We start from the raw sequence: 85,693 nt of genomic DNA, 5'->3' as shown, positions 1-85,693 counted from the left end.
CGCACTGGAGGTCCGAACCCACACCTGTTGAAAAAGGTCGGGATGAGGTGTGCCTAGGGGTGAAAGGCCAATCAAACTCGGAGATAGCTGGTTCTCCGCGAAATCTATTTAGGTAGAGCGTCAGATGAATACCTTCGGGGGTAGAGCACTGGATGGGTAATGGGGACCCACAGTCTTACTGATCCTAACCAAACTCCGAATACCGAAGAGTACTATCTGGCAGACACACGGCGGGTGCTAACGTCCGTCGTGGAGAGGGAAACAACCCTGACCTGCAGCTAAGGCCCCTAATTCGTGGCTAAGTGGGAAAGCATGTGGGACTTCCAAAACAACCAGGAGGTTGGCTTAGAAGCAGCCATCCTTTAAAGATAGCGTAACAGCTCACTGGTCTAAACAAGAGGTCCTGCGGCGAAGATGTACCGGGGCTCAAGCCACGAGCCGAAGCTCAGGGTGTGCACTTTGTGCACGCGGTAGCGGAGCGTTCTGTCTATTAACTCCATGTCTCTTATGTTTTGTGCGAGGCCCGTTTGCGCTCAAGTAGCGAAGCGGTAGCGCAAACAAAACAACGGAGACACGGAGTTTGCGATGAAGCCGGCGCGTAAGCGATCCGGTGGAGCATTCAGAAGCGAGAATGTTGACATGAGTAGCGACAAGGAGTGTGAGAGACACTCCCGCCGAAAGTCCAAGGGTTCCTGCTTAAAGCTAATCTGAGCAGGGTGAGCCGACCCCTAAGGCGAGGCCGAAAGGCGTAGTCGATGGGAATCCGGTTAATATTCCGGAGCCAGGAGGATGTGACGGATCGCGGCTGTTGTCTGATCTTATCGGATTGATCAGGCTTCGAAGCGGTTCCAGGAAATAGCCCTCCATTAGATCGTACCCGAAACCGACACAGGTGGACTGGTAGAGCATACCAAGGCGCTTGAGAGAACTGCATTGAAGGAACTCGGCAAAATGCCTCCGTAACTTCGGGAGAAGGAGGCCCCGTTGGCGCGCAAGCGTTGGCGGGGGGCACAGACCAGGGGGTGGCGACTGTTTACTAAAAACACAGGGCTCTGCGAAGCCGCAAGGCGACGTATAGGGTCTGACGCCTGCCCGGTGCTGGAAGGTTAAAAGGAGAGGTGCAAGCCTTGAATTGAAGCCCCAGTAAACGGCGGCCGTAACTATAACGGTCCTAAGGTAGCGAAATTCCTTGTCGGGTAAGTTCCGACCTGCACGAATGGCGTAACGACTTCCCCGCTGTCTCCAATGCAGACTCAGCGAAATTGAATTCCCCGTGAAGATGCGGGGTTCCCGCGGTCAGACGGAAAGACCCCGTGCACCTTTACTACAGCTTCACACTGGCATCAGGTCAGAGATGTGCAGGATAGGTGGCAGGCTTTGAAGCGGGGACGCCAGTTCCCGTGGAGCTTCCCTTGAGATACCACCCTTCGCTCATCTGATGTCTAACCGCGGTCCGTCATCCGGATCCGGGACCCTGTGTGGCGGGTAGTTTGACTGGGGCGGTCGCCTCCCAAACAGTAACGGAGGCGCGCGATGGTGGGCTCAGACCGGTCGGAAATCGGTCGTCGAGTGCAATGGCATAAGCCCGCCTGACTGCGAGACTGACAAGTCGAGCAGAGACGAAAGTCGGCCATAGTGATCCGGTGGTCCCGCGTGGAAGGGCCATCGCTCAACGGATAAAAGGTACGCCGGGGATAACAGGCTGATACTGCCCAAGAGTCCATATCGACGGCAGTGTTTGGCACCTCGATGTCGGCTCATCACATCCTGGGGCTGGAGAAGGTCCCAAGGGTACGGCTGTTCGCCGTTTAAAGTGGTACGTGAGCTGGGTTTAGAACGTCGTGAGACAGTTCGGTCCCTATCTGCCGTGGGTGTAGGAGACTTGAGAGGAGTTGCCCCTAGTACGAGAGGACCGGGGTGAACGCACCACTGGTGGACCTGTTGTCGTGCCAACGGCAGTGCAGGGTAGCTATGTGCGGACAGGATAACCGCTGAAGGCATCTAAGCGGGAAGCCCCCCTCGAAACCAGGTCTCCCTTGAGGGCCGTGGTAGACCACCACGTCGATAGGTCGGAGATGTAAGCGCGGTAACGTGCTCAGTTGACCGATACTAATCGCCCGATTGGCTTGATCCGATCCAGTGGAAGCCAGGACCAGTCCTGGCCGACCGGAAACGGGAAGCCTTTGACCCAGAACAGTCAGAGAATGAGAAAGACAAGTCTCGTGTGTCCTGCCGACCCAGTCAAAGCGGGTGGGCAGGAGGATGCGTTTTCCAGGTTTGGTGGCAACAGCTGCGAGCGAAACACCCGATCCCATCCCGAACTCGGCCGTTAAGCGCCTCGGCGCCGATGGTACTGCGTCTCAAGACGTGGGAGAGTAGGTTACCGCCAAACCTGATAAACGCATCCCAAAGCTTCTCTTCACAAACGTCCCTCCCAAAAGGGACAACCCGATAACCGGCACGGCACGACCAAAAACAACCGTGCCAAAGCGCAGAAAGTCAACCAGACTTTCAAATGGCGCGGGGTGGAGCAGCCCGGTAGCTCGTCAGGCTCATAACCTGAAGGTCACAGGTTCAAATCCTGTCCCCGCAACCAAAGCCAGAATCCATATCACTCGCTCGAAAATGCCGAACAGCGGTTGGGCAAGAAATCGATCGTGTACCAAACATGACTCCCAAAAGGCGCGTCGGCCGGCGATCGCGAAAACTGGTGTCGCAGCCCCGCCGTGACCCTCCGGTTTGACGTGAAATGCCCCTCGTGTAGCCTGCCTCACGTCACTTGACGCGGGTTTGCAGGCGGGTCGCCAATATGAACGACTTCACGACAGAGAATTTCACCGCCAATCTCAAGATCGCCGCCAGCTATTACCCGTCGATCTCCGAAATGTGCCGCAAGCTGGGCATCAACCGGCAGCAATTCATGAAATACCTGTCCGGCGCGTCGTTCCCGTCGCGATACAACATGCGCCGGATCTGCGATTTCTTCGGCTTCGACGAATACGAGATGCTGCTGCCCCACGAGCAGTTCCAGAACATCGTCCGGCTTCGGCCCGTGCGCGGCGCCGAGGATGTCACGATGCCACCCGGACTGGCGGGCATGCTGACGCAGGCGCAACGTTCCCGCGGCGTCCTGAGCAAGACATACGGGTATTATCACAAATACTACCTGTCGTTCTCTACGCCGAAACACGTGCTCAAGTCCCTCGTGTTCATCTATGGCTGGAACGAGTACACCCTCTACAAGCGCCTTGAACGTCTGAAGCGTCCCGGCGTTCCCGGACCGCCGGACGTCTACAAGTATGCGGGAATGGTCACCGTGGCAGGGGATCGGATGCACCTGCTGGATCAGGAAGTCATCACCGGGGCCGAACTGACCCAGACCGCGCTCTTCATGAACTACCGCAACCGCGTGTCCGTGCTGACCGGCCTGACCATGGGCGTTTCGGGCGGAGATGCCCATGAGCCTTCGAGTGCGCGCGTGGTCATGGAATATATCGGCCGATCGGTGAACCTGCGTCAGGCTATTTCGGATTGCCGGCTCTATCCTCTGGACTCCACCAGCATCCCCCGGCGCATTCTCTACCATCTGACAGCCAGTGGCCGGATCAATGAGCCGCTCAGGGGAAAGGTCTTCTGAGACCCGCCCGGCAGGCAACAAGCGGTGTCCGGCAGGGGAGGGGGCGATTCAAGGCCGCCCCCCTCCGCATGAGTGTCATTTGCCCAGAAGCAGCTCGGGCAGGAACAGCGACAGTTGAGGCACGAAGGTCGTTAGGATCAGGGTCGGCATCCAGGCGAAGATGATGAAGATCATCGTCGGCCCAAGCATCTTCACCACCGGAGCGCCGGTGACCCTCGCGCCGAGATAGAGGTTCGGCGCTGTCGGTGGCGTGACATTGGCCATGCCCAGATTGACCCCCAGCACGGCGGCGAAGTGGATCGGGTCCATGCCGACACTCTGAACGATGGGAAGCAGGATCGGCGTCGAGAGCAGCAGGCCGCTGATATCGTCCATCAGCATCCCGATGAGGATCATCGTCAGGTTGACCATCAGCAGAATGACGATCGGATTCTCCGAAACGGAATAGACGAGATCTTCGGCGATGCCCGGAATGTCCTCGAAGATCAGGAAACGGCTGACGATCAGGACCATGAAGATCATCGACATGACCACACCCACCGTGATCCCGGCCTGAAGCATGGTCTCACGGAAGGATTTCCAGGTCATGCCCTTGTAGATGTAGATCGCCACCGGAATGGCGTAGATCACCGCAAATCCCGCAGCCTCGGTGGGGGTCATGATCCCGCCGTAGATCCCGCCGAGGATGATCAACGGCATAAGAAGCGCGGGAAATGCTGAGCGCGACCGGGTCTTGAACTGGAAGGCGAAATCGGTGGGCCTCTCGTTCAGCTCGAGGTCCTTGCATTTGCGAAGCTGAACCTGGTTTACGATGCAAAGCATGGTAATCAGGATGAGCCCCGGGATCACCGTCGACAGAAAGCACTTCAGAACGGATGTCTGGGAGACCCACGCGTAGAGAATGTGCGACGAACTGGGTGGGATCAGCATCCCCAGCGGGCTCGCATTCACGATAAGGGCCGCGCTGAGGCCTTCCGGGTATTTCGCGCGCCGCAGATGCGGCATCATGATCCCGCCGATACACGTCAGAGTCGCGCTGCCGCTGCCGGAGATCGAGCCGAAAATCCCGCTCGCGAGCACCGCGGCAATGGAAAGCCCGCCCCGGACATGGCCGATCATCAGTTCGGCCAGGTGGACGAGCGGCGCCGCAATGCGTCCCTTTTCCATGATCGCTCCCGCGATGATGAAGAGCGGAATGGCAAGCAACACGACGGAGTTCATCTTCCAGTGACCCGAGGGCAGATATCCCGCCACATCGAAATCCCCCACCAGGGACAGAAAAAGCAGCACGCCGCCGAAGGCCAGCGGGACGGTGACCCCGATCAGCAGCAGGCAGCAGAGAACGAGAAGGCTTCCAGCTATGACCATGGTGCTATTCTTCCTCCGGGACGCGCTCGTCCTGATTTGCGCTCTGCGGGCCCTGCTGGATCAGGAGGGAGAGCTGGAGCGCGGTGAAAACCGTCATCATGAAAAATCCGACGAAGATCCCGAGGCGCGGCACAACGAACGGGATCTTCAATGCAATGGACGTCTGCCACATGGGGTATGAGGCAAGCTCATCCCGGATCATGACAAAACCTAGATATGTCAGGTAGATGAGCACGACGAGCTCGATGGCCTTCACGACAATTGCGCGCCGGTGAATGGTCTTGGGATCCTTCAGCATGATCCCAAGGATATCGGCATTGATATGGACATCCCTGTAGCTGGCGACAGCGCTGGCGAGAAAGATCATCCAGAACGCGATCACCATGAGCCACTCTTCGTAGGCGAACAGATCGGCATTGAATCCGTATCGGAGGATCACCACGCAGAAGAACGTGAGCGCCATGATGCAGCCGCCCAGGATGATGAAGAAATGCATGGCCTTCAGCATGGCGCGAAGCACGCTCGGGCCGGGCCCGGAAAGAGGTTCCGTTTGACTGCTCATGATCGACCCTTTCAAAATGGACCTTCGAGGCATCGGGCGGGCCAGTGGGCCCACCCCTCCGAAAGGGCTCAGCTGCCGTCGCCGAGGTCAGACTGAAGCCGGTCGATCACGTCCTGCCCGACGATTTCCGAGATGGATGGCCATACGGTCGCCCGCACATGATCGCGCAGAACGGCGATCTCTTCGGGCGTCGGCGTCAGGATTTCGTATCCCGCGTTGACCAGTTCTTCCGCAAACTTCGCGTCGTTTGCCTTGTTCCAGGCGAAAAAGTCGTCCGATGCCTTCTCGAAGGCGGCCTGAACCACCTCGCGCTGATCTTCGTTCATCTCGTCCCAGGACTCTTGCGAAGCGTAGAAGGTCGAAAGCTCCATGAAGGCGTTGTAGTCCACGAAATACTTGCCAACGCCAGACTTCGCGAAGATCGAATAGGCCGACTGCTTGGTGCAGCAGATGGCGCCGTCAACGACACCGGACTGCACCGCCGCGAAGATCTCTGCGTAGGCCATAGTCGTCGTGTTGTAGCCGATGGCTTCCATCGTGTCCTTGACCGCATTCGACGACCAGACCCGCGTGTTCATGCCCTTCGAGCCGAGACCGGCGTAGTCCTCGGGCATCTTCTCGGCGACGAGGTTCGAGAAGCCTTCCGGATTGTTGGAGATCATCCGGAGCCCGAGATTGGCGAGCCGTTCGCTCATGATCTGGTTGAAGGCGGAATCCGGGTTGCGAACTGTGCTCTCCATCTCGTCCCATGAACTGACGAGATAGGGCATCGAATTGATCTCGAAGGCAGGATCCTTGTGGGCATAGATGAACCCCATCACCAGGTCGATATTGCCGCGGATCGCGTCCTCCAGAAGCTCTTCCCCGGAGCCGAGCTGGTTGGCCGGGAAAACGGAAACCCTGAGGCCGACATCCGCGGCCTCGATATCTTCCGCGATCTGTTCCATGATCTTGGTGCCCTGGTGTTCCACGGGAAGCGTGCCCGCGAACTTGAGGCGCAGATCCCTGGCATCGGCGGATGTCGCGAGCCCGAGGGCGAGAGCGCCCGCGAGGCCGATGCAGCTCGGGCGCAGCGCGCGCCAGGATCGGGTGAAGTCCAGCATGGTTGTCTCCTTCGAATGACAAAGGCGTGTGGGACCTGCGTGACCCATACGAGCGTTTGCAGGCAGTTCTCGAGGCGGGCGCATGACGAATGCCACGCGCCAGAACGTGTTTGGCCGGATGCGGCAGCTGCGCCTGACCTATCGGCGCGCCCCTGGCCGTCGGGCTTTGGATCGTCCGGCAATTTCAGTCGCTTGCTGCAGCTTGGCGACCGGGAAGTGCCGGTGTTCGTTTCTCTTTTCCGCGAGGTGTTCTTCAGGTTCCGCGACAGGTTCAGTATGCACTGCCGGGTGCCCGTGAAAAAAGACGATACGGGCGTCATGGCCTGTCGCGACCTGGGCCGTCGGGAGCGTCTATTCGCGTCAGGAGGGGTCGCTTTGCACCGGGGACAAGCCCGATCGGATTGCCGTAGCGTTCTGTCCAAAGGCGACTGGAACAGAGGCAACGATATGAGCGACCCGCATCTCGAGAATCATTCCGGCGACATCGACCTCATGCCGGGGAAGGCCGCCCGATGGGCAGAGACATGCCTCGCCCGGATTGCGCAGAACGACCACAGGTACCATGCCGTCTCCCGGCTCTTCGAGGCGGAGGCGCGACGGCATGCGGCCCGTCTGGATACCCTCGAGGCGAAAGGCGCAGCGCGCGGGAAGCTTCATGGCATCCCTTTCCTGGTAAAGGAGTTGATCGACGTCGCCGGTGCGCCCACGCTCTTTGGATCTTCTGCCTTCGCGTCGGGCGTCGCGGGGCGAAACGCTCCGGTCATCGACCGCCTGAGAGAGGCGGGGGCCAATCTGCTCGGCACGACCCACATGGTGGAATTCGCTTTCGGTAGCTGGGGCACGAACTATGGCCGGGGAACGCCCTGGAACCCATCCGATCCGGAGGTGCACCGCGCACCGGGCGGGTCGAGCAGTGGCTCGGCGGTCGCGGTCGCCGCAGGATATGTTCCGGTGGCCATCGGCAGCGATACGGGCGGGTCAATCCGCATCCCGGCCAGCCTGTGCGGCGTCATCGGGTTCAAACCTAGCTTCGGGCTGATCCCGACCGAAGGCGTCGCGCCCCTCGGCCCCACTTTCGATACCCTCGGTCCAATCACCCGAACGGTCGAGGATGCGCGCAGCTTCACCGAAGCGATGTCCGGCTCGGATCTCTGCCACCCTCCCGTGGACATGATCAGCCTGCGGATCGCGGTCCCGAGCGCCGAGGCGCTCTCGCCGATCGATCCCGGTGTCGCGCGGGCGTTCTGGCAGCGGATCGAACTCCTTGAGGCAGGTGGAGCAACGGTCTCGCAGGTCCAGCTTCCCCTGACGCTGCCCCAGTTCCAGAAGCTCAACGGCGATATCGTCGGCTATGAAGCCTATGCCTCCCTGCGCGACCTCGTCGAGGACTGGCGGCAGCCCATGGACCCGTTCGTGCGCCGCCGTGTCCTGGCCAGCCGCGAGACAAGCCGCGAGACCTATGGGGGCTGGCTTTCGCGCATGGCTGCCGCAGAGGCCGAGTTCGCGCGAACCATGGCCGGGCACGATGTCCTCGCACTTCCGGGAACGCCCTTCTGCGCACCTCCGGTCTCGCAGATCGACGAGGCCGAAATCCCCATGTCCCGCTACACGCGGATCGCGAATTGCCTGAACCTCTGCGCCATAACCCTCCCGATGCCACGGGCCGATGGTGAACTGCCGGTCGGGCTCCAACTCTGTGCGCAGGCCAATGCCGACGCCTATCTGCTCGCGCTCTCGGAAACGATCGTCGGAAGTTGGCGGGGGCACCAGCAAGCGCCCCGGCCTGATGTGTAAGGGCGACGGCATTCCGCGCACCCGGCGTGGCGGAGCCCAGACGTCCGAACGCTAACCGGATAAGGAAATCGGTCCTTCTTGATCCCATTCGCTCTGGTGTAGGATGGTCCTCACAAAACGCGCGAGGGAGGCGCATGGTCGGACTGATCGATATCACCGAATACAAGCGTGCCGTCGAGGAGTCGCGTCTGCGTTGCCAGGAGCACATGCTGCACCCGGACACGAGAAACCCGATCATGCGCCTGCAACAGTCGGAGGTGGCGCCGCGCCGCGAAGCCTTCCTCGACGCCATCGGAGATATCCGCAACGAGACCGATGCCCTGGCGGAGATTGCACTGAAGGCCGGACATTGCCTCATCATCACCGACCCCGAATGCATCGCCATCGACATCCGGACCACCCGTGCCGACCAGGACCTGCTTGAGGCGGCGGGTATCGTGCCGGGGAGCTGCTGGAGCGAGCAACTCGCCGGAACGAATGGCGTGTCGCTGGCAGTCGAGAACGACACCGTCTTCACCGTCCGTGGACAGGACCACTTCTTCCGCAACCTCCGCGACGTGGTCTGCTCCGGCGCTCCGCTGCGAGGGGCCGATGGCGAGATCCTGGGCGCCCTGTCGCTGAGCTGCCTCGATCGCGAGAGCCCGGTGGACTACGTGTTGGCGCAGCACCTCCTCAACCAGACCGCCGACAGGATCGAGGCAAGGCTTTTTGCCCGAACCTATGCCACCCGGCATGTCATGGCCCCCGCACCCGGCGCGCCGCGAGGCGCTTTGCTGGCACTTGACGAAAGTTCTACCGTCGTTGCCGCGACCCGTGCCGCGAATGCCATGGTCGAGGGCGGCAATCTGATCGGTCGGACATTGGGGGAACTGTTCGAGACCGAACTGCCCGTGGTCGATCTGCCTGGCAGGGTCGTGCGGGGCCGGCCCGTTTCCGGCCGGCTCGCATCCGACCTGCGGGAAATCGCCGGTCGGGATCCGTCCATGAACCGTGCCGTCGCGGAGGCCGAACGGTTGCTGGCCCTGAACCTGCCCGTGCTGATCGAGGGCGGGCCCGGTACCGGCAAGAAGCAGCTTGCGGAGGCGCTTCTTCGGCAATCTCGCAATTCGATGCGATATCTAGACGGCGTGGTGATGGCCGCGGCCGAGGAACCTCTGCGCGCCGTGCTCGAATGGGTCCGCGAAACCGACCGGTTTCTGGGGCGGGGCACGGAGATCACCCTGCTTCTCAATCAGCTCGACGCGCTCTCGGCGCAGGCGCAAGGCCTTCTGGCCACATGGCTCGCTCGCCACGACGAATGCGGGAGCCTGCAGGGGCCGTCCGCGCGTTTCCGGGTCGTGGGAACGTCTTCGACCGGCGCGGATCTGGGGGCGCTCGCGAGCGTCTTCGCCGCGCATCGTGTCCAGCTCCCGGCTCTGCGCAAGAGACAGGACCTGACCGACCAGATCAGGGCTGCGCATCAGCGGTTCGCCGGGGCGGAGGCCACGATCTCGGACGAGGCGCTGGATTGCCTTCTGGCCTATGACTGGCCCGGCAACCTGCGCGAACTGGAGAATGTCTTCGCCGGAATCGCCACCCTGCACGGGCGCAGGGATCTCTGCATCTCGCAGCTCCCGCAGCATATCGCGGCGGCGCTCGCGCCGGAGAAGACCGCGATCCCGGATCTCGAGAGCGCGCTGCGCCAGACCCGGTGGAACGTGAGCCGCGCGGCACGGCTTATGGGGATCAGCCGCGCTACGATCAACCGGCGCATCCGGGAATCGGGGCTCCTGCGCCCTGCCGTCGGATCGGAGTAGGCGCAAAGCGATAGATCTCGCGGGCGTCACCGTTCAGATCGACGAGCGCAACTCTTCCATCAAGTGCCATCTTGGTGTTTCCATTCTTCGAATGTCGGACCGCGAATGAAATCCGTTTGGGGCGACCGGCCCGATCCGCGGGGAGGTAGTGCCGGACCGGTCGCGGCCCGGGCAGGTTCATCTGCTGACCGGGATTCCGTTGGCGGAGACGCGACGTGCATCGCGAGCCCGCGTTCTAGATCTCGATGATGATCTTCAGCTGGTCTCCCGCAGGGTCCAGCAATGCGTCGAACCCGTCCCTGACTGCATCCTCCAGCGCAATCCGGCGGGTCACCAGCTTCTCGTCCGGGATCATGCCGGTCGAGATGAGCTTGGCGACACGGGGCCAGAAATGCGTACCATAGGTCCAGGACCCTCGAATCTGCACATCCTTGAACGTGACCTGGAACCAGTCGAGGGCCCCCTCGCCGGGGTGAAGGCCGCATTGCACGATGATGCCCTGCTTGCGGACCGCCGAGAGACAATCCTTCAACGCGTGCTCGTTACCGACGCATTCGATTGCGGTGTCGCAGCCCACACTGGCCTCGGTTGCAGCATGGACCGCGTCCGCTACGCTTTCCCGCGTCGGGTTGATGGTCACGACCTCCGGCAGGACGCTCTTGGCGAGTTCGAGGCGCGTGTCGTTCGGGTCCGAGAGGAACAGGCGTGTCGCTCCCGCAGCGCGCGCGGCCATCAGCGTTACGACTCCGATCGGCCCGGCCCCCGTGACAAGAACGCTGGAACCCGCCGTGACCTCGCCGCGGTCGCAGGCATAAACCCCGACGGCGGTGGGCTCGATCAGGGCGACGGCTTCATCGGCCAGCTCGTCGGGAACCTTCGCGACGTTGTAATCGTCGAGAAGGGCGTATTCCGCCATGCCGCCCCAGTCATGCGACAATCCGACGATGGCGATCCTGTCCGAAAGCTGGAAGAGTCCCCGGTCGGCATGGTATTCCCCGGCGCGGGGCGTCACGATGGGCTGGCAGGATACCCGGTCGCCGACCGCGACATGGCCGACACCGGGGCCAATGGCCTCGACGACCCCGCCGAACTCATGGCCCATGATCTGCGGCAGTTTCGCGCCGGTGAAGACATGCGGTTCCTGCGGAATGAAGATCGGGCCGTAGGAATACTCGTGCAGGTCCGAGCCGCAGATACCGCAATGGGTATTGCGCACCAGGACCTGCCCCGGACCGGGGGAGGCGGGTTTGTCGACGTCTTCGATGCGCAGGTCTTTCGCACCATGAAACCGCAAGGCTTTCATGAGTTTCTCCTGGGGTTGGAACCAGTGAGCGCACGCACGCGGCCCTTCATGCGGGCCGGGTGTCGCCGGTCATCGGAACAGGCACTCTTTCGGGGTGGATGGCCGTCTCAGGCCAGGTCGTCCTTGCCGTCAATCACGAAGTGATAGCTCGTCGATCCGTTCAGCCGGGATGCCAGGTAGGGCTTGTAGTCCGGGTCGTTTTCGAAGTTCAGCGCCGCCTCCTTCGTTGGCCATTCGAGTACCACCCGCAGTGCGGCCGGGAGGTCTGGGCCTTCGACCTGCCGGTGATCGGCGGTCCGCGCGAGTTACCTGCCGCCGTGTTTGGCAATCAGCTTGCCCACGGGCGCGATGTATCCCGGTATCCAGGCGTCATCCGTCGGGCTCACGAACAGAACGGAATAGGCAGTCATCGGAATGTCCTTCCTCTTGGAGTGTGGATCCCGCAGGCGGTGGAGCGCCCCCACCTGCGCGCAATCGTGGCTGTGGGGGTCAGGTCCAGGGGCGCACGGGATCGGAACCGTCCCAGCTCCGGGCTGCTTCCTCGGTGCGGCGGAAGATCTCGCGATAGACCGCGCTGTCCTCCCAGAACTCGACATAGTGGCCAAGGGTGTCGAGCATGTCGAAATAGACGAGAGGCGAGTCGCCGATGGTGCATTCGAAGGCGGGGGCGTGGCCGAGCCCGATGAAATGCTCCCGGTTGGCGGCATAATCCTGGGGCATGTAGCCGAAATGGTGCAGACCCCGGCGACCGCCGTCCATCCACTCCTTGTAGACCGAGGGCGCGTCATTGTGCTGCACGACCAACTCGACCTGCACCGCACCGCTGTTGCCCAGCGCGAGCGTCACGTCCGCCTCCGTGGGTTCGCCACGGAAGATCTGGTTCTCGAGCGGTGCGTGCTCGAACAGGAAGAAGGGACCGACCTTCAACTCCTCCGTCCAGTATTTGAGGGCCGCATCGAGATCGTCCACCACGTAGCAAACCTGCTGCAGCGTGAAGATCGGCTGCGAGGGGCCATGCATGGGGCCGTGCATCTGGGCGCGGGCCGGACCGGCAGCACCAAGGGCACCGAGCGTGGCCGCGCCGCCGACCATGAGTTCACGGCGCGTTGGCAACGGATCGCGTTGCATGAGGCGGGATTGTGTCATTCTATCCTCCTTGTCCGGGCCGTTCTTGTGTCGGGCGCATCCCCCAGGCCCGGTTTCCCCGGATGCGCCTTTCTCGGATCTGCCGGGCGGCTTCAGATGCTGCCCGCACCCATTTCGCCGGCGATATAGGCGGCCTGCCGAATGGCTAAAGCCACGATCGTCAGGGTCGGGTTGCAGGCCCCCGAAGAGGTGAACTGGCTGCCGTCGGAGACGAACAGGTTGTCGATGTCGTGCGCCTGCCCGAACCGGTTCACCACGCCCTTCGAGGGGTCGTCGTGCATCCGGTTCGTGCCCATGTTGTGGCTCGCCGGATAGGCTGGCAGCTCGTAGACATCCGTGGCCCCGACCGAGCCGTAGATCTCGGATGTGGCCTCGAAGGCATGGGCAGTCAGCGCGTGATCGTTGTTGTGCGGCGTCTTTGCCACCACCGGCACCGGCAGGCCGTACTGATCGACCTCGCTCTCGTGGAGCGTGACCCCGTTCTGCTCCTGCGCCATATCCTCGCCGCAGATCCAGACCCCCGACATGTGGTCGTACTGCTCCAGCGCACGGGCCACGTCGCGCCCCCACCCGGTGTTGCCAGGCTCCAGGAACGCCGCCATGAAGGGCAGGCCGAGCGAAAGGAACTCGAGATAGTAGCCGCCGTTGAACCCGCGCGAGGGATCGTGGCGCACCTCGTCCCCGACAACCCCCGCAACCGAGGTGCCGCGATACATCCGTACCTTCTCGGGAAGCGCCGCGTAGCACCCCGCGGTCGTGTGCGTCATGTAGTTCCGACCGACCTGGCCCGAGGAATTGGCGAGCCCGTCCGGGAACATCGACGAGGCCGAATTCAGCAACAGCCGCGGGCTTTCGATCGTGTTCCCGGCGACGCAGACCACCCGCGCCTTCTGGAGGTAGCGGTTGCCGTCCTCGTCACCGTAGACCACGCCCGTGACCTTGCCGGTCGCGTCATGCTCGATCTGAAGCGCCATGGCCCCGGTGCGCACCTCGCAATTGCCGGTATCCTCGGCGCGCGGCAGCTCGGTATACATGGTCGACCACTTCGCCCCGATGGCGCAGCCCTGCATGCAGAACCCGATCTGTTGGCAGGAAGGCCGGTCGTCGCGCTCGACCGAGTTGATCGCCATGGGCCCCGAATTGTAGTCGGTGCGCCCGGTCCGGCGGCAACCCTCGGCAAGCACCCGGAACCCGTTGTTCCAAGGCAGATGCGGCATCCCGGTCGTCTTCCCGGTGACGCCCATCTTCAGCTCGGCCTTCTCATACCAGGGCGTCATTTCCTCGAGCGTGACCGGCCAGTCCTCGTTGTTCGCGCCGGCCACCGCACCGTAGGTCGTCCGGGTCTTGAACTCCCATTCCTTCAGGCGCAGCGCCACCGCGGACCAGTGAACCGTCGAACCGCCGTAGCCCTTCACGATCCAGGCCGGCAGGTTGGGATGGCTCACCGCCCCGTGCCAGCCACCTGCGGAATAGCGCTTGTCCAACCAGGAGATCTTGTTGAACATCGCCCATTCGTCGTTTTCGATATCGCCGAAGTCGAGGCGCTTGCCCGCCTCCAGCACCACGGAGCGGACACCCTTCTGCGCGATTTCATTGGCCAGCGTGCCGCCGCCTGCGCCGGAGCCGATGATGACGACAACGCTGTCGTCGTTGAGATCGAACTGTGTCATGTCATCCCCCCTCAGGACCGGACTTCCGCCAGACGCTCTTCGAGCGACGGGCCTTGCGGGACGAAGGTGATGTCGGAGAATCCACGGTCGATGTATCCGCCATGCTCGACCGAGGAGCCCTCGTAACCGAAGAGCGGCCAGAGCTCCTTGTTGTCGTAGATCGCGAAATAGGCGGTCCAGCGCACCTGCTGGAAGAAGCCCTCGTCCTGGAAGTTGCGCAGGAGCCCCTCGCGCGCATCCGCCTCCTCGATATCCGTGTAGGATACGCCGTGCAGTTCGAGTGCCAGCGCGTCGATCCGCGTGATCCCGTCCGAGAGGCTGGCAGCCTTCTCGGGGTCCTGGGCCACGGCGGAGCCGACCATGTCGACGATGGCCTCGTAATGGCTGAGCTGAAGCAGGTCCGGATGCGGATAGATGTCCTGGACCATGCGCAGCAGGGTCTCGGGTTGGCCCTCCGCCAGTACCGAGGCGATGAGGGGCCGGCTGCTGCCCAGCAGCGCGCCCGTGGTCACACCGGCCATCGCCGTCGTCATCAGGAACATGCGCCGGCTGAAACCGGAACTGTCGCGTCGTGCGGGTTGATGCTTGTGGAAACGAATCTTCATTCTTGTTGTCCTCCCTTGAGTTGCCTGCGCGGTGTCAGGCTACCTTGGATTGCCGGTTCACCAGGTCCGTCAGGCGGTCTTGTGCCGCCCTTGCGAGGGCCCCGTGGAATGAGCTGGCACGCATGCGGGGCGCGAGCAGATCGTCGAGAGCCACATGCACGTCCGGTCGCGGGGAAACCGCGAGGTCTGCTGCCGCGTGAACCAGTTCGAGCGCGTCCCAGAACGCAGGGTCGGGGCGTTCGAGCAGCAGGGCCGCATGGATGAGCGCGATGCGCTGTCCATTCCGCGCGCTACAGCGCTGGGCGGTGCCCGCGAATTTTAGTCCAGCGACGGTGACATTCCATTTGCCGTCGCAGAACGAGCCCTCGACCGCGCCCACGGTCCAGTTGACCTCGAAACGGGTCAGGGCCTCGCCGATGGCGCCGCAAATCAGGTCGTAGCCATCTTCCATCGCGCCGCCCGATTGCATCGGGGCGACGATCGCGAGATTGAGCGTGCCCAACCCCTGGGGAACCCCGCCGCCGCCGCTCGAGCGAGCGATGATCGGCCAGCCCGCCGCAGCACAGGCCTCCGCGATGGGGGCGACGGTCGGGCGAGCCGCCATGGCCGCCGGGATCACCAGCGCGTTCTGCTCCGCCTGCCACAGAAGCACCGTGGGCTGGCCCGCTGCGAGCAGCGCCTTTTCCCGGTCGATCCCGTCGCGGACATCACGGAACATGGCGGTGATCACGGCCTCATCCCCTCTATTTCCTCGCAGATCGCGGTCAGTGCATCCGCCGCCGGGGCCCCGTCGATGGCCCGGTGGTCGAAGGTGAGCGAAAGCCCGATATGGGGGCTTAAGGCGACGCTGCCGTCCTCGGCCCGCACCGCGCGCTCCACGGTGCGCCCGATGCCGAGAATGGCGATCTGCGGCGCGTTGATGATCGGCGTGAACTGCTCCACACGGGTGAGCCCGAGATTGGAGACGGTGAAGGTCCCCCCGGTCATTTCCCTGACCGAAAGCTTGTTGGCCCTGGCCCGTGTCGCGAGGTCGCGACGGGCGGCCCGGAGCTCCTCGACGCCCATCGCGTCGGCGCCGAAGATGGCGGGCGCCGCCAGCAGGTTGCCGGGCAGGGCGATGGCAATGCCAAGGTCGATCGCGGCCGAGAGCTTGACCTCCTTGCCTTCGACACGGCCATTGGCGTCCGGGCTGCGCTTGAGCGCGCGAACCACGGCGAGCATCAGCAGGTCCTCGACCGAAACCTTCACGCCGGCATCCGCCAGCCGTGCCTTTTCCGCCATGAGGGCGGTGGCATCCGCGGCCCCGTGATGGGTGAGCTGGGCTGCGGTCTGCAAGCTCTCCATCATCTTGTCCGCGATCATGCCGCGCACGCCGCTGAGGCGGACGGTCCTGTCGACGAGTGTCATTCGACCGAACCGATCTTGGTGCCCTTCGACACCACCGCATCGGCCGTTTCCGCGATCTTCAGCGTGCCGGCTGCCGGTGCATGGATCTCGTACTGCACTTTCGCGCACATGATCTCGGCGATGAGTGCGCCCTCCTCGACGCTCGCACCGTCCTCGGCGAGCCAGTCGGTGATGACGGCGTCCTCGTCCTCTTCCCAGAGATCGGACGGCACGACGATATCTGTAGCCATTGGATGATCCTCTCCTGTTCGGAGAAGCGCGTCGGCTTCCCCGTGCGTGTTGGTCCTTGGTTGGGGGGCTATGGTGTCAGGCGGCTTTCATGTCGCCCCAGGCCGCGATGATCTTGTCCGGGTTGGGCAGGCAGTACTGCTCCATCACGCGGGCGAAGGGGATCGGCACATCAGGGTATGCAACCCGCTTGGGTGCGGCCTTGAGAACAGAGATGTCATGCTCCGTCACGCTCGCGATGATCTCGCCCGAAACGCCGTAGGACATGTAATCCTCGTCCACCACGATCAGCCGCCCGGTCCTGGCGACGCTTTCGCGGATCGTCTCGCGGTCGAGCGGCACGAGGCTCACGAGATCGACCACCTCCGCCTCGACACCCTGCTCGGCGAGCGCGTCGGCGGCCTTGAGCGCGTTGTGCACACCCATTCCGAGGCTCACGATGGTCACATCGTGTCCCGGCCGGACCACCTTGGCCTTGCCGATCTCGACCGTGTAGCTCTCCTCGGGCACATGCACCGTCGCACCCTTCTCGGTGCCGAGCCATCCCATGCCCTGAAGGCTCTTGTGATACATGTAGACCACCGGGCTGTCGTCGCGCATGGCCGCGGTCATCAGACCCTTGGCGTCATAGGCGTTGGAGGGCGCGACCACCTTCATTCCCGGCAGATGCGCGAAGGTCCCGTAGACACATTGCGAATGCTGCCCCGCATCGGAGTAACCGCCGCCGGTGGAGGTCATCAGCACCATCGGCACCTTGAAATTACCCCCCGAGAAATAGGTGTTCTTGGCCATCAGGTTGTAGATCGCGTCGAAGCAAACGCCGAAGAAATCCACGAACATCAGTTCCACCACGGGCCGCATCCCGTCCTGCGCAGCACCCACCGCCGCGCCGATGAAGGCGGTCTCCGAGATCGGCGTGTCGCGGATCCGCTCTGCGCCGAACTCCTCCAGCAGCCCGCGGGTGTTGCCGTAGACGCCGCCCAAAGCCCCGATATCCTCGCCCATGACGAAGACCATGGGGTCGACCCGCATCTCCTGGGCAACGGCCTCCGCCATGGCCCGCGCAATGGTAAGCTTTCTTTCGTTCGTCTTGTTCATCTTGTCCTCCCACTTCTGTGTGAGACGCTTTCGAAGGGCATCGGCCACCGCCGGGGCCCCGAAAGCGCCCGCCGATCAGGCAAAAACGGCCGTGAGCGCGTCCTCGGGCGCAGGGTCTTCGCTCCCGCGGGCAAAGGCGATTGCGGCTTCGACACGGGCACTCGCATCGGCCTCCATCTTGTCAAGCTCCGCCTCGGTCGCGACCCCGTCGGCCAGCAGCCGGGCGCGCATGGTGGGGATCGGGTCCTTCGCGACCAGGGCATCCTTCTCGCCCTCGGGCCGGTAGCCCTCCGCATCGCCCATGAAATGCCCCGCAAGCCGGTAGGTCTCGACCTCGATCAGCGTCGGCCCCTCGCCGGCACGGGCCCGCGCGATCGCCTCGCCCGCGGCCTCGTGGATCGCATAGGGGTCGTTGCCCTCGATCCGCACGCCCGGAATGCCGTAGGCTGCGGCGCGGTTGGCATTGTTCGCGATGGAGGTCGCAGCACTCTTCGGCACCGAAATGCCCCAGGCGTTGTCCTCGATCACGCAGATGAACGGCAGATTCCAGACCGCGGCGAGGTTCATCGCCTCGTGCCAGGCCCCCTGGTTCACCGCGCCTTCGCCGAGAAAGGCCACCGCCACGCCGGGTTTGCCCTGCATCTTGCGGCTCAGCGCCGCACCCACCGCCGGGCCCATGCCTTGGGCAATGATCCCGGAACAGGCGAAGTTCACATCCGCATCGAAAATGTGCATGTGCCCGCCGCGACCGCCCGACAGACCGGTCCTCTTGCCGAAGATCTCCGCCGCCATCCGCTCGAGATCGACCCCCTTCGCGATGGCCTGGTGGTGCGGGCGGTGGGTCGCCGTCACGACATCCTCGGGAGTAAGGTGCGCGCAAACTCCCACCGCCACCGGCTCCTGCCCGTCGGACAGGTGCATCTCGCCCGGAATCGGCCCGTTCGCCATGTTGAAGACGGGCGTCTTCCCCTCGAAATAGATCTTCGCGATCGTCTCTTCGAACCTGCGGCTGGTGACCATTGTCTGGTACATCCAGTGCAGTGTCTCGCGTGTCGGTGCCATGCGATCCTCCCCTGGTTGGTTGCCCTTGCAGCCTTTGGCGCTGCCCTTTCCCCTTGTCTGACGGGTGTAATCCCGATGTTGCAAAGCAGCATTGATGAGGTTCAACGAACTGTCTCACCAAGGGCGTTTGAGACAGTTTTGCGGCTCGGGTGTTTCAATGGGCGCAAGGGCCGTTCGCAGTCGCACATCCGATGCACCCGAATCAGCCCTGCTCCACATGCTGGCGATCAGGACGCACAAGGGCGATTGACCATCACGCCACAACGTCGTTCTCCTGCAGATCCAGAAGACCCGCGATCCCGTGAACCACCCAGGGCACCCGACACCCGATGGCCGATACCCCCGAAAGCCAATGGCTCGAACACCGCCGCGGCGCAGCGGCACGCGCGCTCCGGCGTGCGGTTTCCGCGACCGATCTCGAATTCGAGCGGCCAGGCTTCGGCTGGAAGGTCCGCCCGGCGCCGGGTTCGATCCTGGCCTCGCCGCGCGGCGCGCATTGGGACCCCGATCCCGACTATTTCCATCATTGGGTCCGCGACGGGGCGATCGTGCTTGCGGCCATACCGGAGGCCATGGCGGCTGATCCGGAGGCAGGAGGCTTCTGGCGTCAGGCAATCGCGGATCACATCCGGTTCTCGCTGGCGATCTCGGACCCGGCTCGAAAGGGCCCTGCCGTCAATCCGCTGAAGGAGACGACGCAACCGAGCCACCTTCGGTTCCTGCGACGGGACGAGGAGTTGCGTGCTCTCGAAGGCAGCCTCTGGCTGGCCGAGACACGCTTCGGCCCGGACGGACGGCCCGATCTCGAACAATGGGCGCGCCCTCAGGATGACGGCCCGGCGCTGCGCGCCGCCGCGCTCATTCGGATCACGGAAGCCCTGCCGGAAATGGCTGGCCCGGAGGCGGATGCGCTGATCGAGCGTGACCTCGCGCACACGGTCTCCGTTGCCGGACGCCTCTGTTTCGGCCCGTGGGAAGAGGCACCCATGCGCCGGACAACCTTCACCCTGATCAGCCAGTGGGACGCGCTCACGCGCGGCATGGAATGGGGCAGGGCGCGCACGCTCGACCGCGCCGCGCTTCGGCAGGCGGCGGATCGGGTCGCGGATCTCGTCTCCCGGGCAGCGGACCCCGAAACGGGTGGTTGGCGCGAAAGCCTCGAGGCCCCGGCGGGAGAGCTGGATGCCGCGACAGTGCTGGCCATCCTCCATGCAGGGCGAACGAGCGGCCCCTTTGCCCTCAATGCGCCGCGAACTCTGGCAACCGCCGCGGCCCTCGAGGCGCTCTTCGCGCGGCTCTATCCGCTCAACCATACACGTGCCGTCCCCGCCGTGGGCCGCTTCGAGAGGGATGTCTTTTTCGGTGGCAATCCGTGGTACCCGGTGACCTTGGGTTTCGCCGAGCTGCACTACCGGATCGCCATGGAAACGGCAGACCGAAAGGCGTTCGAGAAGGCGGACCGCTGGATGGCGCTGATCGAATCCGTCTCACCCGAAGGCGACGATCTGCCCGAGCAGATCCACCGCGAAACGGGCGCGCCCGCGTCCTGTCGCGCGCTCAGCTGGTCCTCGGCCGCCTTTCTCGGGGCGGAGGCCGCGCGTCGGGCCGCGCTTCAGGCGATGGGCTGAAGATAGGGTGCGGTGAAGCCGAGGGTCTGCAGCCCCCGCTGAACTTCCGTGCGTCCCGAAACAAGCCGCCAGAGCAGCCCGGAGCGGTGATTTTCCAACCCGACGACGATGGGGGCCTGATCGATGGCCAGCCGGCTTTCCGCCACCCAGTCCTCGGTCAGGTTGAAGGCGTCAAAAAAGCCCGCATCCCCCCAGATCCGCTCGCCCAGATCATCATGCAAGTGGCGCAGCACCGGCATGGCCTCTTCCGGCGCATAGGGAAACGAGCCGAGTATGGCCGTGGGCGTGATCGTGCCCGTGTCGTTGGTGGGCGAATGCGCGGCATAGCCTCCCGGCGTGTCGCTTGCGGTCAGGCCCCAGCACTGCGGCCCGTAGCCCTTCCAGCCATGGGGGTTCTTCAGGCAGTGATGGCGGTTCACCAGCGCATGGGCGCGGGTATGTGCGCCATAGTCGGCATAGGCATCGCACAAGCCTCGCGGGTCGATGCCGAGGAAGGGATACTGCGACAGGAAGAGCGGCCCGCCCCAGTCGGGCCCCAACGGCAAGGTGATCCCGCCATAGTCGCGCCCGTTGAGGAATGTCTGCGTCTTCGCCCAGCTCTCGTGGTAGACGCTTGCCGGGATCGGATGGGTTCGCGATCCCGCGCCGAGGACAAAGACCGGCAGGCACTCGTTCCAGCCCCGGATCGGCAGCGCCTTCTCGGGCCACGGTCGGTCCGGGTGCCGATGCCACATCACCGCGCCGTCCTCGCGCACATGGGACGCCCAGTTCACCGCGTCGAAAATGGTCTCGATCCGCGAGACGAGTTCGGGCGTTTCCGTGAAATAGGCGGCAGCCCCCAGAAGCCCCGTCATCAGGAACGCGGTTTCCACAAGGTCGCCCCCGTCATCGCCCCGCATGAACGGCAGAACGTGCCCGGTCGTGCCGTGAAGGAAATGCGGGAACACCCCGTCGAACCTGTCGGCGGTTTCGAGGAAACCCACCAGCCGCTCCATCCGGTCGAGGATCTCCCGCCGGGGTCGCCAGCCACGCTCCGCCGCCACGATCTGCGCAAGGATGCCGAAGCCGGTTCCGCCCGTGGTGACGGTCTCCTCGACATCGTATCCGAAGGCCCCGGCGCTCCGTTCGCGCGCCATGCCCGAAACCGGATGGCTCCAGTCGAGGAAATACCTCGCCGTCGCCTCCGCCACCCGATCGCGCAGGGCGGCATCGTCGAGCCCGCGCGTCACGCGTGCCATGTGATCTCCACGCTCTGGGTGTCACGGCTGTTCGGCCCGACATGAAGGATGAAGAGGCCGGGATCGAAGCCCCACTCGGCGGTCTCCAGCGACGGGGCGAGCGGGTAGCAAAGCATCTCCGAGGTGATATCGAAGCGCACCTCCCGCCGTTCGCCCGGTGCAAGGGTCTCCCGCCGGAACGCCACCAGCCGCCGCGCGGGCCGGGTGATCCGCGCCACCGGATCGGAGAGGTAGAGCTGCACCGTCTCCACCGCCGGTCGCGTGCCCGTATTGGCGATCTCCACCGTCAGGCTCAGAGAACCATCGACGCCGCCCGCATGGTCGGTCGAAAGCCGCGGCGCGCCGTAGCTCACCTGGCTGTAGCCCAGGCCGAAGCCGAAGGGAAAATCGCGCGCCCCCTCGGGCATGTCCAGCCAGCCGGTGCGGAACTTCTGGAACCGCCCCGGATCGGGCCTGCCCGTGGGCTCGTCCGCATGGGAAAGCGGCACCGCGCCGGGATGCGCCGGCAGGGTGACCGCGAGACGCCCCGAAGGCTCCGCCGCCCCGAAAAGGAGATCGGCAACCCCCTCGGGCCCCGCGATCCCGCCATGCCAGGCATAGACCAGCGCATCCGCCGCCTCGGCCACCGCCCCGAGCGCCAGGGGCCGCCCGGCAAAGACCACCACCACCAGCGGCGTGCCGACCTCCGCCAGGGCCGCGACGAGCTTGCGCTGCGGCTCCGGCAGATCGGGAGAAAGCCGCGACGAGCTCTCGCCCGCATGTTCCTTCGCCTCGCCCACGGCAACGATCACCACGTCCGCCGCGCGCGCAGCCGCCACAGCCTCCGCGATCATCTCGCCCGGCGCGCGCGCATCCAGCTCTACCGTGGGCCCATGGACGTTGAGCCGTTTCGCAAGCCACGCCTCGTCCACGATGTTGGCACCCTTCGCCACCGCGGGCGCGCGCCCCGTGAGCGCCGCGATCGCCGCATCGAGCGGGACCACGTCGCGCGCATCCCCCGAGACGGCCCAGGTGCCGATCATGTTGGCGCGATCCGCGCCCAGCGGACCGATCAGCGCGACCGCCCTGTCCGCCCCGAGCGGCAGCACGTCCCCCTCGTTCTTGAGCAGAACCGCCGAGGCCGCCGCGGACTTGCGCGCAAGCGCACGCCCCGCCGCACGATCGGGCGCGGGCGGCACACCGGTCATGCCCCGGAACGGATCGTCGAAGAGACCGAGCATGGCCTTGAACGACAGCACCCGATGACACGCCCGGTCGATCAGCCCCCGGATGTCCGTGGCCGTGAGGTTCAGCCCGCAATCGGGCGCCTCCAGCCCCTCGCGCGCGATCTCGGGCAGATGGGAAAGGTAATCCTCCCCCACCATGTCCATGTCGATCCCGGCCTGAAGCGCGCGGGCGACCACGACAGGGCCGGGGCCGAGCCCATGGGCGATAAGCTCCTTCACCCCGGTATAGTCCGAAACCACCAGCCCCTCGAAACCCGCCTTGCCGCGCAGCCAGCCCTCGATCAGCGGCCCGTGGGCATGCATCGGCATCTTGTTGACCGCATTGAAACTCGCCATGACGCTGGCCGCGCCCGCCGCAACGCCTTCGGAGAAGGGCGGCAGGTAGACCTCCAGCAGATCCTCCCAGGCAAGGCTCGCATTGTCGTAATCGCGCCCGCTCGCCGTCGCGCCATAGGCAACGAAATGCTTGAGACAGGCCGCCACGCGACCGGGTCCCGCCGGGTCCGTGCCCTGGAAGCCCCGCGTCATCGCCACTGCGACGGCGGCCGCCAGCACCGGATCCTCGCCGGGGCTCTCGGCCACCCGCCCCCAGCGCGGATCGCGGGAGACATCGACCATCGGGGCATAGACCTGGTGGAGACCCTCCGCTGCCGCCTCGCCGGCCGCAAAGGCCGCCGTCGCCTCGACGAGCGCCATGTCCCAGGAACAGGCAAGGGCGACGGGAAGGGGAAAGACCGTGCGATGGCCGTGGATCACGTCCTCGGCAAAGAAGAGCGGAATCCCGAGCCGGGAACCCGCAAGCGCGGCCTCCTGCATCGCGCGCGCCGAAGCGAGCGATTTCGTCCCGAAGATCGCCCCCACCTCGCCCGCGGCGAGCCGCCGCGCCAGAGGGGCGTCCTGCCCGGAGCCGGTGGTAAGTCCTTCGCCGGCAGCGAGAAGGTTCAGCTGACCGATCTACTCGGACAGCGTCATCTCCTGCATCAGGCGGTCGACGGTATTCCGTGCCTGCACGTCAATCCTCCCAGTCTGCGGCCGTTACTCCGCAGCATGGCGCACGCCGCTGTAGAGCGGCTTGACCACCGGCCGCACGTTACCGCAGCCGTTCTGGATGTCGAGGATTGCCGTGTAGAATGGTTCGCCTTCTGGATCGCTTGGCACATTTTCGCCATGCAGGACCGCAAGGATGGCCGTCCGCGGCAAGGCGTCGCAAAGCGTCAGGTGGAAATCCGTCACCGCGTCCACGTCGAGCGCCGAGGTCGCCTCGTCGAGAAGCAGGATATCGGGCCGGTAGAGCAGGATGCGGGCGAGAACCAGCCGCTGCTTCTGGCCGCCGGAGAAGACATTGCGCCAGTTCTTGCCCTGATGAAGCTCCTCGCCGAGCGCATGGATGAAATCGCCCAGCCCCACGTGGGAAAGCACCTGGGCGACCTCGATGTCGCTATGTGTCTCCGGGTGATCCGGGTAGCAGACAAGCGCCTTCAGGGTCAGCCGGTCCGGAAGATCCGGCTCCTGCCCGGCAAAGAATAACCTTGTGTCGTCCCGCGCCGTGACCTTGCCCTTGCCATAGGGCCAGAGCCCGGCCACCGCCTTCAGCAGGCTGCTCTTGCCGCAACCGTTGCTGCCCCGCAGGTAGACCCGGTCGCCGGGCCAGAGCGTCAGTTTCGGCACCGTAAGGAAGGCCGCGGTGTCGTGGCCGCGATGATGCAGCGCCAGCCGCTCGATCGCCAGCGACGGGCCTTTCTCGCGCCGCGCATACTCGAAATCATGAACCCCGGTTTCCGCGTAGAACGCATCCCTCTCGCGCACGCGCTCCACCGCCTGGGCAAGCTCGGTCAGCCGCCCGGCGTTGGCCCGCAGCGTCGCGATGGCGGGCATGACGTTGATGAACCAGGACACGTCCTTGATGAGTTCGGCCGTCAGTTCGCTTGTGGCGGCGAAGGTGCGGAAGCTGAAGTTTCCGGCCATGTACGCAGGCAGCGCCGGCAGATAGGCCAGAAGCCGCGTGGACAGGAAATTGTAGGCATCCGTGAAGAGCATCATGATGCTCCCCCAGATGTTCTGCTTGCCCCAGGTATGATCGAGCCCGTCATAGAGCCGGCGGTTGATCCGGCGCTGGGCGCGCTCGCCGTGGGAGGTCGAGAGCTGGCTCACGCGGTTCAGAAGCGTGCTCCACTCGCCGCGCCATGCACCGTCGCGGCGCTGGCGTTCCAGCTGAAGTCGCTCGATGATGCGCCCCAGGAGCCAGGCGACGAAGGTGCAGGCCGGAACATACAGTATCACGAGTGTCGCGACGATCAGCACCGTCCCGAGATCGCCGGGCACGAAGTTCACATGGGCGGCGATGAAAGGCGCGGTTTCCGCCATGAACCCGTTGAGCTGTTCCCCCCAGGCATCGAGCGCCGGCACCGGGGCAGAGCGTTCGAGCAGCGCCTGTGAAATGAACCAGATCGAGGTGACCGACCCGAACAGTCCCATGGCAAGCCCGAGTATGCCGCCGTAGAGCCCCTGGGAGCATTCGTCGATGCGCTGGTCGATGGCATCCGGCATGGGGCGCGCGCGGGAATTCTCCGAACGGTCGCTCATCAGGTCGAGCGCGATACGCTCGTTGTTGAGGATTTCCCGATCAAAGACCCCGGCCAGCCAGGCGCGGGCGCGGCGATGCAGCGTTCCGGCGACGAAATGGCGAAGCGCCACCCCGCAGGACCGAGCGAGATATATGGCTGCAAATACACCCGCAGCGGTCAGTACCGTCCGGACGGGATGGCTTTCGGGCTCTGCGGCATGGAAGCCGGCAAGAGCGGCGAGAAAATCTGCACTCGCCAGCGCGGTCCATACGCTGGCCTTGCTGAGAAGCGCGGTTGCCCCGAAGACGAATACGGTAAGCAACCAGGCCTCGCGCCAGCGTTCCGATCGCCAGTAGGCAAAAAGTAGCCCCCAAAATCCGGTTAGCCGTTCCAATGTCGCGTCCACCTGCCTGTACGGCGCACACTTCCTCTGTCTCGTGCCGAACGAATTCGTCGGCGCGAGAAGGGCGACGCCAGTCTCTGTTATTCTTGCGCGCAGGGGGTTGAGATTCTGTGAGGTACCCCTCATGCGCATTAATTGTTATCGGCGAAAAATCGCCTAAAGTCCACCCAAACACACACGCATAAGGCGAATCGGCGGGTTTTTGCCGGTTCCATTTCCGCTAACAAAAATACACTTGCAAATGCTGCAGATGCACAATGCTTGCGCTAAGATCCCTGTATGGCACCAAAAATCATTAACCTTCCCATGTGTGGGGCTGCACATGCCAGTTTGTGGGGTGATGCATTATTGCCGCACGCAAGAGGAAAGTTAAGGTTGAGTAAGCGCGGGAGCCCAAGGGGCTTTTTACCCCATGTCGGGCGCAATTCACGCAGTTTGATCGGTATGCGAATTATTCTGTTTCGGGACCGGAAGAAATTCAGTTCCGCATCAGCGGCACGCGGCATCCGGGCAAGTGCTTCGCGCGGTGTTGTCTCGGTTCCTGCCCCCGCCATGCGTTGAGGGGGCGCGCTTATCAGGTCATGACGATGGAGCCATATCGAACCCATAGCCGGATCTCGTTGACTTGGTCTCACTGCGGTCGGGGCTTGCGTGCGGCCAAAACCGCGCCCGGCTCACCCCAGGGAGTTAGGGCGCGTTAACAACTCATGAAAAAGGAGCCATATCGAAACCATACGGATTCCATATCGTTTCCATACACGATGTTCCGCGCTTCGGCCTCTCTGCGGTCAGGGTTTGAGCCCTGCCAGAACCTGCGCGCTGTCATGCTCGGGAATATCCCCGATCTCCGCCATCTTTGCGTCCAACTTTTTGAGAAGATTTGAAAAAATCTCCGCGTGGTCCGGATCGCCCGCGAGGTTTTTCAACTCGTGCGGATCCGTCTCGCAATCGAAAAGCTCCCATTCCGGCTCCGCCTCATGGGGATGAGCCCCCGGCTGCCCCAAAGGATCGTTGTACCAATAGATCAGCTTGTACCGACCGTCCCGCACCCCGTAATGGGCCCAGGCACCATGGAAACTGTCATTGTGCATCCAGTAGCGATGATAGGCGAGTTGCTCCCAGTCCTCCGGAGTTTCTCCTGCCAGCACACCGCGCATCGACCGCCCTTGCATGTACGTCGGAACGGGCAATTCCGCATAGTCCAGAAAAGTCGGGGCGAAATCCACGTTGCACGCGATATCGGACGAGGTCGAACCTGCTGCAATTGCCTTCGGATACCGACAGAGGAACGGCATCTGCAAGGACTCCTCGTACATGAACCGCTTGTCGAACCAGCCATGCTCACCGAGGAAGAAACCCTGATCAGACGTATAGATAACGAGCGTGTTATCCGCGATCTCGCGCTCGTCCAGATGATCGAGAAGCCTTCCCACGTTCTCGTCGATGGATTGCACCGTGCGCAAATAGCGCTTCATGAACCGTTGATACTTGAACTCGGCGAAGGCCTGATCGTGGTCGAAAGTGTAGTTCTGGCCTGTTTCGGAGCAGATCACCGTAATGCTCTCGCCGGGCTTGAGGTCCGGCACCTTGCGCCCGCCCCAGAACGGCACGACAAGATCTCCGGCCGCGTCCCTCGAGCCTTCGGGCTGCACGAGGGCCAGATCATCCCAGACCATGTCCTGCCGAATGCGCATCCGTGCGGCAGCTGCCGCTGCGGCGCGGTTTGCGTAGTCGTCGTTGAAGGTCTCGGGCAGTGGCACGTCTTCATCGGCCCAGAGATGCGCCCATTTCGGATGCGGCTGGAAATTCCGGTGCGGTGCCTTGTGATGGCACATCAGAAAGAACGGCGTGTCTCCGCAACGGTCGATGAAGTCTATCGACATGTCGGTGATGATGTCGGTCGCATAGCCCTCGAGCCGCCGGTGACCGTCTGGAAAGATGAAGGCCGGATCCCAGTAGTCGCCCTGACCGGGCACGACGGCCCATTCGTCGAAACCGGAGGGCTCATGCGCGCGCCCCTCGCCCAGGTGCCATTTCCCGAACATGCCGGTGCGATAGCCGCCATGGCGCAGGTGCTTGGCGACATTTGGCAGCCGGTTGTCGAGGCGTGTATCAAGTGTCGTGACGCAATTCACGTGGTTGTGGGTGCCGGTCAGAATTGCGGCGCGTGATGGCGTGCAGATCGAGTTCGTGACATAGGTGGCATCATGGCGCATGCCCTCCTGCGCCAGCCGGTCGAGATTCGGTGTCTTGTTGATCCCCGCGCCGTAGGCGGAAATCGCCCGCGCGGCGTGGTCATCCGACATGATGAATATGATGTTCGGACGCATGAAAATCCCTCCCTACGGGCCGGGCTCACTCGATTGCCTGCGTCGGAGAAACCCTGCTCGTGCTTCCGTGAAGACACCCGTACTGTCGGGCATTCCAACGAACTGGTAGCGGGAACGGCGAGAGCGGGCCAGATGAAAGCTCGGTCATCGGCAAGGTTCCACCTAGCGTCGGTCCGCGTGCTCCCAAGGGGCCGCGGAGACTAGAGTTTCTCGAAGAACCTCCGCACCCTTGCCTTCAGCGCGGCATGCTGCTCTTTCATGCTGGAATACTCGAAATGCCCGGCATCCAGAATGAAGGTTTCGTGGTCGGGCGAGGGCGGCAGCGCATTCGCGACCGAGAACTGACACGGTGGCGCGACGGCCGGGTCGAAACAGGCGACAGCCATCAGCATCGGCACATCAATGCGGGTCGCTGCAATGGCGGCATCGTAGAACCCGAGATGTGAGCGTATTTCCTCGTGGGTCTCGAGGAACTTCTGCACGGAGTTCCCACTGCCCACGGTCGGCAAGCTGAGCCACAGCGGCATGTTTCCGAATGTCGGCACGGTAAGGTGCCCACGAAGAATACGTGGATCCCACGGGATCGCGAGTGCCCCGATCCCGCCACCGAAACTGATCCCCGAATAACCGATATGACCCTCGATCTGCGGATGAAGCTCAGTCAACGCAGAAACGGCAAGCCAGAGATCATCGACGCACCCGCCCAGCACGTAGGACTTCGGGTCGGTAATGTTGCAGAGAACATGTCTGGCCGGATCTGGCGGAATTGATGGATGCGCGCTGCGTGAAATGCCTCGGGCACAAGGAAACAATATGGCCGTATTCTCGACCGGGATGTCGAATTCCGGGCCACCCCGGCCGCCATATCCATGGCCGACCACCAACCCCCGTGTGATCTTGCCGTGGCGGGGCCGTATCAGCCAACCGCTTGTCCGGAATCCTCCCGTGGAGCGGTAGGTGATCTCATGCGTCTCCCAATCTGCATGGCTGATTTCGCAAGCGCTCAGGCACGGTTCCGGGTCGATCGAGATCGCCTCACGATAGCGGTCGCGCCAGAACGCACCAAACTCTGGCGGAGCGGGTGGTGGTCGTAGTGCACGAAATTCACGGAGACCGTACCCGTAGGTCGGATCGAAGGCGAAAGGGTGTTTGGCCGGAATGCTCATGGCTTTCCTTCTATAGCGATGGCGCCTGCTGAAAAGGGGTAGATCGAGTCCGGGAGCTCTCATTCGGGCAGGTTCGAGGCGCGGAGCGTGGACGGCTTGATGCCGAGCTCCTGCCTGAAGGCGCAGGGTATTGGCGGAGGTGTTCTGATGGCCGAAGCGTGCAGCGACTTCCACTGACGCAACCTGCGTGTGTTCTGCGAGGCGGGGCGCAGCTCTAGCCACCCGGTGCAGTCTGCAGCCAACCGCGGGCACTTCGGTCAGTCCATCGCGAGATTCCAGGACGTGGACTTTCAGGTCGCGGACATGATGACCCGCATTTTTGCTGCCAACTGGCTGACGCTTCCGAGCGCTTGGCGTCTCGACGAGGCGCCCGGGCTTTTTTAGAGAAGCACGACCCTGTCTGGAAAGGGCGTTGATCTGAATGGATAACGCTCGTCCCTATCTTGCGCGCGACGTTCCATTGAGTAATCCGGGCACAATCGGATGAAGTGCCAAGCGCTTCTGAATCTTGATCTGGGCACCCAAAATTTCCATCACGAGCCGATTTCCCAACTCGAAATTTACCGGTAAGTCTGGCCCATGGATATTGTAGTGGTCTTGACTGTAATCGCTTCGCTTTTTGTCGTCATCGGGGTGGCGGAGCCACTCGCGGCGCGCCTCCGGCTGCCTTACAGCGTCATTCTTGCCGTCATCGGTTCCCTGATCGGTGCGGGGGCGGTGTTCTTCCTGAGAACCGATTTGACCGATGCACTCAACCCGGTAGCCGAGGCGGTTCTCAATTTCCCTATCCGCTCCAATGTCTTCCTATATGTATTTCTGCCCACGTTGCTGTTTCAGGCAACACTGGGGATGAACTTGCGTCGAATGCTCGACGACTGGGTGCCCATCCTCATGCTGGCTGTCGTGGCTGTCGTTCTGGCCACGCTGAGTGTCGGATATGCTCTGTCCTGGGCGAGCGGATTGCCGTTGGCTGCCTGCCTTCTGATCGGTGCGATCGTATCGACAACCGACCCCTCGGCCGTGGTCTCGATCTTCAGGTCGATATCGGCTCCACGCCGGCTCGCGCGGATCATCGAGGGCGAAAGCCTTCTGAACGACGCCGCTGCCATCGCTCTCTTCGGCCTGTTCATGGGCTTTGTGATGTTTGGCGTTCCCGACCCGAGCCTTGGAGACGCGCTGGCGCAGTTCCCGAGGCTGATTCTCGGCGGCGCGCTCGCGGGATGGTTTGCCGCACGCATCGCGGTGCGTCTCATGGCGATGATCAATGGGCACGAACTGGCGCAGATTTCCATTTCTGTGGCCCTTCCGTATCTCGCATATATCGGTGCCGAGCAAAGCGTCGGGGCATCCGGCGTCATTGCGGTCGTCGCCGCGGGCCTGACCATGAATCTGGCCGGTCCAGGCCGTCTGGCACCAACGACCTGGGCAAACCTGCGCGAAGTCTGGGATGTGTTGGCCCATTGGTCCGGAGCGCTCATCTTCATTCTCGCCGCAATTCTCATTCCGCGATTGCTCGAAGATGTTCGCGGCGAGGATTTCATGCTGATCGGCGTGGTGATCCTGTCGGCAGTCGTGGCGCGCGCGGTCATCCTTTTCGGCCTTCTGCCACTTCTCACGCTCATCAATCTCTCTCCGGCGATCGAGCGGCCCTACCGTGCGGCAATCCTGTGGGGCGGGCTGCGCGGCGCGGTGACACTGGCCCTTGCGCTAGCCGTGACCGAGAGCGTGCGCGTTCCCGCCGACATCCAGCGCGTGGTCGGCATTCTCGCCACCGGTTTCACGCTTTTCACGCTTCTGGTTCAGGGCTCGACACTGCGGTCGGTGATCGGTTGGCTTGGTCTCGATCGCCTCTCCCCCATCGATGAAGCCTTGTCGCGCCAGGTCGTGGCAGTGGCATTGCAGACGGTTCGCGAGGATATCGCCCGCACCACCGAGAATTACGAGTTGAGCCATGAGAACGTCCGTTCGGAGGCAAAGCGTTTCGGCAAGCGGCTGGACAAGGCCGTCAAGAGGGCCGAGGCACGATCTGGTATCCTCGATCGGGACCGCGTGGCGCTCGGCCTGATCGCACTGGCCGGCCATGAGCGAGGGACGATCCTCGCGCGGGTCCGGGAGCGCACGATATCGGCCCGAATGGCCGAGCAGGTTCTTCCCGACGCGGACCGCCTGATCGAATGGACACGCAGTGGCGGTCGGGCCGGATATCAGCGCGCTGCTCGCCAGAGCGTGGCCTATGGAAAGGCCTTCAGGGCTGCGGTCCTGCTGCACAGTCGGCTTGGCATTTCGCAGCCCCTTTCCCAGATGACCGCGGACCGGTTCGAACGGCTCCTGTCGCAAAGGCTGATCCTGCGCGACCTCGGCGCCTTCATCGAAGGACGCATTCGGCGCATCCATGGTCGTCGGGTTGCGGTCCTGCTGCAGGAACTGCTCTCGCGCCGCATGGACATGGTCGAAACGGCGCTCGAAGGTCTTCGTCTTCAGTATCCGGGTTACGCCGAGCAGCTCGAACGACGTTTCATCCAACGCACCACGCTCCGCTTGGAGGAGCGCGAGTACACGGCGATGCGAGAGGATGGCCTGATCGGCACCGAGGTCTATACCGCTCTCATGCAGGATCTAGTGGCTCGCCGCGCAGCTTCAGAGAAGCGGCCGCCCCTCGACATTGCGCTTGAGCGAACCGAACTTGTTCGACAATTGCCGCTCTTCGCGGATCTCGACGACGCCGCACTGCGCCGGTTGGTACGTGTGCTCAAAACGCGTTACGTCAATGCAGGCGAAATGGTCATCTACAAAGACAGCCCGGCCAGCAGCGTCTTCTTCATTGCCTCCGGCGCTGTGGAGCTTGAAACAGCAGGACAAACCTGGCGGCTGGGGCGGGGCGAGATGTTCGGACAGATGGGCGTCCTGCTGCAAAGAGGAATCCGTTCCGAGGTTCGCGCGATCGCGCCTTCAACACTTCTGGTGCTGGACGATGCAAGATTCCGCCGGCTTCTCGACCGAAGTGAAGTCTTGCGAGAAGCTGTCCGGCAGAGCGCGCAAAAACGCGGAATTGAGCCTGATACGCTCGTCTCGGGCAAAGACTGAACCGGAAAATCCGGCCTCCGGCTTCATGTCTGCCGGGTTACTCGACCGAGTAGCGCGCAATGAACTCCGGATCGGGATCGACGCCCAGACCGGGCCCATCGGAATCGCGATAGCTCCCGTTCGAGCGACCTGGTCCTGAATGTCGAGGGGGCCAAGAAGTAGGGCGTCACGGAACCGGTTCTAGAAATGCATCACGCCGCATCCCATGGGTCAGGCGGCACGGGCGTCGATCCATACCGGTAGATTACCCTGCAGCCACGGCTTGCGCGACAATGGGCGTGACCTCGACTACGCCTTCGGCGCGGAGGGGCTTGCGGGGATTTTCGGACGGGCCGGTTATCGCACGAGTTTCTTCGGGAAGGCGCATTCTTCGAGCCAACTGACCTTCGAATCCACCGGCAAGCCAGAGTGCTATTTCAGCGTTGCGGATTGTGCGGCCAACCGGATGGGCAGCTATAGCGGCATCGAGACCGCGGAGTTCACGTTACGGCCGCATCACCGTGCGAAATGGGTCGAGCCGCCCGAAGCTTTGGACTATGAATTCTGGCTGGACGCAGACGCGAAGGGCGGAGAGCGCTGGAAGACGAGTGGCATTCCTCGCCTTGGATCGGCGACCGCGACGTGGTTCTGCTCGACGAGCCTCACGACCGACCGCTTCTCGCTTGGGTATCCTTCCCAGATTCGCATTCGCCGTTTCTCGCGCCGCGACCCTGGGCGAGCATGTATGCGGTCACGATATGGGGAATCTCTGCGACGATCCCCTCCGTGCGGCGGTTCGGCGCGAGCATATGGATATGATCCACAACAGGCAAAGGGACGAGATCCCGGTGGCACCGCGCCTTGGCGGGCACTTATGGGGCGGGTCCGCGGCAATCAGCTCGCGGGCACGTCGTAGACCACGCGAAAGCCGGTATGCGCGCTTGAGGAATCGGGTGTGTTGCCGGTGCGCGCCGCGATCCGATAGCGGAAGCAGTAGCTGGCGTGGCAGAGGAAGGAGCCGCCCTTGAGGAGTTTGCTCTGGCCCGGTCGGGCAGCGGAATTGCGGGCGGTGCGTTTCATGGATTTTAACCGGAACGGATCAGCAGTCCATTCCCAGACGTTCCCGACCATGTTGTAGAGCCCGTAGCCGTTCGGCTCGAGGCTGATGGCGGGGGCCGTCCCGTGATAGCCGTCGGCGGCGGTATTGGTGTAGGGGAAGTCTCCCTGCCAGATGTTGCAGGGAAAATGCTCCTCGTCATCGGGGTCGGCATCGCCCCAGGGATAGCGCACGTCGCCCAGCCCGCCGCGCGCGGCATGTTCCCATTCGGCCTCCCGCGGGAGGCGCCCGCCGGCCCATTCGGCGTAGGCGCGGGCGTCGTTCCAGGACACATGCACCACCGGGTGGGCGGGCGCAGACGGCGCTCCGTCCGGTCCCGCAGGCCAGGCCCAGCTTGCGCCGTGGACCTGCCGCCACCATTCCAGCCCGTCGATGCCGAGTGTCTTGCCGGATGTCTCGGGGACATGCGCATGGAAGACGTAGGACCAGCCGAAGCGCTCGGCCTCGGTCCGGTACCCCGTGGCCTCCACGAAGCGTGCGAAGGCCGCAGCCGTGACGGCACCCGTTTCCCAGTCGAGGGCCTTCACCTTCCTGCGACGCAGGGGGCCTTCCTCATCCTCGGGCAGCACCGGCGACTGCGTGCCGCAATGAGCAGCACCTCCAGGCACGCGCACGCGGGCTGCCTGCACGTTGGCAGGACTTGGGCGCAGTGCATCGCCAGTCTCGTTCGGGGCTTCGACCGCGCAGATCTCCGGGCGGGCGGGTGTGCAGCATGTGGATCGAGGTGTCATGTCGGTTGGCATCTATCGCGGGATCGGGCCGGTGCGCGTTTTACGCCGGTGCGCCGATGCGCCCCGGACATGCCAGCCAATTTCCTTCCACGCCACACTATCGACGGGCTTCGCAAGAAGAAAGAAGGTGAAACATAGTATGTGAAACGGTCTGCGGGGCAGGCGATCAAAATACTGGTCTTGAAGGGGATGCTGGAGGTACGACCGCGTACCGGAGCTCGCGTGCTCGATACATGCCACTTGCAGCTTCTCGACCGGGAGGTCCTGCTGTGGCACCAGTCAATCGATGTTGAGCCCGAGAGGTTCGCACAACTCATGGAGTTCCGCCAATCGATCGAACCGGATGCGATCGGGGCGGGTGCCTATGAGGCAATGAAGCTTCACCTGGCGGATGCGTCGCGCCGGCTTTTGCAGGCGCTGGCATCCTGGAGCGGACCCGGTTCGGGCTGATACCGCCACGCGACGCGCGGCTTTGGCCCTCCGCTCCAATCGTACGGCCGGGGCGGCACAAAGCCCGGCAAAACCGGAACCTAGATTTCCGAGAGCAGAACGACCTGGCCCGTTTCCGCGGATTTGGCAACGGCTTCGAGAATCTGGATGTTCTGGATCATTTCGTCGGTCGAGATCGGGTAGGGCGCCTCACCACGCGCGGCGCGTGCGAAGGCCTCGAGATTAGCAGAGACCGAATCCTCCCAATCATAGATGTCCTCGCGCATGTCCTTGCCAGTTTCGGCGGTCATCATCCGTACCTTCCCGTCCGGTGTGTCCGGGTGGGAGTCGTTAATGACCTCGATCCAGCGATCGCTGCCATAGACATGCATTCGGATGAAATGCGGTGTCTTGAGGATGGCGCTGAAGGTGGCGGTCATCCCGGCTTCGAACTGCATCTGGACGGTGACGACATCCCCGGTTTCCCAGCCGAGAATCCGATCGGCTGTGAAGGCCTGAAGGGCGCGCACCGGTCCGAAGAATGACAGCAGCAGATCGCTGAGATGAATGCCCATGGCGGTCATTCCCGCGGCCGGGCAGACCTCCTTGCTGGTGCGCCAGTCACCCGCAGGCACATTGCTGAGCTTGTCATGGCTGAAGGTCGCCTCTGCATGCATGATCGTGCCGAGCTCTTCCTTCTCCAGAGCTTCGCGCAGGGCCAGCATCGCGGGCTCGTACCGGCGTTCGTGGCCGATCCCGAGCTGCACGCCCGCATCGGCGCAGGCCTGCACCGAGCGCCGTGCGCTGTCCGCGGTCAGCCCGAGCGGCTTCTCGCAGAAGACATGCTTTCCGGCGGCGGCCACCTCGATGATCTGCGCCTCGTGAAGCTTGTTCGGCGTGGTCAGGACTACCGCGTCGATCTCCGGAAGGGCGAGCGGCACGGAGAAATCTGTCCAGACGGTCAGCCCCATGGCGGCGATGTCCGCGTGGTTTGCCGCGTTTGGCTCGATGATGCCCGCCACGCGAAGCCAGGGATGATCGGAAAGACGCTTTGCGATATGACGTCCCCACCATCCGAAGCCAGCGATCGCGACTGTGAAGGCGGGTTCGGGGATTGTCATGGTATGCTCCGTAATTCATAGCGGCGATGGATCGCTGTGCCTGCGCACGCTACTCACCGCACCCTACCAGAACAAGAGATGTCTACTGATGAACTTCATCAGAAAAATAGATACCGGCACCCGGTTCGGTCCATCAGGTTTTTTGATGATATCTAGGAGAAAACACATTTTCCATTGAAGGCTGTTTCGCTCCATGCTCGTCAGGAACAGCAAATGCGCTCGCTTGATCCCGATCGATCCCGTAGATAGCGCCCGCTGAAAAAACAACAAGGGTTCGCGCGTCGACATGCCGGGCCGAACAGGAGGACAAAGATGAACGTCAGGGAAAAACCGATCTGGAAATTCAAGGTCGATGCCCAGCAGACGTCTTCGACGCGATCCGTCGCGGAGGCCCGTGGGAAGCAGATCATCATCGACGAGCCGATCCAGCGCGGAGGTACGGATCACGGTCCGATGCCCGTGGAATATGTCTTCGTCGGTCTGGCGGGCTGCACCCATGTCGTCTCGAACAAACTTGCGGAAGCAAACGGGATCAAGTTCAAGGACATGGACATCAACATCGCGGTGACGATGGACAGTCACGGCACGCGTCTGATCAAACCGATCGACGTGCCCTTCCCGTCTGTTCTCATCACGATCCGTGCGGACTACGAAGGCCCGCGTGAGGGCGCGCTCAAGGTCAAGGAAATGCTGCGCGACTATTGCGCTGTTTCCAAGATGCTTCAGGAATCCGGGACTGAGGTGGTGGAATCCTGGGTTCTGAACGGCGAAGCTCTCTGAGAGTGGAGCGCGGACGGGTGGGCGAGCGTCATGCCATATTTCGCAGGGGACCCGAAGCGTCATGCTGATCGAGGTGGGGCAGATCCTCGCGCCAATCACGATTGTCGTGCTGATCGGGTTCTTTTTGAACCGGAGGGGTGTCATCACAGATGGGCGCACCATCAGTTCGCTGGTGGTCACGGTCGCCTCGCCCTCGCTGATCTTCAGTTCTCTGACCTCGGGTCATGTCCCGCCCGGAAGCATCCAGACAATGGCGATGGCCGCGTTGCTCTGCCTCGCGTGCGCAGCCGCCATCGGGCTGGTGGTCCTCAAGGCCACGGGCGGGCCTGTACGCAGTTTCCTGCCGCCGCTCATGCTTCCGAATGCCGGCAACATGGGCTTGCCGCTCGCAGTTCTGGCTTTCGGGCCGGAAGGCATGTCATTCGCGGCCGCGTTTTTCATGACCGTCACGCTGGTTCAGTTTTCGGTCGGACTCTCGATCTATGCGGGTTCGGTGCGGCTCGGCACTGTGTTTCGCCAGCCCTTGATCTTTGCGGTCGCGGCGGTTCTGGCTGTGAATGCTTTCGGTATTCCGGTTCCGCGGGTCGTCACGGATACGACGACGATGCTGGGCGGGATGATGATGCCGGCAATGCTGCTGCTACTGGGCAGTTCGCTCGCGTCCCTTGGCGTGACGGATCTCAAGCCGGCGATCCTGGTTGCGGTGGGGCGGCTTGGGATCGGGGTGGTTTCCGCTGTTCTGGCGATCTTCATCCTCGAGTTGGATGGGATCGCCGCGGGAACGGTTTTCCTGCTTGCGACCATGCCCACGGCGGTCGTCAACTACGTGCTTGCAGAGCGGTTCCAGCACAATGCGAGCCAGGTGGCCGGATCGGTTGTCGCCTCGACGTTGCTGACGTTCTGTTGCTTGCCGACGCTGGTCTGGATGGCGCTGAGCTACTCGCACGGCCAAGTGCCGTTCGGATGGCTCATCGGTTGAGCACGGGGCGGGGCCGTTCCCGTCCATCACGGCCGGGGGTGGTTCTGGAAAAGCCGAAAAGGCAGGTGCGAGGCACCGGAATGATTAATAAAGGGCAAAGAAAAGCGGTGACTTACCCGCGATGTCCGATGGATAGCAGGGAGAGTGAAGTGGCCGGAGGAAAACATGCATGCGGTTTCTGAGAGAGCCGACCATCGACGCGAAGCCGGATCGGGGATGATCACGATGAGCGATCCTTCGCCCCGCAATGACAATCGGCGCGGCCCAGTTCCGCGCAAGGCCGGTCTTTTCCGTCGGAGCAGGGCCATGCGGCCGCTCCAGTCGCTGACGCCGGAGACGATCACGATCGGCGTCCTTCTGGTGGCGTCCTGCGCCGCGCTCGTCTTCATGTCCTCCATGGTGGCGGAGCCCAAGGCGCTGTTCGGACGGTCGCTTTCGGCGATCTCGCCGAGCCTCTTTCCGAGCATCGTGCTGGCGCTTCTGGCGTTGCTGTGTGTCGGTGGGCTGATCTTCGCCGGGCTCGAATCCCTCGTGGGGCTCAAGGAGGAGAACACGGCGCTTTCGCGCGAGGAGTGGCTTCGGGCGCTGGTGCTCTTCGGGATCATGATTTTCTATGCGCTGACGATGGTGCCGCTGGGCTTCCTGATCTCGACCACCATCGTCATCACGCTGCTTTCGCTTCAGATGGGTGCGCGTTCGCCGCTCCAGATCGGGTTGCTCGCGACGCTGGGGCCTATCCTACTCTATCTCGGCGCGACGCGGCTTCTTGCTGTTTCCCTGCCGGAACTGGGCGTCATCGAGATGGCCTACGCGCGGCTGCTGTCCTTCTAAGCAAACAAGAACACTCCAAGGGAGGAGGTCGGCATGATCGACCAGTTACTACAAGGCATGGCAATGGCCATGCGGCTCGACACCATGGCCATGATGAGCATCGGGCTTTTCGCCGGAATGCTTGTCGGCGCCCTGCCGGGGTTCACCACGCTGATGGCCATGGCCATCCTGCTGCCGATTTCTTTCTTTCTCGATCCGATCGTCGGCATTCCTTTCCTGCTCGGCATCTACAAGGGCGGCATCTTCGGGGGCAGCGTTCCGGCGATCCTGATCTCGATGCCGGGCACAGGGGCCTCCGCGGTCACGACCGTCGACGGCTACAAGCTCACCCAGCAAGGCAAGTCGCGCAAGGCGCTGGACATGGCGCTCGTTTCCTCGGTCTTCGGGGATACCGCGAGCGACATCTTCACCATCCTGATGATCTTTCCGATCGCCTACCTGGTGATGCAGTTCGGCCCGCCGGAGCTCTTCGCAGTGCTTCTCATGAGCCTCATCATCATCGCGGCCACATCCGGGGCCAACCCCATGAAGAGCATGGTGATGATGATGTTCGGCCTGTTCCTCTCCTTCGTGGGCACGGACCCGCTGGGTGGCGTGGAGCGCTTCACCTTCGGCATGTTCGAGCTCAAGTCCGGCATTCCGCTGCTGCCCATGCTCATCGGCCTCTTTGCGTTGCCGGAAGTCGCCTCCGTCGTGATGCGCAGCGAGAAGGGACGCAAACTCTCGGCACTCGTAGGAGAAAGGCTGACCTTCGCCGAATTCCGGAAATGTTTCCGTACCATTTGCCGCTCCACCACGATCGGCACCTGCGTCGGCATCGTTCCCGGACTGGGGCAGATCGTCGCGGCGGTCATGGGATATTCAGCGGCCAAGAATGCCTCCAAGCACCCCGAAACCTTCGGTGAGGGCGAGATCGAGGGCGTCGCTGCAGCCGAGGCCGCCAACAATGCGGTCAACGGACCGACGATGGTGCCGCTGCTCACGCTCGGCATTCCCGGCGACAACGTGACGGCCATCCTCCTAGGTGCCTTCGTGGCCCAGGGGCTGCGCCCCGGTCCGCAGCTCTTCGAGGAGCAGGGCGCGACAGTCTTCGCCATCCTCACGGCAATGGTCATCGCGAACTTCCTGTTCCTCATCATCGGTTACCTTTCGGTGCCGTTCTTCTCCAAACTGGTGACGATCAAGACTTCGATCCTGATCCCGCTGGTGATCATGTTCTCCTTCGCCGGCACCTACGTCTATCGCTCGGACCCGGTGGACATGCTGATCCTCGTCGCCTTCGGGATCTTCGGCATCATCGCCAAGGCGGGCCGGTTCGACGTGATGCCGCTGGTCATGGGCTTCATCCTCGGGCCAACGATGGAATACGCCTTCGGCCAGACCGCCGCGATGGCGAACGGCAATCCGCTGGCCTTCTTTGCGACCGAACGGATCGGCGCTCTGGCCGTACTGATCGTCACGCCGGTCTTCGGTTACCTCCTGTGGCGCCGGCTCTACCGCAAGGACCCAGTCGCGGCCTGACACTCGGCGGAGCGGCCAGCCCCGCTCCGCTCAATGAATAACGAACAATGATACCAACCAAGGGAGAATGAAAATGCACAAGTCCTTCGCGAGAACTGCGCTGCTCGCCGTCACTGCTGCAGGCGCAATGCTGGCCAGTGCCCCTTCGCCAGCCAAGGCGGAATATCCCGAGAAACCGGTGACGATGGTCATTCCCTATGGCCCAGGGGGATCGCATGATCTCAACGCGCGGATTGTGACCTCGATCCTTCCCGAATATCTCGGCCAGCCCGTGGTCGTGAGGCTGACCCCGGGGGCAGGCGGACAGAAAGGCACCCAGGAAGTGGGCCGGTCGCGCCCTGATGGCTATACGCTCCTGTTCACCAGCAACCAGATCGACATGCTCCAGCCCCATGTCGAGAACGTGCCCTACGAGCCGCTTGAGGATTTCGTTCCGGTAGTGCGCGTGAACTACGCTCCCGCATCAATAGTCGTGCGCGCCGACAGCCCGTTCGAGACCTTCGATGAACTCGTCAGCTATGCCCAGGAGCATCCCGGCGAACTGCAGCTCGGTCATTCCGGGAACTGGGGTGCTTTCTTCGTGGCGGCTGCCCAGATCATGAAGGAGAAGGACTTCATGATGAACATGGTTCCCTATCAGGGTGGTGGTCCGGCCATGCAGGCCTTGCTCTCGGGCGATTCCGACATGACGATGGCTTTCCCGTCTTCGCTGGGCGAACTGGTGGAATCGGGTGATATCCGGGTGCTGGCAACTGCGGGCGAGGAGCCGATCTTCGACGGTGTGCCGACATTTAGCGATGTCGGCATCGATGGGGATATCGGCTACATGCACCGCTTCATACTGGTTCCGTCGGAGACCCCGCAGGAAGTGATCGACACACTCACCACTGCGTTCGAGGGCCTTTTTGCCGATGAGGACTTCAACCGGTTGATGTCCGAGCTTGGCGAGAATGTCGAATGGCTGCCCGGTGCCGAGTATCAGGCGCTGCGCGAGAAGCAGGCCCAGGAATACGAAGTGCTCGTCAACGAACTCACCTCGCAGTAAGGCGGGCGTGATGCGGATGCGCCGGGAAAGCCTTCCGGCGCATTCTCCTTGCCGATCGCGCGATTCCGGGGCGACGGTTTCTCCGAACGGCGGGGGCCTTTCCAACACAGCTCGTTTCGCAAGACGCCATGAGAAACGCAGCGTATCAAGTCAGACAACTGGAATGTCCTGGAGGATAATGTGAGACAGGTCGAAGCAGCGGTGATCGGAACCGGCTGGTGCGGTGGCATGCGGGCGGAAACGCTGACCAAATCCGCGCTGGTCGACAAACTGCATATCTGCGAGATCCGGCCGGACCGGCTCGAGGAAATGCGCGCGCTGACCAACCCCGCGTCCGCGACGCTTGATTACCACGATATCGTCAGCAATCCCGCCATCGAGGTGGTCTACATCTCGACGACGCCGGAACCGACGCACTATCCAATCGCGCGCGATTGCCTGAAGGCGGGCAAGCATGTGCTGCTGGAAAAGCCTATCGCCATGGATCTTTCCGAGGCCGATGACCTGATCAACATCTCCCGCGAGATGGGTGTGAAGTTCACCATCGGCTATTCCCAGCGCTTCAACCCGAAGATAGCCTATGCCCGCAAGTCGGTCGCCGAGGGCAAGCTGGGCAAGGTGGTGAATGTCATGGTCAGCCGCCACCTCTCGCGCTCGCTTGGTGCGCGGATCGCCAACCGGGTGAAGCTTTCGCCCGCGGCGATGGAATCGACACACGATCTGGATTTCGTGTTCTGGCTGCTGGCGCCGGCGAAGCCCGTGAAGGTCTATTCGCAGGGCGCCTACGGCTACATGAAGGAGCTCAACGGCTCCTATGACTGCATGTGGAACACCGTCACCATGGATGACGGGACGCTCGTGGTCATCGGCGGCGGCTGGAACCTGCCTCCAAGCTACCCGAACTACTGTGCGACCTGGATCGAGATCACCGGCACCGAAGGCTCGCTGATTCTGGACGATACCCAGCGCGACAACTGGCTCAACACGATGGAGGGTGGCACGCGCTTCCCGATGTCGACCATGCCGGGCGAGCACGTGGATCACATGTATGCCGGTCAGATGGGGCCGGAGACGCTGCATTTCCTCGAATCCGTGCTGCTCGACCGACCGCCGCTCGTGGCGCCAGAACATGCCCGTATGGTGATGGAAAGTTACCTGGCGGCGGATATCTCCGCCGAGATAGGCGAGCCTGTCAGCCTGCCGCTCTCGAACCACGCGCTGGCGACGCTCGCGGATATCAAGGCCGCCGAATAGGGGCGGTGCCCCTGCGGGCCGGGGGGTGACCCGGCCCTCAATGTGCGCTGAGCGGGGGGATTTCCAGGGCGGAGTTGAGCTCTTCCTGGAGGATGTCCGCAAAGGCTTGCGCCGCCTGATCCAGCGGCCGCTTGCGCGACTGGATGCGCATGTAATCAACATTGAGTGGCGGCTCGGCCAGAGGCACAACCTGTCGCCGCTCGCCATCGAGATCCGGCAGGCAGAGGATGCCCGGCAGGATCGCGACCCAGTCCGAGCGCCCGACCAGATCCAGTGTGCCGTGCATGGTATCGAGTTCGAGAACCTCGGAGACCTCGATTCCGTTCTGGGCGAGATACGCCTCGATCCTGTGTCGGCGCGCGTTGGCCGGGCCAGGCAGGATCAGTCGCAGAGGGTCCATTCGCGAGAGCATCACGCCGCCCCGCCGCCTGGGGATGTGACGTCCGGCCGCACAGACCAGGCATTCCACGTCCGTTCCCATCGGTTTGGAGATCAGCGTTTCGGCCAGGTCGAAGGAGGTGGGTACCACCGCGAAGTCGAGCTCTCCTTCCGCCACTTCCTGGGCCAGCGCACCCGAGTAGGCCTCCGCAATCGAGAGCCGCACTTCGGGGTATTCCTGCGAAAACCGCAGCAACACCGATGCCAGCACCGCGCGGGTGAAGGTGGGCATCAGCCCGACATGGACATGCCCCACCACGGAGTTCGAGAGCGTCTGAAGCCTGTTTTCGGCCTGACGCGCGGCGGCCAAGACCTTGATCGCCTCCTTGTAGAAGGCACGGCCCGCCTCGGTGGGCATGACACCCGAAGAGCTGCGCTCGAAGAGGTTCACGTTGTAGCGCTTCTCGATCTGGCTCACGTGCATCGACAGGCCGGATTGCGTCGCGTTCACCCGCTCCGCCGCGGAGGAAAAGGACCCCTGCTCATAAACGGCTGCGAAGTAGCGCAATTGTTGCAGTTTCATGAAGCCTGCCTATCTGTTTTCCTGTTGGAAGGCATATTCTATTATTAATTGTATTGAAGGGTCAACGGGCCCTATCTTCGGATGAGTTTTCCAGAAACGGAGCCCGCGATGACCGCTCACTGCAACAAGGATTTCACCCAGATCGACCCCCGGACCCTGCGCGACGTCTTCGGTTGTTTCGCGACTGGCGTCACGGTCGTCACGTCCTGCGGGACGAATGGCGCACCCGTGGGCCTGGTGGTGAACTCGTTCTCCTCGGTCTCGCTTGACCCGCCGCTGATCCTTTGGAGCATCGACCTGAAGTCCCCGTCGCACGATGCCTTCTGCGCCCATCCCGGGTTCGCAGTGAACATCATGGGCGCGGATGCCAAGGAGGAGACCCTCCGCTTCTGCAAGCCGTCGGAGGACAAGTTTGCCGGAGTGGACTGGTACCCAGGCCATCACGATGTTCCGGTGCTCTCCAATGCGGTCGCCACGCTCGAATGCCGGACCGAACAGCGCATCCATAGCGGCGACCACGAGATCTTCATCGGGCGCGTGCTCCGGGTCGATCAGCGCGATGGCGCCCCTCTCATCTTTCACCGCGGCCGGTTTGCCGAAATCGGGCAGGCGCTGTGACCAGACTGCCTCGACTAATGGTCGCGCCCAATGGGGCGCGCCGGGGCAAGGCGGATCATCCTGCCTTGCCGATCACCGACGAAGAACTGATTTCGACCGCGCGCGACTGCCAGGCCGCGGGTGCCGATGGCATACACCTGCATGTGCGCGATGAGGCTGGTGATCATCTCATCGACCCGGAACGCTACCGCAACCTGCTGAACCGTCTCTCCAAAGTGGTTCCGGGCATGTATCTGCAGGTCACCTCAGAATCCGCCGGGTGCTACGATGCGGAGGCGCAGCGGGCCATGATCCGGGCGCTCCGGCCGCGGCATGTCTCGGTGGCGATGCGCGAGATGGTGCGTGCCCCAGAGGACTGGGTAGCGGCGTCAGACTTCTACCACTGGGCGCAAAGCGAAGGCGTGTCCGTGCAGCACATCCTCTATTCCCCTGAGGAAGTGACCGATTTCATTGCGGCGGTCGACACGGCCCGGATCCCCGGCCGCCATCACCTGCTTCAACTGGTCCGCGGCACATATGCCGAAGGATCTGCCGCGGCCCGGCCGCTCGAGGAGTATCTCGCCCCGCTTGAGAGGGCGAAGGCCTACAGCTTCGACTGGATGCTTTGCGCGTTCGGCGATGCAGAAACAGAAAGCCTAGTCGAGGCCGTCAAGCGCGGTGGCAAGGCTCGCGTCGGCTTCGAGAACTCGTTGCAGAACGCCGATGGTACACTGGCGCCGGACAATGCGGCCCGTGTTCGGGAGGTTCACTCGGCCCTGTGTGCACTGGGCCTCTGAACTCTCGACCTCCCCAGGGGCTCTACCTCCCCAAGAGCCCCATCTCACCCGCCCCGGCCCCGCGCCGCGGGCGGGTTTTTTCTGCCGGGTATGGGAACGGCAGACATCAGCGCGTGTGGGGCACGATCCGGGCAGGACACTCCTTTCGCAGTGCCGCAACGAAAAAGGCCCGCAACATCCGGGATGTCGCGGGCCTCGAGGCTGGGGGGGACCTTCAGGCTGCGGCCGCCTCGCGGCTGGTGGCGTTCTCAAGAAGCGGGAGAACTTTTTCGGCCATGAGGATCATGGAGCGGCGGCCAAGATCGTAATCGGTCCAGTCGTGCCCGGCATAGACGAGATGCTTGAAGGGGCCGGTGACTTCACGCAGTGCCAGAAGCTGATCTGCGACGGACCCCGGATCGCCATGGATCACCAGGCGATCAAGGACGTATTCCAGCGTCACATCCTCATCGGGCATGGACTGGTCTTCCTTGAATAGGTTTAGCCGCCCGCCGGCCCGCATCTTGGTCAGGAGCTGGGAGTAGTAGAGCACATAGGGACTTCCCGGGTCGCGGGCGTAGGCGCGGGCGGTTTCCATGTCGTCGGCGACGCAGATGTTCTTGGCCACGCGCCAGTCCTCGTAGTCCGGGGTGATCCCGGCGTTCCGGCAACCCTCGACATATTTCGGCCAGTGGGACGCGGCCCATTTGGGCAGGAGGAAGTTGCCTGAGATCGGCTGCCAGCCGCGTTCGGCCATTGCCGTGACACCCTTCGAGAACGGCGCGACGGCCGTGCCGACGATGGGCGGGTGCGGTTTCTGGTAGGGTTTCATGATCTCGCCCTGACCGATTTCAGGCATCATCGTCCGGGCAGTGGAAACCTGCCAGAAGTCGCCGGAGAGATCGTAGGGTGCATTTCCGGCCCAGATGTCGAGCACCATGTTGATACTCTCAAGGAACATCGCGTTGCGGTCCTTGTCCATTGAGCCGAAGATCTCGGCGTCGGACATCAGCCCGCCGGGCGAAATGCCGAAGTTGAGCCGGCCTTCGAGCATGTGGTCCAGCATCGCCACTTCCGCCGCAATGCGAGCCGGATGCGAGTTCGGCATGTTAACCGTCCCGGTGCCGAGACGGATGGACTTGGTCTCGTAGGCAAGGCTGGCGAGAAAGGCCACGCAGGAGGTAATGATCTCGGCCCGGTCGGTCGTATGCTCGCCGCAATAGGCCTCCGCATACCCAAGCTTGTCGGCCAGTATGAATGCCTCCCGGTCTTCCGCGAGACTTTGCGCATAGGGCTTGTCCAACGGGTGGATGGGCATGGTGAAAAACGAAAGTTTCATCAAGGTCTCCTCGGCTTCTGGACGCAGTCTGACGGACAAAGACCAGCCAAAAAATTGAAAGTTTCGAATGCTATCCATCGAAAATATTGATGGTCTCGGAGTTGTCTGCACCAAGGTGACCCGTCGCCCGCACAGTGTAGGCCGCTATCGATTTTCCTGAAGGGGCATAGCGGTCATTATAATTTCCGGGTATGGCACGTTTGTGCCTAGTCTGGAACCGAACCGGGGGGCTGAGCTCTCCTTGTCCAGAATGGATTTCCGATGGACCGCAAGGCCCGATCTCCGGGCCGGGCCGGACCGGATCCGGGAACGATAAACGGGGCGCCCTGGCGCCCCATGCAAGGAAAGTTGATAAGGCATGACAAAGCTGTACACCGTCGCTTCTGGCCCGAAACACGCACCGGCTCTTCTGCTGATGAACAGCCTCGGCGCGACCCAGGAGATGTGGGATGCCCAAGTGCCGCTGCTGGAGCGATATTTCAGGGTCATCCGTTTCGATACGCGCGGACACGGCAGAAGCCCGACGTTTCCCTCGCCTTACTCCTTTGACGATCTGGTGGCGGATGCCTTCGAGGTTCTCGACGCGCATGGCGTGCAGAAGGCGACCGTCATGGGGTTGTCCCTCGGCGGAATGACCGCGCTGGGCATGGGGCTGACCGCGCCGGAACGGGTCGAGCGCGTAGTTTGTTGCGCGGCGCGCGCCGACGCGCCTCCACCCTTCGTCCAGAACTGGCACGACCGCCTTGCCAAGCTTGAGGCGGGCGGGATCGAGGCGGTCTGGAACAGCACCGTCGGCATGTGGCTCAGTGACGACATCCGGGCGGCTCACCCCGCCCGCGAGGGCAAGCTGCGCGAGGGGTTCCTGAGCACGACCGAGGAAGGCTACCGCGGCTGCGCCAATGCGCTGATGGGGCTCGACTACCTGCGGCACCTCGGCAACATGACTGTGCCGACCTTCTTCATAGCCGGCGAACACGATTTGGCGGCATCACCGGACACCATGCGCGCCATGGCCTCGGCAACGCCAAATGGGAGGTTCGCGACTGTTCCGGGGGCAAAACACATCATCAACGCCGACAATCCAGAGTGTTTTGTCGTTTCGCTCATGGGCTTTCTTGAATTGGAGGAGGGCCCGGCGGTAGTCTGATCGTCGGAGGGTAGACCTCTTCTCATGACAATTTCTGAGAGGCCGCGCTAAGCGAGGGTGCTGGGTGCGGCCCCGTCCTGTTCGATTGCTTGGAAGCCGGCCGCGGATACGAGCGTTTTCGAAATTTGAGATGAAAATCAATATTATCTATCTTAATTTCTGATGGATATCATAAGATAATCTAGCTATTACAATCGGATAGCGTTTGCTATTTCTCCACAACAGAGGCGCAACGGGCTTGGAACCAGTGCGCATGAAAACAGCTGGAATGGGGGTGGAAACGACGTGGGCGAAGTGATTCTGGCAGAATGGTTCGATCTCGACGAGGGCTGCCGCGCGGAAACCTGGCGGTGGTTGCATGATGTCTACCTGCCTGCGGTTCAATCGGCCCCCGGCGTCTGCTGGACAGGCCACTACGACATCGTCGCGATCCCGGACAAACCTTACATTGCCGGTGCGCCCCAGCGTCGGGAAATCACGGACCCGTCTGTTCCCTCCGGTTGGCAGAATGTCATTCTGACAACAGCGGCTTCTCCGGAGGTCTTCTTTGCCCCGGACAACCCGCTCGACGCCCTTGCCGGAGAATATTCCGACCGACTGGCGGCCTTCCGAAACGTCCGCAGGGCGGTCTTCATCGAGGAGCAGGTGGTCAATTCGCCAGAGCAGAGGGCCTCGCCTTACGGAGTGGGGCCGCCGCCAGCGATGCAGCTCGGCAACTACAATGCCGACAGGCCGGAAGACGAGTTCGAGCTTGCCCGCTGGTACAGGGCGGAACGTTTTTCGCGGGTCTCAGTGACGCCGGGCATGATCCGCGGGCGCAAGTTGTTGTCGATCGCGGGCTGGCCCAAGCACGGCGTTCTCTGGGAGTTCACCGATTTGCCCGAGGGCGACAGCAGCTTCGAACACCGCTTCGTCGCGGCCGATAGGAATGAGGACTGGCGGGGTCGGCACGTGCTCGAATACGTCACTCACGCTCCGGGAAGCCCCCATGCCGGTCGGCGCGTCTGGCCACCGGTGCGCGAGAGGAGCGTGACGCCGGCGATCCGCGAGGCGGTCTGACACCTGCGCGGACATCGAAACCAATCACATCACAAGAGAAACCGGGAGGATACCAATGTCACAGAGACTGTCTGGCCTGAGCCATGAAGAGGCCACGGGAACCGTGAAGATGATTTACGAGGGCTCCGACAAGTTCCTCGGGCGCACGGCCAATCTCCAGCGGATCCTGGCGACCCACAGCCCCTATATCGCACGCTGGTTCGGCGGTCTCGTCGCGGCTGTTCGCCAGCCGGGGCTCGGCGCAACCAGCGAGTCCCGCCTGCGCGCGCTGGCCTGCATCAAGACCTCGATGGCCAATGCCTGCGCCTATTGCACCGCGCATACCTCGGTCTTCGGCCAGGGGCTTGGCATTTCCGACGAGGAGCTGGAAGCGATGGCCGACGACACCTACAAGACAAGTCAGCTTTTCAACGAACGCGACAGGGCGGCGATCGCTTGGGCCGAAGCCATGACCAACAACACCGCGGCGCGGGACAAGGAGGTCTGGGACAACATGAAGGCGAACTTCACCGAATCGGAGATCGTCGAGATCTCGATGGCCTCGGCGATGTTCAACATGATCAATCGCCTCAACGACAGCTTCTGGACCGATCTGGAATCGAACGAGTACAACCAGAAGCAGTGGAACGCCGTCGAGGGGCTCACGGTGGAGGATATCGAGGCCTTTGCAAGCCGCTTCGCCGAGGTGGGTGAGGCTGAACGTGCGGCGAGGGTCGAGCCGGAAAAGGCTACCGCCCCCGCAGCCTGACACTCCCGCACTGGCCGGGCGGACGAAGCTTCGCCCGGTCGATGAAGCTCCCCTTCACTCAATCAATGATCTCGCGATGGAGCCCGCGGCCAACCCGGCCTCGCGCGCGGAGAACCGGATACCCCCATGGCACACAAGCACACCAAGATCCTCATCATCGGGTCCGGCCCCGCCGGTTATACCGCCGCCGTCTATGCCAGTCGCGCGATGCTCCAGCCCGTCCTCGTGCAAGGCATCCAGCCGGGCGGCCAGCTCACGATCACGACCGAGGTGGAGAATTGGCCCGGAGACTCGATGGTCCAGGGCCCCGAACTGATGGCCCGGATGGAAACCCACGCCCGCGAAGTCGGAACCGAGATCGTCTCCGACTACATCCAGTCGATTGATCTCTCGCACCGCCCCTTCACGGCAACGGGGGACAGCGGCTTGACCTACTCCGCCGATGCCGTGATCCTCGCCACAGGCGCCCAGGCCAGATGGCTCGGTCTGCCCAGCGAAGAGGCTTTCAAGGGCTTCGGCGTGTCGGCCTGCGCGACCTGCGACGGGTTCTTCTACCGGGGCAAGCAGGTCGTGGTGATCGGCGGCGGCAATACGGCCGTCGAGGAAGCGCTGTTTCTCACAAACTTCGCCGCGAAGGTCACGCTGATACACCGGCGGGACACGCTCCGGGCCGAGAAAATCCTGCAACACCGCCTCTTCAACCACCCCAAAGTGGAGGTGCTGTGGAACCACGAATTGAGCGAGGTCTTCGGTTCCCGGAACCCGCCCGGCGTGCAAGGCGTAAGGGCGAAGGACGTCTCCTCGGGTGCGATCACCGAGTTGCCCTGCGATGGCGTCTTTATCGCTATCGGCCATGCCCCGGCGTCAGAACTGGTGCGGGATCAGCTCGAAACCCATCATGGCGGATATGTGGTTACTCGGCCCGGCTCTACCGAGACCTCCGTCCCGGGCGTCTTTGCCGCGGGCGATTTGACGGACCACGTCTACCGACAGGCCGTCACATCCGCCGGTATGGGCTGCATGGCCGCGCTGGAGGCCGAGCGGTTCCTGGCGAGCGTCTCGGAGGATGAGGAAGATGCACCCCGATCCCGCGTGGCCTGACTGCGGTCAGGCCTGTTGCCTGAGGGGATGGTGCAAGGGCTCTGTCTGCGCGGCTGGCCCGGTGATCTCTCGAAGCCGACGGCAATCCTCGGCCAGCACGTGAAACGGGTCGCGACCGAACCACTCCAGAGATACCGGGCATTCCTGATCCCGTGCTAGCGTCCCGAGCAGTGGTCGGTAGTCGTAAGCTCCCTCCAGAAGCGGAACGATCCCTCGCCGGCAGCCCGCGGCGTTGTAGATGTTGTCGGGTGCGAAGACCGGGAGATCGCTTCGCCGCGCGACGTTCTTCAGGTGGTGATGGCGAATGCGCGGCGCGAGGAGTCTGTGGGCCTCCAGCGGATCGTCACCGGCTTCCCAGAGGTGGATCGCATCGAAATTGACGCCGAGGGCAGGATGGTCGACCTCTGCAACAAGGGCACTCGTTGCAGCGAGGCTGTCGGCCAGCGTGCCGGGATGCGTTTCGACCAGCAGCGACAGTCCCTCATTGTCGAAGATCCGTGCCGCGCGGGAAAGGCCCGCCACGATCGCCTTCCGGGCTTCGCTCGAGGTTTCCTTGTTTGAAGTCCGCCCTGCAAAGGTTCGAACCTTGCCGGCGCCCCAGCGGGTTGCGGCGTGGACGAGATGCAGCGCATGGGCTTCCAGTTGCAGGGGATCGTCGAGGGGGAGGTAGTCGCTTATCATCGGCACTTCGAGGGCGTGTCCCGCCAGCCAGCGTGCATCTCGATGATCCTGCACGAGATTGCGCGCATGTGCACCCCAAAGCTCGATGCCGTCGAAGCCAGTAGCAGCCGCCCAGGAAACCAGCTCCTCGAGTGAAAGAAGGTGATGCCGGAAGGATATCGTGCAAATGTAGATCTTCATGCGCGTTCCTTCACGCATTCGGCGGTCGCCCCATTGGGTTCTGCAGGCGCCACATCTTCGGCCCAGCGGTCGAATTCCTCCCGAAGCGCCGACTTGATCCGGTGTTCGAGCCGCCAGAGTGTTTCGATGAGTCTCTGTGCTTCCGTGGCAGTCTCCGGTGTGCCGGTCTCGGCCAGCTTCAGAGCCAGGTAGTGCAGGCGGCGCAGGCCCTGTTGAAGCTCTTCGATTTCGTCGCAGCGGGCCTCGAACTCAGCTTCCGATGTGCCAAGCGCGCGGCCAAAATAGGCAAACCCGTGCTCGTAGGCGTATTTGCGGATACCGATGACCGGAAGCTCGCGCAGGGCATGTGCGAGGTCCGCTGTCGGGTGGAGGGCAGCATCTCCCGAATGCGCATGGAAGATGCTCACGACCGCTTCGAGTAGCGGCATGCAGTCGGCTTGGAACGTGTCGAGGAAATAGTCCCGCACCGCGTCCCTGTCGGGTCCATGGGCCAAGCTTCGGTCGTAGATGAAGCCTCCCGAAACGGAGGGCTGGGCAATCGCGTTGCGGATCGTCGCACGCGGCAGCCGACCTTCCCAGCGGAAGTCCGGATCATGCATGAACCACATGCCCGGATCCTCGGTCTTCTCGAGCATGACGTAGTGCGGAAACGGGTTCTGGTTGAACTTGTTCTCGCGTTCCGGCAGGTGGAACATGTCGAGCATGACCATGACATGCTCGGTCTCCGTCCGGGTCGCGAGCAGGTGTTCGAGCTTGGCAAGGTTCTCGTCCTTCGTGGCGGCATGGTCGTACCAGCCATGCACCGGGACGCCGTAGATGCGTTCGAACCAATGGAGGAAATGGTCGTGGGTCACGCCCTTGGCGTGATAGGTCATGCGGTGGTTTGGCCCGGTGGTGAAACCGGTATCCCAGACCCCCATGTAGAACGGCCGGTGATCGAAGCCTCTCGCCTTGATGCCAGCCGCGAGACAGCTGACCACGCAATGCACCTTGATGTCGATTTCCTCTTCCGGGATGGGGCGGAAGGCTGGGTCGTCGGGACTGGCTTCCGATGCGCCTGCGATGAGATCCGCCAGATCCGCGACCGTGGAGAAATGGTCCTTGGACATGGCGCGCTCGGGGATTTCGAAGCCGTGTTCCGTTTCGAGATGCAGGATGAGGTTGAGTACCAGCACCGAATCGAGGTGGAGGTCTTCGTTGAGCCGGGCGTCTTGCGAGAATGCGGCCATATGCCGCGAAGCGAGCGGGTCTTCGAGCACGCTGCGGATCGCATCGACAATGGCGGCCCTTGGGTAAGTGTTCATGGTCAGATCCCTGCCTCCGCGAGACCTGAGGCGACGTTGCGGCGGTTTACCTTGCCGTTCGCCTCTCGCGGAATGCGGTCGACGGGGCGCAGCACGCTCGGCTGTTGGTAGCCCGCGAGGTGCTCTCGGCACCATGCGCGCAACTCGTCCTCCCGAGCGTTTCCGGTATAGACCAGCGCGACGCGTTCGCCCGCGAGTACATCCTCCATGCGAAAGGCCAGCGCATCTTCCACGCCGGGCATGTCCAACACGGCCTGCTCGACGTCCCGCGGAAAGACGTTGAGGCCCGCGACATTGATCATGTCGTCGAGCCGCGAGCGGAAGACGAGCATTCCGTCCGCTGCGAGATAGCCGAGATCGCCGGTGCCGATCATGCCGCGGGGCGTTTCGACCGTGATCTCGGCGGGTCGGTTCGCGGAGCGTCCCGCTCCGACGGCGAGATGTGGCAGCGGATAGCCAATTTCGTCCGCGCGCTGCAGATCTGGATTGATCGCCACGCATCCGGTCTCCGAACAGCCATACTGCTGGAAGAGGCGATCCACCCGGCTGCGGATGCAGTCGAACCAGGAGCGGGAGAGCATCGTTCCCGAGGTCATGGCCGCGGGGAGGTGTGCGTCAGCCGGCAGGAGCCGAGCGAGGGTGTAGAGCATCGCGGGCGATGTATAGAGCAGGGGGCGCTCGACTTCCCGCATGCGGCGGAGGATGTATTTCGGGTTGATCCCTTCTATGACGACAGGCGTCCTGCCGCGATGAAGGCCCACCATCACGCCGGGAATCAGGCCGTAGGAATGGGTGATCGGGCAGGCGATGATGGGTGTCATGCCGTCCGGCGCGGTGAAGGCCTCGGCGTAGCTCGCGATCTCGATGCCAATCTCGCCCCAGCTTCGCTCTATGCGCTTCGGCGCGCCCGTGGTGCCTGATGTCATGTGAATAAGCCCGCCCTCGGGCACCCGCGCGCCGTCGTGCCGTGTGTCTGTTTCGAGGATAGTGCCGTCGCCCGCGACGAACCGGTCGCAGCCCGCGTGCGCGGCCATGTCGAGCGCGCGGGCGTGGGGGATATCAGGGTGGATCGGGAAAATCGTGGAACCGGCTTGCCGCAAGTTCAGGATCGCTCCCAGCATCTTTTCTGTCTCGGAGAGATGGAGCGCGATGCGATGCCCGTGTTCGGCGAGGGCCATGATGGCAGGGTTCGGGGCCCGCGTTGCGGGGGCGTCATTGAGAATGAACATGAGGGCTCCATGAACAGGGGCACATCAACGCGCGAGGGCGTTGGGAACAAGGTGGTGGTAGCTGTCGCGCCCGGGAAAGAGCGTGCGGCTGACAAGCGATTCCGTGGCGATGCGAGGGGCGTCGGCGCAGAAGAGGGCCGCGCGCTCCTCCAGCCCGTAGCGGTGGACATGGGCGTCGAGACGCTTGCGGATCCGTGCCCAAGCAACCTTCTCGGAAAGGCCGTAGGCGCGCTCGAGGCAGGCGGTAAGATCCGCCAAGTTGTAGATGAAGAGCGTGTCCATCACGAGTTCGCGCAGATCCTCCGGCCCCGCCATCGCGTGGAAGCGGCCGCGTTCGGCGGACCGGAACGCCGGGTCCAGCGCGCCGAGATCGGGCGCGAGACCGGGGCGAGGGAGAAGCTCGGGCACATACTCGAGGCTCTCGTGGAAATCCCGGGCCACAAGGCCCGTGGGCCAGCCGTTCTCGTGGCGCAGCAGGAGGTTCTGGGCATGGGCCTCGATTCCGATCCCGTGGGCGAGCATGAGGTGCCAGACCGGCAGTACCGCGACATCCACCAGCCGCTCGAACCAGTTCATCAGACCGAACCGCGCGACCCAAGGGTCGATCAGCGGGCGGCCATCCCGCTCCATCAGTGGCAGGGCATTGAAGGGCAGGATTGCGTCCGGGGCGATCCCGACCGCATCGGGCGAGACCCGCCGAATCATGGCAAGGCTTCCCGGTGCCAGGGAGCTTCCCCGCCCTGCGATCGCCCCGGAATGTTCCCGCAGGATGGTGAGCCCCGAGGTGTCCGCCAGAAAGGAATCGGCGGCGACGACTTCTTCCAACCAGTTTGAGATCGTCGACGCGATGAGAACGCAATCGGGGTCGAGCGTGCGCAGAGATGACGTGTTGCCGATGGCAAGCGACAGCTTCACGTGATCCCCAGCGGGACGATCCACGTTCATCAGCGTCCGCACGGACTGGGTGGCGCGGTAGCGATCCCCGAGCGGACCGAGGCAAACTGCTCGTCCTGCGGCAATCCAGTCCGAGAACGTTGCGTCCCGATACAGCTGACGCATTTGCCAGGGATGAACCGGGAAGGGTACGAACCCCTCCTTTTCAAGACCCGGACCCAAGGAGCATGTTTGTGAATTGCCAGGATCGTCGAGCCTGCCGCCAGGCGTGCTCTCGACGAGATCCCGCGCGAGCAACACCCATTCCAGTTGGAATGGAGATGCGGCTTCCGGCCCGAAGGCCCGGTTGTCAGCATCGGAGAAGCCGGTGCGGGCCTTGAAACTCGGATGGTAGGGATGGCCTTCGATGATGGCGCTTTCGAGTTCTGCGCCGGTCAGCCGGTGCCGCCGCACCTGAGAAAGGCAGGCTTTCGCGCTCTGCCAGTTGATCGCCGTTCGGCTGAATTCACGATGGACGCGGTCACGCACGCCGCAAGTCAGATCGAGAGCGGCAAGAAGGTCTTGCCACCCGGCCGACGTCCACCCGCTCGACGTCTTGCGCTCCGGTCCCTCGGACAGCGTTCGACGGCCAAAGGCTCCCGCACTTGCTCGCGCCCGGAAACGACAACCGCCGGCGACCCACTCCTGCCAACCCTCTTCGTCAGGTTCGCCCGGCTGGACGATACCCTCGAACAGAAGAGCTGCGCAGAACTGCTGCGTGACGCGATTCTCGTCGCAGCAAAGCGTCGCTTCAAGCGCGGGCACGGGCAACCTCCGTGTGCTCTTCCGCGGCGGCCTGCGTCCGGCGTGCGCTGACCGGGTTGGGCAGTCGCACATAGACGGCCTTTTCACCGGGAGCTTCGAGTTCGTCGATACCATGCAGACGGGTCAGCAGGTTGGCCTTGGCGCTGAGATGCGGGGTCAGAAGCACGAATCTGGCGAAATCGCCGCCCGGACCGGGATAACGGCTGGCCGCTTCTTCCAGAATCGCAGCAAGCCGGTCGACCAGCAGGGCTTCTGGAGCAAGCCCTTCTGCTCCGAGGCGGCTGATCACGGCGAAGATCTGATTGACCACGAGATAGTAGCACAAACGCTCGTGGATTTCCCCGTCCGGGAAGCTGAGTGCGGCGATATCCCCGATGCCGGGAGCAATCTCGGCTAGGTCGGTGAGCCGACTTTCCGCAACGTAATACCCCTGATTGTCGCGGAAATAGCAGCGCGAGGGGACGCCGCCGCTGATATCGAGGAGAATGTTCTGCTGATGCGCCTCGAGCGCGATTCCGTGCCGCTCGAAGAGCGTGAGGATCGGGCGCAGCATACAATCGAGGTAGGCGTCGAACCACCGGAGGGCAGCGGTCTCAGCCGTTTCGGAAAGAGTTCTCGCGAGGTCATCTACCACAAGGGAGAGCATCGACGTCTGGCCCGGCAAGGGCTCGGCGGTCAGGGCTGCAATGTTCACGATGCCGAAGCCGGCTGGGCTACCCGCTTCGGCGAGGAAGGGGTTCTGGCGGAAGATGACCTCGAAGCCGCTTTCGGCGCGGTTGGGGCGTTCCACCGTCAACCACGCCGGATCGTCAATGATGCGGAACCGGGGCTCGACCTCATGAAAATCGAGGCGGCGAATGAGGCGTGACATTACGACCCCTGCGGCCAGTTCGTGGCGGAGGTTGGTCCGCAGCGAATTCGTGATGCGAACGGGAAGCGAGAACTTGAGCATCCAGGGGCATTCCGGCGCGTAGAGCGTTCGAACCGAAGATGTGGCCGCGAACCGGCAACCCGCGGCGCCGAGGTCGCGCAGCCGGCCCCTCTGAAATTCGGTCTCGATTTCCGGATCAAGGCGGAGCGCCTCCATCTGGAGCGGGTGAACCGGCAGAAGCGCCTCGTTCGCCTCTATTTCGAAGCGGTCCGCGATACCCGGAACCTCCCGAACGAGTGCTTCGGCATCGCGACCAAGCGAAGACCCAGAGCGCATGAGCGATCTTTCCACCGCAAGGAAGCGAAGCTGGAAACTGCCACAGAACTCCGGCGCATAAGCACGCGCCTGCCAGCCGGTCATCCCGTCGCGGCTCTTCGGGGTCGGATGCAGCCAGTGTCCGAACACGAGCGCGCGCTCCGCTGACAGGAAATCTCGGCTTCCGGTGTCGTTGCGACCGCAGCGATGTGCGCAGAGGGTCCCGATTTCCCCGTTGCTTTCGAGGATTCGGTGCAGAAGCGTGGCCATCCCGTCGCAGTTGGGCCCTCCGCCATGCCTGCGGCAGGTGTCCTGCACGAGAAGCGTCAGCGCCTCGACCGGGGCGGCGATTTGCCAGACATCCTCCAGATCGTGACGCAGCCGGATGTCGCTGATCCGATGCGGGCCGGTCAGGGAATGATATTCAAGCGTGATGCGCAGGCGCATCCGGCGTTCAGGCAGAGGGATTTCTAGCAATCGCTGTCCGCCGTTGTAGGCAGGCGCGGGCAGAAGCACGCCCGGATTCACCTCCCGGAGGTAGCAGTTGAGAAAGGCTTGCAGAGTTGCGCGCTGGGCGGTTGCGTGAGGCGGTGGTGCAGGGGCGTCCACCAGATGTGTCGACATGGCGTGCTCTCTTGGCCCTGCTGGCGGCTTGCGAGACAACATCCGGATACACGCTGCCTAAGCACCCCAAAAAGGAACGCAGCTGCTTGCCGATGCTGTCCGGTGGCTTTACCGGGGCATTCCTGTGTCAGTTTCTGCAAGGGGGTGGCGGCTAGCAGATGAGCTTGCGTGCCGGGTCAGTCCGTGGCTCTGGAAGGCCGGGTCGAACGTTAACCATTCCAGCGACGGGATAGCGGAGACGGTTCTTCGCGTAAAGGGTATATCAACAGGGCAGATACACCAAATGCGATTGGTGGCGGAAATCTGCATGTGAAATCCGCCTCAGAGGGCAGGGGTACAGCAGGCTATCCGAGATGCTTCTCGAAGTAGACCCGGTGAAAGCCATCTTCCTCGCGGCGCTCTGCTTCGGTGTAGCCAAGCCGAGGGTAGAGGGTCAGGTTTCCCTCCATTTTTTCGTTCGTGTAAACGTGAACGGCCCCGATGCCCTGTGCGCGTGCGCATTCCTCGCAGAATGCGATGAGCGATCTTCCCACACCTTTGCCGGCAGCTTCCGGGAGCACCGCGACGCTTTCCAGGTGCATGTGCCCGCCGATTGGAAAGAAGACCACATATCCTTGGAAGGCGCCTTGCGCCGCGACGGAGACGTGAACCTGGCCCCTCGCGATCTGTGCGGTGAAATCCGCATCCATCGGGGCCGGTCTGCGCCCGATCAGCGGAACGTAGCGGGCGAATGCGCGTTCGGCGCAGTTCCGTAAGTTGGGAACATCACTGAGGCTGGCTTGACGGATCATGCGCACTCCTTCGGTTTCGTGACCTGCAAGGTGCCGCTTCTGCGGGGGCGGGGCAATGCCGCGGCAGGTGCGGCCGTGATCCTCGCGACGGGGTCTTGGCAATGGCGTCATTGCGGGGTAGGGCCGCGACATGCCGAGATATGCACTGAAAATCGAATATGACGGCCGGCCCTTTTCCGGCTGGCAGCGCCAGGCGGACCATCCGAGCGTTCAGGGAGCTTTAGAGGCGGCAGCGGCGCGTCTCGATCCGTCTGGGCCCGCCGTCAACGGGGCTGGCCGGACGGATGCCGGCGTTCATGCCGATGGTCAGGTCGCACATCTTGACATGGCTAGGGTGTGGGATCCCGAACGGTTGCGCGAGGCGCTCAACGCGCATTTGCGGCCGCATCCGGTAGCCGTGGTGGCCGCGGCGGAAGTGTCGGATGAATTTCACGCCCGATTTTCGGCCATACTTCGGGAATACCGTTTCTGTATCGTTTCCAGACGTGCGCCGCTGGTGCGCGATGCCGGTTTTGCCTGGCGCGTGAACCGTCCGCTGGACCTGGAGGCCATGCGGGCGGGGGCCAGGCATCTTGTCGGCCGGCATGATTTCACGACCTTTCGTTCGACCATGTGTCAGGCGGATAGTCCACTGAAAACACTTGATATTATAGAGATTGACGAAGTGCCCTATCCCGCCGGTCAGGCGTTCCGGTTCCGGCTTGAGGCGCGGTCGTTTCTCCACAACCAGGTGCGCAGCATCGTCGGCACCCTGGAGCGCGTCGGGGCCGGGGCCTGGCCTCCCGCGCGCGTGGCCGAAGCGCTGGAAGCCCGCAACCGCGCGGCCTGCGGCCCTGTGTGTCCGCCCGATGGTTTGTCCCTCGTCAGCGTCGGATATCCCGAGGACCCTTTCGGCATAGCTGGGAATGCCTGACCCTAAAGGGCTGGACGTGGGCCGACATCACCGGCTAGTGAGGACGGCACCAAAAGGGAGACGTTCGGGATGAAACGAGCTTTCGTGTTCCCCGGCCAGGGTGCGCAGGTCATTGGAATGGGCAAAGAACTTGCCGATTCTTATCCCGTTGCCCGTGCCGTGTTCGAGGAAGTGGACGAGGCGCTGGGCGAAAAGCTTTCCGCCCTGATCTGGGAAGGTGAGGCAGAGGAACTCACGCTCACGCAGAACGCCCAGCCGGCTCTCATGGCGACCTCTATGGCGGCCATGAAGGCGCTCGAGGCCGAGGGTGTGCCGGTATCCACCGCCGCCTACGTGGCTGGGCATTCGCTTGGCGAGTATTCGGCGCTATGCGCGACAGGCGCGATGGGGCTTGCAGATACCGCCCGGATGCTGCGCCTTCGCGGGCAGGCCATGCAACAGGCCGTGCCGGTGGGTGAAGGCGCGATGGCGGCCGTTCTGGGGCTAGATCTGGCCGCAGTCGAAGGGGTCGCGGCGGATGCAGCCGAAGGGGAGGTCTGCCAGGCGGCGAATGACAATGACCCGGGGCAGGTGGTGATTTCGGGCGCGAGATCGGCGGTCGAACGTGCTGCTGCCCTTGCCAAGGAGCGTGGCGCGAAACGCGCAATGCTCCTGCCGGTGAGCGCGCCATTCCATTGTGCGCTGATGCAGCCTGCGGCTAATGCTATGGCGGAAGCTCTTTCCGGGATTCAGATCAACTCGCCCAGCGTTCCGTTGGTGGCGAACGTTAGGGCCGAGGCCGTCACCGATCCGGATGTGATCCGGCTGTTGCTGGTGGAGCAGATCACAGGACGGGTCCGCTGGCGCGAGAGCGTGGCCTGGATGTCCGACAACGGGGTGGAGCAGTTCGTCGAGGTCGGCGCCGGCAAGGCACTTTCGGGAATGATTCGCCGGATTTCGCGGCAGGCAGATGTTGCGGCTGTCGGAAAGCCCGCCGATGTCGCGGGATTCGTTGAAAAGATTGGGGGCGCAAATGTTTGATCTGGCTGGAAAACACGCGTTGATAACCGGTGCATCCGGTGGAATCGGCGGTGCGATAGCAAGGGCCCTGCACGCTCAGGGCGCGAAAGTTGCCTTATCGGGGACCCGGGTCGAGCCGCTCGAGGCTCTTGCTTCCGAACTCGGGGAGGGCGCCGTGGCCGTCCCTTGCAATCTCAGCGATGCGGAGGCCGTCGCATCCTTACCCAAATTGGCGACGGAAGCGATCGGCGGGCTCGAGGTTCTCGTGAACAATGCCGGAATCACTCGGGATCAGCTCTTCATGCGGATGTCGGATGCGGACTGGGACGCCGTTCTGGCCGTGAACTTGACGAGCGCGATGCGGCTTTCACGCAGTGTGATGCGTGGCATGATGAAGGCGCGCTGGGGTCGTATCATCAACATCTCGTCCGTCGTCGGCGTGACGGGTAATCCGGGGCAGGCGAACTACGCTGCGACGAAAGCGGGGATCATCGGCATGTCCAAATCGATCGCCGCCGAGGTCGCTGGACGCGGCATTACCGTGAACTGTGTGGCACCCGGTTTTATCACGACCGCCATGACCGAGGCCCTGACGGACGACCAGAAAGCGAAGACATTGGAAAAGATTCCTGCCGGCCGAATGGGCTCGGCGGATGAAATCGGCGCGGCGGTTGCTTACCTGGCCTCTGAAGAAGCAGCTTATATTACCGGTCAGACATTGCATGTGAACGGTGGAATGGCGATGATCTGAGCCTTGGATAAGCTACGGGGGCCCCTTTGCATTAGCATTTGCCACTGGCATTGGTTGTGATATAGGCCGCGCGAGTTGAAGGGGGGCGGCCTTCCCGTAGCGACAAGAGATCTGCGGAGCGGAGTCGTCCGGAACAATGTGGGATCGCCTTTTCGGGCACGCCGGGCCGTCGATACAGAACGAAAACTGTAGAGCTTGGCCGGATAGCAGGCAAAAGAGGAAGACAAGTTATGAGCGATATCGCAGAGCGCGTAAAAAAGATCGTTGTGGACCACCTCTCCGTTGACGAGGAGAAGGTCACCGAAGGTGCGTCGTTCATCGACGATCTGGGCGCAGACAGCCTCGATACGGTCGAGCTGGTGATGGCGTTCGAAGAAGAGTTCGGTATCGAAATTCCGGATGATGCCGCCGAGACGATTCAGACCTACGGCGACGCGGTCAAGTTCATCTCGGAGAATGCAGAGTCCTGATCCTTAGATCAGACCGATTCTGTATCCGGCGCCCTTCTGGGGCGCCGTTTTTTGTCCGGTTCCTGAGAGTGGTTCGAAGGAGTCTGTGGGCGGTCTTTTGCATGCAGGCTTGTCGGGCAATTGCCTTTTGGGGTACAGGGGTTGGACTTGAGCAAGGGCTAACGGAATTCACATGCGGCGCGTCGTCATAACTGGTCTTGGAATGGTCTCTCCGCTTGCGAGTGGAGTCGAGGAGACTTGGAGCCGGCTACTGGAAGGTCAGTCCGGCGCCGGTAAGATTCAGAAGTTCGACGCCAGCCATCTGGCTTGCCATATTGCGTGTGAGATCCCGTTGGGAGACGGGCAGGACGGTACGTTCAACCCGGACGAGTGGGTTGCCGCCAAGGAACGGCGGAAAATCGACCCGTTCATTCTTTATGCTTTGGCTGCTGCTGAGCAGGCCGTGACGGATGCCGGTTGGAAGCCCGAGGGCGAGAAAGAGCGTGAGCGCACCGGGGTTATCATCGGCTCGGGAATCGGCGGGCTGACGACGATTGCGGAGACGACTCTCATTCTGAAGGAGAAGGGGCCGAGACGTGTCTCGCCGTTCTTCATCCCGGGAAGCCTCATCAATCTCTGCTCCGGCCAGGTTTCGATCAAATATGGCTTCAAAGGGCCGAATCATTCGGTCGTAACCGCCTGTTCGACCGGCGCTCACGCAATCGGCGACGGCGCACGGCTCATCGGCTATGGCGATGCCGATGTCATGGTCGCCGGCGGCGCCGAAGCCGCGATTTGCGAACTTGGTATCGCGGGGTTCGCGGCCTGCAAGGCGCTTTCGACATCCTACAATGATGACCCAAAGCGAGCGAGCCGGCCTTACGACAAGGATCGTGACGGCTTCGTGATGGGCGAAGGCGCGGGTGTGCTTGTGCTCGAGGAATACGAGCACGCTAAGGCGCGCGGCGCCAAGATTTATGCCGAAGTCATCGGATACGGGCTTTCAGGTGACGCGTATCACATCACTGCCCCGTCGGAGGACGGCAATGGTGCAGAGCGCTCGATGCGCGCAGCCATTGCGAGCGCGGGGCTCAAGCCTTCCGACATCGACTACGTGAACGCACACGGCACTTCGACAATGGCAGACACGATCGAGCTGGCCGCAGCTGAGCGGGTGCTTGGTGACGCGGCCGGGCAGGTGACGATGTCCTCCACCAAATCTTCGATCGGGCATCTGCTCGGGGCAGCGGGTGCCGTTGAGGCGATCTTCTGTGTTTTGGCCTTGCGAGATCAGGTTGCGCCGCCGACGATCAATCTCGAGAATCCATCGGTCGAGACCCCGATCGATTTGGCTGCGAACAAGGCCGTTCACCGGAAGATAGATGTGGCACTGTCGAATTCTTTCGGCTTCGGTGGCACCAATGCCTCGCTCGTTTTGCGCAAACCGGATTGATCCGATCACATGATGCGCCATGTCGCGGCCAATGCCCTGACCCTGATCGTCGTTGCTCTCGTTGCCGTCTTTGGCTTGGTGACCTGGGCAAAGACCATCTACCGGGATCCCGGACCGCTGTCCGAACCTTTGCGATTCGAGGTGGCTTCCGGGGAGACATTCTCACGGGTGACGGACAGGCTCGAAGAAGCCGGCGCGATCGAGAGTGCCTCAATGTTTCGGGTCGCGGCCCGTTACAACAAGCTCGACGGCGGCCTTCGGTTCGGGGAATACGAGTTCGAGGCCGGTGCTTCAATGGAGGAAATTCTCCAGCAGCTCAATCGAGGCGGCAATGTGATTCGCCAGATCGTGGTTCCGGAGGGCTGGACCAGTTGGCAGGTCGTGGAAATGCTGAAGGCTCGCGAAGAACTAACGGGTGAGATCACGCAAATTCCGCCCGAGGGCTCGCTCGCACCGGCAGGCTACGACTTCCAGAAGGGCGACGATCGACAAGAGCTTATCGAGCGGATGCAGGCGCTGCAGGACGAGATACTCGCTAAGGCGTGGGCCGGCCGCGCCGATGGCCTGCCCCTTCAGACGCCGCGCGAGCTACTCATCCTCGCCTCAATTGTCGAGCGCGAGACAGGCGTTTCCGAGGAGCGCGACCAAGTGGCCAGCGTCTTCGTGAACCGGCTCAACCTGGGAATGCGCCTTCAAACCGACCCGACGGTAATCTACGGAATTACGAGGGGTGAGGGCAGTCTGGGGCGGGGACTGCGGCGGAGCGAGTTGGCGGCACCGACCGAGTACAATACCTACGTCATTCCGGGGTTGCCACCCACGCCTATCGCGAACCCGGGCAAGGAAGCCATCGAAGCTTCGGCTCATCCGGCATCGACAGACTATATCTATTTCGTGGCCGATGGCACTGGCGGTCATGCGTTCGCGAGGACGCTTGCGGAGCATAACGCGAATGTCGCCGTTTGGCGCCGGATTGAGGCGGAACGAGCGCGAGAGCAAAGTACAGGTGAATAGGCACGCTACCACGAGTGTGACATCACTGGCATTTTTCCGGCTTCCAGTAGAATTTGGGAGTTGAGAAGCATCAGTGTAGTGCCTTAACATTCTGTTGATGTATTCGCTGTCGTTAATATTTTGTTTATCCCCAAGTCTGCTTGGGGTCGTCGTTTCCAGACTTGGGTTTACTCATTTTGGCTGTTGACTCTGCGAGCGCTCCGATGTATAAGCTGAGTCAAGCTGGAAGAATTGGGCTAGCAGGGAGCGAAAGCGTCCTTGCTTTTTCATTTTCGGCCCGGGCGGAGCAGCCGGGGCAATCATCTCATGAAAATTTCAGCACCAAATGGAGTTACGGAAGCGGAAACGCTCTCCGAAACGCTCAAAATGTATCGTGACCTCTCCAACGCCTTGAGGCGACGGATCACGGTCCTTCAATCGAACGGGCTCGACGATAACGGAAACCGGTATTCCGTCGAGACGATGCTTGCGCACTTCAAAGCGCTTCAGACAGTCATGAATCTCGAGGAATGCCTTGCAGAGCAAGCGCCCAATGGAAAGCAGAGGGGTGTCGAGGACTTGGACCTCGACAGCGCCCGAGCGGAGATCTCTTCGAGACTTTCTGTCTGGAATGCCACCCGACAAAGTTGAGGCGTTTCTGAACTCCCTGTCTCCTAACGCGATCCTCTCGCTCCCCTGGCTCTTCGAGCATTGGGCGCTTGCGGGGCACCAGTTGCCGCCAGCCGGCGATTGGACAACCTGGATCGTTCTAGGAGGCAGGGGAGCCGGAAAGACCCGGGCCGGATCCGAATGGATCCGACAACAGGTTGAAGGCGTAAGACCTGAGGACCCGGGGGCATGCTCCCGGGTCGCACTCGTCGGCGAAACGCTCGATCAGGCTCGGGAAGTGATGATCTTTGGTGAATCCGGGATACTTAAGTGTTCTCCGCCGGATCGCCGTCCCGAATGGAATGCAGGAAGAAAGCAACTTAGCTGGCCCAACGGTGCGACCGCACAGATTTTCTCGGCAAGCGATCCAGAATCGCTGCGTGGACCCCAGTTCGATTGCGCGTGGTGCGATGAACTTGCCAAGTGGCGCAAGTCGCACGAGGCTTGGGATATGCTGCAATTCGGGCTGAGACTCGGAAAGTGGCCGCGGCAGATCGTGACGACGACCCCACGCAACAACCCTCTTCTTAGGGATCTGCTCGAAGAACCGTCGACAGTGACAACCCATGCGCCGACATCGGCAAACCGGATGCATCTGGCGGCCAGTTTTTTGGATACAGTCACGCGCAAATACGGAAACAGCCGCCTTGGCCGGCAGGAGCTTGAAGGCCAATTGCTTCTTGATCATTCCGGCGCGCTCTGGCCTTCCGAATTGCTCGACCAAGCAAAGAAACTGCAGGAGACAGAACTCGACCGGATCGTGATTGCGGTCGATCCACCTGTGTCAAGCGGACCGAACTCCGATGAATGCGGGATCGTCGTCGCCGGAGTGGCTCGGCGTGGTGCTCCGCAGGACTGGAGGGCGGAAGTGATCCTCGACGGAAGCATTGGCGGTGCCAGCCCACAAGCCTGGGCCTGTCGAGCCGTTGAGCTCTTTCATAGATATCGTGCGGACAGGTTGATTGCCGAGGTGAACCAGGGAGGTGATCTCGTCTCCACGCTCATCCGACAGGTCGATGCGACGGTCGCGTTCCGTGCTGTCCGTGCGAGCCAAGGGAAATCGGCGCGCGCCGAGCCGATCGCAGCTCTTTATGAGCAGCGGCGTGTCAGGCACCGCGAGCAATTTCCAGAGCTGGAGGATCAAATGTCGGCAATGACCCTTGCCGGGTACAAGGGTCGTGGAAGCCCGGACCGGGTCGATGCCCTGGTCTGGGCTCTTACTGATCTCATGATCGACCCTGCCTTCGCGCATAAGACACCTCGCATCCGCCGGCTCTAGGACGGCACGCACTTTGCAATCACACGTGGGTGTCCGTTTCGGCACCATGTCGTGAGGTGCATGTCGGACACTCCCTCTTCGTCAGCCTCGCAATTCAGGAGCAAGCAACCGATGGTCTTGCAATTCTTCCGCTCGTCCAAACCAAAGGTCGACGAAGCCAAGGCATCTGCAGCGGCGCCAGTTGTTGCCTTTCACGGGGCCGGGCGACCGGCCTGGTCACCTAGGGATAACCCAACGCTGACGAGGGTTGGGTTCCTTCGCAATCCGGTTGCCTTCAGGTGCGTGAAGCTCATTGCCGAGGCCGGATCGGCTGTCCCTATCGTCGTGCAGGACGATGACCGGCGCTATGACACGCACCCCTGCCTGCAGCTTCTCAATACTCCCAATTCGGGGCAATCGGGGCCGGCACTCATGGAGAGCTTTTTCGGCCATCTGCTGCTTTCTGGTGATGGCTATCTCGAGGCGGCTGGCGTGGACGCCTCGAGGGGACCGCTTGAGTTATATGCCCTCCGTTCCGATCGAATGCGCATCGTTCCCGGGGACGATGGGTGGCCAGTTGCCTACGAGTATGTCGTGGGCGCGAAAAAGCATGTGTTTGACATGCGACAGGACCGGCCACCCATCCTGCATGTGCGCAGCTTTCATCCGCAGGACGATTACTATGGCTTGTCGCCACTGCATTCAGCGGCCAGCGCGATCGACGTCCACAATGCTGCAAGCACTTGGTCAAAAGCCCTTCTCGACAACGCCGCCCGGCCTTCCGGTGCCATTGTCTACAAGGGGCCAGATGGTCAGGGCTCCATGGCGGCGGACCAATACGCGCGACTGACCGAGGAACTCGAGAGCTATCACCAGGGGGCGCACAATGCAGGGCGCCCGATGCTTCTCGAAGGCGGGCTTGACTGGAAACAGATGGGTTTCTCGCCCTCGGACATGGAGTTTCACAACACTAAAGCGGCCGCCGCACGCGATATTGCACTGGCGTTCGGTGTGCCACCCATGCTGCTGGGACTTCCCGGCGACAATACCTACGCGAACTACCAGGAGGCCCACAGGGCATTCTATCGGTTGACTGTTCTGCCGCTCGTTTCAAAGACCTTCGCTGCGGTTTCGGGCTGGTTTCGCCGCTATTACGCGGAGCCATTCGAAATCAAGGTGGACTTCGACAACGTTCCTGCCTTGGCCGAGGAGAGGGAGAACCTTTGGGGGCGTATTGGTAATGCCGAATTCCTGACAGATGCGGAAAAGCGGCAACTGCTGGGCCTTCCGAAACTTAAGGATGGATGATGTCGGAAAACGGACCGCGCGGAGGCGGCTCGAGGTTTCTCTACGAGCCGTTCGATCCCTCTGCGGATCGGGAAATGCGCGAGTACCTCCAGATCATCCGCGCGTTGGGACCACCTGAAAAGGTTAAGGAGAAGCTCGCAGGGATCGACTTGCTTCTCGAGGAGCGCAAACGCCGGGTCTGGCTTCTGTCGTCGATCAAGACGGTTGCGAGTTGGGCTGCTGTCGTCGCCGCTGGCTGGATGGCGTTCAAGGGCGTGATGGTCGAGGTTGTATCGGGCATGGGCAAATGAAGGGGTGGCGCTTTCCCCTTTTTGGCATCGTGATCGGCGTGATAGTTGCAACATGGCTCTACCCGATCGCAGTGCAACTGGTTCGTCAGACCGTCCCGACCAGTCACTGGTTCGAAGTGCACTCCCTGAAAGTCGGCTCGGTTGAAACGGGGGGCCTTCCTATTGTGCGCCTGGATCGTACGGTTCGGAGGCCATTTTCGGTCAACTGGATCCTGACCCTTCGCCGCGGGGGCGAGTACGGCCTCTTCGTATTCTGCAGGCGGACGGGCAACAGCGACATACTCTACGCTACCGATCTCCCTGAAATTTCGAATTTGGGGGATTGGCTGAGAGCATCGCGGGAAGGCGACTGCCCGCCTCTCGCGGTAGGGACCTATATCCTGAGCATTGCATGGGAACTCGAGGTCGAAGGCCACGTGCGGCGGGTCGTTCGGACCGAAAGCAACTTATTCGAGGTTATAGAATGATCAGCCCCTTCGGAAATCCGTCTTCGCTCGAAACAAAGTTCCGTCAGTTTGACAGCGAGCTCTCGCTTAAGGATGGCGCCCTGATTGCCGGTTACGCCAGTCTTTTTGGAGCCCGCGATGAGGGCGGAGATACGGTGAGCGAAGGGGCCTACGGAGCATCGCTAACGCGACTCAAGAGCGCCGGACGGCGCGTGAAGATGCTGTGGCAGCATGACCCGTCGCAACCGATTGGTATCTGGGACGAAGTTCGCGAAGATGGCAAGGGGTTGTTCGTCAAAGGACGTCTTCTGCTTGAGGTCCAGGCTGCGCGGGAAGCTCACGCCCTTCTCAAGGCCGGCGCGATCGACGGCCTTTCCATCGGTTATCGAACCGTAAGAAGCGAAAAGTCGGCCGGGGGCGGCAGGACGTTGCACGAGATCGAGCTTTGGGAAGTCTCTCTGGTGACTTTTCCAATGCTCCCTGAGGCGCGGGTGCAGGCGGAAACTTCCCAAGAGGAAGATGACCTGGCGCAGGCGCTGGCCGAATCTTTTCGTGAGGCCAGAGCGATGTTGGCCTGAGGTGGCCGACAAAACCATCAGTCACCGAGGAATTTCACTGATGAACAAACCTGAGAGTAAATCCCGGGCCGATAGCGCTGCGCTGGGTCAGAATCCGCATGTCGAGATGAAGAGTGCAGTCGCGGGCTTCCTCGAGGATTTCAAATTGTTTCAATCCGAAATCAAATCCCAACTCAACGAGCAGGAAAACCGTTTGGCCATGCTTGATCGAAAGTCCATTGCGATGTCCCGTCCCCCCCTCGCACATGCTGGTGAGAGCGAAACGCCGCACCAAAAGGCGTTTGCCGCCTATCTCCGGACTGGCGACGACGATGGTCTTCGTGGCCTGTGCTTCGAGGGCAAGGCGCTTTCAACGCATGTCGCTGCAGATGGTGGCTACCTTGTCGATCCGCAGACGGCTGCCGAGATCATCGGTGTTCTGCGCGGCTCGTCGTCAATTCGTTCGGTCGCGAATGTCGTGAGCGTCGAAGCGACGGCCTTCGATGTCCTCGTCGATCATACGGATGCAGGCGCGGGCTGGGCAACCGAGACCGACCCGGCCGGTGAAACCGATACGCCTCAGGTCGAACGGATTTCGATTCCGCTCCATGAACTTTCCGCTCTGCCGCGCGCGTCTCAGCGCCTTCTCGATGACAGCGCCTTCGATGTGGAGGGCTGGTTGGCACAGCGTATCGCTGACAAGTTCAGCAGAGCAGAGGCTCAGGCCTTCATCTCCGGCGACGGAAACGAGAAGCCGACTGGTTTCCTGACCTATCCTGCCGTCGACAACGATCTATGGTCCTGGGGAGTTCTCGGTTACGTCCCGACCGGTGCGGATGGCGACTTCAACCCCAACGAGCCGGCGGATGCTATTGTTGACCTGGTCTATTCACTGGGTGCCCGCTACCGAGCGAACGCGACCTTTGTCATGAATTCCAAGACGGCGGGCGCGGTGCGCAAGATGAAGGATGCGGATGGTCGGTTCCTGTGGTCGGATGGATTGGCTGCAGCGGAACCCGCGCGACTCATGGGCTATCCTGTCCTGATTGCCGAGGACATGCCGGATATCTCAACTGAGTCCTTCGCTATTGCCTTCGGTGATTTTCGCGCGGGCTATACCGTTGCGGAGCGTCCCGACTTGCGTATTCTTCGGGACCCTTTCTCGGCGAAGCCGCATGTCCTCTTCTACGCGACAAAGCGGGTCGGCGGTGATGTAAGTGACTTCTCCGCCATCAAGCTTCTCAAGTTTGCCGTGAGCTAAGGCCCAGAGGGGCGCTCAGGCTTCGCAATGGTTCTCCCCGTTGAAGGGGAGGGCTTGGCACACCCCCGCGCAATCCAGTTGCTGCTCCCTTCCGTTCGGGCGGCGCGGGGGTGTGCATCCACTCGCATGAAGGGCCGACCAGGCGCATCGCCGGCGGATCCAGGGCAGACCGCCAAACTTGGCGGAGCCCCCGGTCTCTAGGAGTGAATACATGATACTGACTGAAGTGGGCACACTGGCGTCCGACGCCATACCCGTGCGGGCATTTGCGCAGCATCTCAGGCTTGGGACCGGTTTTGAGGATGACGGGTCAGAGGATGCCGTCCTCGATCTTTATCTTCGCGCAGCCATCTCGGCGATCGAAGCGCGTTTGGGCTATGCACTTCTGTCCCGCCAGTTTTCCTGGACGGTCACGCGGTGGAAACAGGAAACGAGCCAAGGGCTCCCAGTTGGGCCGGTGGAGTCCGTCGATGAGATTGTTCTGATTGCTGCTGACGGTCGAGAAGAAATCGTCGATCCTGCAAAATGCCACCTCCTCAAGGATGCACGCAGGCCTCGGCTGATTGGCTTGGACGGAGGAGCGCTGCCCTCGATTCCCCGGTCCGGTCATGCGGAAATCCGGTTCACTGCTGGTCACGGTGACACTTGGGATAGTGTCCCAAGAGACCTTCAACAGGCGGTTTTTCTTCTAGCGGCGTACTACTACGAGACTCGCTACGAGGCATCAGTGGCCCGTGAGACAATGCCATTCGGCGTGCTGGTACTCATCGAGTCCTATCGTTCTTTCAAGCTCGGGGGAAATTCGTGATCAGTCCGGTCACTCTCAGTCGAAACCTGATCCTGGAAGAGCCGAGACCGCACGAGGATGGAACTGGCGGGTTCGCCATGAGCTGGACCGAGGTTGGACGCCTCTGGGCGCAAGTTGAAGCACGCAAAGGTCGTGAAACGGTCGAGGGGGCAAGAACTCGCTCCCGCATACCGTACAGGATTGTAGTTCGCGCCGCTCCTGTCGGTGCGAAGTCCAGGCCAATTCCTTCCCAAAGATTTCGCGATGGCGGTCGAATCTTCGAGATTCTCAGCGTGGCGGAGGTCGACCCTCGAGGCCGATACCTCGAGATCTACGCCGAGGAAGGAGTGCAATTGTGAGCTACGATCACGCCGCACAACTGCAGGCAGAAGTTTTCCGCCGACTTTCCGAAAACGCGGAACTTGCGTTGATTGTGGGATCTGCAATCTATGACGAGCCATTGCAGCATTCTTCAGCGATCGATCACTCATACGTGACAATTGGTGAAGAGACGGCGAGACCCTTCGATACGACCACCAGTTCAGGTACGTATCATGATTTCGACGTGAAGGTTTACTCGGGACGAAACGGTTTTGAGAGCGCAAAGCGCATCGCCGCATCCGTTTGCGATTGCCTCCTGGGCGCTCGTGCGCAGTTCTCCGGTGGCCAGATAGTGGACATTCGTTTCCTCAGAGCCAAGGCGCAGCGAGGGCGCTCGCCGGTCAAGCGAACGATCACGTTACGCTTTCGCGCCGTAATCGATGTGGTCTGATTCGAATTCATTCAAAAGGAAAAATTCTATGGTGGCTCAAAGGGGCAGGGACCTTCTTATCAAGATCGATGCGGCTGGCGGCGGGGAATTTGAGACCGTTGCGGGATTGAGGGCCACACGCATTACATTCAATGCCGAAACGGTCGATGCTACCCATATCGGCAGCGAAGGGCGATGGCGTGAATTGCTGGCGGGTGCCGGTGTCCGTAGCGCGTCAATCAGTGGTTCCGGTATTTTCCGCGACGAGGCGACAGATGAGCTCATCCGGGGCGTTTTTTTCGCCGGCGATGTGCCAGCCCTTCAGATCATCATTCCCGACTTCGGTGTCATCCAGGGGCCATTCCAGATTACCAGCATCGAATATGCAGGTGAATACAATGGAGAGGCGACATACGAGCTTGCTCTGGCCTCCGCGGGTGTCTTGAACTTCGAGGCGATCTGATGGTGAACCCGTATCGCGGTGAAGTCGAACTAGAGGTCAACGGAGAATTCCGCCGGATGCGGTTGACACTTGGCGCTCTTGCCGAGCTTGAGCAGCGACTGGAAAGTGAATCCCTTTTTGAAATGATATCCCGTTTCGAAACAGGAGCCTTTCGGGTCAGAGATTTGGTCTGCCTTCTCGTTGCCGGGCTGAATGGTGGGGGGTTCAAAATTACTGAAGCCGAGTTGCTCGGCTGTCAGATTGGTGGTGGACCACTTGCTGCGGCACGTGCGGCGGCAAAGCTTCTCAAGATCACCTTCACTATGCCCGGCGACCATACCTGAGGATGGAACAGATCGCTTGGCCACAACTCATGAGGCTTGGGTTGGGTTTGCTGAGGCTCCAACCCGACGCGTTCTGGTCGCTTACTCCGGTTGAACTGATGCTACTCGCCGGAGTCAGCGAACAGACCGCACCGCTTGATCGCGATAGGTTTCTCGATCTTGCGAGGCGGTTTCCGGACGATGCGGCACGCAAACAGATGGAATTGGATCAGAAATGACGGATTTCGACTCCGAGTTCGACAGGCTCGAAGGCCAGTTTTCGGGACTCGAGGATAGTTTCGGTGGATTGGAAAGTGTTGCCGGTGCTTTCCGCAAGGAGTTGCAGGGTGTTAGGTCCAGTTTCGAGCAGACTGGTCAGGAGGCGAGCGGGATGTCCAAGACCGTCTCCTCGTCGATCAAGTCAGCTTTCGAAGGTGTGATCTTTGATGGGGAGCGTTTGTCGGACGCCCTCAAGTCTCTGGGAAGCAACCTTGCTAGTTCAACCTTGCGCCAGGCAATAAGTCCCGTGCAGCAAGCTGTCGGTTCCAAGCTTGGCGGCGGCCTGTCGTCTATTCTCTCCGGAATACTTCCCTTCGCTGATGGAGCAGCGTTCTCCGGCGGGCGGGTTGCAGCCTTCGCCAAAGGCGGAATTGTTAACGGGCCTACCTCGTTTCCAATGCGTGGCGGAACCGGTCTGATGGGTGAGGCCGGTCCAGAAGCGATTATGCCTCTTACGCGGGGCGCGGACGGCACGTTGGGGGTGCGGGGCGGAGGATCAGGAGCGGTCAACCTGACGATGAATATCGCCACGACGGATCTGGAGAGCTTTCAAAAATCGCGTAGCCAGATCGCTGCCGATATGAGCCGGGCTCTGCAACGCGGACGCCGGAACCTCTGATAGGGATGAGATATGAATTTCCATGAAGTGAGATTTCCCGAAACCCTTTCCCTTGGCTCTAGCGGTGGGCCGGAAAGAAAGACCGAGATCGTCACTTTGAACAACGGGTTTGAAGAACGCAATTCGCCTTGGGCCCATTCAAGGCGGCGATATGATGCGGGGCTGGGTGTCCGATCCCTAGATGATCTTTCGGAAGTCGTTGCATTCTTCGAAGCCCGTTGCGGCCAGCTTTATGGTTTCAGGTGGAAAGACTGGGCCGATTTCAAGTCCTGCCTGCCATCGTCGAAACCTGGCCCATTTGACCAGGAACTCGGTCGTGGTGATGGAGTAAGAAAGGACTTTCAGCTATCCAAGGGTTATGCCTCCGGCGTCAACTCGTACACGAGGCCGATTGCCAAGCCAGTGGCCAATTCGGTTCGGGTTGCGGTCGGTGGTGATTTGCTTGTTCACGGATCTCATTACACCGTCGATGCGCTTTCCGGAACGATTACTTTCGAGGTTGCACCCGAAACGGGGATGCCGGTGACGGCCGGTTTCGAGTTTGATGTGCCCGTGCGTTTCGATACCGATCGGATTACGACAAGCGTTACCAATTTTGCTGCAGGAGAGATCCCGTCCATTCCTGTTGTCGAGGTGCGTCTCTGATGCGTGATATTCCGCCAGAACTGAGGGCCCATCTGGACAGTGGCGCCACGACGCTATGTCGTTGCTGGAAGATCGAGCGGAGAGACGGTGTGGTTCTTGGCTTCACCGATCACGATGTTGATCTCTCGTTTGATGGGCTACAGTTCGAAGCCGGAAGCGGGCTCAACGCGAGTGCGCTCCAAAGCTCTACTGGTTTGAGCGTCGATAGTTGCCAAGCCCAAGGTGCTCTCTCCGCCGACAAGATCAGCGAGAGCGATATTCGTGCAGGGCGTTTCGACAATGCCGCAATTTTTCACTGGCTTGTAAACTGGAAAGATCCCGTACAGCGAGTTCTGCTCTTCAATGGCACGCTGGGAGAAATACGACGGGCAGACGGGCAGTTCGAAGTGGAGCTTCGGGGCGCCGCAGAGGCACTAAACAGCCCGGTCGGACGCACGATGACCCGAACTTGTGATCGTATTCTGGGCGATGAGAAGTGCAAGTTCGACCTCACGGTTCCCGGCTACACCTTTGAGGGAGAAATCGCGGTGGTGAATGATAGCACGCGATTAGCCTTCACGGACATCTCGGGCTTTGCGGCGGAGTGGTTTTGCCATGGATCGGTCTCCTGGATTTCCGGTGAAAATTCCGGCCTTGCACGATCCGTTCGCGCCGACCGCATTCTGGAAGACGGCAGAAGAGAGATCGAGCTTTGGCAAGCCTTGCCTTCGAGTCCATCTGTTGGCGATCGCGTTCGTTTGAAGGCTGGATGCGACAAATCTGCCGAAATGTGTCGACACAAATTTTCGAACTTCCTCAATTTTCGCGGATTTCCCCACTTGCCCGGCGAAGATTGGGTTACGGCCTATCCAAAGGATGGAGACGTCCATGATGGATCAAGTTTGGGGTGAACCCGATACCGATGAAAGTGCGCGTGTTATCCGACATGCGCGCGAGTGGATTGGCACCCCCTACAGGCATCAGTCGAGTTGCAAAGGCGCTGGTGCAGATTGCCTTGGATTGATCAGAGGAGTCTGGCGCGAACTGATCGGCCCTGAACCGCAGCTTGTGCCTCCATATACGCCGGACTGGTCCGAGACCGATGGAACCGAGGACTTTTTGCAAGCTGCGCACCGGCATCTCATACCGGTTTGTACCACTGAGGCTTGTCCCGGTGACATTGCGATTCTCAGAATGCGTGACGGTGGTGTCGCCAAACATGCGGGTTTTCTGGCGAGATCAGAACACGGCTATAGGACGCTCATACATGCCTATTCGGGTCATGGAGTCGTGGAATCTCCTCTCACCCCGGCTTGGTCGCGAAAGATCGCAGCGGTTTTTCGTTTTCCCGATAGGAGAAATTGATGGCTACGCTTGTTCTCTCTGCAGCGGGTGCAGCTTTTGGTGGATCCCTTGGCGGCTCACTGGCCGGCATTTCTGCGATGGCTTTGGGAAAGGCAGCTGGCGCCGTTCTAGGCAACTCCATCGATCAAGCTGTACTTGGGCAAGGGTCGGCGACTGTGGAAACTGGTCATGTCGAACAGTTCCGCATGATGGGAGCAAGCGAAGGCGCTGTCCTTCCGAGAGCATACGGGCGTGTCCGACTGGCAGGACATCTCATCTGGTCGAGCCGCTTCATGGAGGCGGTCAACGAGGAAGACGTCGGTGGCAAAGGTGGAGGGGGGACAGTTCGGGAATATAGCTACTCGATCAGTATAGCATTGGGAGTGTGCGAAGGAGAAATCCTTAGGATTGGGCGGATCTGGGTAGACGGCCAAATTCTTGATCAATCGGACCTGGTCATCAGAACACACAAAGGAGGTGAAGATCAGCTTCCTGATCCCCTCATAGCGGCCATCGAAGGTCAAGATTCGGCTCCGGCCTATCGAGGAACGGCCTATGTAGTCTTCGAAAATTTGCCTTTGACACAATTTGGCAATCGGATTCCCCAATTCAATTTCGAGGTATACCGTCGAACCGACGCAGATGAAGCAAAAGCCGGACGTCATCATGCAAAAGACGTGCGAGGCGTTGCGCTCATCCCCGGAACCGGCGAATACACACTCGCCACCGAGCCGGTGAAATATGTCCGTGGCAAAGGCGAATCCACGCTTACGAATGTTCACAACGACCGCGGGGTTCCGGATCTTCAGGCTTCGATCGAACAACTCTCTGACGAGTTGCCAAATGCAGAAGCTGTATCACTTGTCGTCACGTGGTTCGGAAACGATCTTCGTTGTAACGAATGTGAACTGAAGCCTGCTGTTGAGCAGAAACAGGAGGATGGCGAGCAGCATCCGTGGGTTGTCGCTGGTCAATCGCGTTCCGACGCCCATGTAGTCGGTCAGATTGAAGAACGACCCGTATTCGGGGGCACACCATCAGATCGCAGTATTCTGCAATCCATCAACTACCTGCAGGCCAACGGTTTCAGGGTGATGTTCTATCCATTCATTCTGATGGACATACTCCAGGATAATGAACTGCCCGATCCGTGGACAGGGCTTCCGGATCAGCCTCTCATTCCCTGGCGTGGCCGCATCACTCTTTCATCGGCCCCAGGCATGCCCTCGTCGCCAGACAAGACACCGGCTGCCGGCATGGAGGTTGCGTCTTTCTTTGGTGAGGCACGTGCCCAGGATTTTACCGTCTCTGACGGTCTGCCGGTGTACCTGGGCAAAGACGGTTGGACCTATCGCCGCTTTATTCTGCATTACGCCCACCTCTGCGCTCTGGCAGGTGGAGTCGACTCGTTCTGTATCGGCTCCGAGCTTCGCGGCCTGACCCAGATCCGGGATGGAGTGGAAAGCTACCCTGCTGTCCAGGAATTGCGTGCTTTGGCCAAGGATGTCCGCAGTATTCTAGGACCCAAGGTCAAAATTGGCTATGCCGCCGATTGGTCTGAATATTTCGGCCATCAACCGGCTGACGGTTCAGGAGATGTCATTTTTCATCTTGATCCGCTCTGGGCAGATGATGTCATCGATTTTGTGGGTATAGACAACTATATGCCGCTCTCGGACTGGCGGGATGGAGCAGGCCATCTCGATGCAGGCAATGGTTCGATCTATAGTCTCGAGTACCTTAAGCAGAATGTCTCAGGCGGCGAAGGCTACGATTGGTATTATCCGAGTTCTGAAGCCCGCGAAGCACAAACCAGGGTTCCCATTGAGGACGCCGCTCATGGCGAGCATTGGATATACAGGTACAAGGATATTCGAAACTGGTGGTCACAACCCCATTTTAATCGCATCGCTGGTAAGCGGTCTGCCACTAAGACAAGTTGGGTCCCGTGCTCGAAGCCCATCTGGTTCACTGAATTGGGATGCCCCGCTGTGGACAAGGGCACCAATCAGCCAAATGTATTCTACGATCCAAAATCGTCTGAGAGCGCACTTCCCTATTTCTCGAACGGTGCGCAGGACGAGTATATTCAGGCGCGATACCTGCAAGCGACCTATTCCTACTGGGGTGATGATACGTCGAATCCCAAATCGGACGCCTACGATGGTAGAATGGTCGACCTCTCCAATGCTTTCGTCTGGGCTTGGGATGCGCGCCCATGGCCGGATTTTCCCGGTCGTCTAGATACATGGGTCGATGGGATAAATTACGAACTTGGTCATTGGCTCAATGGCCGGACATCACTTTGTATGATGTCGGAGGTCGTCTCGGAAATCTGTGGACGAACTTGCCAAAGCGACCTTGAGCTATCCAGACTCTATGGGGCCATTACGGGCTACTCAATCCAGAAGATTGAAGGCGCGCGGCAGAGCCTCCAACCTCTGATGTTGACCTATGCCATCGATTCCGCCGCGGAAGGAGTTGCGATCGCGTTCAAAAGCAGGGGAGGAGAGATTGCGCGCGATCTGAACAAGGATAGGTTCGTTGCGCAAAAAATGGAGCAGGTTCTCGTTCAAACCCGGTCTCCTGACGCAGAGGTTCCTGGTCGGGTTGCGTTCAACTTTGTTCGGCACGACAATGATTACGCTGTCGGTGCTGCGGTATCCGTATCGAATGAGGCAGCGGAGGCAAATACGTCTCTAACCAGCATGCCAGTTGTTCTTTCGGACGGGGAGGCGCAGTGGGTGGTTGAGCGCTGGATGTCTGAGGGGCAGGTTGGGAGAGACACTGTCGAATTTGCCCTTCCACCCTCGGCGCTGGATTTGACTGCGGGCGACATAGTCCGCCTTCATTGCGATGGAATGATAGAGCACTATCGCATCGACCGAATAGAGGAAATGTTCCATCGACCGGTTTCCGCTACACGGGTGGATCATACCGTCTATGCGCGAACGTCGAGTTTTTCGACCGCTAGAGGGTTTCGCGCAACAGAATCGGCAACGCCGGCTCATGTTGAGTTCCTCGATCTTCCTCTCCTTTCGGGAGATGAAATCCCCCACGCTCCGCATGTTGCAGCAACGCGGCGGCCCTGGGCCGGCACGGTTGCAGTCTATGACTCGAATAACGACTACGACTATACGCTAAATCAAAAACTTCCGCGTGCAGGCACGATCGGTGTCACGCTCGACGATTTGTCCGCGGGCAGTTGTGGTCGTTGGTCTCCTCTGTCGTTCCGCGTCAAGCTTACGTCTGGAACATTGGAGCGGCATTCTTCGCTGGACGTTCTGAATGGAGCTAACATCGCGGCAATCCGAGCGCCAGGGGCGGATGATTGGGAAGTTATCCAGTTCAGAGATGCCGAACTCGACCCTGAACTGCGGACTACCGGGATCTACCTCTTGCAGAATATTTTGCGGGGCCAAGCTGGGACTGATGGGGTGTCAGGTGAGACACTGCCAGCAGGTTCTAGTTTCGTCTTGCTCGATAGTGCCGTAAAACAACTTAATCTTTCCAGTTCGATGCTTGGACTAACTAGACATTATCGGATTGGATCAATTGCCAAGCCCTATGATTCCTTGGCCTATGCCCATGAGGTAGTGAACTCCCGGGGCATTGGCCTGCGACCTTATCGGCCGGTCCATTTGTCCGTCCAAGTCCTAAATGACGGGACCATTGAAATTCGCTGGATCAGGCGGGCGCGAAAAGATGGAGACAGTTGGATGGGTAGCGAGGTGCCCCTTGCGGAAGAACGTGAAATATATCATCTGCGGATCCTAGCTGGGAAAAAGGTAATTCGCGAGTTCAATCCCACGCAAAGCAGCCAATCATATTCCGTGAGCGAACAGGAAGCGGATGGCCTGCCGCGTGTATATGCAATCGAAGTCGCACAGGTTTCCGCGCGTTTCGGGCCCGGGCCCTATGCTAGAGCGCAGATCGAATTGCACTGAAACTCGCCTCTAATTCCCATCGGTTCCTCACGAGGAAGCAACCGAAGAATCACGATAGGCTGCCCGAATTTGCTCGGTTTCATCGCGAGCCGTCTCGAGGCTCTCGTGTGCTGCGTCAATTTCAGCTTGCATCTGGGCAATACGCGCATTCAAGTCGCGCTCAACACTCTGAAGCTTCGCTTCTGCAGCCAACCGTGCTTCTTCTGCATCCTGAACACGCTCAACAAGAAGTGCCGTTTGCTTGATGCTGCGTGGGCCGGCCTTGCGATTGAGCCTTGAGAAGACCCAGTGTAACGTCCAGCCAATCAGAAGCGCTCCTAAGAATGCGGTCGTCAAGGCGAGCGTCAACTCAGTTCGATCCACTAGGCGCCCCCTCGTTCTCACTCTCGGCCTCTACCGATTCTTCCCCTTCAACTCTTTCGGCTTCAGGTGCCATGAGGTGCATTTCGATGCGCCTGTTTAATGCCCGACCTTCCTGCGTCGAATTGTCGGCGATCGGATTTTCCGAGCCGTAGCCGCGCGATGATAGGGTAACAGTTTCTGGAAGCCCGGCGGCTTGCAATGCTTCCCGAACGGCTTCAGCCCGTTCTGAACTGATTCTCCTGTTTAAATCTGCGCGCCCCAAGCTGTCCGTGTGTCCGCTTACCTCAAAGCTGGTCCCTTCACACTGGCCAAGGGCATCTGCGAGGTCTGCGATAATGTGCTGACTGCTTGGCTTGATCTGACTTGCACCAACGTCAAACTCGATTGCTTCCTCATTGAGCAACTCTGAGATGCGAGCCGCGCATTCTGTAGGGCTCAGCTGTGCATCCGTCTCGCCAAGCTCCAGAGGAGCGGGGGCATCCTTAAAGAGTGTCATCTCAATCCGGCGGTTCTTTCTGCGGCCAGCTTGGGTGGCATTGTCGTCAATCGGATATTCTGCACCATACCCTCTCGACCGGAACAGAATTAGAGGTAAATCCTCTTCTTCAAGGGCGTTCCGCACGGCTTCGGCACGTTTGGTGCTCAGTGTTCGATTAACTTCTGCTCTGCCTTGACTGTCAGTATGGCCGGCCACCTCAAATTGCGCCCCGGGACAGCTTCGCAACACATCAGCAATTGCTGCGATGACACCCCGGCTTTCAGGGCTGATTTCGGCTGAGCCCGGTTTGAATTCGATAGACTGGGCGTTGAGAATAGCACTTACTTCGGCTGAGCAGATTTCAGAGCGGGACATAGAGGCAAGCTTTCGCGCTCGCGCCTCAGCGGCTGCGGCTTCTGCATTGAAGCGTATTTCTACGTTTGCATGCTCAACGCGCTCGCCAAGCATATTCTCAACTTTTTTGTCAGCGCCAAGCGATACCCCCCAACCTTTGAGATCGAGAACAGTAGGCGTGACCGATAGCCTGCCCTCCTTGATCTCATGGAGGGCATCAATGCCAGCAAGCACGCGTCCCGGCCATCCTTCCGGAACGGCTTTGCTCACGACCGTTTGGTCTGTGACCATGTCATGCCCGAACAAAGCAGTTGTGTAGCTCAGAATGGCTTGGCGGGATGTCTCATCCCTAACCGTACCATTCAAACTTATGCGTCCGTCTCGTTCAAGATCGGCAAAAAACGTTACCGCAACGGCATTAAGTGAATCTCCGGCTGAGCTAACGAGTTGTGGTGCCAAGCTCTCAAAACTGTAGCCATCAGGCAATGCGGCGGCCAGATCGGCAGCCACAGCTTTAAATATCTCAAGTTCGGTCCCTTCAGCGCCCGCAAGGATCACTTGCGTATCACTGACCCGAAACTCCCCTTCACCAAGTGTCTGGACTGCTGCAATTCCCGCGACAGCTACGTCCGTCCAGGCTGAGTTCGGTGCACCAAGTCCGATTGAACAGTCTTGCAGCGCGTCCGGTTCGAGATTTGCAGCCGCAGCAGCGAATTGAGAAACAGTATCCTCATTTTCCGCGCTACACTTCTCGAACTTTCCTTTTTCACCATCATGGGAATAGGTCAACTCGAATGGAGTGATTATCGGTCGAGGGGCCGAGATATCAAGCGTTAACTCCACCTTATCCGGACTCTCATTATGAAGGCGTTGCTCCAGAAATTCCTTGGCCTGGGTGCTATCTGCGACGGCGATGATCTCGACCTGCCCCGGCTCGACGCTGATCTTGGCCCGAGGCAAAGTCGCAAGAACGTCGAGCGCAAATGCAAGGCTCTCGTGCCAGCCTTCGGGCTCGGGATGCTCTGCTGTCTCGAGCATGTCCGTAATTCCGAGGCCTTGACCCGCTTGAGCCAGTTCGTCGCGGATCATGCGAGCTGTCTCGATTTCACGCGTGTTTTGAACCGGAACGAGCCCGATCATGGAGATCTCGGTGCCATTGCGAAGAAGCTCCAGCGCGAATGCGGGCGGATCCAGCGGCTCTGGCGATGCAATTTCTGTTCGGTCTACGATGCGGCTTGGGTCAATACTTCGCCTCGCAAGTTCCACGGTGCGAAAACGCGTAGCCTCGTCGGGTGCCTGTCCGTTGAGGACGATCTCAAGACCATCCGCGTCTACGCTGATCCATCCCTCTCCGGCTTTCGTGAGAGCCTGGGTAACGCGCTTTTGGCTCTCATACTCGAAATAGGCCGTAGCTGCTTGCGAGAGTTGCCAAGCCCCGTATCCCGCCAAGCCAAAAGCGGCTCCTGCAAAGAGAATTGCACGCAGGCGCATCTTCCTGATTTTCCCCTGTCCACGATCAACACGGTTTAATCTGATGCTGTTTACGGATCAAGGTAAGGGTATCTCCCGCAACCATCAAAGGCTCGAGATTGGGCATGACTCAGATCATCGCCGCAATACCAAGGAAAACTGCTAAGATAAGCCCAGTATCCCGATTGGCACGGAATAGCGCGAGGCAGCCATCCGGATCGTCGATGTCAAGTTTCTTCAGCTGCCAAACGAGATGACCGCAAAACCCAACAAGCCCTAGAGCCGAAAAAGCAAGTTCTGCTGGTCCGGCTCCAGACGTCAAGATCGCCAAAGTCATGAGTGCCACGGAGCCGAAGCCGAATTTCTTCAGCCAGGTTTTCGTATCGCCCCCAAATAGACGTGCAGTTGATTTTACGCCGATTAGAGCGTCGTCATCCTTGTCTTGGTGCGCGTAGATCGTATCGTAGAACAGCGTCCAGCAGATCCCTGAGAGATAAGGTAAGACTGCCGACACGCCGATGGCCCCGGAGTGCGCGGCCCAAGCAAGCAGTGCGCCCCAGTTAAATGCAAGCCCTAGGAATACCTGTGGCCACCAGGTGAATCGCTTTGCAAATGGGTAGATGCAGATGAGTCCTAGTGATGCGATTCCGAGGCCGATGGCTGCCGGAGAAAACGTGAGAAGAATGCAAAAGGCTAAAGCCGCTTGGATAGACATCCAGATAGCAGCTTGGCGTGCAGTTACTTGACCAGAGGGAAGGGGGCGAGAGCGAGTGCGTGCGACAGCGGCGTCAAACTCTCTGTCGGCTAGGTCATTCCAGGTGCAGCCCGCCCCTCGCATAAGGATCGCCCCAAACCCACATCCGATTGCGATCCACGCATCGTATAAGGTTGGTCCGGAGGGATCAGCGATGATTGCCAGCGACAAACCCCACCAGCAAGGTAGGAGCAAGAGCCAAGTTCCGATGGGACGATCGGCGCGGGAAAGCCTGAGATATGGTCGGGTCCATCGCGGGGCGCGGGTATCAACCCAGTTGCCACGAACAGAATCTGCGACACTTCCATCGGCGGGGCTGGTCTGGTTAATGTTCGTATCCATCATGTGGGGTTTTATGTCAGAGACTAGGTCGAAAATCAGGCTTTTTGTACGCTCGAATCTGGCTACAGATGGGATTTGTGAACTGACGCCGGATCATGCTCACTACCTTTACAACGTGATGCGTCAGAGGGAAGGTGCTCAAGTGGGGCTCTTCAACGGGCGGGACGGGGAGTGGCGAGCCGAGATCATCAGTATCAACAAGAATCGTTGTAGTTTGGCCGTCATCGTTCAAACAGCGCCCCAGGGCATTCCGCCGGACCTCTGGCTACTTTTTGCGCCGATAAAAAAGACGAGAACCGATTTTATTGTCGAGAAGGCGGCCGAACTTGGTTGCTCTCGAATTCGGCCAATTTTTACTCGCAATACCAACTCAGAGCGTCTGCGCATCGATCGCCTGCAGGCTCACGCGATCGAAGCCGCGGAACAATGTGGCGAGACGTCGATTGCCCAGGTCGATCCTCCGATGAAACTGCGTGACGTTTTCGAAGGCTGGAATGTCGATCGCCGGTTGATGTTTTGTGATGAAAGTCGGGATGCGCCGCCTGCACAAGTCGCGCTGAGAAATGCTGACCACGGATCATGGGCGATTCTCATTGGTCCCGAGGGTGGATTCTCTCAAGCAGAGGCTGAGCAGATTCGAAGTTTACCTTTCGTTCAGCCTGTGACACTTGGCCCGCGTGTTCTGCGGGCTGATACTGCGGCCGTTTCTGCAATCACGCTCTGGCAAGCCTTTCTTGGCGATTGGCTTTGAGCTTCATACGACCCGAACTTGCCGCATGGCTAACCAGATGGCGAGAGCCCATTATTTGGGGCGTTCTGCTTGTTTTTGGCATTCTGCTTGTCTTGCGCGGCTTGACACTGAATAGTTTGCTCTTTCTGCTCTTAGGGGGAGCCGCTGCTTTGATGGCCGTACTTCTCCTGCACGGTGCGTTCTTTCGTGCGCGTCTTGCGAGACTGCCCCTCGGCAAGGGCGTGGTCGTGGTGGATGAAGGACGCGTCGTATTGCTCGGACCCAAGACAGGCGGAGTAATCGACGTCGCCGCTCTCGCGCGCATTGAGGTCGTTCCGGGATCCGAACCCGTCTGGCGGCTTCACAGCTTTGAAGGTGAAGCTCTTGAAATTCCAATAGCAGCAAAGGGCGCGAATCAGCTTGTCGATGCGCTTGGGACATTGCCCGGCTTTGATTTCAAGTCAGGTCTCAGCGTGATCGGAGATAGTAGGAAAAAGGCTCGGACGATCTGGCGATCCGATGTGTCGCAGAACCGTTTGGCTTTGCGGCAGCGCCCTCACTTCACCTCAAAATGAGATCAAGTAATGCTCGAGATAGCGGTTCCGATCCGGTTTCGGTTACGAGACAGGTTCTGGCAAGGGTCATCGGCAGCCCGTTGGTTGCATCAGACAAGATCATATGGACTAAGAAGACGTTCACCGGCCGCATTTTTTACCTCTGACCAGCGTAGAACATCGGCCAGTCCATCCAGTTTGGCGCAACGGTAATGCCGAGCGAGTGGCCGCGGGCATTGAGCGCGTTCTCTCCTGCCCGTACGCCTTCATGGCCTCGGACTGGGCGTCAAAGACTGCGCCTGCCGGTTCCCCAAGACGCAGAGCTTCTTCAGCAGCCAGTAGTCCTTCTCGACACGCATCGTAGATCGCACCTTCTGCGTCACGCCATATCCTTATATCCGTTACTAATGACGTAAATACAGCCTGCAGCCAGTCCGCAGATCATGTGAGGAGCACGATTCGGCCGTCGTCCGTGAACATCATTGCCTGGAGGTGGACGTAGCCGAATGTGTCATTGCCCGTCAGCCAATACATGCTTTCTTGCCGGAAGATCAGAAGCGCCAAAAGCTCTTCCTCATCATATTACAGATAGGGCTTCTGTTGTTCTTGCCTCGTATTCAGAGCGGTTTAGTGCAGTTCCTGAGGATCATCCGGTTGCATCGACCGCTATCTTTCTCGCAGCGTCAATCACTGGAGCCAGTTTACGCTGCCAGATATCGCGGGTGAGGGGGCCTGGATGGCGAAAAAGAATTTCACCGTCTGGGCCGACAATGAATGTTTCAGGCACACCGTAGATGCCCCAGTCGATGCCGGTTCGGCCGCTCCCATCCGCGCCGATCATGTCATATGGATCGCCCAAATCCTCAAGAAATCCGCGCGCGTTCTCGGGCGCATCTTTATAGTTGATGCCTACAACTGGAATGTCGCTTTTGCCCAATTCCATCAAGAGGGGGTGTTCGGCGCGGCACGGCCCACACCAACTCGCCCAGAAATTCACCAGCTTCACCCCGGACCCGGACAACGCAGTATCTGTGGGCACGGGAGAATCGCCGAAAGGCTCGACTGCGGCAAGCGAAGGGGCGCTCTTTCCGATCAAGGCACTTGGGAGTTCGTTGGGATTTTCACGCTTCAAGCCGAGATAGGCCGCGAGCGCGAATGCCACAAAGAGCGTCGGTGGAAGGATCACTAAAGGGTTGAATTTTGGATTAGCCATTGCGGCGGCCCCTTACTTCGGCTTCGGCGCGATCAAGAGCCTGACGGACACGTTTGCTACGCAAAATTGAAAAAGCAGCAAGACCCCCGATCAAAGCTATGGTTATTCCATAAGCGCCAAGAATGGTGATCGAATAGCGTCCAAGATCAGGTATCATGCCTGCGCTTCTCCTGTCGATACGGACGCACCCTGGGGCTGATGGGCCTGAATGTTCTGGATCGCCTTTAGCCTTCGAGCGCGAATCTCCGTTCGGGTCCGGAGAAACACCAACGCGACAAAGAGAAACACGAAACCTGCAATGCAAAGAAGCAACGGCCAGTAGAATGCGTTGTCGACATTTTCGCGCTGGTCCATCGAAAGAGAGGGGCCTTGATGCAACCCCTGTGACCAGAAGAACACTGCATAGCGAGACAGAAAAGCGAAAATCGTGCCAACCAGACAAACGATCGAGGTGAGATCGGCGGCCTTGTCGGGCTCGTCGATGGCGGACCAGAGCGCGATGTAGCCTAGGTAGAAGACGAACAGGATGAAGAATGAGGTAAGGCGGGGGTCCCACGCCCACCATGTACCCCACATCGGCTGGCCCCATATCGCTCCTGTCGCTAGCGTGACCAGTGTCATTACGGCACCGATTGGGGCAGCGGCGCGAGCAGCCAAGGCCGAGACGTGATGGCGCCGGATGATCCAGACCAGTGAGGTCACGAGCATCATGAACCAGGCATTGATCGCTATCAGCGCTGCAGGGACATGAATGAAAAGGATCTTGACCGTCGGACCTTGTTGGTAATCGTCGGGTGTCCCGAAGAAGCCCCATGTCAAGCCTGCCACTAGGCAAATCGCGGTTAGTACCCACAATCCGGGAAGAAGCCGGCCTGTAAGGCGCATGAATTCGACGGGGTTGGCAAATTTCCAGATCGACATACTCACTCTTTACTGCGCGGCGTATGCGTCTTCAATCGGCACAAAGGTCACGTAACGGTTTCGTTCCACATGCGGGTGTTCAGCACTACCCTAGCGCTGAGAAGCCGCACCCACGGTCGCACCTGCCGCGGTGCCAACAATCGGCCCGCCGAGCACGGTGCCGACAGCGCCCCTCCCAACGCGCCCGTCGCGGCGCGCTGTTCAACGGTGTCGCCGCAAGCGGTGGCGAGCAGGCAGGATGCGAAGAGAAGAACTGAGCAGCTCCGCATGGGTGCTCTTCCAATCAAGATTCATTTCGAAGATAGCGAGGTGCACAATCGGGGCAAGATAAAACGTTCGGTGCGCATCCTGGTTTGAGCTGTAGACGTTGCGCAAAAGAGAACTCTCATCGCATGTTCACCCGCAGGGCGGCGGCCGCCGCAAAT

79 protein-coding genes, 1 tRNA gene, 2 rRNA genes and 1 pseudogene (2 of these 83 running past the window's edge) are annotated in these 85,693 nt (G+C 61.2%); 47 read left to right on the top strand and 36 right to left on the bottom strand.

The window, feature by feature from the left end; translation table 11 throughout:
• The 4 genes from ACP15W_RS17825 to ACP15W_RS17810 form a co-directional block, all read left to right on the top strand.
• A 23S ribosomal RNA gene (locus ACP15W_RS17825) occupies positions 1-2,134 on the top strand (it extends 739 nt beyond the left edge of the window).
• A gap of 142 nt (positions 2,135-2,276) precedes the next feature.
• Positions 2,277-2,392: ribosomal RNA gene (rrf, locus tag ACP15W_RS17820) — 5S ribosomal RNA — on the top strand.
• 127 nt (positions 2,393-2,519) lie between these two features.
• Positions 2,520-2,596 (top strand) — tRNA-Met (locus ACP15W_RS17815).
• Between the two features lie 213 nt (positions 2,597-2,809).
• Complete coding sequence (locus ACP15W_RS17810) at positions 2,810-3,637, top strand: hypothetical protein (protein ID WP_424934286.1); 828 nt, start codon at positions 2,810-2,812, stop codon at positions 3,635-3,637.
• 75 nt (positions 3,638-3,712) lie between these two features.
• On the opposite strand, the gene ACP15W_RS17805 is transcribed toward ACP15W_RS17810, so the two are convergent.
• The 3 genes from ACP15W_RS17805 to dctP form a co-directional block, all read right to left on the bottom strand.
• Positions 3,713-5,005 (bottom strand): TRAP transporter large permease, encoded by a 1,293-nt coding sequence (locus ACP15W_RS17805; RefSeq protein WP_424934285.1) that lies wholly within the window; start codon positions 5,003-5,005, stop codon positions 3,713-3,715.
• Between the two features lie 4 nt (positions 5,006-5,009).
• Positions 5,010-5,567, bottom strand: coding sequence for a TRAP transporter small permease (locus ACP15W_RS17800; RefSeq protein ID WP_424934284.1), 558 nt, complete (start codon positions 5,565-5,567; stop codon positions 5,010-5,012).
• A 68-nt stretch (positions 5,568-5,635) separates the two neighbouring features.
• Complete coding sequence (gene dctP, locus ACP15W_RS17795; protein ID WP_424934283.1) at positions 5,636-6,670, bottom strand: TRAP transporter substrate-binding protein DctP; 1,035 nt, start codon at positions 6,668-6,670, stop codon at positions 5,636-5,638.
• Positions 6,671-7,117: 447 nt separating this feature from the next.
• Here dctP and ACP15W_RS17790 point away from each other — a divergent pair, with 447 nt between their 5' ends.
• Positions 7,118-8,464, top strand: a complete 1,347-nt coding sequence (locus ACP15W_RS17790) for an amidase (RefSeq protein WP_424934282.1) — start codon at positions 7,118-7,120, stop codon at positions 8,462-8,464.
• Between the two features lie 134 nt (positions 8,465-8,598).
• The gene (locus ACP15W_RS17785; protein ID WP_424934281.1) at positions 8,599-10,260 is read left to right on the top strand and encodes a sigma-54-dependent Fis family transcriptional regulator; all 1,662 of its coding nucleotides are present in this window, start codon (positions 8,599-8,601) and stop codon (positions 10,258-10,260) included.
• Between the two features lie 235 nt (positions 10,261-10,495).
• On the opposite strand, the gene ACP15W_RS17780 is transcribed toward ACP15W_RS17785, so the two are convergent.
• From ACP15W_RS17780 to ACP15W_RS17735, 10 genes and pseudogenes are all read right to left on the bottom strand, one after another.
• Positions 10,496-11,563 (bottom strand): 2,3-butanediol dehydrogenase, encoded by a 1,068-nt coding sequence (locus ACP15W_RS17780; RefSeq protein ID WP_424934280.1) that lies wholly within the window; start codon positions 11,561-11,563, stop codon positions 10,496-10,498.
• Positions 11,564-11,670: 107 nt separating this feature from the next.
• Positions 11,671-11,856 (bottom strand): annotated as a pseudogene (locus ACP15W_RS17775) (DUF1330 domain-containing protein); the annotation flags it as partial.
• 196 nt (positions 11,857-12,052) lie between these two features.
• Positions 12,053-12,709, bottom strand: a complete 657-nt coding sequence (locus ACP15W_RS17770) for a VOC family protein (protein ID WP_424934279.1) — start codon at positions 12,707-12,709, stop codon at positions 12,053-12,055.
• 92 nt (positions 12,710-12,801) lie between these two features.
• Positions 12,802-14,379 (bottom strand): GMC family oxidoreductase, encoded by a 1,578-nt coding sequence (locus ACP15W_RS17765; RefSeq protein ID WP_424934278.1) that lies wholly within the window; start codon positions 14,377-14,379, stop codon positions 12,802-12,804.
• An 11-nt stretch (positions 14,380-14,390) separates the two neighbouring features.
• Positions 14,391-14,984, bottom strand: a complete 594-nt coding sequence (locus tag ACP15W_RS17760; RefSeq protein ID WP_424934277.1) for a hypothetical protein — start codon at positions 14,982-14,984, stop codon at positions 14,391-14,393.
• 34 nt (positions 14,985-15,018) lie between these two features.
• Complete coding sequence (locus ACP15W_RS17755; RefSeq protein WP_424934276.1) at positions 15,019-15,714, bottom strand: lipoyl protein ligase domain-containing protein; 696 nt, start codon at positions 15,712-15,714, stop codon at positions 15,019-15,021.
• On the bottom strand, positions 15,711-16,391 hold the full coding sequence (locus ACP15W_RS17750) for a 2-oxo acid dehydrogenase subunit E2 (RefSeq protein WP_424934275.1): 681 nt from the start codon (positions 16,389-16,391) through the stop codon (positions 15,711-15,713). The genes ACP15W_RS17755 and ACP15W_RS17750 overlap by 4 nt, the downstream gene beginning before the upstream one ends.
• On the bottom strand, positions 16,388-16,621 hold the full coding sequence (locus tag ACP15W_RS17745; RefSeq protein WP_424934274.1) for a biotin/lipoyl-containing protein: 234 nt from the start codon (positions 16,619-16,621) through the stop codon (positions 16,388-16,390). Before ACP15W_RS17745 ends, ACP15W_RS17750 begins: the two co-directional genes overlap by 4 nt.
• 76 nt (positions 16,622-16,697) lie before the next feature.
• Positions 16,698-17,717 (bottom strand): alpha-ketoacid dehydrogenase subunit beta, encoded by a 1,020-nt coding sequence (locus ACP15W_RS17740; RefSeq protein WP_424934273.1) that lies wholly within the window; start codon positions 17,715-17,717, stop codon positions 16,698-16,700.
• A 75-nt stretch (positions 17,718-17,792) separates the two neighbouring features.
• Positions 17,793-18,779, bottom strand: a complete 987-nt coding sequence (locus ACP15W_RS17735; protein ID WP_424934272.1) for a thiamine pyrophosphate-dependent dehydrogenase E1 component subunit alpha — start codon at positions 18,777-18,779, stop codon at positions 17,793-17,795.
• Between the two features lie 329 nt (positions 18,780-19,108).
• Here ACP15W_RS17735 and ACP15W_RS17730 point away from each other — a divergent pair, with 329 nt between their 5' ends.
• A complete protein-coding gene (locus ACP15W_RS17730; RefSeq protein WP_424934271.1) occupies positions 19,109-20,407 on the top strand; it encodes a glycoside hydrolase family 15 protein in 1,299 nt (432 codons plus the stop codon).
• On the opposite strand, the gene ACP15W_RS17725 is transcribed toward ACP15W_RS17730, so the two are convergent.
• The 5 genes from ACP15W_RS17725 to ACP15W_RS17705 form a co-directional block, all read right to left on the bottom strand.
• Entirely contained in the window at positions 20,392-21,645 is a 1,254-nt protein-coding gene (locus tag ACP15W_RS17725) for a glucoamylase family protein (protein ID WP_424934270.1), read from the bottom strand. The two genes, ACP15W_RS17730 and ACP15W_RS17725, sit on opposite strands and share 16 nt — an antisense overlap.
• Positions 21,633-23,759 carry a glycoside hydrolase family 3 N-terminal domain-containing protein gene (locus ACP15W_RS17720; protein ID WP_424934293.1) on the bottom strand — a complete coding sequence of 709 codons (2,127 nt, stop codon included), beginning with the start codon at positions 23,757-23,759 and terminating at the stop codon, positions 21,633-21,635. Before ACP15W_RS17720 ends, ACP15W_RS17725 begins: the two co-directional genes overlap by 13 nt.
• A 147-nt stretch (positions 23,760-23,906) precedes the next feature.
• On the bottom strand, positions 23,907-25,757 hold the full coding sequence (locus ACP15W_RS17715; RefSeq protein ID WP_424934269.1) for an ATP-binding cassette domain-containing protein: 1,851 nt from the start codon (positions 25,755-25,757) through the stop codon (positions 23,907-23,909).
• A gap of 869 nt (positions 25,758-26,626) precedes the next feature.
• Positions 26,627-28,168, bottom strand: coding sequence for a sulfatase family protein (locus ACP15W_RS17710; RefSeq protein ID WP_424934268.1), 1,542 nt, complete (start codon positions 28,166-28,168; stop codon positions 26,627-26,629).
• A gap of 200 nt (positions 28,169-28,368) precedes the next feature.
• Positions 28,369-29,334 carry an acetylxylan esterase gene (locus tag ACP15W_RS17705; protein ID WP_424934267.1) on the bottom strand — a complete coding sequence of 322 codons (966 nt, stop codon included), beginning with the start codon at positions 29,332-29,334 and terminating at the stop codon, positions 28,369-28,371.
• 189 nt (positions 29,335-29,523) lie between these two features.
• Here ACP15W_RS17705 and ACP15W_RS17700 point away from each other — a divergent pair, with 189 nt between their 5' ends.
• Positions 29,524-29,718: an acyl-CoA dehydrogenase family protein gene (locus ACP15W_RS17700; RefSeq protein ID WP_424934266.1), complete on the top strand. Its 195-nt coding sequence runs from the start codon at positions 29,524-29,526 to the stop codon at positions 29,716-29,718.
• 195 nt (positions 29,719-29,913) lie between these two features.
• Positions 29,914-32,418 carry a cation:proton antiporter gene (locus ACP15W_RS17695; protein WP_424934265.1) on the top strand — a complete coding sequence of 835 codons (2,505 nt, stop codon included), beginning with the start codon at positions 29,914-29,916 and terminating at the stop codon, positions 32,416-32,418.
• Positions 32,419-33,291: 873 nt separating this feature from the next.
• On the opposite strand, the gene ACP15W_RS17690 is transcribed toward ACP15W_RS17695, so the two are convergent.
• On the bottom strand, positions 33,292-34,245 hold the full coding sequence (locus tag ACP15W_RS17690; protein WP_424934264.1) for a formylglycine-generating enzyme family protein: 954 nt from the start codon (positions 34,243-34,245) through the stop codon (positions 33,292-33,294).
• Between the two features lie 222 nt (positions 34,246-34,467).
• Between ACP15W_RS17690 and ACP15W_RS17685 the strand changes: the two genes are divergently transcribed.
• A complete protein-coding gene (locus tag ACP15W_RS17685) occupies positions 34,468-34,695 on the top strand; it encodes a hypothetical protein (protein ID WP_424934263.1) in 228 nt (75 codons plus the stop codon).
• A gap of 80 nt (positions 34,696-34,775) precedes the next feature.
• On the opposite strand, the gene ACP15W_RS17680 is transcribed toward ACP15W_RS17685, so the two are convergent.
• On the bottom strand, positions 34,776-35,795 hold the full coding sequence (locus tag ACP15W_RS17680; protein ID WP_424934262.1) for a Gfo/Idh/MocA family protein: 1,020 nt from the start codon (positions 35,793-35,795) through the stop codon (positions 34,776-34,778).
• Positions 35,796-36,107: 312 nt separating this feature from the next.
• Here ACP15W_RS17680 and ACP15W_RS17675 point away from each other — a divergent pair, with 312 nt between their 5' ends.
• From ACP15W_RS17675 to ACP15W_RS17650, 6 genes are all read left to right on the top strand, one after another.
• Complete coding sequence (locus ACP15W_RS17675) at positions 36,108-36,575, top strand: OsmC family protein (protein ID WP_424934261.1); 468 nt, start codon at positions 36,108-36,110, stop codon at positions 36,573-36,575.
• A gap of 61 nt (positions 36,576-36,636) precedes the next feature.
• Entirely contained in the window at positions 36,637-37,554 is a 918-nt protein-coding gene (locus ACP15W_RS17670) for an AEC family transporter (protein ID WP_424934260.1), read from the top strand.
• A 306-nt stretch (positions 37,555-37,860) separates the two neighbouring features.
• Positions 37,861-38,385, top strand: coding sequence for a tripartite tricarboxylate transporter TctB family protein (locus ACP15W_RS17665; RefSeq protein ID WP_424934259.1), 525 nt, complete (start codon positions 37,861-37,863; stop codon positions 38,383-38,385).
• A 33-nt stretch (positions 38,386-38,418) separates the two neighbouring features.
• Positions 38,419-39,906 carry a tripartite tricarboxylate transporter permease gene (locus tag ACP15W_RS17660; RefSeq protein WP_424934258.1) on the top strand — a complete coding sequence of 496 codons (1,488 nt, stop codon included), beginning with the start codon at positions 38,419-38,421 and terminating at the stop codon, positions 39,904-39,906.
• A gap of 73 nt (positions 39,907-39,979) precedes the next feature.
• Positions 39,980-40,951, top strand: coding sequence for a Bug family tripartite tricarboxylate transporter substrate binding protein (locus tag ACP15W_RS17655; protein WP_424934257.1), 972 nt, complete (start codon positions 39,980-39,982; stop codon positions 40,949-40,951).
• Between the two features lie 180 nt (positions 40,952-41,131).
• Entirely contained in the window at positions 41,132-42,205 is a 1,074-nt protein-coding gene (locus tag ACP15W_RS17650) for a Gfo/Idh/MocA family protein (RefSeq protein ID WP_424934256.1), read from the top strand.
• A 37-nt stretch (positions 42,206-42,242) separates the two neighbouring features.
• On the opposite strand, the gene ACP15W_RS17645 is transcribed toward ACP15W_RS17650, so the two are convergent.
• Positions 42,243-43,166 carry a LysR family transcriptional regulator gene (locus tag ACP15W_RS17645; RefSeq protein ID WP_424934255.1) on the bottom strand — a complete coding sequence of 308 codons (924 nt, stop codon included), beginning with the start codon at positions 43,164-43,166 and terminating at the stop codon, positions 42,243-42,245.
• A gap of 108 nt (positions 43,167-43,274) precedes the next feature.
• Here ACP15W_RS17645 and ACP15W_RS17640 point away from each other — a divergent pair, with 108 nt between their 5' ends.
• Entirely contained in the window at positions 43,275-43,784 is a 510-nt protein-coding gene (locus tag ACP15W_RS17640) for a flavin reductase family protein (protein WP_424934254.1), read from the top strand.
• Positions 43,781-44,560, top strand: coding sequence for a 3-keto-5-aminohexanoate cleavage protein (locus tag ACP15W_RS17635; RefSeq protein ID WP_424934253.1), 780 nt, complete (start codon positions 43,781-43,783; stop codon positions 44,558-44,560). Before ACP15W_RS17640 ends, ACP15W_RS17635 begins: the two co-directional genes overlap by 4 nt.
• 214 nt (positions 44,561-44,774) lie before the next feature.
• On the opposite strand, the gene ACP15W_RS17630 is transcribed toward ACP15W_RS17635, so the two are convergent.
• Positions 44,775-45,878, bottom strand: coding sequence for an LLM class flavin-dependent oxidoreductase (locus tag ACP15W_RS17630; protein WP_424934252.1), 1,104 nt, complete (start codon positions 45,876-45,878; stop codon positions 44,775-44,777).
• 358 nt (positions 45,879-46,236) lie between these two features.
• Here ACP15W_RS17630 and ACP15W_RS17625 point away from each other — a divergent pair, with 358 nt between their 5' ends.
• The 4 genes from ACP15W_RS17625 to trxB all read left to right on the top strand — a co-directional run bounded on the left by ACP15W_RS17625 (position 46,237) and on the right by trxB (position 49,933).
• The gene (locus tag ACP15W_RS17625) at positions 46,237-47,025 is read left to right on the top strand and encodes an alpha/beta fold hydrolase (protein WP_424934251.1); all 789 of its coding nucleotides are present in this window, start codon (positions 46,237-46,239) and stop codon (positions 47,023-47,025) included.
• Between the two features lie 285 nt (positions 47,026-47,310).
• Positions 47,311-48,084 (top strand): hypothetical protein, encoded by a 774-nt coding sequence (locus ACP15W_RS17620; RefSeq protein ID WP_424934250.1) that lies wholly within the window; start codon positions 47,311-47,313, stop codon positions 48,082-48,084.
• 55 nt (positions 48,085-48,139) lie between these two features.
• The gene (locus ACP15W_RS17615; RefSeq protein WP_424934249.1) at positions 48,140-48,832 is read left to right on the top strand and encodes a carboxymuconolactone decarboxylase family protein; all 693 of its coding nucleotides are present in this window, start codon (positions 48,140-48,142) and stop codon (positions 48,830-48,832) included.
• Between the two features lie 126 nt (positions 48,833-48,958).
• Positions 48,959-49,933 (top strand): thioredoxin-disulfide reductase, encoded by a 975-nt coding sequence (trxB, locus tag ACP15W_RS17610; RefSeq protein ID WP_424934248.1) that lies wholly within the window; start codon positions 48,959-48,961, stop codon positions 49,931-49,933.
• 6 nt (positions 49,934-49,939) lie between these two features.
• Here trxB and ACP15W_RS17605 read toward each other — a convergent pair whose 3' ends face one another.
• The 6 genes from ACP15W_RS17605 to ACP15W_RS17580 all read right to left on the bottom strand — a co-directional run bounded on the left by ACP15W_RS17605 (position 49,940) and on the right by ACP15W_RS17580 (position 57,626).
• A complete protein-coding gene (locus ACP15W_RS17605) occupies positions 49,940-50,794 on the bottom strand; it encodes a sugar phosphate isomerase/epimerase family protein (protein ID WP_424934247.1) in 855 nt (284 codons plus the stop codon).
• On the bottom strand, positions 50,791-52,098 hold the full coding sequence (locus tag ACP15W_RS17600) for a DUF6005 family protein (RefSeq protein WP_424934246.1): 1,308 nt from the start codon (positions 52,096-52,098) through the stop codon (positions 50,791-50,793). The genes ACP15W_RS17605 and ACP15W_RS17600 overlap by 4 nt, the downstream gene beginning before the upstream one ends.
• 2 nt (positions 52,099-52,100) lie before the next feature.
• Positions 52,101-53,327: an AMP-binding protein gene (locus ACP15W_RS17595; protein WP_424934245.1), complete on the bottom strand. Its 1,227-nt coding sequence runs from the start codon at positions 53,325-53,327 to the stop codon at positions 52,101-52,103.
• Between the two features lie 24 nt (positions 53,328-53,351).
• Positions 53,352-55,025 carry an IucA/IucC family protein gene (locus tag ACP15W_RS17590; RefSeq protein WP_424934244.1) on the bottom strand — a complete coding sequence of 558 codons (1,674 nt, stop codon included), beginning with the start codon at positions 55,023-55,025 and terminating at the stop codon, positions 53,352-53,354.
• Positions 55,012-56,835, bottom strand: a complete 1,824-nt coding sequence (locus ACP15W_RS17585) for an IucA/IucC family protein (protein ID WP_424934243.1) — start codon at positions 56,833-56,835, stop codon at positions 55,012-55,014. Before ACP15W_RS17585 ends, ACP15W_RS17590 begins: the two co-directional genes overlap by 14 nt.
• A 344-nt stretch (positions 56,836-57,179) precedes the next feature.
• Entirely contained in the window at positions 57,180-57,626 is a 447-nt protein-coding gene (locus ACP15W_RS17580) for a GNAT family N-acetyltransferase (RefSeq protein WP_424934242.1), read from the bottom strand.
• Between the two features lie 130 nt (positions 57,627-57,756).
• On the opposite strand from ACP15W_RS17580, the gene truA reads away from it, so the two are divergent.
• The 23 genes from truA (at position 57,757) to ACP15W_RS17465 (ending at position 78,089) form a co-directional block, all read left to right on the top strand.
• Entirely contained in the window at positions 57,757-58,539 is a 783-nt protein-coding gene (gene truA, locus ACP15W_RS17575; RefSeq protein ID WP_424934241.1) for a tRNA pseudouridine(38-40) synthase TruA, read from the top strand.
• Positions 58,540-58,608: 69 nt separating this feature from the next.
• On the top strand, positions 58,609-59,559 hold the full coding sequence (fabD, locus tag ACP15W_RS17570; protein ID WP_424934240.1) for an ACP S-malonyltransferase: 951 nt from the start codon (positions 58,609-58,611) through the stop codon (positions 59,557-59,559).
• Entirely contained in the window at positions 59,552-60,289 is a 738-nt protein-coding gene (gene fabG, locus ACP15W_RS17565; protein ID WP_424934239.1) for a 3-oxoacyl-[acyl-carrier-protein] reductase, read from the top strand. Before fabD ends, fabG begins: the two co-directional genes overlap by 8 nt.
• Positions 60,290-60,519: 230 nt before the next feature.
• A complete protein-coding gene (locus ACP15W_RS17560; RefSeq protein WP_424934238.1) occupies positions 60,520-60,759 on the top strand; it encodes an acyl carrier protein in 240 nt (79 codons plus the stop codon).
• 172 nt (positions 60,760-60,931) lie between these two features.
• Complete coding sequence (gene fabF, locus ACP15W_RS17555) at positions 60,932-62,191, top strand: beta-ketoacyl-ACP synthase II (RefSeq protein WP_424934237.1); 1,260 nt, start codon at positions 60,932-60,934, stop codon at positions 62,189-62,191.
• Between the two features lie 9 nt (positions 62,192-62,200).
• Positions 62,201-63,205, top strand: coding sequence for an endolytic transglycosylase MltG (gene mltG, locus ACP15W_RS17550; protein ID WP_424934236.1), 1,005 nt, complete (start codon positions 62,201-62,203; stop codon positions 63,203-63,205).
• Positions 63,206-63,511: 306 nt separating this feature from the next.
• Positions 63,512-63,835: a hypothetical protein gene (locus ACP15W_RS17545; protein ID WP_424934235.1), complete on the top strand. Its 324-nt coding sequence runs from the start codon at positions 63,512-63,514 to the stop codon at positions 63,833-63,835.
• On the top strand, positions 63,816-65,132 hold the full coding sequence (locus ACP15W_RS17540; RefSeq protein WP_424934234.1) for a DNA-packaging protein: 1,317 nt from the start codon (positions 63,816-63,818) through the stop codon (positions 65,130-65,132). The genes ACP15W_RS17545 and ACP15W_RS17540 overlap by 20 nt, the downstream gene beginning before the upstream one ends.
• A gap of 111 nt (positions 65,133-65,243) precedes the next feature.
• Complete coding sequence (locus ACP15W_RS17535) at positions 65,244-66,419, top strand: phage portal protein (RefSeq protein WP_424934233.1); 1,176 nt, start codon at positions 65,244-65,246, stop codon at positions 66,417-66,419.
• A gap of 74 nt (positions 66,420-66,493) precedes the next feature.
• On the top strand, positions 66,494-66,709 hold the full coding sequence (locus ACP15W_RS17530; protein WP_424934232.1) for a hypothetical protein: 216 nt from the start codon (positions 66,494-66,496) through the stop codon (positions 66,707-66,709).
• Positions 66,710-67,172: 463 nt separating this feature from the next.
• Positions 67,173-67,733, top strand: a complete 561-nt coding sequence (locus ACP15W_RS17525; protein WP_424934231.1) for an HK97 family phage prohead protease — start codon at positions 67,173-67,175, stop codon at positions 67,731-67,733.
• 40 nt (positions 67,734-67,773) lie between these two features.
• The gene (locus ACP15W_RS17520; protein WP_424934229.1) at positions 67,774-68,973 is read left to right on the top strand and encodes a phage major capsid protein; all 1,200 of its coding nucleotides are present in this window, start codon (positions 67,774-67,776) and stop codon (positions 68,971-68,973) included.
• 211 nt (positions 68,974-69,184) lie between these two features.
• Positions 69,185-69,781, top strand: coding sequence for a head-tail connector protein (locus ACP15W_RS17515; RefSeq protein ID WP_424934228.1), 597 nt, complete (start codon positions 69,185-69,187; stop codon positions 69,779-69,781).
• On the top strand, positions 69,778-70,119 hold the full coding sequence (locus ACP15W_RS17510; RefSeq protein ID WP_424934227.1) for a head-tail adaptor protein: 342 nt from the start codon (positions 69,778-69,780) through the stop codon (positions 70,117-70,119). Before ACP15W_RS17515 ends, ACP15W_RS17510 begins: the two co-directional genes overlap by 4 nt.
• On the top strand, positions 70,116-70,532 hold the full coding sequence (locus ACP15W_RS17505; RefSeq protein WP_424934226.1) for a DUF3168 domain-containing protein: 417 nt from the start codon (positions 70,116-70,118) through the stop codon (positions 70,530-70,532). Before ACP15W_RS17510 ends, ACP15W_RS17505 begins: the two co-directional genes overlap by 4 nt.
• A 28-nt stretch (positions 70,533-70,560) precedes the next feature.
• Complete coding sequence (locus ACP15W_RS17500; RefSeq protein ID WP_424934292.1) at positions 70,561-70,974, top strand: phage major tail protein, TP901-1 family; 414 nt, start codon at positions 70,561-70,563, stop codon at positions 70,972-70,974.
• Entirely contained in the window at positions 70,974-71,297 is a 324-nt protein-coding gene (locus ACP15W_RS17495; RefSeq protein WP_424934225.1) for a gene transfer agent family protein, read from the top strand. The genes ACP15W_RS17500 and ACP15W_RS17495 overlap by 1 nt, the downstream gene beginning before the upstream one ends.
• A 2-nt stretch (positions 71,298-71,299) precedes the next feature.
• Entirely contained in the window at positions 71,300-71,515 is a 216-nt protein-coding gene (locus ACP15W_RS17490) for a rcc01693 family protein (RefSeq protein WP_424934224.1), read from the top strand.
• Positions 71,512-72,174 (top strand): phage tail tape measure protein, encoded by a 663-nt coding sequence (locus ACP15W_RS17485; protein WP_424934223.1) that lies wholly within the window; start codon positions 71,512-71,514, stop codon positions 72,172-72,174. The genes ACP15W_RS17490 and ACP15W_RS17485 overlap by 4 nt, the downstream gene beginning before the upstream one ends.
• Positions 72,175-72,186: 12 nt before the next feature.
• Complete coding sequence (locus ACP15W_RS17480) at positions 72,187-72,819, top strand: phage distal tail protein, Rcc01695 family (protein WP_424934222.1); 633 nt, start codon at positions 72,187-72,189, stop codon at positions 72,817-72,819.
• Positions 72,819-73,709 (top strand): DUF2163 domain-containing protein, encoded by an 891-nt coding sequence (locus tag ACP15W_RS17475; RefSeq protein ID WP_424934221.1) that lies wholly within the window; start codon positions 72,819-72,821, stop codon positions 73,707-73,709. Before ACP15W_RS17480 ends, ACP15W_RS17475 begins: the two co-directional genes overlap by 1 nt.
• A complete protein-coding gene (locus ACP15W_RS17470; RefSeq protein WP_424934220.1) occupies positions 73,675-74,163 on the top strand; it encodes a peptidase in 489 nt (162 codons plus the stop codon). Before ACP15W_RS17475 ends, ACP15W_RS17470 begins: the two co-directional genes overlap by 35 nt.
• Positions 74,163-78,089 carry a baseplate multidomain protein megatron gene (locus tag ACP15W_RS17465; protein WP_424934219.1) on the top strand — a complete coding sequence of 1,309 codons (3,927 nt, stop codon included), beginning with the start codon at positions 74,163-74,165 and terminating at the stop codon, positions 78,087-78,089. Before ACP15W_RS17470 ends, ACP15W_RS17465 begins: the two co-directional genes overlap by 1 nt.
• A gap of 27 nt (positions 78,090-78,116) precedes the next feature.
• Here ACP15W_RS17465 and ACP15W_RS17460 read toward each other — a convergent pair whose 3' ends face one another.
• The 3 genes from ACP15W_RS17460 to ubiA form a co-directional block, all read right to left on the bottom strand.
• Positions 78,117-78,437, bottom strand: a complete 321-nt coding sequence (locus tag ACP15W_RS17460) for a hypothetical protein (protein WP_424934218.1) — start codon at positions 78,435-78,437, stop codon at positions 78,117-78,119.
• Position 78,438: 1 nt separating this feature from the next.
• Entirely contained in the window at positions 78,439-80,775 is a 2,337-nt protein-coding gene (locus tag ACP15W_RS17455; RefSeq protein ID WP_424934217.1) for an OmpA family protein, read from the bottom strand.
• Positions 80,776-80,884: 109 nt separating this feature from the next.
• Entirely contained in the window at positions 80,885-81,853 is a 969-nt protein-coding gene (ubiA, locus tag ACP15W_RS17450; RefSeq protein ID WP_424934216.1) for a 4-hydroxybenzoate octaprenyltransferase, read from the bottom strand.
• Here ubiA and ACP15W_RS17445 point away from each other — a divergent pair.
• Both ACP15W_RS17445 and ACP15W_RS17440 read left to right on the top strand, forming a co-directional pair.
• The gene (locus ACP15W_RS17445; protein WP_424934214.1) at positions 81,837-82,601 is read left to right on the top strand and encodes a 16S rRNA (uracil(1498)-N(3))-methyltransferase; all 765 of its coding nucleotides are present in this window, start codon (positions 81,837-81,839) and stop codon (positions 82,599-82,601) included. The genes ubiA and ACP15W_RS17445 overlap by 17 nt on opposite strands.
• A 152-nt stretch (positions 82,602-82,753) precedes the next feature.
• On the top strand, positions 82,754-83,155 hold the full coding sequence (locus tag ACP15W_RS17440) for a hypothetical protein (protein WP_424934213.1): 402 nt from the start codon (positions 82,754-82,756) through the stop codon (positions 83,153-83,155).
• 420 nt (positions 83,156-83,575) lie between these two features.
• Here the strand turns inward: ACP15W_RS17440 and ACP15W_RS17435 are convergent, their stop codons facing one another.
• The 5 genes from ACP15W_RS17435 to ccmB form a co-directional block, all read right to left on the bottom strand.
• Positions 83,576-83,698, bottom strand: coding sequence for a hypothetical protein (locus ACP15W_RS17435; protein ID WP_424934212.1), 123 nt, complete (start codon positions 83,696-83,698; stop codon positions 83,576-83,578).
• Between the two features lie 82 nt (positions 83,699-83,780).
• Positions 83,781-84,347, bottom strand: a complete 567-nt coding sequence (locus ACP15W_RS17430) for a DsbE family thiol:disulfide interchange protein (protein ID WP_424934211.1) — start codon at positions 84,345-84,347, stop codon at positions 83,781-83,783.
• A complete protein-coding gene (gene ccmD, locus ACP15W_RS17425; RefSeq protein WP_424934210.1) occupies positions 84,340-84,504 on the bottom strand; it encodes a heme exporter protein CcmD in 165 nt (54 codons plus the stop codon). The genes ACP15W_RS17430 and ccmD overlap by 8 nt, the downstream gene beginning before the upstream one ends.
• Positions 84,501-85,268 carry a heme ABC transporter permease gene (locus ACP15W_RS17420; RefSeq protein ID WP_424934209.1) on the bottom strand — a complete coding sequence of 256 codons (768 nt, stop codon included), beginning with the start codon at positions 85,266-85,268 and terminating at the stop codon, positions 84,501-84,503. Before ACP15W_RS17420 ends, ccmD begins: the two co-directional genes overlap by 4 nt.
• A 385-nt stretch (positions 85,269-85,653) precedes the next feature.
• On the bottom strand, positions 85,654-85,693 hold the 3' portion of the coding sequence (ccmB, locus tag ACP15W_RS17415) for a heme exporter protein CcmB (protein WP_424934208.1). 626 nt of this gene lie beyond the right edge of the window; 40 of the gene's 666 nt are visible here — the last part of the coding sequence; its start codon lies off the right edge, out of view — the gene reads right to left on this strand; it ends in the stop codon at positions 85,654-85,656.

The sequence above is a fragment of the Amaricoccus macauensis genome (assembly GCF_049800915.1).
Classification (GTDB): domain Bacteria; phylum Pseudomonadota; class Alphaproteobacteria; order Rhodobacterales; family Rhodobacteraceae; genus Amaricoccus; species Amaricoccus macauensis_A.
Note: the sequence above shows the minus strand (reverse complement) of the source record. Positions and strands in the feature narration are given on the sequence as shown.

Coding starts and splice junctions, on each gene's coding strand:
- ACP15W_RS17810 (WP_424934286.1), top strand. CDS start 2,810: ATGAACGACTTCACGACAGAGAATTTCACCGCCAATCTCAAGATCGCC.
- ACP15W_RS17805 (WP_424934285.1), bottom strand. CDS start 5,005: ATGGTCATAGCTGGAAGCCTTCTCGTTCTCTGCTGCCTGCTGCTGATC.
- ACP15W_RS17800 (WP_424934284.1), bottom strand. CDS start 5,567: ATGAGCAGTCAAACGGAACCTCTTTCCGGGCCCGGCCCGAGCGTGCTT.
- dctP (WP_424934283.1), bottom strand. CDS start 6,670: ATGCTGGACTTCACCCGATCCTGGCGCGCGCTGCGCCCGAGCTGCATC.
- ACP15W_RS17790 (WP_424934282.1), top strand. CDS start 7,118: ATGAGCGACCCGCATCTCGAGAATCATTCCGGCGACATCGACCTCATG.
- ACP15W_RS17785 (WP_424934281.1), top strand. CDS start 8,599: ATGGTCGGACTGATCGATATCACCGAATACAAGCGTGCCGTCGAGGAG.
- ACP15W_RS17780 (WP_424934280.1), bottom strand. CDS start 11,563: ATGAAAGCCTTGCGGTTTCATGGTGCGAAAGACCTGCGCATCGAAGAC.
- ACP15W_RS17770 (WP_424934279.1), bottom strand. CDS start 12,709: ATGACACAATCCCGCCTCATGCAACGCGATCCGTTGCCAACGCGCCGT.
- ACP15W_RS17765 (WP_424934278.1), bottom strand. CDS start 14,379: ATGACACAGTTCGATCTCAACGACGACAGCGTTGTCGTCATCATCGGC.
- ACP15W_RS17760 (WP_424934277.1), bottom strand. CDS start 14,984: ATGAAGATTCGTTTCCACAAGCATCAACCCGCACGACGCGACAGTTCC.
- ACP15W_RS17750 (WP_424934275.1), bottom strand. CDS start 16,391: ATGACACTCGTCGACAGGACCGTCCGCCTCAGCGGCGTGCGCGGCATG.
- ACP15W_RS17745 (WP_424934274.1), bottom strand. CDS start 16,621: ATGGCTACAGATATCGTCGTGCCGTCCGATCTCTGGGAAGAGGACGAG.
- ACP15W_RS17740 (WP_424934273.1), bottom strand. CDS start 17,717: ATGAACAAGACGAACGAAAGAAAGCTTACCATTGCGCGGGCCATGGCG.
- ACP15W_RS17735 (WP_424934272.1), bottom strand. CDS start 18,779: ATGGCACCGACACGCGAGACACTGCACTGGATGTACCAGACAATGGTC.
- ACP15W_RS17730 (WP_424934271.1), top strand. CDS start 19,109: ATGGCCGATACCCCCGAAAGCCAATGGCTCGAACACCGCCGCGGCGCA.
- ACP15W_RS17725 (WP_424934270.1), bottom strand. CDS start 21,645: ATGGCACGCGTGACGCGCGGGCTCGACGATGCCGCCCTGCGCGATCGG.
- ACP15W_RS17710 (WP_424934268.1), bottom strand. CDS start 28,168: ATGCGTCCGAACATCATATTCATCATGTCGGATGACCACGCCGCGCGG.
- ACP15W_RS17705 (WP_424934267.1), bottom strand. CDS start 29,334: ATGAGCATTCCGGCCAAACACCCTTTCGCCTTCGATCCGACCTACGGG.
- ACP15W_RS17695 (WP_424934265.1), top strand. CDS start 29,914: ATGGATATTGTAGTGGTCTTGACTGTAATCGCTTCGCTTTTTGTCGTC.
- ACP15W_RS17690 (WP_424934264.1), bottom strand. CDS start 34,245: ATGACACCTCGATCCACATGCTGCACACCCGCCCGCCCGGAGATCTGC.
- ACP15W_RS17680 (WP_424934262.1), bottom strand. CDS start 35,795: ATGACAATCCCCGAACCCGCCTTCACAGTCGCGATCGCTGGCTTCGGA.
- ACP15W_RS17675 (WP_424934261.1), top strand. CDS start 36,108: ATGAACGTCAGGGAAAAACCGATCTGGAAATTCAAGGTCGATGCCCAG.
- ACP15W_RS17670 (WP_424934260.1), top strand. CDS start 36,637: ATGCTGATCGAGGTGGGGCAGATCCTCGCGCCAATCACGATTGTCGTG.
- ACP15W_RS17665 (WP_424934259.1), top strand. CDS start 37,861: ATGCGGCCGCTCCAGTCGCTGACGCCGGAGACGATCACGATCGGCGTC.
- ACP15W_RS17660 (WP_424934258.1), top strand. CDS start 38,419: ATGATCGACCAGTTACTACAAGGCATGGCAATGGCCATGCGGCTCGAC.
- ACP15W_RS17655 (WP_424934257.1), top strand. CDS start 39,980: ATGCACAAGTCCTTCGCGAGAACTGCGCTGCTCGCCGTCACTGCTGCA.
- ACP15W_RS17645 (WP_424934255.1), bottom strand. CDS start 43,166: ATGAAACTGCAACAATTGCGCTACTTCGCAGCCGTTTATGAGCAGGGG.
- ACP15W_RS17640 (WP_424934254.1), top strand. CDS start 43,275: ATGACCGCTCACTGCAACAAGGATTTCACCCAGATCGACCCCCGGACC.
- ACP15W_RS17630 (WP_424934252.1), bottom strand. CDS start 45,878: ATGAAACTTTCGTTTTTCACCATGCCCATCCACCCGTTGGACAAGCCC.
- ACP15W_RS17625 (WP_424934251.1), top strand. CDS start 46,237: ATGACAAAGCTGTACACCGTCGCTTCTGGCCCGAAACACGCACCGGCT.
- ACP15W_RS17615 (WP_424934249.1), top strand. CDS start 48,140: ATGTCACAGAGACTGTCTGGCCTGAGCCATGAAGAGGCCACGGGAACC.
- trxB (WP_424934248.1), top strand. CDS start 48,959: ATGGCACACAAGCACACCAAGATCCTCATCATCGGGTCCGGCCCCGCC.
- ACP15W_RS17605 (WP_424934247.1), bottom strand. CDS start 50,794: ATGAAGATCTACATTTGCACGATATCCTTCCGGCATCACCTTCTTTCA.
- ACP15W_RS17600 (WP_424934246.1), bottom strand. CDS start 52,098: ATGAACACTTACCCAAGGGCCGCCATTGTCGATGCGATCCGCAGCGTG.
- ACP15W_RS17595 (WP_424934245.1), bottom strand. CDS start 53,327: ATGTTCATTCTCAATGACGCCCCCGCAACGCGGGCCCCGAACCCTGCC.
- ACP15W_RS17585 (WP_424934243.1), bottom strand. CDS start 56,835: ATGTCGACACATCTGGTGGACGCCCCTGCACCACCGCCTCACGCAACC.
- ACP15W_RS17580 (WP_424934242.1), bottom strand. CDS start 57,626: ATGATCCGTCAAGCCAGCCTCAGTGATGTTCCCAACTTACGGAACTGC.
- truA (WP_424934241.1), top strand. CDS start 57,757: ATGCCGAGATATGCACTGAAAATCGAATATGACGGCCGGCCCTTTTCC.
- fabD (WP_424934240.1), top strand. CDS start 58,609: ATGAAACGAGCTTTCGTGTTCCCCGGCCAGGGTGCGCAGGTCATTGGA.
- fabG (WP_424934239.1), top strand. CDS start 59,552: ATGTTTGATCTGGCTGGAAAACACGCGTTGATAACCGGTGCATCCGGT.
- ACP15W_RS17560 (WP_424934238.1), top strand. CDS start 60,520: ATGAGCGATATCGCAGAGCGCGTAAAAAAGATCGTTGTGGACCACCTC.
- fabF (WP_424934237.1), top strand. CDS start 60,932: ATGCGGCGCGTCGTCATAACTGGTCTTGGAATGGTCTCTCCGCTTGCG.
- mltG (WP_424934236.1), top strand. CDS start 62,201: ATGATGCGCCATGTCGCGGCCAATGCCCTGACCCTGATCGTCGTTGCT.
- ACP15W_RS17545 (WP_424934235.1), top strand. CDS start 63,512: ATGAAAATTTCAGCACCAAATGGAGTTACGGAAGCGGAAACGCTCTCC.
- ACP15W_RS17540 (WP_424934234.1), top strand. CDS start 63,816: ATGCCACCCGACAAAGTTGAGGCGTTTCTGAACTCCCTGTCTCCTAAC.
- ACP15W_RS17535 (WP_424934233.1), top strand. CDS start 65,244: ATGGTCTTGCAATTCTTCCGCTCGTCCAAACCAAAGGTCGACGAAGCC.
- ACP15W_RS17530 (WP_424934232.1), top strand. CDS start 66,494: ATGCGCGAGTACCTCCAGATCATCCGCGCGTTGGGACCACCTGAAAAG.
- ACP15W_RS17525 (WP_424934231.1), top strand. CDS start 67,173: ATGATCAGCCCCTTCGGAAATCCGTCTTCGCTCGAAACAAAGTTCCGT.
- ACP15W_RS17520 (WP_424934229.1), top strand. CDS start 67,774: ATGAACAAACCTGAGAGTAAATCCCGGGCCGATAGCGCTGCGCTGGGT.
- ACP15W_RS17515 (WP_424934228.1), top strand. CDS start 69,185: ATGATACTGACTGAAGTGGGCACACTGGCGTCCGACGCCATACCCGTG.
- ACP15W_RS17500 (WP_424934292.1), top strand. CDS start 70,561: ATGGTGGCTCAAAGGGGCAGGGACCTTCTTATCAAGATCGATGCGGCT.
- ACP15W_RS17495 (WP_424934225.1), top strand. CDS start 70,974: ATGGTGAACCCGTATCGCGGTGAAGTCGAACTAGAGGTCAACGGAGAA.
- ACP15W_RS17490 (WP_424934224.1), top strand. CDS start 71,300: ATGGAACAGATCGCTTGGCCACAACTCATGAGGCTTGGGTTGGGTTTG.
- ACP15W_RS17485 (WP_424934223.1), top strand. CDS start 71,512: ATGACGGATTTCGACTCCGAGTTCGACAGGCTCGAAGGCCAGTTTTCG.
- ACP15W_RS17480 (WP_424934222.1), top strand. CDS start 72,187: ATGAATTTCCATGAAGTGAGATTTCCCGAAACCCTTTCCCTTGGCTCT.
- ACP15W_RS17475 (WP_424934221.1), top strand. CDS start 72,819: ATGCGTGATATTCCGCCAGAACTGAGGGCCCATCTGGACAGTGGCGCC.
- ACP15W_RS17470 (WP_424934220.1), top strand. CDS start 73,675: ATGGAGACGTCCATGATGGATCAAGTTTGGGGTGAACCCGATACCGAT.
- ACP15W_RS17465 (WP_424934219.1), top strand. CDS start 74,163: ATGGCTACGCTTGTTCTCTCTGCAGCGGGTGCAGCTTTTGGTGGATCC.
- ACP15W_RS17455 (WP_424934217.1), bottom strand. CDS start 80,775: ATGCGCCTGCGTGCAATTCTCTTTGCAGGAGCCGCTTTTGGCTTGGCG.
- ACP15W_RS17445 (WP_424934214.1), top strand. CDS start 81,837: ATGTTCGTATCCATCATGTGGGGTTTTATGTCAGAGACTAGGTCGAAA.
- ubiA (WP_424934216.1), bottom strand. CDS start 81,853: ATGATGGATACGAACATTAACCAGACCAGCCCCGCCGATGGAAGTGTC.
- ACP15W_RS17440 (WP_424934213.1), top strand. CDS start 82,754: ATGGCCGTACTTCTCCTGCACGGTGCGTTCTTTCGTGCGCGTCTTGCG.
- ACP15W_RS17430 (WP_424934211.1), bottom strand. CDS start 84,347: ATGGCTAATCCAAAATTCAACCCTTTAGTGATCCTTCCACCGACGCTC.
- ccmD (WP_424934210.1), bottom strand. CDS start 84,504: ATGATACCTGATCTTGGACGCTATTCGATCACCATTCTTGGCGCTTAT.
- ACP15W_RS17420 (WP_424934209.1), bottom strand. CDS start 85,268: ATGTCGATCTGGAAATTTGCCAACCCCGTCGAATTCATGCGCCTTACA.